Origin of the sequence: Duganella sp. OV510, from assembly GCF_900100205.1 — a bacterium.
Classification (GTDB): Bacteria; Pseudomonadota; Gammaproteobacteria; order Burkholderiales; family Burkholderiaceae_D; genus Rugamonas.
Genome location: NZ_FNEQ01000013.1, coordinates 57,672 through 161,856, shown reverse-complemented (window position 1 = coordinate 161,856; position 104,185 = coordinate 57,672). Strand labels below are relative to the sequence as shown.

The window sequence follows — 104,185 nt, the reverse complement described above, 5'->3', positions numbered from 1 at the left end:
TTCAGCTTGATACCCGAGTCCTGGATGGTGGTGCTGCTTGCGCCGATGCCAAGAACGCCGGAGGAACTGCCAACCCCATACTTTTTCTCGTCCAACGCGGTAGCGCGCAAGCCGGAAGTTTGAGTAGCCATAGCCGCGACAACGCCAATCGTGTCACGGATCTTGACCAGCGCGGATAGCATATCGCGCGTATGGCTTAGCTCTATATCAGCATATTTCTCCAGGTTTTCAATCGAGCGACCGATCGATTCCGACTTAGCTGACTCCGCGCCTAGAACGCTGCCTGTACCTTGAGTTTCCTGGCGTTGCTTCGCGATATCGATACCACCGCCTCCTCCGCCGCCCAGAACTTTCGCACCGATCGCCAGCACTGCCGCGAGCGTGGCCGCGCCAGCGGCAAGATTGAGCGGGAATGGTAACGACGCCATCGCCTTCACCACGGCGGTAATGCCCCAGGCGCTTGCTTCGGTTCCCGCCAAGGTGACCGACGCGCCCGTAGTCGCCGCTTCACCGGAAAGCTTGGTGGCGTTGAGCGCAACGTTGGCTGCAACCTCCCCTTCCTTGAAGAATATCTTCTTCACCATCGATTCAGCTGCCATCGCCAGTTCGAATAGGCGGAATGCTTTTTCGGTAGCCTCAAGCACCTTATAGCCGGCGGTGTGCTGATGGAAGAAACCTTTTGCGGCGCCGGCCATATCACCGTAGGCACCAGCGCGGGCTTGCGCTTCCTTGCGCGAGATGACGATATTCGCAGAGGCCAGCTTCGTTGAGTCGTTCGCGTATGCCACAGCGGCAGCGGCGCGGGCGCGCTCGATGGTGGTCTGAGCTATACCGTAGTCTTGCAGGGACGCACGCAGCTTCGTGAGGGCATCACCGGCGCCGCCAAATGCATCCTTTAGAGATTCGCCGAAGGTCTTCGCTTTCGACGGATCGAGGAAATCTTCCAGGTCCTTTGCGCTGAACTTGTCCGCAATAGCGCTCTTGCCCGCACCAGAGACCTGTGCATCAGCAAGTTCGCGCAGGCTCTGGGCCTGTCGCCGGTAAGTCTCAGCAAGCCGGCCACTGAAGTCGGCGCTCTCAGCCTGTGTCGCATTCTGGTCGGCCAAGGCGGCGCGGTCGCGCAGACGCATGGCAGTCAGCTGAACAAGGCCTTCCTTGGTCAACCCGATTTGATCGTTGGCATCGCGCTGCGCAGTGACTTGATCTGCGAGTTGGCGTGCGGCGTCGTCCTGCTTTTCGACCACGCTGGCAAAGTTATCTGCGGCCAGTCGCGATGCTCGAACTTCGAGCTCGTAAAGCTGGTTTTCACCTTGAAGCTTGCGGCTAGCGCGCTGGGCGTCGAGTTCCGCGAGTTGGCCGCGTAGTGCCGCCTGATCCTTCTCGCTGTTCTGCTTTTTTGCGGTGAGCGCCAGCTCTTCTTGGACGCGGGTCTTTGCTTTATCAAACGCTGCCAGATCCATCTGGGTCACCTGAGCGATAAAGTCCTGTTCATTGACCAGGCCAACATTGTGCTTCGAAACCAGCAAATCCATGGAGCGGCGTGTAATGACGTCTTCGACATTACCACGGCGCTTGATCGCTTCGATTTGCGCGTTGATCGAATCGTTGGCGATATCGCTGAAGCTTTTCTCGACCTGAGCGACTCGCTCACGGATTTCCTGCTCGCTCTTGCCAGCGGCGGCGCCTTCCGCCTGAGCCTTGGCAATCGCGTTTTCCAGCTGTTGGCGGCGGGTAAGGAATTTTTCCCCATCCTGCGACCATTTGATCTTGGCCTGCTCCAGCGCAACGGCCTTGGCCGCGTTCTCACTGGACTCCCTGTCAGCTTGTTTCTTCTTTTGCAGGCCATCCAGCTCCTGCTGTAAGGCAGCTTTGCGCACGTCGGATTCGGCGCGATTTTCCCTGCTGCTGCCAACGAACGACATCTGCTCCAGCTTAATGTTATTGATTTTCTTCTTAACCGCTTCGATCTTCTGGTCGAGCGTGTCTTCCCTGCCAATATCCAGCATGGAATCCCATGCCCAGGCAGCAGCCTTCTTCACTCCGGACCAAGCTGCTTCCAACGTGCCGAGGTTCTCTTTCAGCGAGTCGCTGCGCCCATTCATTGCGGCAGAATATGCTTGTTGCGCCACCTCGCCGGCAGCATCAATTTCGCCCTTCCGCTCCAGCGCGCGGATCTGATCATAGACCGACGCGGTCAGATAGTTGTAGCGCTCGTTGAGGCGTAGGCTTGCCTCTACGGGTGACTTGCCCAGATCCGCAAAATTCTTGACTGTATCGGCGACGGCAATGCCGATCGACTTTTCTGACTTGATTGCCGTGGTGGCGAAGGCTTGCAGGTTCTCGCGGCCAACACGGCCGGTGTCGACCAATGCGGCCAGCGCTGCTGCGCCAGCGGCTTGGGTATCGCCACCTTTTCGGATCTCGCGCGCCATGCCTGCCAATTGGTCTTTGCTGACCCCGGCGGCGTTGCCTGACATCGTGATAGCGCGAGTGTAAGCGTCCGCCTCCTTGCTACCTTGATAGTATGCGAGGGCGACGGCCGCCGCAGCTGCGGCGAGGAGCGTGTACGGATTGATCAGACTGAGGATGTACCCGCCCAGCGCACGGGCAGCGGCACCGCTGCTGCCGAACATATCTCGCAGCTGGCCGCCCTGTTGAAGAAAAACAGTAAAGGGATTTTGACCAGCCTGCAAGCTGACCACGATGTCAGTGAATTGCGCTGGCACCTGGCGCAGCACCGCAGCCGTCTGGGCGGCGGACATACCCAGATTGTTGAGCTGGGTCGCCCCCTGTCCCATTTGGTTGAGGGACTGGCGCGCCTGATCCCGAAGGCGGTTGAATTCCTGAATCGCCTGGTTGGCCTCAGCAGTGATGACGACGCGGGTTTCAGCCATTTTTCTTCTCGCTCCAGGCGCTCAGCATTGCTCGTTCCATCACTTGTATTTTCGAAAACACATCACGCTGACGCTTAGGCTTTATGCCATGGACGCGAAGCACGATTTCGACCCCTTGGTACGACAGGCCGGTTGGGCCGGCCATGCCAATGTTCCACTGAGTTCGGCACGCTTGAAACAACCCCCACAGCTCTTCATTCTCTGGCCAGAGATAGACCTCGGGAGGTGCGATCTCTGACTCTTCCCAGACCGGGATGAGTCCGAGCGCAGCGGCGGACTCCTCGATCGCGCTCACCCGGCTGCACTCTTCGTCCTCCGAATAGAAGAGTCCGAGGGCAGATAGCCGGGCGAGGCTCTCTAGTTTTTTGCTGCGGCGCCCTGCTGCGTGTAGTAGCTGTTAAACAGAACGGTCGCCAGGTGCGGGATGTCCAACATCGCTTCGAATGCCTCATCCGAGAACTCGGCAGGTTTATCGTCCGACTCCAGCACCAGGCGCTGGCCGCGCCAGTTCGTGGTGACGCTCCGCATGATTTCCTTGGTCGTTTCGCCGTTATCCAGGCGTTGCTTCAGATCGTCGGCACCCATACGGGTGCAGATCAGATCAAACTTGTACTGATTATTGCGGCCGCCCTCATCTTTCAGCGTGGTCGCGATGTTGACGATGGTGGTGTTGCTCACGACAACTTTATATTTGCTCATTGGTTTCTTTCTGGGTATGGAGGTTTGCAGGGTTAGAAGCTAGTAACGAGGCGAACCTCATCGTTACCGTTTTTCGGGTTCACGTTCAGCTTGTAGCCGAGCATGCGCATGCCGTTCTTTTCTTCCTTGGTCGGCTCGACGCGCTGCACCGAAGGCAGGAACACCAGAGTCTTGTCGCCCTGGACGGTGCCGTGCTGCAGGCCGATGGTCGTAAGCTCAGTCGCCTTCACACCGTTCAGGAATGCGATTTCCTGCGCAGCAGTCAGGTCCAGCTTGATAGCGCCCGTGACCTTGCGCTCAGTGATCGGTACGGTCTCGCCGCCCAGCAGCGCGTTGAATGGCGTGGCGATGCCGAAGTCCAGCGTCAGGCCTTCGCTTGGGTACGGCACGCCGCCGGTCAGCGCCGGTACGCCGGTGGCGGTGTGCGTGGCGCCGAACGTCAGGTCGCCGGAGACTGCGTCCATGACCACCTGCGGAATGCGCCATTCTTCGAGATCGGTGGTTGGCAGCGCCTGCACCACGTCGCCGCCATCCTTGCCGACGAACTTGAACGTCAGCGTAGGCTTCTCGCCCACGCTCATCTTGACGCTCGCGGTCCCACGCGCACCGACCAGCTTGTGCAGTACGCCGTCGTCAAAGTAGTAGATGGTCAGAGATTCATACCCCGTCGAAATCGGCGTGTAGTCCACCCGCGTGTCGACGGTGACGACTTCGGCGAAGCCGCACGCGCGGATCAGCGGCCCCCACAGCGGTGCGACGCCGCGCTCGCCAGAGCCGACCAGCTCGATATCGAAGCCCACTTCCTTATAATTGGTGCCAACCAGCTGCTCGGAATTGCCCAGATACGCGCGGATGATGTTGCGGTCCACATTCTGGGCATTCAGTGGGTTGACCGACTGGTTGCTGACCAGCAGCGCGTTGGCGGCGCCGGATGGCAGAGCGTCCTGCGCATAGACAGTTTCGAGCTTAGCCAAAATGGCGGCGTTACGGATAATGCGGCTCATCGCTTACTCCTGGGTTGGTTGATCGGCGGAGGGCGTAACCTTTTCCACCAGCGCGCCCGTTTCCAGGTCGCGCACGAAACTGCCGCCGCGCACCGGCTCGGCGGGCTTAACTGCGGGCTTTACATCGGCCAGCACCTCTTTGGATGCCGCGACTACTGCGGGGGTCGATTTGCTCATTGCGTCAAAGTCCTTCCTTTTGTTGTGTGCGAAACGACAAACTTCGCGGTGATGCATGCCAGCTTTTCGTCCAGCACGTCCAGATCCCAGGACAGCGTGTCATCGGGGTATGGCTCGACCGCAGTGGCCAAGTTACCGAGCGTCGGCGATGCCGCCATCGCGGCAAACACCGCCTCGACAATCGCGTCAGATGCTTCGTCTGGCTCGCCGTTGGTCATGCGGCCATACGACTCGATCTGCACCAGTGTCATCCAGCCAGTCGGTCCGCCCTTCACCGACGACAGACTGGACATGCTTCGCCCGAGGCGTACCACCACCGCGTGTGGCGTCTCAGCGCTGATTGAGCGCACGCGCGACGTGTACACCTTGCCGTCGGCCACGTCAGCGGCCAGCAGTACGGAGGAAACCGCTTTCAAGATCAATCGGTGAGCGGTAGTCATCGCTTCTCCAGGATGACCGTGCTCAGGCCGGCGATCTTCGTGAAATCCGGGTGGCGGTCAGCAACTACCCAATCGACGCCATTTACCGTGATCTGCATGTCGAGAAAATCGGCCGGCACATCTGCATCAGCAATCACCAGCTGCGGCGCCGACGCGCCCATGCCGACCACGCCAACCGCGCCCACCTTGTACTCGGCGTCGAAGATAACGGGCACATCCACGGCATCGCCAATCACTGCCAGCGCGTTCGCCAGCTTCTTCATGGCGGCCTGGTTGACCCGAGCTTCGAGGGCGTCGAACATGGTTAAGCGTTGATCTTGATGTTGACGGTGGTCACGCCGTTGCCGGCCGCAGTAAATGCGTAGCCCGCTTTGGCATTGCCACTGGCGGTCGTGGTCAGGCGGCTGTTGGCAGCATCCCAATACAGGTCAACGCCCAGCGCCACAACGTCGGTTGCCAGCTTCGCGACTTGCCAGACGCCGGTGACAGAGACAACGCCAGTAGCGTTTGCCGCGATGTCGCCCAGGACAATGCCGATGCGGGCGCCGATCAGTACGACTGCGCCACCAGCGACCGCCGTACCGCCAGCGGTGTAGTTCAGTTCGTCGCCTTCTTGAACGTAGTTCTTTGCCATGAATGGCTCCTATGAGGGTTATGGCGGCGCACAGGCGCGCGCCGCCTTGATGCGATACTTACGCGCCTGGGTTGGAGACCATCGTCCGGAAGTCCAGCGGTGCTACGCCGGCATCCATGCGCACTTTGAATTCGACGCCATCGACGTTCCAGCCGGTTTTCTGCTCCAGCGTCGGCGCTTCCACGCCATCCAGGTAGCTCACCTCGACGGTGTCGGTGACGCCGGAGTTGGCGGTGCCGTACCAGCCGGTGGACGAAACAGCGTCCAGGCGTGCGTCGGAGATGACTTCAAACGTGCCGCGCACGAAGTTCGGTGTGGTGTTGTTCTTGGTTGCGGCGCCCACTTCGTATTCGCTGTCGCGCACCACACTGGCGGTGCCTTCCAGAGCCAGTGGTACCAGCAGCTGCGCGAGGCGGATGTTCAGCACCGCGTTGCCGTCGGTCTGTTTGCCCATCAGGACGCGCATTGCATCTACCGAGCCGGTGCTGATGCCCGAACCGGTCATCAGGTTTTTGTGGGTGGCATGGAACAGCGCAACGTTGTCGCGCATAACTTGGTTGCTGGTCAGGATGGCGTAGACCAGGTCGCCGATGGTACGAATTGCTGCGCGGCCCATGCGGCGGGGAATTTTCGAGAAGGCGTCCAGGTCATCGTTGATGATGGTCTGCCGGGTGATGGAGAACAGCTTGCCGTACGTGGCCAGCTGCACGGTTTCACCCCGCTCGCCAATCGTCGCGTAGCTGTACTCGCCGCCATCCTGGACCTTGCCCAGCGTAGGGAACGAGTTCAGATCGACACGCTTTCCGGGCTTGAAGTCACCCAGCACGCCCTTGGAGGTCCATTTTTGGAAGGTTTCATCAGCTTCTTCGTAGCCTTTCAGCATGGCCTTGTCGGCGACATTCTGCAGCAGCAGCGGGAAGTCGCTGCCGGTATGGGTAAATGCCGCCGCGACCAGCGCCATTTTGTCCATGCCGCGCGCGTTGACACCGGCGTGCGCCAGGCACTCGCGCGCCAGATCCATCAGGCCAAAACTGCGGAAGTTGTTGGCGGTGTCATCCTTGCCGAGCTTGGCCTTAGCCAGCAGTGCCGCTTCGGCGCCAGCGCGGAATTTGTCGCGCGAGTCTTCCAGGGTGATGATGCGGCCCGCTGCGACGGGTGTGGAATCCTTGCCCAGCTGCGCGACGATCTTGGCGTTGGCATGATCGACGGTGCAGGTCTGGTCTTCCAGGCAGGCCGCCAAAATCGGTGCCATGCCTTCATGGCTCGAAAACTTGGCGAATGCCGCACTGATATCGGTGCGACGCGTCTTGTCCGCCGCCAGCGCGGCAGCAACGGCGGTATCGCGTGCTGCGGCCAGAACGGCATCATCGGCTGGAGCAGCTGCTGCCGCTGGAGCTGGGGTTGGCATGGTCGTTTTCTCCTTTGGAGGGGTAGGTAAAATTGCTACGGGTGGCGCGGTCGGAGTCGTGCCATTGGGGAACGAGGCGTAACGCGCCTGAATGGAATGCTTGATGTGAGCCGATGCGGCGGCGGGCAAGCTGGCAACGATCTGGTCGATGAACTTCGCCTCCAGCGCCTCCTCCGCCGTGTACCAGTGATCTTTGCCGTCTTGCAGCAGCGCCAGGGCGCCGGCTTTATCCTGCGAGCGCGAAGCGTAGCTGGTGGCCATGGCATCCGAATAGGTGTCGAGCATGTCGGCACGCTCACGCAGGGTGACGGCGTTGCCCGACACCCATTGCATCCAGGGTGCGTGGATCATCAGCAACGCGTTTTCAGCCATTTCAATCGTGTCGCCGGACATGGCGATGAGACTGGCAACAGACGCTGCGATCGCGTCCACAACCGTGGTGACTTGCGCCTTGTGGCGTTTAAGGGCATTGAAGATCGCGATGCCGTCGGTGACGGAGCCGCCGAAGCTATTGATCCGCACCGTGATTGCATCAACGTCGAGCGCAGCAATTTCGCGAACAAAGTCTTTTGCAGCGATCGTGTCGTCGTACCAGCTCTCACCGATATCGCCGTAGATCAGGATCTCGGCGTTCGACGCGGCCTGAACCGCGCCGGCGACCGTTTTAGCCGAGGCGCGGATCGTGTACCACTTTGCAGGTTCGTTCGTTTGTGCGGTAGGTGCAGGCATGTGCGTTCCTTATTGGATACGCACAGTTTCGGCTTTGGGGAGTCTCTTTTCTACGTAAAAGGGAGACTCCCCAACACATTAAGTGGGCTCGTGCGTGGCTTCGAACGCGGCCACCGAAATGCCGTAAACATCGCCGTCGACGCCGGTGATTACCATGTCCCCTGGGTTGGCGGTTCGATTCCCGGTGGGTGTCAACATGATGAACGCGGGCCGGTCAGGGTCTACGGATTTTTCCCGCAAAACCTGGCAGCCGCCGTAGACGAATTCCGCTTTCTTCCCGCCTAGGGCTAGCAGCTCGGAATAGGTGATAGCTTCGACTTCGATGGGTTTCTTGCGATAGGTGGTCATGCTATTTCTCTCCTTGTTTGATCGGGTTACGGGACAGGGTGCCAGGCCAAGCCATCCACGCTCAGCAGTCCAACCTCTGATCCGGCATCAGCTGGATCGCCGGCGTTGGTCACTTTGATGAAGCATGTACCGTCATTCAGGAAGCGCCAGACACCCAAATCCCTAAAGTGCCACTCACCAAATTTGTGGTCGATGTAGAAGCTGGTCGTGCCGTCTGCATGCTGAATATCGATCTTGCACTTACGCATGGCGTTGATTGCGCCAGGAGCGTTCAACAAAATGCGGTAACGGCCTGTAGCTGCGAACGCGGGATGAAACTGAACGTAACGGCCGCCTTTATTGCCGTTCGCCTCGTTCCAAAGGCCAACATCATAGAACTCTGGCGGCCAGATCTGTGCAGCGCCGTTGTTCCACCCAGCTATAGCAGATGTGGTGACCTTGCCGAACGCATTGGTGGCACCAGAATTCGGAGCGCCATTGATCAGCGTGAGCACGCGTGCCGGATTCACCAAGTATGGTCGCGCCACCGCTTGAATGTCGGCCGGACTGATGTCGTGCAGCCGGACCTTCCCTTTGATCGCCATCACCATCGCAGCAGCTGCGGCCTCGCCAAGCGAGCCGAACGTAACCTCCATTCGGGCCGAGCCGAACAGCGTGTGCGACACACTAATGCCGTTGCAGAAGTTGGTGTAATTTCCGCATTCGTTCGCCTTCGGGAGCATGCAGCGGTATTCCATGCCGTAGTACCCGACAGGCACATTGACCGAAGACAGCCCCCCTTCGGATCGTACGATGCCCCCCACATTTCTGCGGCTGCACAAATGCGAATCCATCGCGTAATTGGCGTTCACCACTGGGAAAGCCGGCACCACCGCCTTGTTGTAGTTGGCTTCGGTCATCGCATAGTCGCCAATCATTCTGGCCGATTCGCGCACGTACAATTCAGGAGACAGCCCCGCCGTGCCGTCATCCACAAACTCATCAGCGCAGAATCCCCAGCTCGCAAGGGCAGTTTTTAATGCGGCCGGCACGCGGGAATCTTCCCGCAGGAATTTGAACAGGCCCAGCGTGTAGTTAGTGTGGTTGGTGACGATCTGGTCCTGCGCTGCGTAATCGGTAGTGACATAGCCGAAATTGCCGCCAGCGAAGTCAGTGGAGTACGAGCCGTTGCTGTTCCAGTCTTCCTTTGCAGCTCCACCCAGGCCGATCGGCGATCGGAAGAACATCTTGTCCAGCGAATCGTAGGCGACCGGATTGGCTGCCATTGACCGGCCTAACACCTCATAAAGCAAAGGATTGTAGATCGCCGGCTCCGGCACGGGCCGACGATTCGATGCATCGTTGGTCATCACCAACCGATAGCAGAATGCTTGCAATCGATTATCTGCGGTGCCTGGCGCCTCCAGTGCAACCGGATCGATATACGGCAGCAGGCCGGACGCGGCGTTGCCGGCGATGACATACGGGCTTGGATTGCCAGTATGAGCAAAAGCTGGTTGCACGCCGTTATAGGTTTCGCCGTAGGTGGCGTTGGCCTCCCTGCCATACGTGTAGCTGATGCCCGCGCGGATGAGTAAGTTGGACGAGTAGCTGCCTTCGCCGAACATCCGGCCAAACACGCGCTTCGTGCGCGTCGCATCGAGGCGATGCACAAGGTCCAGATAGCGGATGTCGCCGGCCTGCTTGTTCACGTTGGTGACGCGGTAGTTGTTCAGCAGGGGCACTTGGTATTCGTTCAACATGTCCCGCAGCACGGCCAGCGCCACCTTCGGCTCGACTGCAAAAGGGCTGATCGCATCCATGCCGAACTGACCGAGGCTGATTCCGTAGACGGCCGAGCAGCGGCGGAAAAATTCGATCGTCATCACGTTCATGCAGGTGCGCGGATTGAATCCGCGATAATCCACGCGGGCCAGCCCGCCGGTCATCATCCCACCGATCCGGCCGTTTTCTGAGATTAACAGAACGGAGACGCCGAACGAAGCAGCCGTGCACGCAGCCATAATGCCTGCGAAGGTCGCGCCATAAATTACGACATCGGCACGCAGATCTCTGCCCGACGTGCGATCTGCTGACCGCGCCGCCGCCGCGCCGCGCGGAATGCCCGCTTTGTCGATCAGCTTGGAGAATTCTGGAAATGTAATCATGGCACGAGCACCCAGGGGCTATCACCCATCCATTTGTCGTCTTGCCAGGTGGTTGTTTGGCGGATCGAGCGGCCGTTGGCGTCGGGGCCATAGGTCAAGGTCGTGATCTTGCCGTCGGTATTGTAGGTCGGCGCGCTGGCGAGCGAGTTGAGATCGAAGCTGAACTTGCCTGTAGAGTCGACGACGACGTTCGAGCTGGCAGCCTGTCCATTGCTTCCGACGACTGACACCAGAGGAATTTTAAGCGTCGGGTCTTCTGGGTGCGGAACGCCGGCGGCTGAATTACCAACAACTGGGTGAACCATGGTTGATCCTTTCTTACTGGTCTTTTTGATCCTGATCGGGATTTATGGCCGCCTGAGGCTGCTTCATCACATTAGCAAAGTCGGACGAGAAGTACAGCCCCATCTTCCCGGTGGTCTGGCGATGAGCATTAATTTGCTCCAGCACATCGCGCGGGTTTGCGCCGCGCTTGCGCATGACCTCCACTTCGCTCGCGAAGCCTGCCTGCACGAGGGCGGTCCAGGCGAGCGCTTCTTTCAGTGGGTCAATCCAGGGCATGGACTGACCCACAAAAAGTGCATCGTCCATAGTGTCGGGATCCACATCCTTCGGCGCCTTGATGACGCCGGAGATGTGGGCGATCTGGACGAAGTCCTGCCACACCGGCTGCACGTACTGGCCAACAAAATCGTCGGTGAGTACCGCGTAATTAATCCACTGCTCCACCAGCTCCTGGCGCTGCGCGGAATATGTGCCGTTATAGTCGCGCGCGACGCTGGAATAACTCGCGCCAATGCCCGCAACAGCGGCGCGCAACTGCCCACTACGGAAGGTGATCAGATTCGGGTTCGGTCGGTTGGAGTCGATCATCCCGATTTCCTCGCCCGGTTTCAGACCTTGAATGATCATGCCTGGCGCCATGCCTATCTGCGGCGTGGCGCCATCTACCGAGTCCGGTAGGGAAGTTTCACCGTACATTTCAGGCGAACCACGCTTCACGTATGCCGTCAGCGATGCAGCGACCTTGGCGGCGATTCGCTCGGATTCTTCGTAGTCCTTGATATCTTCCAGCCGAGTGATTACGCTGGCGAAGATTGACACGCCCCGAACCTGGCCAATGCGGTCGACAGACGCGATGTGATGCATATTTGCGGCCGGCACTCGTTTGACGTCGTAGTTGCGCTTCGACCAGCTGAGCCCATCCGGGAACGCCTTGTAGCACCAATACCCGGTGGCGCGGCCCCAGGTGTTGCGCTCGATTCCTTGCTGCACGCCCTTGGTCTCGTCAAAGTAATCCATGGGGATCAAGTCGGGTTCGATAAGCTCCAGCGAATAAGGGACACGAGTCCCATGATCCAGCGCTGGAACTGCACCCTTGAGACGCTGGCTGAAGCATTCGCCATCGCGGAACCAAGTGTTGCAGACCAGGCGCTGAACCTTGGCCCAATGGTGCACGTGGGTGACTTCCGGATTGATGCACCAATCTCGCCAGCCCTCACGCAACGCCAGCGCATATTCTTCGTGGATCGTCCCGTCGCGGCGGCGCGGCTGCGGCTCGATGCCAATCCCGCCAGGACCAATCACATTGTTTACCATCGTGCGCAGGGCGCCACGGGCAATATCGTGGTTTTGCTCCATATTACGGGCCAGGCCGCGCAGTGCCACCGCGCCGTGCTGTACTTGAGCATCTGGCGACCGGTTATCCCGCGCGCCCTTGCGCAGGCGCGATGGCTTTGCCGCCTCGTACTGATTTAAGACGTGCCGGGCATGCAGTCGGCGAAGGCCCATGTTGGGAGCAACCGCAGAAATAAGGCGGTCAAGAAAATTGGTCTGCACTTTCGGGGTGGATGGATTCATCAGTTACCCCGGAAATTTGCGTGCGACACGCCCAAGCCGGCAAAAGTCGGGCGGCCTGCGGCTTGCGCACTTTCGGCCGATACGCGCTGTTCCCACTCCTGACGTCCGGCGCGCACCTCAGCCAGATCTTCCATCCGGAGAGTCCGGTCCCCGAAGCGCACTTCCTTTCCCTCAAGGATCGCAGCTTCTGCGGTCATGTACTTGGCGAGCATTGTGGCGGCTGGGGTCATTGTTCATTCCTAGGTATCGAGGCCCGAAGTTACCCTGTGCCGAGTCTCCTTTCTACGGAAAGATGAGACACCTGCTGCGTCATCCGCGCTGCGCAAATCCTTGTAGAACTGGCCGCGGCTAATGCCGAACTCCGCCTGTAATTCGCGGCGATTGGTCATGTCGTAACGGGCGCGAATCGCCTGGCGCCGAGCTTCCACGTCGATCGCCACCTTCTTTACATACACTGCCTGGCCGCCCCACTCCAGGCGTAGCCTTGCCTCCAGTTCGCTGGCCATGGTATCCGGCAGCGCATCCGCGCCCAGCAATGCTCTCGCCTGCTCGATCATGGCGGTCACGATGTCATATTGCTGTTCTTGCATTATCTGAATCCCCTGCTGGCCCATTCGTCCGATGCGAATGGACTGCTAGCTTGCTGTGCACGCGGTGCCGGCGCTGGCCGGGACGCTACTGGTTTTACCTCTTCCGATGCGGGCTGCTGGCTGGCTGGTGTCGAAATCACCATCGGGGCATTGAAAAGGTCACCGATTGCCGGCTGCACCTCGGATTCAAGCTGATCCCAGAACTTCGCTGGCTTCTTCGTCAGGTCCAGGTGTGTCTCCAGCCATACGAGATAGGTCGCACAATCCCATGCCTCAACACGCTTGCGCATCGCAGTCCACCGCGATTCCTTACCATGCGCGGTGGCGCGTTCGACGCGCGCCTCGCCAGCCATCTGCTTGAAATATTCGTCAGTGGCGTCTTTCGAGAAGTGCATGTAGCCCGGCCCTGGTCGCTCGATACTGAGGCGGCCGAAGATCAAATCCTTTGCGAGGTTGGTGCCAACCTGCCAGAGTTTCAGGCCGCGCTTTCGGGTCTTGCCGCGCCAGTCGATGTCGACCAGCGACACGCCGTCTTTGATGTGCTTCTCGCGGCCCGAGCGCCCACGGATGGCATAGGTCTTCTTGTCGGTGTGGGCATGCACAAAGCTGTAGACCGCCTGGGTGTTGTGGCCCTGCGAGTCGATGCAGTTGGCGTGGATTTTCAGCTTGGTGCCGGCGGCGTGTGGGAACTCCGTCTCAAACAGATATTCGGCCACGTCCTGCCACACCTGATCCTCGGCAGGGTTGCCGTAGAATATTTTGTGCTCGACCAGCCAAGTCTCACAGCCCCTGCCGTAGGCGCGCACGGTGTACTCGATCCGATTATCCTGCGTGTCGCCGGCGGCCAGCAGCAGTAGGCCGCCGCGCGGAACAGTGCCGAACGTGTGCGGCTCGGCGCGGTCCTTCAGCTGGTCTGCGTCAGTCTTTTCCATTTCCAGCGCCCAGGGCAGTCCCAGCGTGGTGTTATGGAAGGTTTTGAGTTTGGTAATGTCGCCACTCAGCGCCTTTTCGTGCGCCTCCAGAAACTCGTCGACCAGGTCGGCCCAAGTTGCAGCGGGGCTGTAGGCAGTCCAAACATGAAACGCGATATGCTGCAGCGGTGGAATGATGGCGCCGGCTGCGTTGCGGAACACGCCAGCCGCATCGATCGTAATGCTGCCGTCGGCGTTTTGCCACCGCCCCAGCTCGGCGACGGCGAGATATTCGGCTTGCGTGATCAGCACCCCGCATTCATCATTCGGGCACAGGTGCCGCACCGAAGATGAATCGCCTTCGATCCATTTGAACCCAGTGGTGTCCCCTTTTTTGCCCCACGCCAGGGCATGATATTGGCCGCATCCGGGACAAGGGATCGCATACTTGAATCGGTCGTCGGCTTGGTTGTAGCGTTCTTCGATCAAGGAGAAGCCGGAGAGCTTCGGCGTTGAACCTGTGACCATCTTGGGGAAGGTGGCGCCCTCGACCCGCTTCGCCGCCAGCTTGTCCGGCGCGCCCTCCTTCTCGATGTCGCGCAAGAAAGCGTCCAGCTCATCCAGGAAGGCTACGTCGACCGATATCCGGCGGTAGGCCCTTGCGGCCGTGCCGCCACGTGTATGCAACAGACAGCCGAGAAATTTTTTCTGCGCCAGCGTGTTGTCTTTGTGACGCGCCATATGCGCCGGCATCGCCCGATTCATCACCTTGACGTCGCGCAGCATGGTGTCCAGCTCGGTCTTGACGAACTCGTCGTTGTCGCCATCGGTGGGCTGCCACAGCACCTGGTTACGCCGCTTGTGCTCAGCGAAGTAGCCAATGGCCGCAAGCAGGATCTTGGTGTAGCCCACCCGCGCGGACTTCATGAAGTCGATGAAGCGAATGTCGTCGTTGCTGATGCACGCCATGATCGCACGCTGAAATGGCCACGGCCGCCACTCCTGCTCGACGTAAGATGATTCCTTGGAAAGGTAGAAGTGCGCGCGCGCCCACTCCTCCAGCGTCATCGGGGCAGGCACGCCGAAGGCTCCCAGCCCGCGTGTCCAGGTGGAGCCAAGCTCTTCCGACTCCCAATTCACGACTTCGTACATGCTGCTCAAGGGTCGATCTCCTCTTCAGGCAAATCATCCCCTTCGGTGCCAGTCTCTTCATCACGCAGATCGGCCAGCGACATGCCGGCGACGATGTTACGAACACGCGCAATCTCAGCGCCAATAGCGGTAATTTCTTCAGCCGGCAGCGCCGGTACGCGGCGGCGCACAGCACCAGGAATCGCGTCGAAGATACCGGCGACACGAGCGCCAGCCTTGGCCAAGATTTCTTCCAGCAGCGCCACAGGCATCAGCTGCTTTTGCGTCACCGCGTTTTGCAGCGCCACGCGGATCTTCTGCTCACGCGCCAGGCCTGCCCGCTCGGCCGCAAGGTCAAGGTCGCCACTCGCAGCACGGCCGGCGGCCTGCTCACGCAGGTGCGAGCAGTACGCGTGCAGCACCTGCAAGCCGGGCGCGCCGGTATCCAGCACTCCGCGACCGACCAAGTTGCCGACCGCCTGCTGGCTGATGCCGACCAGCGAACCGAAATCCGCCTGGGTCATTGGCTTAGTCAGGTCACGATCTGACAATACAACCCCCTTGGAATGGGCTTGTGACTAGCGCGAAGTCAGGGTTCGAATTACCCCTGGCAGCCGAGGCTCGGGAGTACCTTGGGAAAATGTTGCATCTCGACATCATTTCGCATATGCAATGTTTCTCTGATGGGATTACTTTCGTTTTTGCAACTGTTCCGGTCATCGTGCAGTCCTTTCCGCCTCGACCAGTGCCTTCGCGAACTCGTTGGCGAACTCGTTGGCCGTGGCCAGCTCAGCCACGTACTTGAAGTCGAATCGCTCTTGGTACACGGCTGATCGGACGAACAGCAGCACCGGCCGCACCGCAGTGCCGCGTGCGAAGGCGACGCGCTGGTAGATGCCGAGAGGCAGCCGATCGCCTGGGTGGCCCACGAAGTACGTGTAGCCCTGCTGACGCTTCGACCCGCGCGCCAGACGGGCGCGCCCCTTGTCGGTCATGTTGGCCTTGTAACCCATCTCAGGGAAGGCGCGAAAGAAGGCCAGGATCTGCACGATCTGGCCGCTGCTCATGTTGCCGTACGCATCCTTGCGGGCGCCGGAGCCGGGCACAGCGCGGTACCCTGCCGGCATGGCGCCAACGGCCTGGAGCGCTCGCTCGAATCGCTTCTGCACCCGCTGGCCACCATCGATCTGTGCGCGCAGGAACTTCGCCGCCGGCACCGCCTTCGTAGCCTCATCCTTCAGCATCACCGTAGCCTCCAGCCGATGTGCGGTGGCCGGCTTCACGTAGACGCTGGACAGCGTGTACGGCGTCGGGTTGCGGAACACGTCGCGCATTTCCTTGACCTCGGCCTTCGCTGCAAGTTGAGCGGTGCGTGTAAGCGCCACCCGCGTCGCAAAGTTGACCTGCTTCGCTTTCGCATCCGTCAGAGCGGTCAACGAGGCGATGGCCTCGCGAACATCAACGCCCATTACGATCTCCTTTGCAGGCTATTACAGGCGCAATGGAGAGCCTTGTAATGAAGTAGCCCTTATATTTACTGGTGCTTAACATGGTTAACAGGGTTATCATAGTTTGATCTACGCGCACGAGAGAACTAAACGAAAGGGCAAGTAAATAGGCACTCTGCGAAATAATCGTGCGTGTGCGCGTTACCCATGCAAACCCTGTTAACCCTGTAGAACCCGCATGGAGACTGAGTTTCGAGAGATCATGCTTTGCGATAGCTGCGTAAGACCGTGTTAAATTGAGCGCGATCATCATGCCCCCACCCGGATATCAGCGAGGTCGCGGAACGTCTGGCACTGTTTGCTCAATGTGTCGGTGCTGTCGCTCTCAACATGGAATACCGTCAGCAGCTGCTTTTTGACACCAAGCTGCACCCATTGACGGCTCTTTGCCACGCGCTGGGCGAGCAGCTCGGAGAACTTCGTCAGCGACAGCGATCGGAAGCCGAATCGGTTACAGTAGCGCGAGTAGACGACGTACAGGTCCTCGGACAGGCAGCAGCAGTACGGCGCCGCCAGATCGCCGGCCTTCCACGACAGGTAGAAAGCCTCCCAATCAGGGCGGCCAAAATTGATGACACGCTCTTTCGACGGTGTCATCAGTGGCTTGGTGTGCTCATTAAAGGTGCCCACGTCGTATTCCAGCAGGAATGCGTAGAACGCTTCAATCAGGCCCCGCTCCAGCAGCGCCTTGATCTTCTCCAGCAGCTCCTCGCCAGGGTGCACACGCGCCTCGACGACAAGGAATCGACGATCTTCCGGCTCAATCGGCACGGCCTGGAATTCGTTTGACAGCATCACGCAGTTCAGGTGGTTGGCCTCGGTCCGGTCATCCTTGAACTTTTGCGTGATCGACGCATCCCGGCCGGTGATCATGTGCTTGATCACACCGAAGTGACTGTACTTGTCCTGCCGCGAGAGAATTTCCTCAAACACGACGTACAGTTTCTGTGATCGCCAGGTGGTGAATGTTGCCTCCAGCTGGTGCTGGCCGCCGGTCGCGCCGGCGGCGCCATAGATCGGCTTTATGATGCCTTCGAAGAACAGGCTCTTGCCCGTGCCCTGCTTCTCACCGAAGAAAAGCAGGGCAGTCTGCATCTTGGCGCCAGGGTGCTGTAGCGGATAGGCCAGCCAGCTCAGCACCCAGCGGAACACCTCATCGGCATTCTTTTCGTGCGAACACAGGTTGTACAGCAGCTGTAGCACCAGATCGACGTGCGCATCGTTCTTCTTCGGGATGAGTGGGAAGCCTTGGAACATATTGATATGGGTGTCAAGGTCCACCTTCTGGGTCGGATCGAACACCAGCTTATCGAGATCGACCTCGCGCCGCAGTGGATGCTTCAACCACCGCGATGACAGTTCGATGCCGCGCGCCAGCGTCATCGCGTCGTAGCCGAGAATCGAGCGGTTGTAGGCATCCCACACGGTCTTGGTCCCGTAGAGCAACGTGTAGCGATCGAGCATCATGACGATGTGGTCTTCCCCCGCCCCCCCGTCCTCTACGGCAACGCCGCGTATGGTGCGCGGCAGATCGCGTGGGCTGATAGTGCGCCGCGCGCCGTGAGCTGCCCAGGACTTCGCGGCATCCTTGCCGACCATATCGACGAACGCGGCGCGCTTCATCCGCAGCTTATTCAAGGAATCCCACACGTCGGTGGAACCCTGCACAAGGGCACAATGAGAGAGCGCCCACCCCAGCGTGAAAATACCGCCCATCACTCCCGGCTCATCGCCGGCGGAGGGGGCCGGGGAACCTGATGGGTCTGCTATTGATGCGGTGGATGGCTCGTCACCGCCGCCAGCACCGGCAACACCTTCGCCTGGCGGCGCCAGCGACACAGAGGGTGCGGGAGATTCAGACATCGACTCGGCCGGTGCGGACAGGAGGCGCAGCACTATCGGGGCCAGCTGGGCGCGCACGACATCGATCGCCTCCTCGACATGCAGGTCATTGAAGTCAGTCCACTTGTTCTCGCCACGAGCAGCGAACACCGGATAGACCACCTCGGCGTTACCAACCTCACGCGCGGCCGCACGGGCCGACGCGATACCGGCGTTCTCAAACTTCCAACGCTGCATCCGGCGCCCGCACCGCACGTCCGCCTCAATGAACGGCGTGCTGTTTGCGTCGGCGCGATGCCAGGCGCGAACGGTGACGCGATCATCGCCCTTGGTCAGGCAGGTGTGATCCATACCGTCAATCGTCGGCGGCGTTTCGATGTCGAAATCTTCCAGCAGATCGCGCGCGTATCGTTGGTGGATTTGCCAATCGTCGTCGGCGAAGAACACCAGCACCGCATCAGGGAAGTCAGCGCGCAGCTGGCGCGCAACAGCAGCGAGGTTGCCAGCGCTGAACGCGACCATGATCGGGATAGCCTCATCGGTCGCGATACGCACCGACTGGCCGGATGCATAGCCCTCTGCCACGCCGATCAGGCGTGTGGTGTCGTCGATAGTGCCCAGGAGGCAGGCGGCACCAGTCATCTCGGCGCCGGTGTTGAATTTCTTGCTGCCGTCCGGCGCGATCTTCTGCACGCTGGTCAGCTCCGGCCGCACATCGCGACGATACTTGCGCGCAGGGATCAACAGCATGCCGTCGGCAGTTACCCGCGCAAATGCGCCGTTGATCTGCTTGCGCTTCAGGTAGGCGATGTCATCAGGATTTGCGACGGCCTTCGCCATCGCCCACTGACCGCGCGCACGCCCAGCAGCCGCAGCGGAGATTCGCGCCTTGCGCTCCTGCTCTTGTTTGTCCAGATCAGCCTGACGCCGCTCGAATTCAGCCTTCTCAGCATCGGTGATGCCGGTCCAGTCGAAGGTCACCGACACGGTGCCAGGATCACGCCCGTGCCACTGGCCGAACGAGCCAACGATCTGCTGCTGTCCATTGTCCAGCGTGAGTTCGCGCAAGCGATACCAGGCCTTCTTGCCGCCTTTGCCGAAGCGATGAATTTTGCCATTGCGGATCGGCAGGCCGTCGCCAGGCAACGCCGGCAGGCCGTGACCACGCATTTCCGCTATCAGATCGTCAAGAGTCATGCTGCGACAGTATCCAAATCTTGGGCTACGCTCACGGGCATCTGAAGGAAATGGGCTGACATATTCGTACCTCAGTTATTATCTAGTTTTTAATTCTTAGGAGAGTCGCGTGAGTGACGCACCTCAAGTTCAGGCCATCGCCTTAGTCTGGTATCACGAAAAAAACTACGATCAACTAAAAGCCATGTTTGAAGATGGTGACAATCTGCCGAGGACATTTCTCCAATGGCAAGACAAGGCGGAGCAAGGTCGGAAGAAATTCTCCAGGGAGGGTAAGAAGGTCATCAAGGCCTACATCGATCCGGAAACTTTCCCCAAATGGTGCGCCGCCAATGGACACCGTATCGATGCCGCAGGTCGTACAGCATTCGCCAACGCCGAGGCCTACCGGGTTTTTATGAAAATGTAGCTCGATCTGGCGAACCACCCTGCGGCGAAACTGCTTATTACCGGCACCTTCAAATGGCGGTTTAACGCGACTAACGCGGCGTGAACGCATGCTACTCTCCTTCACTTCTGGACCATGCCCTTAAGGCGTTGAACCATCGACTTCAGCACGGCGGTGGCACGGTAGGCAGCCTCCTCAAAGCGCTGCACCTCATGCGGCTCGACAATCCCGTCGGCCAGCGTCGCGTACAGCTCGGCGCCGACATCGCCATGCGCCGCGACGGACTTCGCCAGCAGCGCGAAGATCGCCATGTCCGCAGCGGTCACGTCGGTCTCGACCTTCACGCACACGTGGCCATGATTCAGCGCCAGCGCATGCAGCACGGCGAAGTTGCCGCTCAGCGCCATCACCAGGTCGGCATCGGCCAGCGTGGGCTTGTTGTGCTCGAAGTTGGGATTGGCTTTGTTGCGCAGCACCGCAGGAACGACGCCCATGCGAGCAGCAAGTGCTTCGCAGCCACCGGGGTAGCTGTGAACCGTGGAATGGAAAGCATCAAGAGCATTCATGCGCGGACCTGTTATAAATATGCAAGGTTTTAAAAATGTTAATGCGATACTTCTGTCGAAGGCGTATCCGGCTTAGAGTCCCGCACAAGACCCGATTCGAAGAAAACATCTGGTCGAGCGAGCTTTAGGAACATCAATCGGGCCTTCGGTATCCCAGACTGCCTCCACTGCGAAACAGCAGGGATGCTGACATCACAAAGGAGCGCCACGGCGGAAGATCCGCCGAGAGCATCAATGACTTCGCCTGGGGTTTGAATGGTATCCATGGCTCAATTTTAAGCGCACTTAAATTTAAGTGCAATGAAAATTTCAACGCACTTAAGCCGATTTGATTTAAGGTAGCTTAATGAACTGGAACGAACGAATAACACAGGCGCGCACCGCAAAGTCTATAAAAAAAGTGGACCTGGCGAGGCAATTAGGCGTATCCCCGGCCACCATTACTCAATGGGAGTCCGGCATTACCAAAGAGATAAAAGGGGCTAACCTCACAAATTTGTGCGCAGCCCTCGGCGTTGATCCCTCCTGGCTGCTAAATGGTGACGGTGATGGCGATTTGGCTCGCGCACTCGTGCCGGGGGCAAAAAGAGTTGTAGTGGCGGACGATGATGCTTCGATTTTTTACCAAATCCCGAAGGTAAAACTGAAGCTCCAGGCAGGAATAACCGGTATCCAAACGGAGCCAGACCCACACGATGGCGGAGTCATGGCCATTCCTCGGAGATGGGCGGACTCAAATTTGTTTAACCCTCATCGCTTGATCGCTGTGCAGGTTAGGGGCGAGAGCATGGAGCCAACTTTTTATGATGGCGACACAGTCATCATCAATCTCGACGACACAAAGCTTGTAGATAATCATGTCTACGCCGTGAATTACGAGGGTGAAGCGGTTTTAAAGCGCATGGTACGCGATGTCGGACAATGGTGGCTTGCATCGGACAACACTGATCAGCGCAAGTATCACCGTAAACAATGTCGCGGCGTCGAGTGTATTGTAGTGGGCCGAGTGGTTCGGCGAGAAGGCACCAATTTCTAGGGGTGAAATCTTGAATCGTCTCCTACTTGCGTTGCTGCTTGTATTCCCGGCATTCGCTGCCGCAGACCCCACGCGCATCTTAGGAGTACCGTTTGGCGACAAGCTTCCGTATTCGCCGGCTGTCTGCCCCTTCAACACAGAAAACGCGAGGAGGATATGCTGGGTGGGGCAGCCATTCCGTCATAGCGATGGCTCGCACAACGGGCACATCCACCTCCCAGATCCCGACTCACGGCCAGCGTGGGCTTCCTATGCGGGTTTCGAGCTTTCCATGCAGCGCGACCGGACAATCACTCAGCTCAAAGTTAACACTGACGGTATCCAGCGCTCCGACATCTATGTATCAATTTCCACTCGCTTTGGCATCCCCAGCAGCCAAAGCGAACGAAGTGCAAATTGGTCTCATAAGGATGTGAACATCAAGATGCTCTGCGCATCGAAAACCAAGTGCTGGACGACTTTTACTACGCCGCCGAACGAGCAAGATATCAAACTTGCGGCCGAACGGAAAGCCCGAGAGAAGGCTCGCCCTATAACGCCGTAATACAAAATATTTAAGCGCGCTAAAATTTTTCTTGCTTCTGTTTTTAAGTGCGCTTAATATACCTCCATCGATTCACCAACCGATGGAGAACACAATGTCGCACGCCGACCAAGCCGCAACCGCTGCACCAGCCGCATCCCCTTCCCTGAAAACCATCCCTGCCACCATTGGCGCTCCGTTTGAGGGCGGCATCTACGCCGGCATCGCACGCGGCCAGAACGGCCAGCCCGACGAACACCTGATCCTGCTGCCTGGCGATGAAAAGCTGAACTGGGACGCCGCCGTCGCTTTCGCCGCTGCCGCTGGTGGTCGTCTGCCGACCCGCCGCGAGCAGAGCCTGCTGTTCGCAAACCTCAAAGAAGAATTCAAAGAAGCCTGGTACTGGTCCGGCGAGCAGCACGAGGTCGACACCGACTATGCCTGGTATCAGTACTTCTACGACGGCAGCCAGGACACCCTCCGCAAGTCGGTTGCCGGCCGCGCGCGTGCAGTCCGCAGCATCGCAATTTAAGCATTCGACTATTCAATAATTCAGCCGACACGGAGCGCCGAGCTATGGCCACCAACGATGTCTCTCCAGGGCGCGAAGCCGCGCTTAAAGCCTTGACGTGGGAAGACCTGTTCGAGGCAACCACGGCGCTCTCATTGCAGATTGAGACGCTCACGAAATACGTGCGCGACAACGTGAACGCCACGTATTACCAGCAGCGCCTCGAAGCGGCGCAGCGCGCCCATGACCGGCTCGTCGTCGCCCGAGTGGCCCCATGACCGCCTACACCGTGACGGTGCGCCGCACCGGTTTCCCGCCCATCCACTCGTTCGCTATCGGCACCAGCAGCGCCGCCGTGGGCGAACTCATCGCCGCACGCTACAGCGATACCGCAGCGCCGGCAATCACCATCCACCCTCTGAACCGGAGCCGCAAATGAAGATGAATGACCTGATCCAGCCGCTGAACCGCATCGAGATCGCCGACATGATCGCCACCGCATTCCCGCCATCGCGCCCTGCGCGTAGCCAGGCGTACCGCGTGGGCGTCGAGAAGGCGCTGGAGACCGCCAGCGCGGGCCTGCGTCTGAACGATCTGTATGAGACGGGCACCGTAGCCTTCGACGCCTTCCACGCCGGCGTGGCCGAGGGTCGCGCCATCTGGGCGCGTCATATCGCCGCAAAAGCCGCCCTCCCCCGTCGTTTACTGGCGCCGGCAAACGCCTCCGACCTACTCGCGGCGGAGTTGATTCAGGCCGGCCAGATCATCACCGTGATGCTGAACCACATGACCGCCGTGCAACTGGGCGACGTGCGCCTCCAGCTGGAGAAGCAAGGCGTGGTCACCAGCGCAGGTTATGCAAGCCGCGCACCAGAGCGACAGGCGGCCTTGGTCGCCGCCGGGTTCGCCGAAGCCTGATTACCCCACCACCAGGAGCAACACCATGGCAAAAGCCAAAAAGAAATCGTCGGAGGCAGCTGTGTTTATCTACGGCCCGCGCGGCGTCGGCAAGACGAAGAACGCCGAGGCGCTGATGGCGCACTACGGCAAGTCGCAGGCGCTGGATTACGACCACGACACCAAGCCGATCCCGCAGGACGCAATCATCTTCCTGTTGGAGCCCAATCCTAACTTCCCGCGCGCGATCAAGTTTGAGGACGCGATGCGCGAAGCCGGCTTGGTCGAGTAGACCATGCAAACGCCAGCGCCAGATCAAGCCGCACTTGAAGTCGCAAATCGCGGCTTGAGAACGGGTCTGGCGCTGGAGCAAGTGCTGGCACACCCTGCACTTCGAATCATTCTTGAAAACCGCGCGCGGTATCACATGCAGCGCCGCGCACGCACCGATGTAAAGAAGCTGCAAGCCAACGACAACGACTGAAAGGAAGCGACATGTCCACCGCCCTGCCTCAATTCCAACTTAACGCCCCGGCGCTGCTCACGGCCGGCCAGATCCTCGACCAGCAGTGCCACGGCGCCGCCGTCCATAGCGGCTGGTGGAACGATCCCGCCACCGGCCGCCGCATCGAGCGCAACGCTGGCGAAATGCTGATGCTGATCGTTTCCGAGATCGCCGAAGGCATGGAGGGCGAACGCAAGGACTTGATGGACGACAAGCTGCCGAATCGGAAGATGCTCGAAGTCGAACTGGCGGACGCCGTGATTCGCATCTTCGACCTAGCCGGCAGCCGTGGCTTCGACCTCGGCGCTGCAATCTCCGAGAAGCTGGCTTTCAATCTGCAGCGCCCCGACCACAAGCCGGCAGCACGCCTGGCTGCTGGCGGCAAGAAATTCTGATCACCCAAGCATGCGCGCAGTGATCGAACCCGGCGCCACCGTCAGCTTCCATAGTGACGCCGGCTTACAAATCGGCACGGTGGATCACATCGTGACCGACATCAGCAACGGCGCCAAGGTAGCCACTGTCAGCACCATCGACGGCGGCACCGTGGCGCTGCCCATCAACCATCTGCGCCAAGAGGAAAACCAATGACGCAAAAAGCATTCGCACTGGTCCTGCAAGACCTTCGCGACGGCCGCACGCACAGCGAGTTGACCGTCGGCATGAAGGAACTGCTGGCCGCCGTGCGCGACACCGGCAAGGCCGGCACCATCACCCTCGAACTGAAGGTGAAGCCCACCGCGCGCGGCAACGAGGTCAGCAAGGTCGTCATCACCGACAAGGTGACGATCAAGGCACCGAAGCCGGAACGCGGCGACGACTATTTCTTCGTCACCGACGATGACAACCTGTCACGCAACCATCCCCGCCAACACACCCTGGACCTCCGCGAAGCAGGTAGCGGCAAGCCAGTTGAACTGAAGGAAGCAATGCAATGATCGACCAAAATCAACCAGGCGCTACCGAAGGCACCGCTGTGACAACCATCCCGGCAGAGCACGCCCATTTCGACGCCAGCACGCTGAGCAAGATGCTGGCAATGGCGGCGGCTTCGAATGCCGTCATCGCGGTGGACGGCATCACCCACCTGCTGGTCCCTGACGGCTACAAAAACGTCGATCTGACCGCAGCGATCGATGCCGCTCGCCTTTCGCCAGCGCGCAAGAAAGGCACCGTGTACCTGTCGGATCAGGACAGTTTCCTGACCTACGTGAAGGAGCAAGGCAGTCCGGCAACGACGCGCATCTTCGCCGACGTCGACACGCGCACGCTGACCGCGATTTTCAACGACCACGGCAACGTCGGTGCCGGCGACGGCGCCGGCTGGCGCGACCACCGTGCCGTGTTCACGGCAGCACTGAGCAAGGAATACGAGACCTGGGCAGCGAATGACGGCAAGGCTATGGATCAAGAGGCGTTCGCGATTCATCTGGAAGACAATATCGCCGACGTGGTCGAGCCGTCCGGAGACAAGCTTCTGCTGGTGGCGCTGTCGCTGCAGGCAAAGAACGAAGTCAACTTCAATTCGGCGCGCCGGCTGGACAATGGCCAGGTGCAACTGGAGTACACCGAAAACTTGACCACCAGCGCTGGCGGCGCGGCCGCAATGGAAGTGCCGCGAACCTTCGCCATCGGCGCACGCTTATTCAAGGGTGGCGAGGGCTACCGCATCAACGCGCGCCTGAAGCTGCGCGTGGGCGGCGGCAAGGTCAAGTTCTGGTACGAACTGGACCGCCCTCACCTCGCGCTGGAGGAAGCCTTCAAGGGCTACGTCCAGCAGGTGCGTGGCGCCGGCAGCTACACCGTCCTGCACGGCAAGGCGTAAGCATGCGCCGCCGGCTCCCAAAGGGCAACGTGCCCATGGTCACCGAGACGCACCGGCGCCTGGCGCTGGAGCTACGCCTCGCGGCGGAGGCGCTGATCGGCGCGCCGTCGCCGGTGACCTACAACACGTTGTCCAAGATGCTGGCGGCGCTGAACCGCGCGGGCCTGGTCGCCCCCGCACTGGACCGCGCCACCGACACGCTGAACGCCGTGGTCGACCGCTTTGAACGCATTGGCAAGGTCGGCCTGAAAGATACCGAAGCCGCAGCGCTGCGCCAGGCCGTGGCCGGCATCGACGGCGCTATGGTGCGCATCCCCGTCAACAAATTTTCCGAGGCCGTCGCGGCCGTTGAAGTGTTCTGCGACGCCATCGGCGCAAAGTCATCGGAAGACATCACGTGAAACGCGATAATTTTACTGTTCCGCTCGATTTCGGCCATGAGCTGGTCATCGACAATTTCGCTGGCGGCGGCGGCGCCAGCACCGCACTACGCATCGCGCTGGGCCGGGAACCCGATATCGCGATCAACCACGACGGCGAAGCGCTGTGTATGCACGAAGCGAATCACCCCGGCACCAAGCACTATACCGAGGACGTGTTTCTTCCGGACCCAATCAAGATAACTAGGAACCAGCCTGTAGGCAGTGTCTGGTTCTCCCCTACGTGCACCCATTTTTCGCGCGCAAAGGGCGACAACATACTCGACCAGAAAACGCGCGGCCTAGCCTGGGTTGTGCCGAAATGGGGCGTGTACATGGCGCCACGGCTGATGTACTTGGAAAACGTCGAGGAATTCCTCGGATGGGGTCCTCTGGATTCCAAAGGCAAGCCTATCAAGGAATTCAAGGGCCGCACGTTCGAAGCTTTCATCGCGGTGCTCACGAATGGCATCGCCCCCGACCACCCGGACGTGCCAGAAATTAAGTCCGTACTGGGCGACGATTTTCCCATGGAGCGCCTGTATACTGGGCTGGGCTACGCGGTCGAGTGGCGAATCATCTCAGCGCGCGACTTCGGCGCTGCTACGCGCCGTGTTCGACTGTACATGGTCATGCGCCGTGATGGACTTCCAATTCGCTGGCCAACCCCGACGCACGGTGCGCCGGACTCGCCGGCCGTGCAGGCTGGCAAAGTGCTGCCGTTCAAAACGACCGCTGACTTCATCCGCTGGGACGTGCCTACACGCTCGATCTTCGGCCGCAAAAAGCCGCTGGTTGTACCGACCTTGCGCCGGCTTGGCCGAGGATTCGAACGCTACGTCAAGGATGCTGCCAACCCGTTCATCGTCAACGACCGGTTAGCTGCGGCCATCGTGCAAATGGGCTATGGCGAGGCGCCAGGACAGAAGCCGCGCGTTCAGGACATCCGCGCGCCACTGGGTACCGTCGTCGCCGGCGGCGGCAAGCATGCGCTGATGGCCGCCCACATCACCAAGTTCAACTCCGGCAGCGTAGGCCATGGAATGGACGAACCCCTCGCCACCATCACCAGTGGCGGCAACTGCTCGCGCCCAGCTGGCGCTGCACATGGCATTGGCCTGGTGACTGCGTCCTTGGTCCAATACTACAGCGGAGGCAGCCAAAATGCGGGCCTCGACGAGCCGCTACCAGCGATCGTTACCAAAGACCGCATCGGGCTTGCCACGGCGACTCTGTCGCGACCGAAGGACGAGAGCCAGCAAGCCGCCTTCGTCACGGGCATCGACCACCAATCGAATAAAAACGCCGTATGGGGCGTCGATGAGCCTCTGTCGGCTATCACCTGCGAAAACCGTCACGCGGTCGTGGTGAGCAACCTGGTGAAACTGCGGGGCACGAGCAACGCAGCCGCCGCCAACGAACCTCTGGGTACGATCAGTGCGGGTGGCCTGCACCATGGCGAAGTACGTACAGAGCTGGTGCCGCCCGCCGCCGCCGAGGACGCCGCATACCTGGCGCGCCGGCAAGAAATTCGCGAATTCCTCTGGGCCTATTGCCCAAGCCTAGCAGGGGTAGAACGCCCTGAATTGATCACTATCCACGGCGTGGTCTGGGAAGTAAGCGACATAGGACTACGGATGCTCATTCCGGCCGAATTGGCCGGCTGCCAAGGCTTGCCGCCGGACTATGTCCTTGATCCGGAGTACACCTATACCAATGCGCGCGGCAAGATCGTCACGAAGCGGCTACCGCAGCACGCTCAGGTGCGCATGATCGGCAACAGCGTCTCACCACCGCCGGCGGCAGCGATCATCAGGGCCAACTCCGCCCATGAACTGCCATTCGCGAGGGCCGCATGAACGTTAAAAAAGCCCCACCAAAATACGAGCCGCCGACCGGTACCGAGCTGTTCGTGAGCGTCGCGATATTCGTCTGCTTGGTGCTTTGGAACTGGTGGCCAGCATGAGCAACACCGTCCATCACCGCGACGACGCAGATAAACACGATCTGCGCATCCACCGCGCCAAGCAGCTCTGCCGCCAGGTACTGCACGACGGCGTCAAAAAATTCATTGCCGGCTTTTGCTGGCACGATGGCGACGACGAAATGGTCGTTTATCTGAAGGGGAGCGCCAAGCCGGTGCGCCCATGCGAAATAACCATACCGGAGCATTCCAATGACTGAGCAACAAAAGCCCCAAACCTCTCTCAACGAGACGGATAAAGAAATGATCAAGGTGCTACGCGTGTGCGGCTTCCACGTTCGCACGAACGCTCTGCTGGATCACCAGCGCCCGCAGATATTCGGCCCGCTCGACGCGGCGATCACCCTGTTCAAGCTGACGGTCGCTGGCGCCGACGTGGGCGGCGCTGACGCGGTCGGCTTCGCCCCATATCTCAAGGACGGCGAAACGCCGCTTCAACGGCTGCAACGCGAGATCGCGGACAGCGAGACGCTCGCGTCGATGCTGGCGGAGGAACGCGCCAAGGTGGCAACGATACAAGTAGACTCAGCGGCGGCCAGGCGTTACGGCTACAGAAGCATTGCCGCCAATGCTGGCAATCACTGCACATGCTGCAACGGTAACGACGGTGACGCGCCGTGCGCCTACCCCAGCGAGGGCAGGCCAGGATGCCTGCGCGATATTCGACGCGGTGCTGCGGAGGCAGGCAATCATAATAGCCAGAACCCTAATTGCTCCTGTCCAAGCGGTAACGGCAGCCTGCGCTGGCCCTGCCCTATTCACCCGCCGGAACGGGTCCGACAGCCTGCTGTGGGCGCAGGCGATCAACGCGCCGAATTTGAAGCAGCAGCGCGCCGCCAGGGCTACAACTTGACCCGCGAAGCCAACGACCACGACGACTACGCCTTCCACGCCGCACGCGGCGCATGGTGGGCGTGGCAAACCGCGCCGAAAGGCGATGCGTGATGGCAAAGCAGAAAATCTACGTGCTGCGCGGCGCGCTGGAGGGCAAGCAGTATTACCTTGACTACGTTTCCACCGATGGCTGCAGCGTCACCTTCCACCGCAACATCAAGCGCGCCTTGACGTTCACTGCGGAACAGCGGGAACACCTTATTGCGCAGCACGGCCACATTCGTGGGCGCTGGGTTTTGCTTGCCCGCGAGCAGGCCCGACGAACTGCCCAGGAGGCAGGCTAATGGTTCGGTTCGCCACCCCACCAGCGCCGCAGCCAATGCCCGCCGTCGCCCGCGCTCTTATTCCGTTGAAGGATGCCAGTACCGCAATACAGCGCGGTCTGGAAGCCTGGAATTCCTCGCAGCTGCAGGACGCCATCCGCAGCGCAGAATTTTTCATTGCCAAGGCAAAGCTTGCCTTGGACGACAAACCGACTGCCGAACAGGCAGATAAGATTTAGAAGGAAATGCGATGAGCAATCACGAACCCACGACAAGTTTAGCAGTCGTCCAAAACAAGACTGCCCCTGACGACCGCATCATCTATCGTCAGGACCTGTATAAAATGCTGGGCATTACGTCGGAAACGCTGCGACGCTATCTGCGCGACAAGAAGATCCCACCCGCCGACATCGCCATCACGCAACGCACCGTCGGCTGGCGACTGTCGACGCTGCACGCCGCTGGCATCAACCTGCTTTGAATAGCCATTCTGCGAAGTCCTGAAGCATCACCCGGCGCTGCTTCAGGTACTCCGCCGAGTTGTATGTGCCGCGCACGTCGTCTTTCTCGGTGTGTGCCAGCTGCATCTCAACGTGATCCGCATTGTACTCATTCTCGTTCGCCCAGGTCGAACCGACCTTGCGCCACCCGTGCCCCGTCATCTTGCCCTTGAAGCCGATCCGATGAATCAAGTAGAGGATCGCGTTTTCGCTCATCGGCCGGCTACCGGTCCGATCGTTGGGGAACACATACTTACTGCCGCGCGACCGCGTTTTCATTTCCTCCAGTAGCTCCAGCGCCTGCGACGACAGCGGAACTAGATGCTCACGCCCCACCTTCATACGTTTGCCCGGAATTCGCCAGACATCGCCCTCAATCTCTTCCCAGGTCATACGCCGCAGCTCGTCGGTCCGGGTCCACGTCAACGCCAGTAGCTTACAGGCCAGCACCGACTGGATGTCCTCCTCAAGCGCCAGGCGTTCCAGGAACGGATGCACGTCGGCCAGCGGCAGGTGTGCGAAGCCCACGCGCTTTTTACGTGAGAACGCGACCTTTGAGTTGATGCTTGAAGCCGGATTGCTGTCACAGTGGCCGTGCTGGACTGCCCACTCCAGCACCTGGCTTGCCCACATCCGGACCCGGCGGACATAAACAGTCAGGCCGGCCGCATCCATCGGCCGTAACGCGTCCATCAGCATATCCTTCGTGATGTCGCGCACCAGAACTTTGCCCAAGGTGGGAGCCAGGTACATTTCGTGAGCGCGCCGCGCATTCGTCTTGTAGCCATCGGTCAGATCCGCCCGCCCATCCCAATAGCTGGCGGTTGCCGCGTCCAGCGATACCGATGGCTTGCCCTTGGCCGTGATTTTGAGATCCTGGCCATCGATGAGCTTTAGGCGCAGCGCATCGCGGCGCTCCCGCGCATCCTTGAGACTGATCAGGGGATATGGGCCGATCACGGCCGTTTGCTGCTTGCCGGCGGAATTGCGGTACGCCATCCGCCAAACCTTGTTCCCACTCGGCAGCACGGCCAGCATCAGGCCGTGCCCATCGAACAGCTTACGCAGTTTGCCGTCATTGGACGTGGCCTTGCGGCAGTCGGCATCGGTGAGGGTGTTGATGGCCATGCGGTCGATCCTGTAGGTACGGTTGTAGACGGTACCGCATGATACCTACAAATGAACCTACAGGCGACTGTGGGACTGCGATTTTTTGAATTGTAGATTGTGCGACTCGGCGGGACCATATTTCGCCTAAGCCGTTGATTTCACTGGATTTTCAGTGGTTTTGAGTACAACTAAGAGGGGCTGGATTGAGGGTACTTGGCGGAAGCGGTGAGATTCGAACTCACGAACGGCTCACACCGTCGGCAGTTTTCAAGACTGCTGCCTTCAACCACTCGGCCACGCTTCCTAAGTGTGCAGCATTATACAGATTTCTCAGCTCAAAACCACCCATTCCCCTATCACGCGGCGCGGGTCGATTGGCTAGGTAGCCAGTTTTCCCGCAGCGCGCGCTCGAAGGCGTCGGCTTCCAGCGGCTTGGAGAACAGGTAGCCTTGTACTTCGTCGCAGCCGGAGTTCTTCAGGAATGCCAATTGCTCGGCCGTTTCCACCCCTTCGGCGATCACTTTGTGCTTGAGTTGCTGGGCGATGCTGATGATGGTGTTGGCAATTGCGCAGTCGTTGGTGTCCTGCGGGATGCCTATCGTGAACGAGCGGTCGATCTTCAGCGTGTCGATCGGGAAGCGCTTCAGGTACGACAGCGAGGAATACCCGGTGCCGAAATCGTCCAGCGACAAGGTCACGCCCATGGCCGTGATCCGGTCCATGATGCCGATCACGCGGTCGATGTTGTGCATCAGCGTGCTTTCGGTGATTTCCAGCTCCAGCCACGACGGTTCCAGCCCGTAACGCTTCAGCGTCTCGCTGACGCGTCCCGGCAAGGCGGCCGTGAATTCTCGTGCGGAGACGTTGACCGCCAGCCGTATCGCCGGCAATCCGGCATGCTTCCACGCCTGCGCCTGCGCGCACGCGGTTTCCAGCACCCATTCACCGACCTGTACCACCAGCCCGGTTGCTTCGGCCAGCGGGATGAATTCGGATGGCGGCACCAGGCCGCGTTGCGGATGGCGCCAGCGCACCAGCGCTTCGGCGCCGATGATCTTGCCGTCCGGGATGGAGTACTTGGGCTGGTAGTGCAGCAGCAGTTCACCGTTGCCCAGCGCGTTGCGCAGGCCGGTTTCGATGCGCATGCGTTCCTGCATGCCCTGGTTCATGTCCTGGCTGTAAAAGGCGATGTGGTCGCCATCCGCCCAGCCCTCTTGTTTGGCGCGGTACATGGCGATGTCGGCCAGCCGCAGCAGGGTTTCGGCGTCGTTGCCATCCTGCGGGTAGACGCTGATGCCGATGCTGCCGCCGACGCGCAGGTCGTGGCCGTCGATGATGATCGGTTCGTTCAGCGTGGCCAGCAGTTTTTGCGCGACCATGCTGGCTTCGAAGTGCTGGCCGATGTCGAACAGGCCGACGGCGAATTCGTCGCCGCCCAGCCGCGCCACCAGGTCCTGATCGCGCAGCACGGTGCGGAAGCGGCGCGATACTTCAACCAGTAGCGCGTCGCCAACGGCGCGGCCCAGGGTGTCGTTGATCAGCTTGAAGCGGTTGAGGTCGATGAACAGCACGCAGCCGTGCGCCTTGTTGCGCTGTGCGACCATCAGCGCCTGGTCGACCAGCTTGGTCAGCAGCGTGCGGTTCGGCAGATTGGTCAGCGCGTCGTAGTACGCCAGATGGTGGATGCGCTCCTCGGCCATCTTGCGTTCGGTGATGTCGGTCAGATAGGCGATCAGGCCGATCGAGCGGTCGTTGATGTCGCACAGCGGCGACAGCGACAGGCTGGCCCAGAACACTTCGCCATTCTTCTTTTTGCGGCGTACTTCCATCAGCCGGCCGCCCTGCTCCAGGAAGTCGTCGTGGAAGCCGATGTCTTCGTCATCGTAGAGGAACAGGATGTTGCGCCCCACCGCTTCCACTGCGGTGTAGCCGAACAGTCGCTCGGCGCCCTTGTTCCAGCTGATGATGAAGCCGTTCATGTCCATGGTCAGCACGGACTCGTGGATCTGGTCGAGGATCTGCGCCTGGTGCTGCAACTGCGCTTCCATCTGCACGTAGGCATGCGTGGTGCGCTGCGCTACCGAATGCACCTGCAACACGCTGCCGGCCAAGTTGGCCAGACTGGCCAGGTGCTGGCGATCCTGCTCGTTGTACCGGTCGCGGCCGGAGACCACGAAGCGGCCGAAGAAGTGATTATCGAAGCGCACGTCCTGGCTCAGGCTCGGCACCGCGTCGTCATTCGCCGCCAGCACCGGCGCCGTCGGCGGTTGCAGCAGCAGCGCCGCCGAGTCGGCCGGGATGTATTCACCCAGCGGGCTGTTCAGCACGGCGCGGAGGATGCGCCCGAGTTCCTGTGTCAGGGCGGTGCCGCGCAAGCGCAACACCGCGTCGCATAAGGCCGCGCTGTTGGTCAGGAAATCGGAGACGGGTTGCGCGAGCATGGCTTATATATTCCTGCTCACCTGGATCGCCCAGTGGTAAGCCTGCAATTGCGCTTCCCAGTAGACTTGTCGGGAGATGCCGGCCTGTTCCAGCGCGGCGCCATCTTGCTTTTCCACCAGCTTGAGCAGTTCGCCCAGCGGCCCGGCGCGGTCCAGCAGCGCCATCACCACGTCCAGGTCGAGGCTGAGCGCGGCGACGATTTCGGTCATCGGCATGGCCAGCAACACATCCAGCAGCGAGAACACGCCGGCGACGAAGGCCATGTCCTGCTGGTCGCGGTCCCAGCCCTGCGCCTTGGCCAGCACTTCCATCATCGAGGCGCGCACGGCCGCCAGCGGCAGCAGCGGATTGGCCAGGCCGTCATCCTGCTGACGCGCATACAGCAGCAGTTGCAGCCAGCGCTGCAATTGACGGCGGCCCAGCACGTTGATCGCCTGGCCGAAGCTGTGGATCGGCGAACTGAGCGCAAACGCGGCCGAGTTCACCAGTTTCAACAAGTGGTAGGACAGCGCAGGGTCTTGCTTCAGCAGCACTTCCAGTTCGCGTGAATCAGCGTCGCGCGCCAGCAGGCCCAGCAGCGCCAGCAGGCGCTTGCGCGAGGTGCCGTCGCCGGCATTGCTGTCCGGCGCGGGATGCAGCGCGAAGTCGCCGGCAAACCAGCTGAAGCCGGCCTTGGCGCATTCGGCGATGCGTTCTTCGCTGCCCATACCGGTGGCCAGATGCGGTCCCGGCTGGGCCACCAGCGCCAGCACCGGCGGCAGGGTCAGCGAGGCGTCCACCATCAGCGAACGGGCGCTGCACATGGTGGCGGCCGAACCATCGGCCACGCCTTCGATCATGATGCGGTAGCCGGCGTCGGCATAGCCGGCCAGCTTCTTTTGTACGGCGACATCGGCGCAGGCGCCGGACGGCACGCGCAGCACGATGCGGTTGGCCGGCAGCGTTTCCAGCTGCGACTGTTCCAGCAGTTGCGGGTGCGGTACGGGGAGGATGCAGTCCAGCGGCGCCAACGCGGCAAACACGTCGGGCGTTTTCAGCAGCATCAGGGCGGCCTGGAAGACATCGCCGGCGTCAGGCGATACCTCAAAAGTCAGCGCCACCCACTCGTTATGAGCGTTGGAGACTGCATGTAATTCCACCAGTGGAAACAGGCTGATTTCAGGCGCAGACATCAATATCTCATCAGGGTTATGCGCGCCATCTTAGATCAACAATTGACTTTAGGCAATCAGATACCATGAAGATAGTAGTGCGATTAGCAATATAACCAGTACAAGACCAGTTGGCCACATGGCCGGAACTGGAATATAGCAGATATTGCCGTACAAACACGTTCTCTTGGAAATTGCTTAACTATCTGACGGCTTTTTGCCACACTGTCATTGCGCGTTTTGCACTGCGAAACGGATCAACTCGGCCTGCCCCTCAATGCCCAGCTTGCGCTTGATGTTCAGGCGGTGGGTTTCCACCGTGCGCACACTCAGGTCCAGCGCGCGGGCGATCTGCTTGTTGGACTCGCCATTGGCGATGTGGCGCAACACTTCATGCTCGCGCGAGGTCAGCTGGTTGTCCTGGTTTTGCGGCTGGGCCAGCTGGCGGGCCAGCGCCGCGCTGTAGTAAATGCCGCCCGACATCACGGTCTCGATCGCCACGACGATATCCTTGCCGGGCGCATCCTTCAGCACATAGCCGCGCGCGCCGGCCTGGATGGCTTGCGACACGTATTCCAGCTTGTCGTGCATCGACAGGATCAGCACGGCGATCTGCGGAAACGCCTGCTTGAACAGCGCCGTGGCTTCGATGCCGTTGGTGCCGCGCATATTGATATCCATCAGCACCAGGTCGACCGGATGACGGGCGGCCTGCTCCAGCGCTTCCGCCGCGCCGCCGGCCTCGGCCACCACGTCGAATTGCGGCATGGCTTCCAGCCGCGCACGCAGGCCGTCGCGTACCAGAGGGTGGTCATCCACCAGCAGAATCTTGATCGTATTTGTCATATTGTTTAACTGTTGTTAGCGGCATACGCCGTTACCAGGGTGCCATCGGTGGACGACAGGATTTCAAAGCGGCCGCCGATGGCGTCCATCCGCTCCATCATATTGCGCAAGCCGATGCCGCGCTGCGGATGCAGGGCGATGCCTTCGGCGTCGAAACCGTGGCCGTCGTCGCGGATGCGCAGCGTGACGCCCTGCGACGCGCCGGCCAGCGTGATGTCGATGCGGCTGGCGCCGGCGTGGCGCTCGATATTCGTCAGCGCTTCCTGCGCCAGGCGGAACAGCACGGTGTTGGCCACATCGGACAAGCCATCGGTGCAACCGGATGCCTCAAAGTGTACCGGAGTGCCGCTGCTGAGGGTGTACTCCTTGGCGAGGTGATGCAACGCCGCCGCCAGGCCCAGGTCATCCAGGATGGCAGGACGCAGATTGTGCGAGATGCGGCGCACCTCGGCCATCACGTTGCTGAGCTGGTCGGCGGCGTGCTCGAACACCGCTTGCGCCGCCTGCTGCTGTTCCGGCTTGCCAGTCAGCCGGATGATGCCGGCCTCGATCTGCAGCTTGATCGACACCAGCCACTGGCTGATGCCGTCATGCAAATCGCGCGACAGCCGTGCCCTTTCCTCCTCTTGCGACTCGACCACCCGCTGCGCCAGCACCTTGAGCTTGGCGTCAGCCACGCGCAATTCGCTGATATTCAGCGCCAGGCCGGAGCTGGCCACGGCCACTGCGGCGGCAATCGCGATGCCGGTAATCCACAGCATGGTGCTATGAATATTCGCCGATTGCTGGACATCGATCTTGGCCAGCGCCTGATCGACATCATCCAGGTAGATGCCGGTGCCCATCATCCAGCCCCACTTCGGCATGGCGATCACATAGCCGAGCTTGGCGACCGGCTTGTGGGTGGACGGCTTGATCCACATATAGCGCTCCAGGCCGCCGCCGGCGCGCGCGCGCTGCAGCAGGTTCTGGATGGTCAGCTGGCCGTGCTCGTCGCGCAGGCCGAACAGGTTCTGTCCCACCAGCTCAGGCTGGCGCGGATGCATCAGCGTATTACCCTGCATATCGTAGAGGAAAAAATAGCCGTCATCGCCATAGCTGAGCGACGAAAGGATGCGCATCGCCTCTTCGCGCGTGGCCTCGTCATTGCGGCCGGAATCGTACAGATGGGAAATCGAATGCGAGGCCAGCGCCACGTAATGCTTGAGCTCAGCCTCCTTGCTGCTGAGATAAGCCTGCTGGATCGTCGCGCGCTGCTGCTGCGCCAGCAACACCGACTGATGGCGCACCGCCAGCGCGATCGCGCACAGCGCCAGGATCAACGGCGTAATGGCTAAAAAAATGACCTTCTGCCGCAACTTCATCGACCTGCTCCCTCATATTCTTATAGACCGAATTCTACGCCCCCGCACGCCTGCCGGCCTACGTAGTTATACCGAGACACCTTGCGTAGTGCTGCGCTTGATCCTGTTATCACATTGCTGAATACTAGACATAATCAACCCGGGGTCAGTTCTGCAAAACGTACACGAGCTCATGTACATTTGGCAGAACTGACCCCGGAGTTGGAAAAAGACAACCTTGGAGGAAGCATGAACACCGCACCAAATACTCTGGCCAGCAAGCTGGGGTGGGCCGCTTTGGCCCTGTTCGGCGCAGCCGCGCTGGGCGTGGTCGCACTACATCGCGGCGAGTCGATCAGCGCTATCTGGATCGTCATCGCTGCGGTCTGCATTTATTTGATCGCTTACCGTTTCTATAGCCTGTACATCTCGGACAAGGTGCTGGGCCTGGACTCGCGCCGCATGACGCCGGCAGCAAAGATGAACGATGGCCTGGACTATGTTCCGACCAATAAGAACGTGCTGTTCGGGCACCACTTTGCCGCTATCGCCGGCGCCGGCCCGCTGGTCGGCCCGGTGCTGGCCGCGCAGATGGGCTACCTGCCCGGCATGTTGTGGATACTCGCCGGCGTGGTCTTTGCCGGCGCCGTACAGGACTTCATCGTGCTGTTCATCTCGATGCGCCGCGATGGCCGCTCGCTGGGCGACCTGATCAAGTCCGAACTCGGTCCGATTCCGGGCAATATCGCGCTGCTTGGCACCTTCATGATCATGGTCATCATCCTGGCGGTGCTGGCGCTGATCGTGGTCAAGGCGCTGACCGGCTCGCCTTGGGGCAGCTTCACCGTGATGGCCACCATTCCGATCGCGCTGTTCATGGGCGTGTATTCGCGCTTTATCCGCGTCGGCCGCGTTGGCGAAGTGTCGATCATCGGCTTCATCCTGCTGATGGCGGCCATCTTCGGTGGCCAGTGGGTGCAGGAGAATCCGGCCCTGGCGCCGATGTTCACCTTCACCGGCACCGAGCTGACCTGGATGCTGATCGGCTACGGTTTCATCGCTTCGGTGCTGCCGGTGTGGCTGCTGCTGGCGCCGCGCGATTACCTGTCGACCTTCCTGAAGATCGGCACCATCGTCGGCTTGGCGCTGGGCATCATTATCGTTGCGCCGCAACTGCAGATGCCGGCCTTCACCAAGTTTGTCGACGGCACCGGCCCGGTATGGTCGGGCTCGCTGTTCCCCTTCCTGTTCATCACCATCGCCTGCGGCGCCGTGTCCGGCTTCCATGCGCTGATTTCGTCCGGCACCACGCCGAAGATGATCGAGAACGAAACCCACGCCCGCTTCATCGGCTACGGCGCGATGCTGATGGAATCCTTCGTCGCCATCATGGCGCTGGTCGCTGCGTCGACCATTGATCCAGGCGTCTATTTCGCGATGAACTCGCCAGCCGCGCTGCTCGGCACTACCGCCGAATCGGCCGCCCAGGCTGTCTCCCAGATGGGCTTCTATATCACGCCGGAAATGCTGACCCAGGTGGCCAAGGATGTCGGCGAACACACCATCATTTCCCGCGCCGGTGGCGCACCGACCTTGGCGGTGGGCATGGCCCACATCCTGTCGAACGTGCTGGGCGGCCGCGAGATGATGGCCTTCTGGTATCACTTCGCCATCCTGTTCGAAGCGCTGTTCATTCTGACGGCGGTGGATGCCGGCACCCGCGCCGGCCGCTTCATGCTGCAAGATTTGCTGGGCGCCTTCGTGCCATCGATGAAGAAAACCGATAACACCTTCGCCAACCTGACCGCGACCGGCCTGTGCGTTGCTGCCTGGGGCTACTTCCTGTACCAGGGCGTGGTCGATCCGCTGGGCGGCATCAACACGCTGTGGCCGCTGTTCGGCATCGCCAACCAGATGCTGGCGGCGATTGCGCTGATCCTCGGCACCTGCGTGCTGTTCAAGATGAAGCGCGGCCAGTACGCCTGGGTCACCATCGTGCCGACCATCTGGCTGCTGCTGTGCACGCTGACCGCTGGCTGGCAGAAAATCTTCGACACCAATCCGAAGATCGGCTTCCTGGCCCACGCCAGCAAATACCAGGCTGCGCTGGATGAAGGCAAGATCTTGGCCCCGGCCAAGTCGGTGGCGCAGATGCAGCAGGTGATCTTCAACGACTATCTGGATGCATCGCTGGCCGGTTTCTTCGTGATCGTCGTGCTGAGCGTGCTGATCTTCGGCGCCCGCACCATCATGACGGCGCGCGCCAACAGCAAGCCGACCGCCAACGAAAGCCCGATGGTCCTGATGACCGCCAAGGTGCAATGATGTTGGGCGACATCGCCAAGGCCGGCCGTTATCTCGGGCAAAGCATGCGCCTGATGATGGGCCTGCCGGACTACGACACCTATGTCACCCACCGGGAAACCACGCATCCCGGCGAGCCTTACATGACGTACGAGGAATTCTTCCGCGAACGCCAGGAGGCCCGCTACGGCGGCGCAGGCAAGCGCGGCGGTTGTTGCTGAACCAAGACCGGCTCCCAGTGAGCCGGTTTTTTTTCATCTGGACGGGAACTTCCCGGCGTGCCCATGCATCTAAAAAGCATGACATACGACTATCAACACGCATACGCCCGCAATATCGGCTGGGTGACGGAAGACGAACAGGCCAGATTGCGCAACAAGCGCGTCGCCATTGCCGGCATGGGCGGCGTCGGCGGCGTGCACCTGCTGACGCTGGCGCGGCTCGGCATCGGCGCCTTCCACATTGCCGACTTCGACACGTTTGACATCGCCAACTTCAACCGCCAGGTCGGCGCCACCATGTCGTCGCTGGGCCGGCCCAAGGTCGACGTGCTGGCCGAGATGGCGCTGGATATCAATCCGGAGCTGCAGTTGCGGCGCTTTCCCAACGGTGTCGGCACCAGCGAGCTGGCTGACTTCTTCCACGGTGTAGACTTATACGTGGATGGTCTGGATTTCTTCGCCTTCGACGCGCGGCAAGCGGTCTTTGCTTCCTGCGCGCGGCTGAACATTCCGGCGATCACCGCCGCGCCGCTGGGCATGGGCACGGCGGTGCTGAGCTTTCTGCCCGGCCACATGACGTTCGAGGAATATTTCGGCTGGGGCGACAAGCCGGACATGGAAAAAGCCTTGCGCTTCCTGGTCGGCCTGGCGCCAGGCGGGCTGCATGGTGGCTACCTGGTCGATCCGTCGGCCATCAACCTGAAAGAGCAGCGCGGGCCATCGACTATCATGGGCTGCGAACTGTGCGCCGGCGCTGCCGCCACCGAAGCGCTGAAGATTTTGCTGAACCGCGGCGACGTCCGGCCGGCCCCGTGGGGCTACCAGTTTGACGCCTTCCGTAACAAGCTGGTGCGCACCTGGCGTCCTGGCGGCAATAACCATCCGCTGCAACGGCTGGCGATGATGCTGGCGCGGCGGCGCAAGCCTGGAGGCAATCGATGAACAAGATGGCGCATCAGCTGGATGCGACGCTGCAACAGATCCTGGACCTGGCACGCTGGGCGCCCAGCGGCGACAACACGCAGCCATGGCGCTTCGAGGTGCTGGACCAGCGCCGGCTGGTGGTGCACGGCCACGACACGCGCGACCATTGTGTCTACGATCTCGACGGCCATCCCAGCCAGATGTCGATCGGTGCGCTGCTGGAAACCATGGCCATCGCCGCCAGCACCTTCGCGCTGGAGATGCGCAGCATGCGCCATACCGATACGCCGGACAACCGCCCCACCCTCAGCATCGAGTTCCTGCCATCGCCAAGCCTGCCCGCCGATCCGCTGGCCGACGCCATCATGACGCGCAGCGTGCAGCGGCGCGCACTCAGCCGCCGCGCGCTGACGGCTACTGAAAAGAGCGCCTTGACATCCGCGCTGCCGGACGGCTACCGCGTGCGCTGGCTGGAAGGCGGCGAGCGCCTTGCCGCCGCCAGGCTGATGTTCGGCAACGCCAAGCTGCGCCTGACCATGCCGGAGGCGCACCGCGTGCATGCGTCCATCATCGAGTGGAACGCCCGCTACAGTGAGGACCGCATCCCCGACCAGGCGCTGGGCGCGGACGCCATGACCACGCGGCTGATGCGCTGGGTGATGCAGGACTGGAAGCGCGTGCAGTTCTTCAACACCTGGCTGGCCGGCACGCTGGCGCCGCGCCTGCAAATGGATCTGATTCCCGCGCTGGCCTGCGCCGCCCACTTCGTGCTGGTGGCGGAGCGCAAGCCGCAGCGCATGGACGACTACATCGCCGCCGGACGCGCCATGCAGCGTTTCTGGCTGACTGCCACCGCGCAGGGCTTGCAGTTGCAGCCGGAGCTGACGCCGCTGATCTTCTCGCGCTACGTGCGAGAAGAACGCGTGTTCTCCGCCACGCCCGGCATGCAGCAGCGTGCCGAACGATTGTCGCGCCAGGGCGCGGCGCTGCTTGGCCAGGCCGATTGGGAGGCGGCGGTGTTCATGGGCCGCATCGGCGCCGGCGAAGCGGCGCAATCGCGTTCGCTGAGGCGGCCGTTGCGCGATCTGCTGCTGCCAGCACAGTAGGCGCACCCGCCATGCGCGCCATCAAGCCCGGCCAGGTTGCAGTCTTCATGTGCCTGTTGGCGCTAATCCTGTTGCTGGCGGTCGGCACCACGGCGCTGGCCGTTGACCGCCTGCCGCTGGGCGACTTTCGCGGCATTGTGTTGTGCGTGGCGGCCGCGCTGCTCATCTATCTGTATGCCTTCCTGGTCTACCGTTGTTTCCTGCTGGCGCTGCCGCTGCGTGAAGGCGAGGTAGTGGAGCATTCGCGCCACGAACTGGCGGCCAACGTCAACATCCTGTTCTACCTGCTGCTGTTCAACTCGCTAATACGCACACACTTCATTCCGGTGCCGCTGCAACGCCTGATCTATCTCGCGCTGGGCGCAAGGCTGGGCGCCAACACCTACAGCGCTGGCGCTCTGCTTGATCCGCCGCTGACACGCATCGGCAGCAACACCATCATCGGCCATGACGCTGTCATCTTCGCCCACGTCATCGAAGGCGCGCGACTGGAATTAAAAGCCGTCACCATCGGCAACACCGTCACCATCGGCGCCAAGGCGGTGGTGATGGCGGGCGTGCAGATCGGCGACAACGCCATCGTCTCCACCGGCGCGGTCGTCACCAAGGACACCCGTATCGGCGCCGGCGAAGTGTGGGGCGGCGTTCCCGCGCGCCGCCTCAAGCCAGCGCCCGGCCAGACGTGACGGAATTCTTTACACCTGCCACGCCGGCAGCGCCTCCAGCGTGCGCAAGTGCCTGATTTCAAAGGTATCACCAACACTGGCAAGGCTTTTGCTCTTAGCTCGATACGGCCCCGATTCCCGTGGCCCTTTTCGAGGAGCACACATGAAAACCTATCAACCCGCGCTGGCTGTCGCCATGCTGGCGGCCGTGCTGGCGGCGCCGCTGACAGCTGGCGCCGCACCCACGCTCGGCTTTGATCCGACCGGCACCGGCGCCTACACCACCTACGCCGACCTGTGGACCAACGTTACCGATACCGGCCTTGCCACCGGCTTCGTTCCCGGCCTGATCGTTGGCCCCGGCGCCGCCGCGCCCTACTTGACCGAGCTGCGTTCGCAGATGGTCGTCGGCACTATGTCGAACAGCAACATTCCAGCCATCGTCACGCCGGCAGGGCTGAACACTACTTACGAAATCAGCAAAGTGGTGCGCTTCCAGGAACTGGTGACGGCGCAAACCGCCACCTCGGTCAACTTCGGCATGCCGGCCACGCAGTCGGCCGCGATGGACGTCGACCCGCTGCGCGCCGGCGTGCAGAACTTGGCCATCTACCTGGATAACATCACCGACGGCAGCCGCGCGATTCCCGGCAATGGCGTCGACACTGTGCGCTGCTATGGCGCCGGCGTAACCTCCGGCGGCTGCGGCGGTGCTGGCGCCGATGGCGACGGCATCCTGATCATGTCCGGCCACCTGGTGTTCAACGAAGCCAGCTTCAGCGCCTCCGGCGCCGTCGGCACCGGCTCGTTCGACTCGCGCTTTATGATCGACTATGTTGATCCGAACTACCTCGACGCCGTCACCGGCTCCATCTTCGTCGACAAATTCACCGGCACCACCAACGTGCCATCGTTCTTCACGCCGACCATGATGTGGGATGGCTCCACGCCCACCACGGTGCCGTTCCTGAAAGTGGACTCGTCGCAGAGCTTCGCCACCATCCCCGAGCCAGCCACGCTGGCACTGATCGGACTGGGTTTTGCCGGCCTCGCGCTGGGCACGCGCCGCAAAGTGCAGTCCTGACCGCGGCAGCGGTCTTTTAGCGGACCGGCACAGCAGTGCCCGGTCCGTTTTTTTATCGCCACAGGATCTGCGCCAGCACGCCGGACAAGCGCGCGCCGGCATCGTAGCGCTGGAACTGCTGCGCCACCACGCGCGCTGCATCGCGCGCCGCCCGCTGCTCCAGCAGACGCAGTACCGCGTTGCGTATTGCACTCTCGTCCAGCCGGTCAGAGCGCAGCAAGGCGCCGGCGCCGGTGCGCAGCACGCCTTCCATGTTCAGGTACTGATCCAGGTTGCCGGCGATACCCAGCACCGGCACGCCGGCGGCCAGCGCCTGCTGGCTGGTCGGGCTGCCGCCATTGCAGATCACCAGCCGTGCGCGCTGCGCAGCCAGTTCACCGGGTAAATAAGTGGTCACGTGCGCGTTGTCCGGAAACAGGCCGGGCTCGACGGTGCCAGCGGTGGCGGCAATCACCGTCAATGGCAACGAGGCCAGCGCCTGCAACACTTTGGGCAGCAAACTGCCCTGCCCCGAGCTACCCAGCGTGACATAGACAAGATCGCTCGCAGGCGGCAAGGCATCCCACCACGATGGCAATTCAGTCGGTGGCGACCAGGTCACCGGCCCCAGGTAGGAGTGCGAGGCCGGCAGGTCTTGCGCTGGGAACATTTCCGGAATGTCGGCGTACAGCACATGATCGGCGTCGGTATAAATGCGGCGCAGGTCAGTTCCCAGCGATGGCAGCTGATAGGCGCGGCGCACGCGATTCAGCGGCCTGCTGTGCAAGGCAAACGCCGCCGGCCGTATCAGCTGGAACAAGCGGTCGGCCAGCGTGATCGGCAGCAGCCGCGACAGCGCAATCGCTGGCACGCGGTAATGCTGCTTCACATACGGACTCCAGTAGGCATTGGTCACGCCCACATACGGCACACGGGACAGCCGCGCGCTGATGGATAGCGACAGACGGAAATCGCCGATCACCACGTCAGGCCGCAAGGCCTGCAGCAGGCGCATATCGTCCAGCACATATTGCGCCAGCGTGGGGGCATCGTACACCGGCTTGCCTTGCGACAGCGCGGCCAGAAATTGCTCGCTGGCGATGCTGTTCAGGCTCCAGACGCTGAGATCGCTATCTTTCAGGAACATATCGTAGCCAGGCGCGCAGGCGAAGTGCACGTCGTAGCGTTGCCGGTCCAGCGTGCGCGCCAGCGCCAGCGGACGGCCTACATGCGCCAGCGTGACAGCCTCCGCCACAAACAAGATTTTTTTGCGTTCCATTGTCACAGCTTGCAACACCCAATCGAACGTTGTTTGAGGCAGCGCAAACGTGCTTGCCTTAGACGCAGATCAAAACCGAGCTCGTCCGATGCATATATTTTTCTTATTGGCATTTATGGATGGGCGACGCGATGTTCCAATTTGAACGCTCCGGTCTGAGTCAGAAACTAAGCATCATGTCCGTGCTATCCATCGGCAGCGCGTTGCTGCTGGTATTGGCCGGGTTTGCCGCTACCTCGGTGCTCAGTCACGCCGAGGTCGCGCGTCAGCAACTGTCTTCGCTGGCGGGCGTCATCGGCAGCAACAGCCGCACCGCGCTGATGTACGCCGACCGCCAGCAGGCGGAGCTGACACTGGCCACTCTGGCGGTCGAGGAAGACATTCTGCAAGCAGCACTATACGGCAGCGATGGCAAGTTGCTCGCGCGTTACCTTTCGCCACGGCTACCAGCCGCACAAACCGGCCCGGCAGAACTGGACGCACTGGCCGGCGCCGCCGAAATCCATGCCGAACACAGCGGCCCGCCATGGGCGCCGGCGCTGCGCGTCTACCGCGTGCTGCGCGATGGTGAGGATGTGGCCGGCGTGGTCATGGTCGAAGCGTCGCAAATGCGCATATGGCTGGATATCCTGAAGAACCTCGGCGCCGCCGTGGTGGCCGCCGCGCTGGCGTTCATGATGGCGCTGTTGACCGCCGCCCGCTTCAAGGGCGGCTTCGCCGAACCGGTCAGCAAGCTGATCGCCGCAGCCCAGCAAGTCAGCCGTGGTCACGCCACGCCGCGCATCCTGCACCAGCGTCACGATGAACTGGGCGCGCTGATCGACAGCTTCAACGACATGCTGGCCCAGGTGGAGGGCCGCGACGCCGCGCTGGCGCAGTACCGCGACCAGCTGGAACGCCAGGTCAGCGTGCGCACCGAGCAGCTGGAAAAAGCCAAGAACGCCGCCGAGGCCGCCAGCCAGGCCAAGAGCGCCTTCCTGGCCACCATGAGCCACGAAATCCGCACACCGATGAACGGCGTGCTGGGCATGACGGAGCTGCTGCTGGCCACGCGCCTCAGCGAGCAGCAGCGGCATTACACCAGCATGGTCAAGCGCTCGGGCGAGCACCTGCTAGTCATCATCAACGACATCCTCGATTTCTCCAAGATCGAAGCCGGCAAGCTGACGGTCGAATACATCCACTTCAATTTCCGTGACCTGCTGGACGATATCGACAATGTGTTTTCACCGCAGGCCGAGGCCAAAGGGCTGCGCCTGGAACTGGATGTCGACCAGCGCACGCCGCTCGGCGTGTTCGGCGATCCCAACCGCTTGCGGCAAGTCATCTTCAATCTGCTGGGCAACGCCATCAAATTTACCGACGGCGGCCAGATCACCGTCAAGGTCATGGTAGCGCGGGAAGATGCGCAATCCGTGGCGCTGCGCTTCGAGGTGCGCGATACGGGCATCGGCGTCTCGGCCGAGGCCCGCGCGCGCATCTTCGATTCCTTTTCGCAGGCCGACGGCTCCACCACCCGCAAGCACGGCGGCACCGGGCTGGGACTGGCGATATCAAAACAACTGGTCGAGCTGATGGGCGGCACGATAGGCGTCGAGCATGCGCTAACGCAAGGCTCCATCTTTTGGTTTGCCGTAAATTTCGATAAGCGTCGTGTTGATATCGACGATCCTTCCACCGCCACACAGGGAATCCGCGCTTTGATTGTCGATGAACATCCCGCCAGCCGCGCGGCACTAGAGCAGCATCTGGCGGCCTGGCGTGTCACCTGTGCCCACAGCAGCGCCAGCGACGCCCTGCCCCGGCTCACGCAGGCGGCCGCGCAAGGCCGCGCCTACGATGTGGTGCTGCTCGACATGGAACAACCGCGTACCTCGGGCCTGGCGCTGGCCGCCGCCATCCGCGCCGAGCAACCAGGATTGCGGGTGGTACTGCTGAGCACCGAGCGCGACGCGGCGGACGACGTACAGCGGCGCGAAGCCGGCGTCGCCTTCCAGCTGATCAAGCCGCCGCGCGACGGCGACCTGTACGACGCCATCGCCGCACCAGCGCGCAGCCGCGACGTTCGCGGCGCCGCCGAGCCGACGCTGTTGCCGTCCGCCGCATTCGCGCCCGCTGCCCTGCCGCACGGCACGTTGAGCACAGGCAGCGCCACCCGCCAGCGCAGGCGCCGCAAGGTGCTGCTTGCCGAAGATAATCCGGTCAACGTGGAAGTCGCCAGCGCCATGCTGGAAGGGCTGGGCCTCGAAGTAAGCCGCGCCTGCAACGGCGAGGAAGCGCTGCATTCGGTGCAAGCCGACGACTTCGACCTGGTCCTGATGGACTGCCAGATGCCAGTGATGGACGGCTTCGCCGCCACCAGCGAAATCCGCCGCCACGAATTGCAGCACGGCCGCGCGCGCAGCCTGCCGATCATCGCCATCACCGCCAACGCGCTGCAAGGAGACCGCGAATCCTGCCTGGCTGCCGGCATGGACGATTACCTGAGCAAGCCCTTCACCCAGCAAGCGCTGGGCCAGACCCTGTCCCGCTGGATCAGCCTGCCGCGCACGGCGCCGATGCCGAACGAAGCGCCATCAACGGACGACGACATCATCCAGCAGCAAGCGCTCGACAATATCCGCGCACTCAGCCCGGCCAACGGCGACGCACTGCTGGAGCGCGTGCTGCAAGCCTTCCTGCATGACACGCCAGCCCAGCTGCAAGCGATCCGCCAGGCCATCGCCAGCGACAACGCCGGCCAGATGCGCAAGGCCGCGCACAGCCTCAAGTCCAGCAGCGCCAACGTCGGCGCGCAGGCGCTGGCGCAGCGCTGCAAGGACGTCGAACAACTCGGACGCAACAACACCACCGCCGGCGCCGCTGCCTTGCTGGCTGAGATGGAACGATCTTTCCAGGCCGCGCGGCAGGCGTTGGGAGCAATGCTGGAAAAGGAATTCTGATCATGGCTACTTCCCCCAAGCGCGGCCTGGTTCTGGTCGCCGACGACGATCCCACCATGCGTTTTCTGATGCTGGAAATGCTGACGCAAGTGGGCCTTGACGCCATTGAGGCCGAGGACGGCGTGCAGGCCGTGGCCTGCTACCTGCGCACCTCGCCCGACCTGGTGCTGCTCGACGTCGACATGCCAGGCATGGACGGCTTTGCCGTATGCCGCGAAATCCGCCAACTGGAATCGCAGGCCAGCGTGCCGATCATCATGGTCACTGGTGGCGACGAGCTGGAATCCGTCACGCGCGCCTATGAAGCCGGCGCCACCGATTTCGTCTCCAAGCCGATCAACTGGCCGATCCTCGGCCACCGCGTGCTGTACGTGCTGCGCGCCAGCGACGCCATCAGCCGCCTGCGCATCGCCGACGCCCAGCACCGCGCCGTGATGGCGGCGATACCGGACACCTTCTTCCGCATGAACAAGGATGGCTACTATCTCGACTACGAGCAAGGCCATGAAGCCAGCCATGTCTTTGCCAGCGAGCTGTGCGTCGGCCGCCACCTGAGCCAGGTGCTGCCGCCTGACATCGCCGGCAACATGATGGAGCAGGTGCACGGTGCGCTACAAACGCAGCACATCCGCTCGCTGGATTACGAACTGCCGCTGCCCGGACCGGCGCCGCGCGTACGTCAGGGCGAGCATCCGGCAACGCTGCCAGTGCGGCACTTCGAGGCGCGGCTGGTGGCCACCGGGCCGGACGAAGTGCTCGGCCTGGTGCGCGACATCAGCGAGCGCAAGCGCAGCGAGGAACAGATCCGCCGCCTGGCCTATTGTGATTCGCTGACCGGCATTCCCAATCGTCAAGCGTTCCTGGAAACGCTGGAAGCCGAACTGGTACGCTCCCGCAAGGCCAACAAGAAGTTCGCGGTGCTGTTCATGGACCTGGACGCCTTCAAGCGCATCAACGATACGCTGGGCCACGACGTCGGCGACCACCTGCTGCAAGCCGTCTCCGAGCGTCTGCGCGACACCACGCGGCCGGGCGACCTGGTTTCGCGCACCGAAGCCGGCACCAACCTGGCGCGGCTGGGCGGCGATGAATTCACCATCCTGATCCCCGACCTGGAGCGGGTGGAAGACGCGCTCAACGTCGCCCACCGCGTCAAGGAAGCGATGCGCCGGCCATTCCAGCTGGGCGTGCATGAAATTTTCGTCACCGCCAGCATCGGCATCTCGCTGTATCCAGAGGATGGCGAGGACTGCAACTCGCTGCTGAAGTACGCCGACACCGCCATGTACCACGCCAAGAACTGCGGCAAGAACAACGCCAAGCTGTACAGCTCGTCGCTGACCATGCAGATCATGAGCCACGTCAAGCTGGAGGTCGGCTTGCGCAAAGCCTTGCAGAACGACGAGCTCTACCTGCTGTACCAGCCCCAGATCGATGTCGCCAGCGCGCGCATCACCGGCTTTGAAGCGCTGGTGCGCTGGCGCCATCCGGAGCGTGGCGTCATCTCGCCCACCGAGTTCATCCCGCTGGCCGAGGAAACCGGGCTGATCGTGCCGATAGGTGAATGGGTGCTGCGCGCGGCCTGTCAGCAGGCAGTGGCGTGGCAGACGCCGGGCAAGCCGCCGGTGCGGGTGGCGGTCAATCTGTCTGCCAAACAATTCAAGGACGAGAACTTGGCGCCGATCGTCCAGTCCGCGCTGCACGACAGCGGCCTGACGGCCGAGCTGCTGGAACTGGAGCTGACGGAAGGCACGCTGATGGATGACGCACGCGCCACGCTGGCCACGCTGGAGCAGCTGCGCGGCATCGGCGTGCACCTGTCGATCGACGACTTCGGCACCGGCTACTCATCGATGAACTACCTCAAGCGCTTCGACGTGCGCGCGCTGAAAATCGACAAAAGCTTCATCAGCGGCCTGCCGGCGGATGCCGAAAACGCCGCCATCACCCGCGCCATCATCGCCATGGCGCACGGCCTGAAGATGGCCGTGGTCGCCGAAGGCGTCGAAACCGGCGCCCAGCTCGCGCTGCTGCAACAATACGGCTGCGACATGGTCCAAGGCTACCACCTCGGCCATCCGTCCCCACCCGAAGCCATCCAGCACATGCTCAACCAGCAAGGCACGCTTGCCATGACATGATCAACATCACCCGGCGCGGCTGGCGACACATCCTCAAATACCATACCAATACACAATCGCCAACCCACATCAATAAGAGTACATTCCACACTGGGGAAGACTTGGTTCAGCTAATCAACCAAGCCGCCCAGCACTCCCCAGTGAAGATGGTACGGAAACATGTTGTGCGTATTTTTGACGCTGGACATATGGTTGGCATCGACAGGTACAGCAAAAAGCAGACCTCAATTGTCACCGTCATTACGCGACTTAACGGCGATCTGGTCAACATGTTTCCTGGATTGCCATAGGAGAGATCATGGCACTCGATTTCGCAGTTCTATCCGAAGATGAAACTTCTGCCGACATCGTTTCGTTGGAATGGGTTCAACACGAGGTGCTGATTGACCTTGCTGAACAAAATAAGCTGATGCAACTGTTGCGCTTTGAAGATTATTTTGAAGAAGTTGATCTAGTGCCGTCGCAGTTGCCGAAATTGGCCGAAGAACTCGACCTCGTCAAAAAATCGACCGCACCACCCGACATCGTTGAATTTGCAAATAAGCTAGCAGCACTGATTGTGGTTGCGATCAAGCGCAAACAAAAGCTTTCTGCAGTCCCGGATTAACCTATCCATCGCTTACAGCACGCCATCCTGCTTCATGGCGGCGATGGCGGCGGCGCTGTAGCCGAGGGATTGCAGGACTTCGTCGTTGTGCTGGCCCAGTGTTGGGCCCAGCCATTTGGTGTGGCCGGGCGTGGCCGACAGTTTGGGCGAGATGGCTGGCAGTTTGACCGGCGTACCATCGGCGAACTGGTGCTGCTCGAACATGTCGCGGGCGAGGAATTGCGGATCGCTCATCATGTCGCGCACCGAGTAGATCTTGCCGGCCGGGACGTCAGCCGCTTTCAGCACCTCCAGCGCGCTGTCGATGGTCTGCGTGTCGCACCAGGCCTGGATGGCGTCGTCGATCATCTGCGTGTGCTTGACACGGCCGTCGTTGCGCTCCAGTTCGGCATTACCGGCCAGGTCGATGCGTCCCATCGCCAGCACCAGGCGCTTGAAGATCGCGTCGCCATTACCGGCGATGACGATGTTCTCGCCATCCTTGGTGGTGTAGGTGTTGGACGGCACGATGCCGGGCAGCGAGCCACCGGTACGTTCACGCACCACGCCGGCGTGATCGAACTCCGGCACCAGCGATTCCATCAGGTTGAAGACGGATTCGTACAGCGCCACGTCGACCATCTGGCCCTCGCCTTTCAGCTTGCCGCCGGTGGCGTCACGGTGCCGCAGCGCCATCATGGCGCCGATGACGCCGTGCAGCGCCGCCACCGAATCGCCGATCGACACGCCCACGCGCACCGGCGGCCGGTCGGCATGGCCGGAGACATAGCGCAAGCCGCCCATTGACTCGCCGATGGCGCCGAAGCCGGGCAAATCCTTCATCGGACCGGTCTGGCCAAAGCCGGACAGGCGCACCATGATGGTCGACGGATCAAGCGCCTTCAGTTGTTCGTAACCGAGCTCCCATTTCTCCAGCACACCGGGGCGGTAGTTCTCGATGATGATGTCGGCTTCCAGCGCCAGCTTGCGGGCGATCTCGCGACCCTGCGCATGCTTCATGTTCAGCGTCAGCGATTTCTTGTTGCGCGACTGCACCGACCACCACAGCGACGTGCCATCCTTCAGCACCCGCCATTTGCGGATCGGATCGCCGCCATCAGGCGATTCGACCTTGATCACTTCCGCGCCGAACTCCGCCAGCATGCGCGCACAAAAAGGGCCCGCGATCAGCGTGCCCAGTTCCAGTACCTTGATGCCGGCCAGCGGGCCGGGAGTGTTGTTGGCTGTCATGTTGCCCTTCGATCCAGCATGGCGCGGGCAATGGTGCCCGCATCGACGTATTCGAGTTCACCGCCGACCGGCACACCACGCGCCAGACGGCTGACGCGCAAGCCGCGCGCCTTCAACATCTCGCTGATGTAGTGCGCAGTGGCCTCGCCCTCGTTGGTGAAATTGGTGGCCAGCACCACTTCGGTGACCAGGCCATCGGCGGCGCGCGCCACCAGTTTTTCCAGATGAATATCTTTCGGGCCGATGCCGTCCAGCGGCGACAGCCGGCCCATCAGCACGAAGTACAGGCCCTTGTAGGTCAGCGTCTGTTCGATCATCAGCTGATCGGCAGGCGTCTCGACCACGCACAGCAGGCGGCGGTCGCGCTGTTCGTCGCTGCACATGTCGCAGACATCTTCTTCGGTGAAGGTATTGCACAGCGCGCAGTGGTGGACGGCGCTGACCGCCTGATGCAACGCGCGCGACAGCATGTCCGCGCCTTCGCGGTCATGCTGCAGCAGGTGGAACGCCATGCGCTGCGCCGACTTCGGACCGACGCCGGGCAGCCGGCGCAGTGCCTCCGTCAGGAATTCCAGCGACTTGGACATGGTTCCTTGCTTAGAAAGGCATCTTGAAGCCGGCTGGCAGGTTCATGCCGGAGGTCAGGCCGCCCATTTTTTCGGCGGCGGTGGCTTCGGCCTTGCGCACGGCGTCGTTGAAAGCTGCGGCCACCAGGTCTTCCAGCATGTCTTTGTCGTCGGCCAGCAGCGATGGATCGATCTGCACGCGCTTGACGTCGTTCTTGCAGGTCATGACGACCTTGACCAGGCCGGCGCCGGACTGGCCTTCGACCTCGATCAGCGCCAGCGATTCCTGGGCTTTCTTCATGTTGTCTTGCATTGCCTGGGCTTGCTTCATCAGGCCGGCGAGTTGGTTCTTCATCATGGTGGAATTCTCCGTGTTATAGGTTAAAAATGCGATCAGGCAGCCGCTGCCGCGCCAAATTGCGGCGGCACGATGGAGCTTGGGACCACCCACGCGTCCAGTTCACGGATCATGCTGTTCACGAAAGGATCGTTGGCGATGGTCTCTTCAGCCGCGCGCTGGCAGGCGGCGCGGTAGGCTTGCGCCTCGGCGCTGGCGGTGTACCAGACGGCGCCCAGTTCGCTGTCAACGCGCACCGGGCGGCCGAAGCGCTCGGCCAGCGCGGTAGTCAGTTTCTCGATGTTGCCGGGCGTGCGCCAGGTTTCGATCGGCACCCGCAGCGTGAAGACGGCGGCGTTGCCTTCGATGCCGCAGCGGACCATCTCGGCTTGCATCGCCAGTTGCTGGGCCGTGCCGCGCAGCGGCAGCGCGGCGGCGACAGCTGGCCAGTTGCCATCCCAGTTCAGTTCCGGCACTGGCGTGATGGCGTATTCATACGGCGCTTTGGCGGGCGACGGCGCGGCACGGGCTGGCATGGCGATCGCATGCGGATCGTCGGGCTGGCTGGCCTGCTGTGGCGATGGCGTCGGCGCATACGGGTGCGACGATGGCGCGGCAATGGCGCTGTCGTCCGAGAATTCAGTTACCCATGGCGGCAGATCGTCTTCCGCAGCGGCTTGCTGTGGTTTGGCTTGCGGCGCAGGCGCGACCTGTTGCGGTGCGGCCTGTGGCGGCGCGACGCGTGCCGGGGCTTCCAGAACAGCGGCGCCGCCGTCTGCGTCTGACGGCATGTCTTCCCACGGTGCCGGACGTGCAGGTGCGGCAGCCATCTGCGCACTTGGCGTGGACGCAGCCGGGACGGCAGGCGGTGTGTATGCAGCGACAGGCGCTTGTGGCGCGACGGAAGGCTGCGATGCTGCTGGAGCAGACACGCCGGATGCTGGTGCGGCGTTGGCAGCCACGCCCGGTACTGGCGCAGTTGGCGCGGTGGCCACGCTTGGTGCCGGTGCAGCGGATGGTGCCGGGCTGCCGCCAGCCGGACGCGCGCCGCCCGGACGGGAGGCAGCGCGTGCAGCTTCCAGCGCGGCGTTGATCGCTGCGCGGGCGGTACTAATCGGTGCGGCGGATGCCGGGGCCGCGACCGGTGCTGGCGTAGCTGGCGCCGGTGCTTGAGCCGCTGCTGATGCTTGGGCCGCTGCTGATGCTTGGGCTGCTGTTGCGCTCGGCGCAGCGGCGGCAGGAGCGGCTGCGGCTGGCGTTGGGGCCGGCGGTGCCGGCCGCGCAGCGACGACAGGCGATGGCTGCGCTGCTGGTGCGCCTTCATTGCGCGCCATCGCGGCGGCGCCGGCGATCACCGACGGCGGCACCACGCTGGCGTGGTTCGCTTGTACATTGGCGGCCGCACGCGCCGGCGTCGCGCCGGCTGCGGCGCGGGCTGAAGCCATCGCCGCCTGACGCGACACCACTGGCGCTGCTGCTGGTTGCCCCTCCGCCCCGCCTACGCCGGGACGAAAGGCCAGCATCCGTAAAAGCGTCATCGAGAAACCGGCATACTCGTCCGGCGCCAGACCCAGTTCGTTGCGGCCATGCACAACGATCTGATAATACAGCTGCACTTCTTCCGCATCGAACAGCCCGGCCAGACGCACGATATCCGCATACTCCGGCAAATCTTCCGGCAAGGCCGCCGGCACCGTCTGCGCCAGCGCAATCCGGTGCAGCAAGGTGCCCAGATCCTGCAAAGCGCCGTTGTAAGACAGGCTGCGCGACGCCATCTCATCGGCCACGGCCAGCAGATCGGCGCCATCCTGCGCCGCCAGCGCATCCAGTAGGCGGATCAGATAAGACTGGTCCAGCGCACCCAGCATGCCCTGCACCGCGTCCAGCGTGACAGCACCTGCGGCGTAGGCAATCGCCTGATCGGTCAGCGACAACGCATCGCGCATCGAGCCATGTGCACCAGTCGCCAGCAAACGCAGCGCCGGATGTTCAAAGGTAATCCCCTCCTGCCCCAGAATATTCTCCAGGTGGCCGATGATATGACCAGGCGGCATCTGCTTCAGATTGAACTGCAGGCAGCGCGACAGCACCGTCACAGGAATCTTTTGCGGATCAGTGGTGGCCAAGATGAATTTGACGTGCTCCGGCGGTTCCTCCAGCGTCTTCAACATCGCGTTGAAGGCGTGGTTGGTCAGCATGTGCACCTCATCGATCATATAGACCTTGAAGCGCGCATTGCTCGGTGCGTATACCGCCTGCTCCAGCAGCTGCGCCATTTCGTCCACGCCACGATTGGACGCAGCATCCATCTCGATGTAGTCGACAAATCGGCCGCTATCGATGGCGGTACACGCCTCGCAGACGCCGCATGGCGTCGCGGTAATCCCGCCATTGCCATCCGGACCGACGCAGTTGAGCGACTTGGCCAGAATCCGCGACAGGGTGGTCTTGCCAACGCCACGCGTGCCGGTGAACAGGTAAGCATGGTGCAGCCGGCCGCTATGCAAGGCATGCGTCAGCGCGCGAACCACGTGCTCCTGACCGACGAGCGTTTCGAAGTTCTTCGGGCGGTATTTACGGGCGAGGACTTGATAGGACATGCTGGAATTTTACCGTATAGCGGGGTGCCAAAGCGGCCATTGTAACAAGTCGGGCTGGGATTGAGTAGAAATGAAAAAAGCCATGCGGCAGTGAGACGATTGAGCGTCTCAGCACGCATGGCTTTTCTAGAATAAGGAGGCGAGCCTGATCTGCGGCACTTATGGTGAACGGCTGTGGCTGCTTCGTTCCCGACCTGACCAGGTTGACCATGCCACAATGCGCAGGGGCCCGCCAGATTGCATTATACCTTACAGTCCCAGTTCCTGCCAAATCTGGTCGACACGTGTTTTCACCTCGGGCGACATGGTGATCACCGTGCCCCACTCGCGCGTGGTTTCGCCCGGCCATTTATTGGTGGCGTCGATGCCCATCTTGCTGCCGAGGCCGCTGACCGGCGAGGCAAAGTCGAGGTAATCGATCGGCGTGTTGTCAACCAGCGTGGTGTCGCGGGTCGGATCGACGCGGGTGGTGATCGCCCAGATGACCTCGTTCCAGTCGCGGATGTTGACGTCCTCGTCCACCACCACGATGAACTTGGTATACATGAACTGGCGCAGGAAGCTCCATACGCCGAACATCACGCGCTTGGCGTGGCCGGCGTACTGCTTCTTGATCTGAACCACCGCCATGCGATAGCTGCAACCCTCGGCCGGAAGGTGGAAGTCGGTGATTTCGCTGAACTGCTTTTGCAGCAGCGGCACGAACACCTCGTTCAGCGCCAGACCCAGCACGGCCGGCTCGTCCGGCGGCTTGCCTGTATAAGTAGAGTGATAGATCGGATCGCGGCGCATGGTGATGCGGTCGATGGTGAATACCGGGAACCAGTCCTGCTCATTATAGTAACCAGTGTGGTCGCCATACGGACCTTCCAGCGCATGCTCGTAGCCGGACGGGTGGTTCTCATCAGGATAGATATGGCCTTCCAGCACAATCTCGGCCGACGCCGGCACACGCAGCTCGCTGCCGATGGCCTTGACCAGTTCGGTGCGACTGCCGCGCAGCAGGCCGGCGAACTGGTATTCGGACAGCGAATCCGGCACCGGCGTCACCGCACCTAATATAGTAGCGGGATCGGCGCCCAGTGCGACGCATATCGGATAGGGCTTGCCCTTGCTCTGTATGGCGTGCTCGCGGAAATCCAGTGCGCCGCCGCGATGCGCCAGCCAGCGCATGATGACCTTGTTCGGCCCCAGCACCTGCTGGCGGTAGATGCCCAGATTCTGCCGCTTCTTATTAGGGCCCTTGGTAATCACCAGGCCCCAGGTAATCAATGGTGCGACATCGCCCGGCCAGCAGTGCTGAATCGGCAATTTCGACAAATCGACATCATTGCCTTCCCAGACGATTTCCTGGCATGGCGCGCCACGCAGTTCCTTGGGTGCCATATCCCACACGGCTTTCACCAGCGAGCCCAGGCCCATCAGGTCCTTGAAGTCCTTGGGCGGCTCCGGCTCCTTCAGGCGCGACAGCACATGGCCGATCTTGCGCAATTCGCTGACGTCGCTGGCGCCCATGCCCAGCGCCACGCGGCGCGGCGTGCCAAACAGATTGGCCAGCACCGGCATGCTGTGGCCGGTCGGATTCTGGAACAGCAGCGCCGGGCCGGCGGCGCGCAAGGTGCGGTCACACACCTCGGTCATCTCTAAATGCGGCGAAACAGGTGTCAAAATGGGTTTAAGTTCACCCATTCCTTGCAGTTGAGAAATAAAATCTCGCAGATCGGAATATTTCATCGGTTTTTAATATTTTCTTACATTAAAGCGTACTGTTTAAAAATACAGGTCAAGTGGTTGATTTTATTGGTTTTCCACCGCACACATGGCCAAATTCTAGATTTAAAAGTTATAAAGACGATTGTCGTTAGTATTGACTTGATATAAAACGCCTCATACAATCCACCCTACTTGAAGAGGACAGGTCTCAGGACCTCATGCGGACTACACAAAGTTGTCGCTCATTCATTCACGGAGTCGGGGCTCCACATGACATTTTAAGGAGTGTTTTCAAAAGGCGTCTTGCCTTCCTCCCCGAAAGTAGTTGTATTGCATTCTGGTTGACTCCACCTGGAGAGATCAGCAACAAGCAAGCAATGATGGCGTTCCATCGCACGCTTCCTACAGCGGCGACGAACGAATATTTCTGATGCACGGCATGAGCACCACCCGGTTTAGCTGCGTCTGACGCTGGCGGGGACTCGCTTTTACGGACATTTCAGGGGAACTTTATGATTAATAGCTTCACCGGCGCAACTTCGCTTGCCCGTCTCATGGCTCGCCAGCCAGCGTGGTTGTCCACGACCCGCATTTCGGCAAAGGGTGTGTTGACCACCGCCCAGCACACCCTGACCATTGTGGGTGTGACCGCTTTAGTAGTAATGGCAGTACTGTTTGTCCGTCCGGATCTGGCCAAAGCCCTCAGCGACAGCCTGAACCGCACGCCGGAAGCAGAAATCCCAACCGTCACGGCGCCACCGCTGTCGGCGCTGATGGAGGCGCCAGCCGCCCCCGCCGCGACCGTCAGCACTGACTCCCTGTCGGCTGAGGACAAGGCCCTGCTCGGTTCCGAAAAACAGCAGAAATGGGTGACCAGCTGGCTGTCCAAGCGTTACCGTGTTGCTGGCGATGCCACCAACATGCTGGTATCGACCGCTTATCTGACCGCACGCGAAATCAAGCTTGATCCGCTGCTGATTCTGGCGGTGATGGCAATTGAGTCGGGCCTGAATCCGTTCGCCGAAAGCCCGATGGGCGCGCAAGGCCTGATGCAAGTCATGTCCAAGGTGCACCATGAGAAGTTCCAGGAAATGGGCGGCCTGCAAGCTGCGCTGAACCCGGTCGCCAACATCCGCGTCGGTTCGCTGATCCTGAAGGATTATGTGACCCGTGGTGGCTCGGTGGAAGCTGGCCTGAAGAGCTATGTCGGCGCAGCCGCCTTCGCTCACGATGATGGCTACGGTGTTCGCGTACTGGCTGAGTACAACCGCTTGAAGCAGGTTTCGGCTGGCAAGAAAGTGCCGACCATTACTCCGGTGATGGCCGCTGCCCAGCCTAAACCAGCAGCGCCAGTCGCTTCCACTGCTGATGCCGAGAAATCGGTCAGCGGCACGCAAATCGCCGGTCTCTGATCGGTCCCCTGCTCCGCAAGAAAGCCGCCTTGGTCAGGCGGCTTTTTTTATTTGAACACTTCTTTCAGCGTTGCCGCCTCCGGCACCACATCACTCCAACTAGCCAATTGCGCCAGACTTGCCTTGGCCAGCTTGTTTCGCACAGTTTTTGGTATCGGCCCAAACCGCCGCGAAAGCTGACGCTCCAATAACGCTAAAGCTCCCTCTCTCCGCCCCTCCCGACGCCCTTGCTCCAGCCCTTGTTGCAGTCCTTTTTTCAGTCCTTTATCGAGAAACCTCTGCTCCCATGGATCAATCAATTCCATTTTCTGCTCCTTCTCCAGCCTGATAACGGCCTTCCAGTAACGTTCCTGTAGCGGCTCCGGCAAGACCACCATCCAGTTAATCACATTGAACAATACGATTATGCGCCGCTTATGCCAGCCATGTTGGAACAATAGCCTTGTGAGCTGCCACTTGGCGGCATAGAGTTGATCTGGATCGTGACGGGCCTGCTGCGTGCGCAGGTGAGCGAGAGTGACCCAAGCGAAAGGGTTATGCGAAGCCTCTAGCTCTTCAGTACGATTGGCGTGATCCAGTAACTTTGCGTTGGCAAACAAGATTCCCATCACTGTTCCTAGCACCCGGTTATGGAATTCACCCGGACGCCACTTGGGGTCTTCATCCGCAAGCAACACAAGACTGGCCACCGGTTGCTCATACTGTTTGAAAATGCGGTAGTTGTAGTCAAGCATGCGGCGCGCCAGGAACGTGTCACGCTGCGCCTGCACTTCAATATGGATCAGCACCCATTGCACGCTGCCATCGAGCAGACATACCTCGACCAGCTTATCTGCAACCATACTATTTGTAGCCGCGCCAAAGCCAATACCTGCCAACTCCTTGTCGCGAAAGCGCGGCCGTTTTTTCCAGTCGATCTCGGGACTGAGGTCGGGAAAAAAGAAGGCCATGAAGTCGCCTAAAGCATGCGTCAGCGCAGCTTTCCAAGGCAGGTCGTAACGGGCGGCGAGGATGGTGTTTGGCATCCATCCAGTCTACGGCCGCGCGTCGTCAGCGCGTATTGAGGTAGTGCAAACGCGCTGACGATTTTTATGGGCAGGAACTGGCGACGATTTTGCCACTGTCACGGAACGGATCGCGGCCACCGCTGAAATTATTCGAGGCGGCGCGATAGCAGACTTCCGCCCCGCCCGGCAGGATGAATTTGGTGATGCGGCTGCCGTCCGCCGCCACCATCTCCACCTGGCGCGTGCCACCACCACGGTAAGCCTTGGCGATGGCGGTGCCCAGCGCGGTGTCATCGTTGACCAGCTTGCGGTCGCGCTGCGTGAATGATTCCTTCAACGCCGCCTTGTCAGCCGCTGCGGCGCCCTTGATGGCGCGCTGCTTCAGATCGTCCTGCGGCTTTACCGGCAAGGCAAACGGATCGGACGGCAACGTTGGCACCGCCTCCGCCACCGCCGCCGGCTCGGAGGCAGGCACGGCAGCTGGCGCAGACGGCATCGTGATCGCCTGCGGTGCGGTAGCAGCAGCGGCGGCAGCCGGCGCGGGAGCCGCCGCGACACGCGTGCGCGTCACTGGCCGCTCAGCCGCTGACACCGCCGGTTCAGGCCGCTTCAAAGACGCCAGGATGTAGGTAATCGGCGCATGCGGCCTGGCCTGCGGCGCCGCCGGTGGCCGTTCAGGCGGCTTCCAGGCCAGGAACGCCAAAACGTGCGCACCGGCGATCACCACCAGCCATCCACGCCGCCGCCTGCTTGGGCTATGCAGTTCGATGATGCCACTCCAGATTACTGAAAAAGCAATTCTGTGCAACAAACGATGGCAAGGTCAACCCACAAATAAAAAAAGCCACCGCACGCTACCGTGGGTGGCTTTTAACGATACCGGCAGCGATCAACGCTTCTTGTCGGCAGCAACCTCTTCCGGACGCAGCTGGGCGGCCAGCTTGTCCAGCACGCCGTTGACGTACTTGTGACCATCGATACCGCCGAACGACTTGGTCAGCTCCACCGCCTCGTTGATCACGACGCGGTAAGGAATCTCCAGATTGTTCTTCAGCTCGTAAGCGCCAATCAGCAGCACCGCGTGCTCGATCGGCGACAGCTCGTTAATGCCGCGGTCGACCAGCGGCGCAAAAGTCGCGCGCAGCTCCACCGACGAACCGATCGCACCATTCAGCAGCACGGTGAAGTGCTCGGCGTCGGCCTTGTCGAAACCGTGCGCGCCACGGATGTGGTTAACCACCGTCGACGCGGATTCATTATTCAGCAGCCACTGGTACAAGCCCTGCAGCGCGAACTCGCGCGCGCGGTGACGCGGCGTGCGGTTCTTGCTGGGGTTGGCGTGCGTAGTCTTGTCGTTCATATTCTTACCTTCGTGTGTTTATTCGTCGTCGCCCTGATCCTGGTTCAGCTCTTCCAGGGCGATGGTCAGATTGGCCATCTCAACGGCCACGCGCGCGGCGTCGGCGCCTTTGACGGCCATGCGCACTTCCGCCTGCTCGTCGTTCTCGGTGGTCAGGATGGCGTTGGCGATCGGAATGCCGAAGTCCAGGCCGATGCGGGTGATGCCCGCGCCCGATTCGTTCGACACCAGTTCGAAGTGGTAAGTCTCGCCGCGAATCACCGCGCCCAGCGCGATCAGCGCGTCGAACTGCTGCGACTCCGCCATCTTCTGCAGCACCAGCGGCACTTCCAGCGCGCCCGGCACGGTCACGTGCAGGATGTCCTCGTCCGCCACGCCCAGATGCTTCAGTTCGGCCAGGCAGGCCGACAGCAGGCCGTGGCAGATGTCTTCGTTAAAACGGGCTTGTACCACGCCAATGCGCAGGTCTTCGCCGTTCAGATTGGTTTCGTAGCTTCCTACGGTCATGATGGCCTCTTATATATGTTGGTTGATTAGTTAGGTTTGGCGACGTAGCCGGTCACTTCCAGATTGAAGCCAGTCATCGACGGCATCTTGCGCGGGCTGGCCAGCAGCTGCATCTTGCAGACGCCGACTTCGCGCAGGATCTGCGCGCCGATACCGTAGCTGCGCAGGTCCATGCTGGCCGCGCGACCTTTCGGTTTGGCGTCGACCGGATTGCACAGCGCCTCGAACTGGTTGAAGAACTGCTCGGCAGTCTCTTCGCAGTTCAGCAGCACGATCACGCCGCTATCGGCTGCCTTGATGGCAGCCATCGACGACGACAGATTCCACGAGTGGGTGGTGGCTTCCGATTCCAGCACGTCCAGGATCGATACCGGCTGGTGCACGCGCACCAGCGTTTCCTTGCCCTTCTGGATATCGCCATGCACCAGCGCCAGGTGGGCCGAGCCGCTAGGCTTGTCGCGGTAGGCGATCATGCGGAAGTCGCCATGGGCGGTCTTCAGCGTGCGCTCGCCGGCTTTTTCCACCAGCGACTCGTTGCGGCTGCGGTAGTGGATCAGGTCGGCAATGGTGCCGATCTTCAGATTGTGTTCCTTGGCGAATTCCAGCAGATCCGGCAGGCGCGCCATGGTGCCGTCGTCCTTCATGATCTCGCAGATCACCGAGGCTGGCGTCAGGCCGGCCATGGCGGTCAGGTCGCAACCGGCTTCGGTATGGCCGGCGCGCATCAGCACGCCGCCTTTTTGCGCTTTCAGCGGGAAGATGTGGCCCGGCTGGACGATGTCCGACGGCTTGGCATCCTTGGTGACGGCCACCTGAATGGTCTTGGCGCGGTCGGCGGCCGAAATGCCGGTGGTGACGCCCTCGGCGGCTTCGATCGACACGGTGAAATTGGTGCCGTAGGCCGTACCATTTTTGGCCGACATCATCGACAGTTCGAGCTGGTCGCAGCGTTCTTCGGTCAGCGTCAGGCACACCAGGCCGCGCGCATACTTGACCATAAAGTTGATGGCTTCCGGCGTGACGAAGTCCGCCGCGAGCACCAGGTCACCTTCGTTTTCCCGGTCTTCTTCATCGACCAGGATCACCATGCGGCCAGCGCGCAATTCGGCGACGATTTCTTCGGTGCTGGAAATTGACATTTTTAATCCTTCAAGACAGAGCAAGCGTATTTCATTAACCCGCTATTTTAAAGGATTTACGCCTTCTCTACCGCAAAACGGCGCTTTTATCGCTCAAAAGGCAGATTCTAAAGCTGCCGCATGGTAATCTTGCAAATATTCTCAGCTTCGGGGATACCATGTTCACTCATGCAGCAGCGGCCAGCCTGGCCTTCCTGTTAGCGGCAGGCATAGCGCAGGCGCAGGATAGCCGGCAGATCGCCCAGGGGCAGCGCATCTGGCAAAAGCGCTGCACGGAATGCCACGCGCTCGACACCGACGAAACCGGCCCGCGCCACCGTGGCGTATTCGGCCGCCAGGCCGGCAGCATCAAGGACTACGATTACTCGCGCGCGCTACGCAAGTCCGGCGTGCAGTGGGATGCTGCATCGCTCGACCGCTGGCTGACCGATCCGGAAAAATTCATCCCCGGCCAGAACATGGACTACCGCGTACGCAGCAAGGCCGAGCGCGAGGCGCTGATTGCCTATCTGCGCAGCCTGTCGTCGCCCTGATTTGCCGCCCTCTCCCTCCTGGCAAGCCTGCAATCCCCCTGATCAGGGGGCGCTTGCGGAGGCATCGTCGCGACACCGCCGCACGGCGCAAAGAATTCAGGCAATCTGGTTGGCACATAACAACCCTGGAGAATTAACGATGACTTCCCCAACGAAAACCAGTGTGCTGTCCACCGGTGGCGGCGCGCGGCTGCTGGACCCGGCCGATACCGTAGTGCTGCTGCTTGATCACCAGTCCGGGCTGTTCCAGACGGTCAAGGATATTCCAGTCGCCGACCTGCGCCGCAACGTCGAGATGATTGCCAGGCTGTGCAGTCTGCTGAAAATTCCAGTGATTACCACCGCCTCCGAGCCAGCCGGCAGCAATGGACCGTTGATGCCGGAAATCCACGAATATGCACCACACGCCGTCTACGTGCCACGCAAGGGCGAAGTCAACGCCTGGGACAATGAAGACTTCGTCGCCCAGGTGCGCTCAAGCGGCCGCAAAACGCTGGTGATGGCAGGCGTCTGGACCAGCGTTTGCGTGATGTTCCCCGCACTCGACGCAGTCGCGGCCGGCTACGATGTGTATGCCGTCATCGATGCCTCCGGCGATCCAAGCGAGATGGCCTCGCGCGTCTCCCTCGCCCGCTTCGTGCAGGGCGGCGTCAAGCCAACCAGCACCAATGCCCTGCTATCGGAACTGCACCGCACCTGGGCGCGGCCGGAAGCCGCCGGCCTGGCCCAGCTGTACGGCCTGGTCGCGCCAAATTATGCGGCGGTGATGGAAAGCTATGCGCGCGCACAGCAAGCCGCGCGCGATGCGGCTTAGCGCGAGATCGACACCATGCGTTCGACGTAGCGGGCGATCAGGTCGATTTCGAGATTGACCTGCACGCCCACCGCCAGGTGCTTCAGCGTGGTCATGGCGATGGTGTGCGGGATCAGGTTGATCGAGAACTGGCACACCAGATCCTTGCCTTCGCCGATATCGCTGATGCGGTTGACGGTCAGCGACACGCCATTGACCACGATCGAGCCCTTGTAGGCCAGGAACTTGGCCAGCTCATATGGGGCTTCCACCACCAGCTCCCACGACTCACCGATCGGCTCGAACTTGCGCACCACGCCCAGGCCATCGACGTGGCCAGATACCAGGTGGCCGCCGAGGCGCTCGTTCAGCGTCAAGGCTTTTTCCAGATTCACTTCGGTCAGCGTGTCGAGGCCGACGGTCTTGTTCAGGCTTTCGCGCGACACGTCGACGCGGAAATTGGTGGCATCCTTTTCCACCACCGTCATGCAGGCGCCGTTGATGGCAATGGAATCACCCAGCGCCACGTCTGCCAGCGGCAGGCCGCCGGCATTGATGTCCAGGCGCACGCCTGCGAACGAGCCGCCTTCAAGCGGCTTCACCGATTCAATTTTGCCGACAGCGGCGACGATACCAGTAAACATAATTCTTCCTAATGAGTGAATCGGGCCAGGATACGCAAATCTTCGCCGATCTGCTTAACCTCGTGAAATTTCAAAGACTGCCTGCCGGTCAGGTCGGTCAGTGCCGGCAGCGCGAACATGCCCTGTGCATCGCCAAGCAGCGTGGGCGCCAGATAGAGCAGCAGCTCATCGACACAGCCCTCGCGTATCAGCGAACCATTCAGCTTGCCGCCGGCTTCAACGTGCAGCTCGTTGATCTGGCGACGGCCCAGTTCGCGCATCAATTCAGGCAAGTCGACCTTGCCGGACACATTCGACAGCATGATGACCTCGTGGCCGGCATCGGCCAGCGCCGCTTCCTTCTCGTGGTTGCGCACCGCCGCCGCAATCCAGGTGCCGCCTCCCGTCAATATCTTGGCGGACAGGTCAATATCAAGCCTGCTGTCGACCACGATCCGGCGCGGCTGGCGCGGCGTCTCTACCGCGCGCACGTTCAGTTGCGGATCATCGGCCTTGACGGTGCCGATGCCGGTCAGGATGGCGCACGCCCGCGCGCGCCAGTGATGGCCATCGGCGCGCGCCTCCGGCCCGGTAATCCACTGACTGACGCCATTGTGCAGCGCCGTCATGCCATCCAGGCTAGCGGCGGTTTTCATGCGCACCCACGGCAGGCCGCGTGTCATGCGCGAGAAAAATCCTATATTCAATTCATAAGCTTGCCCGGCCAGCAAGCCGACACTGGTGGCGATGCCATGCGCGGCCAGCTTGGCCATGCCCTGCCCGGCCACCAGCGGATTCGGATCTTCCATCGCCGCCACCACCCGGCCCAGGCCGGCGCGTACCAGCGCGTCCGAACACGGCGGCGTGCGGCCGTGGTGATTGCAGGGCTCCAGCGTCACGTAGGCGGTGGCGCCGCGCACATCGTGGCCGCGCGCCTGCGCATCCTTCAGCGCCTGGATCTCGGCATGGTCGCTGCCGGCCTGCTGCGTCACGCCAGCGCCGATGACGACGCCGTCACGCACGATCACGCAGCCGATATGCGGATTCGGCGCGGTGGTGTACAGCCCCTTGGCCGCCCATTCCAGCGCCAGCGTCATGCCTTCCAGATCGTTCCTGATGTCCACGGTATTCCTGCCAAATTGATTTCGCAACATTATAAAGGCTAGTTCAATCAGAGGTGCCGGCGCAGGCGGTTCGCTCGGCGGCCGGATCGCAGACGCGCACGCGTCCCAGCATGTTGATGATGATGTTGCGGGCGTTGTCGCCCTGCTTGAGCGACAGCGTGCCCCAGCGGGCTGTCAGGCTGCTGGCGGCGCTGCATGTGCGCCCGGCGGCGTTGTAGGCGACATAGGTGGGCGCGTTGCCGGAGGTGAATTTCGAGGTAATGCGGATGTCCGCACGCAGCGGATCATGGCGATACAGCAGCGGCTCGTCCGCATCCGGCCGGCGGTTGCCGTTGCGGTCGATGAACACAGCCCAGCCGCTTTGCCAGTCGATGCCCGCCGGCTCCAGCGGCGCCATCAGGACTTTACCGCCGCGTGCGATGGCCTGGGTACGCGTCAGATCGATGGCAGCCAGCAGGTCATTGGTAGCCGTCTGCAGGCGCATGCGTTGCAATGCGTGCTGAAAGGCCGGCGCGGCGGCGCCAAGCAATATCATCGCCAAGGTCAGCACAATCAGCAACTCAATCAGCGTGAGGCCGGCGCCTTGTCGGTTCATGGCCAGCATCCCGAGGCGGGTCCGGTGGCAAGGCGCAGGCCGGTACTGGTGAGTTTCAGAATGCGGCAGTCTTCGTCGCGAAAGCGGCGGTCCACCAGCATCGTGCCCGGCGTGGCGACGATCTGAATGCATTGTGCGATCGGTTCGCCGTCGCAGGCCTTGCCCTCCATTTCGTACGCGCTGACGCCTGGATTGGCGCCGCTCCACCATTGGAAATGGCGCGCCTCAGGCTCGGTGGCTGTGGCGGAGAAAGCGATGTAGGTGTTGTGCTGCGTATGAAAACGCTCCTGCTGCATCATCAGCTTGAGCAGCGCCGACTGACCTTCATTGCGGCGCGTGCGTATCACATGTTGCTGATAGGCCGGCATGGCTTGCGAAGCCAGCACCGCCACGATCACCAGCACCACGGCCAGTTCCACCAGGCTGAATCCGGCGCGTTTCATTTGGCGGCCTCGTGCAATTCGCGCCAGTTGACGATTTCACGCCAGCTAAGACGGCCGACACGGCGCGTTGCCTTCAGGCTGCCGGTGCGCGCGACCTCGCCGCTCCCAAATACTTGAACCAGCGCATACTCCTTCTCCTGCCGAATTCTTCCCAGCGCATCGCGCGTGCTGAACACCACGGATTGCGGCAGCAGCAATGGCACGGGCGCATAATTGGGCAGCATGGTGCCCACAATCGCTTCGCCGCTCGGCAGGCGCGCGGTGACCAGGCCATCGTCCGGCAGCCCGGTCAGCACATTCAATACGTAACTGCGGCTGCGTGTCGTGCTGCACATATCGGCGCCCGGCAACACGGTGTTGAACAGCACGGCGCCATCGGCCAGCACGCCCGCATGGGTGCTACGCTCCGACGGCTGGGTGAAGTCGATAAACCAGCCCTTGCTGCCTGGCGCCAGCGGCAAGTCGGCGCCATCGAGGAAACGCTGCGTCAGCTGATGGCGGCCGCTGATGGTGTCCAGCAGATTGTCGATGATGGCGTAATACGACTGCTGCGTCCTGCTGCTGCGGTCCGCCGCTTCGATCAACTGCCCAGTGCCGAACAGCACCATATAGCCGCCACCGGGAGCGTGGGCCAGCAAAGGCTGTTCCGTGATCGGCTGAGGATTGCCGCTGGCGTCACGCGCAGTGAAAAGCTGGTCGGCCGACGATGGTGCGCCGTCGCGAAAATCGAAGCGCCATAGCCGGCCGTCCAGGTCGCCAGCGTAGGCATAGCGCAGCACGCCGTCGCTGCTATTGATCAAGGCAGGTGCGCTCAACGCATCCGGCCGGGTCTTGATGCGGTAATAGTTGATGTTGCGCTGCCAGCCTTCGCTACGTGGCTTGTCAAGCGCCAGCAGAAACAGCGCGCCATCGCTGGCGTTGAGGCCGCTGGTGACAATCGCAAAATCGCGGTCCACGTCCTTGCGCACGCGCACCCTGGCAACTTGCGGCAGCGTGATGACATTCCCCATCATCGCATCATGGCGATCGGTGAATTCCCACAACGCACCGCCGCCCCCAGCGAAGCGCGCGGGATCGCTGACGTCCAGCGCAAACACGCCTTTAGCGCCGCCGCCCATAGCGGAGACCAGCACGTTTTTCTTCTCGCCACCGATGCTGGCCTGGCCATCGACATAGGCACGGTGCAAATAGGCTGGATTCGTCAGGTGGTGCAGGTTCTCGATCAGCGCATCAGGCACATAGGCGAATAGTTCGACGCCGCTGATGGCGTCAAAGGTGTGCAGCATGCCGTCATTGGCGCCGAGAAAAACCGCCGCGCGCTTGCCCTCTGGCGCGACGTAGACTGGCGTGCTGTGTATGGCGTCACCCAGGATGCTGCCGCGCCGGCGGAATGGTGCGCCTTCCAGCGTACGGTCGCCACGCAGATAGGCCAGGCGCTGCTCGCCGGCGCCATCCTCCAGGTTCAGCATGGCCTGCTGCGCGGTGGACAGCGATGCCCAGGCAAACGGCACCATCGCCAGCGCGCCATCCGGCTGGACGATGGCGGTGTAGATCTGCCGTAGCGCCGGCGCCGGTGCAGGAGGCGTGCTGGACGTGCCGGTCAGGATGATGCCGGCATCCCATGCCAGCGTGGCACCGCCGCCAGCGCCTGCTGCCAGCAGATAGCGCGAGAAATGGCCGCCCCAGTCGCTGATGTCGGCAGCGGCCTGGTAAAGATCCGCCTCGCCCGCCACCGGAGAACGCGGCAACAGCAAAGGGCCGTGTGCCTGCCCGGTTTTGCACGCAGCGGCAACCGGCAAGCTGTCGATCACCAGTTCAGCCGAAGCAGCGCCAGCCTGAAGGCAGATCAACAGCATCAATACAAGGACGCTGTTCATGGTTCCTCCGGCTTGCTGAACACACTCTGCAAGACCACCTCGGTTTCCGGCCTGGCGCCGAAGCCGATGGCCGTCACCCGGTAGCAATAGCGCGGCGTGGCGCTGGCGGAAGCATCGTCGCCTGGCTGATGGCATTCCATGCGCTCAACCAGATAGCGCGGCTTCTTGAACGGCAACGCTCCCTCGCCGGTCCGCATGGCAGCGGCAGTGTAAGCGCCGTGCGTCGCTGTGCACGCCTCGCCATCCCCAGCGCCGGAGAGATCAACCACCTGCCACACCGGCGCCTTGCCGGACGCGGCCCGCAAGCGCAAGCCCACGCCGCCGGCGCCGCATTTTTCGGCAAATGCCTCACCTTTCTCAAACGCCGCGCGCCGCGCCGGATCGCTGCTGTTTTGAATATCGCGTTCCGCATCCATCAAGCCGTCCTCCGCCGTTACCAGCGCAACGTCCCGGTCGCGCTCGCCACGCGCCCCTTTCTCGCCCTGCAAAGCCAGCTGCGCGGCAGAAACGCCCAACAGCATCACCATGATCAGCAGGATCAGGCTGACCAGCAAAGCGATTCCCCGCTGCCGCTCCATGATTCACCCATCCCGGTTGCGCAACGCCACGGTCATGCTGAACAGCCGGCGCGCGCGAAAACGCTCGGCCGGCGGCAGCCGCCCTTCATCGACGCGCACACCGGCATCGTCCGGATGTGCGGCAGCATATGCCGGGCCGAACAGGTCAAACTGCCCGGCCACCGTATCCGCGCGCGTGTTGATGGCGCCGCGCAGCAACAGTGCCAGCTTGACGCTACACACGCGCTTCCATGCGGCGGCAGCGGCCACCGCGGTCGCGTTCAGATAAGTATTGGGCACGCCATCCAGCGGCGTATCGAGATCAACGCCGTACAGCACCTGGAACGATTCCACGCCGCGCACCACCGCATCGGCGCCCCAGCCGGCGGTGCCGCGATACTTGCAGCGCAATTCCGGCTCACCATCTGCATCGACGGCCACGTAAAAGATGCTCCAGCCGCGCGTGCCGGCAGGCACGGCAAAGCCGCCGCAATTGAGGCTGGCGCTATCATCGGCGCCGGCAAAGCGCAGGGCCAGCACGTCGCTGCCATGGGCCACCGCAGGCAAGGGCTCGCTGATGCCGTCCTTGCCGCGACTGATGCTGGCCGCATCCAGTCCCTCGACGGACACCGATTCCGGCGCCGAGGGTGCGGCGTCGCTATCCCAGTTCACGTAAGCGCCCTGCCGTATGGCCTGCGCCATGACCGCGATGGCGTAGCGGCCGCCATCGGCGAGCCACAGGTTGTCGCTGTGATTGCGATAGTTACCACCCGATGCCACCAGCAAGCCGCTGGCCAGCAAGGTGAGCAACAGGCCTAGCGCAATGGCGATCAGGAACTCGACCACGCCCCAGCCATGACTTTGCATCGCGTTCATGGCGGCGCTCCCACCGCGATGGCGACGCCGGGCGGGTGCCTTCCATCAGCATCGAGCCACGGCGTGCCGTCCGGACGCTTGCCGCGCCAGCCAACCTTCACCACCAGCGGAGCGCCGGCGCCGCCGACACAATCCCAGCGCAGCGTGCCGCCACTCCACAAGCCGGCGTCGCGGCAGATCAACACGCGGCCGCCGGGCAGGTTCTGCTTTGCCAGCAGCTTGACGTCATACAGATCAGCAAACGCCAGCTGCGCGGCATCGCAAGCACCGCCATGGCACAGCGATGACGGCGCGGACGGCAACGGTTCCGCCAGCGCATCGTAATCCAGTGTGAGGTAGGTGGCAGCCTGCGCGGGATTGGCATGCATGCGTTCCGCCAGCGTGGCCGCCAGCTGCGTCGCCTGCGACAGCAACACGGACTGATGCCGCGCGCGCAAGGCGCCCAGTTGCAAGGCTACGCCGCCGATGATGCCGAGGGCAAGCACCAGCACCGCAATCAGAATTTCCAGCAGGGTATAGCCGCGTGCGCGCATGGCACACCTCCGCAATTCGAGGAGACTGCCTTAGAAATTAGCAGCGGCGACAGCAGGGAGTATGAGATGGATCAAATGTACGCCAGCAGTGCGCTAGCTTTTCTTGCCGACTTCGGCAATCGCGTTCTGGAACTCGGCCAGGTCTTCGAAGTTTTTATAGACGGAGGCAAAGCGGATATACGCCACGTTGTCGAGGCGCTTCAGCTCCTGCATCACCAGCTCGCCGATGTAGCCGGTTTCCACTTCGCGCTTGCCGCTGGTCAGCAGCTTTTCCTCAATCGAGACAATGGCGGCATCGACCGCCGGGGCCGCGACCGGACGCTTGCGCAGGGCCAGCTCCAGGCTGCCGCGCAGCTTGGCCGAGGCATACTCGGTACGGCTGCCGTTCTTCTTGACCACATACGGCATCACCAGTTCGATGCGCTCATACGTGGTAAACCGTTTATCACATTTACCGCAGCGCCGGCGCCGGCGTATGGAGTCCCCTTCCTCGGATACACGCGTATCGAGAACCTGGGTTTCTTCATGCTGGCAGAACGGACATTTCATATTGGCGCTTTGGTCAGGTGACGCCGGCGGGTGCCGGCGTCACGATACTACTTACTATTACTTGGCGTAGACAGGGAACTTGTCAGCCAGAACCTTCACCGCCGCTTTGACGCGCTCGATGGTGGCCGCGTCGTGCGGATTATCCAGCACGTCCGCGATCAGGTTACCGACTTGTTCCGCTTCCGCTTCCTTGAAACCACGGGTGGTCATCGCTGGCGAACCCAGACGCACGCCCGACGTCACGAATGGCTTCTGCGGATCGTTAGGGATGCCGTTCTTGTTGGTGGTGATATGGGCCGAACCCAGGATCGCTTCCGCTTCCTTGCCGGTCAGGTTCTTCGGACGCAGGTCCACCAGCATCACGTGCGACTCGGTGCCGCCCGACACAATGCGCAGGCCACGCTTGATCAGCGTCTTGGCCAGCACGTCGGCGTTCTTCACCACTTGCTGCTGGTATTCCTTGAACGCAGGCTGCAACGCTTCCTGGAAGGCCACGGCCTTGCCGGCGATCACGTGCATCAGCGGACCGCCCTGAATGCCAGGGAAGATCGCCGAATTGATGGCTTTCTCGTGCTCGGCCTTCATCAGGATAATGCCGCCGCGTGGGCCGCGCAGCGATTTGTGCGTGGTCGAAGTGACGAAGTCGGCGTGCGGCACTGGATTAGGATACAGGCCAGCGGCGATCAGGCCGGCGTAGTGGGCCATGTCGACCATGAAGTAGGCGCCCACCGATTTGGCGACAGCGGCGAAACGTTCGAAGTCGATCTTTTTCGAGAAGGCCGACGCGCCGGCGATGATCAGCTTAGGCTTGTGTTCCTTGGCCTGGGCTTCCATGGCGTCGTAATCGATGTCTTCTTCAGCGGTCAGGCCGTAGGAGATCACGTTGAACCATTTGCCGGACATATTCAGCGGCATGCCGTGGGTCAGGTGGCCGCCTTCTGCCAGCGACATGCCCATGATGGTGTCGCCCGGTTTCAGCACGGCGAAGAACACGCCCTGGTTGGCTTGCGAGCCCGAGTTAGGCTGGACGTTGGCGGCTTCGGCGCCAAACAGCTTTTTAACGCGGTCGATCGCCAGCTGCTCGACAACGTCGACGTACTCGCAGCCACCGTAGTAGCGCTTGCCTGGATAGCCTTCGGCGTATTTATTGGTCAGCTGCGAACCTTGCGCTTCCATCACGGCTGGCGAGGTGTAGTTTTCCGAGGCGATCAGCTCGATGTGATCGTGCTGACGGGTATTTTCGTTTTGAATGGCGCCGAACAGCTCTGGGTCTACGCTGGCGAGGGTATGGTTTTTTGCGAACATGAAAAAACTCCAATCGAATGAGTAACTTGTTACTGGCAGTTGGATCGAAAGAGAGAAGCCATAGCGGAGCGGCAGCCTCTTCGTGCTTTCCATCGAGGGCTGCCCAGGCGAACGGCTGTTGAAATCTCACGTTTCCCGGTGGATGCCCACCTTTCGCCGACTGCGCAAACCGCACCATTCTGGGGCTTTTTTGCGGATCAATCCAGCTTTTCGCCAGTTACGTGAGACGTAATGGAAGCAAGATTGTATTGGATGCGCCAGATTTGAGCAAGAAAATGAGTTGCATTCAAAGCAAGACAACCCGCAGCGGCGTTTGCGGCTACAATTTTGTCCACCTTTCCACTCATCTCACAAGGACAGATCATGATCGTCTTCATCACCGGCGCCACCGCCGGCTTCGGCGCCGCGATGGCCCGCATTTTCGCCAGCAACGGCCACAAGGTCCTGATCAGCGGCCGCCGCGAAGACCGCCTGCAGGCGCTGTCGGCCGAGCTGGGGGATAGCGTGCGCCCTATCGTGCTGGACGTCACCGACAAGGCCTCGATCCAGTCCGCGCTGGACGGCCTGCCGGCGGAATGGCGCGCCGTCGATGTGCTGATCAATAACGCCGGCCTGGCGCTGGGCGTGACCCCGGCGCACACCTCGTCGCTGGAAGACTGGGACACCATGATCGCCACCAACGTCAGCGGCCTGGTGGCCATGACCCGCGCCATCCTGCCAGGCATGGTCGAGCGCAACAGCGGCACCGTCATCAACATCGGCTCGATCGCCGGCTCGACGCCCTACCCTGGCGGCAATGTGTATGGCGCCACCAAGGCCTTCGTCAACCAGTTCACGCAAAACCTGCGCGCCGACCTGGCCGGCACCGGCGTGCGCTGCACCAATCTGGCGCCAGGCCTGTGCGGCGGCACCGAATTCTCGAATGTGCGCCTGAAGGATGACGCGGCGGCCGCCAAGGTCTACGAAGGCACAACGCCGCTGACCGCCGACGACATCGCCAATACCGCGTACTGGATTGCCACCCTCCCTCCGCATGTCAACATCAACCGTATTGACATGATGCCAACCTGCCAAGGCTACGGCCCGCTGAACATCAAGCGCAGCACCTGAGCCGGCCCGGGCCTCCCTTTGACTTAAGGGAGGCTTAGTTTCCCGTTCAACATGAAATAATTTCGTAAGGCATTGTTACAATACTTGGCAAGCCCGCAGGAAATCGCTTTACTGTCGTCCAGGCCACCTTTGCGCGCCAGTTGATAAAATTCAACCAAAACAACAATATCGCGTAGAATGTTGCTCAATCATTTAAGCAGTCAAAACAACATGCCAGCTGATTTCATCTGGAACGTACGGGTCTACTACGAAGACACCGACGCCGGCGGTATCGTCTACTACGCAAACTATCTCAAATTCTTCGAGCGGGCCCGCACCGAATGGCTGCGCGCGCTCGACATCAACCAGCATACGCTGCTGGAACAGCACGACACCCTGTTCGTCGTCAAAAGCGTCAGCGCGGAGTATCATGCGCCCGCCAAACTGGATGATGAATTAAAATTAACGGTTAGCATCGAAAAGCTGGGTCGCGCCTCCATCGTTTTCCAGCAGGAAGCGTGGCGCGGCGAACAGTTGCTGAACACGGCCCGTGTCAAGATAGGCTGTGTTGACGCCGCCCTGCGTCCGCGCGCCGTGCCTGCGGTCGTTGCCGACAAAATGCGCTCCACCAGTACCACCACCCAAACCGACTGATAAACAATGAACGTCACCCAAGACCTTTCTTTCCTGTCCCTCATCACCAATGCGCACCTGATCGTGCAATTGATCATGGCGCTGCTGTTCATCATTTCGCTGACCAGCTGGACCTATATCTTCAGCAAGCTGTTCGCGATCAAGTCGGCGCGCCGCCTGACGGTGGAGTTTGAAAAGACCTTCTGGGCCGGCGGCAACCTGCACGCGCTGTACCAGAACGCCGGCAAGGACCGCGCCAACAGCGGCCCGCTGGCACGCATCTTCGAAGCCGGCATGGGCGAGTTCATCAAGTCCAAGGCAGCCTTTGCCGCCAACCGCGAAAACCTCGACGCCGGCGCCGTGCTGGACAGCGCCCGCCGCGCCATGCGCGCCGCCTTCCAGCGCGAGATGGATGCGCTGGAATCGCACCTGGCCTTCCTGGCCTCGGTCGGTTCGGTGTCGCCATACATCGGCCTGCTGGGCACGGTGTGGGGCATCATGAACGCCTTCCGTGGCCTGGCCAATGTGCAGCAAGCCACGCTGGCCGCCGTCGCGCCCGGCATTGCCGAAGCGCTGATCGCCACCGCCATCGGCCTGTTCGCGGCAATTCCAGCCTTCGTTGCCTACAACCGCTTCTCCTACGACGTGGACCGCCTGGCGATCCGTTTTGAGAGCTTTGTTGAAGAGTTCTCCAACATCCTGCAACGTCAATCGCGTTAAACATCATGGCCTCTTCCTTCTCCAGCAGCATGCGCGGCGGCCGCACCCGCAAGCTAAAATCCGAGATCAACGTGGTGCCTTACATCGACGTGATGCTGGTGCTGCTGATTATCTTCATGGTGATGCCGTCGGCCAACGACCCGAGCGTGGTCGACCTGCCGCGCGCGGAAAAATCCACCAAGCCGCCAAGCGACTTCGTGCAGATCGTGCTGAAGCCGAACGGCGCGCTGTCGATCGGCATCAAGGGCAAGGGCGAAGATGCGCCGGAAACCGCGCCCAACCGCGACGCGCTGGTGCGCAAGCTGCGCACCATCCACAACGACTACCCGGACTATCCGGTGCTGATCGCCGGCGACAAGGACAGCAAGTATGACGACGTCATCCAGCTGATTTCGGAAGCGAAGAAGCTGGGCATCACCCGCGTAGGATTGTCCACCAAGTAAATGCAGACGATGAAACCCGCAACCGCTGGCGGCCCGTACAAGGTTCCGCGACAACACAATGGCATGCGCTCCGGCTTCCTGGCCGTGGCAATGCACGCCGTGTTGCTGCTGTTCCTGTGGGTAGGCGTCAGCTGGCAAAACAATGAGCCGGTGGAAGTGCAGGCCGAAATCTGGGACATGAAGGTGCAGGAAGCCGCGCCACCGGCGCCGACGCCGGAGCCGGCCCCTGAGCCGGAGCCCGAGCCGGAAGTGGTCAAGACGCCGCCGCCGGCGCCGAAGGTGGAAGCACCGCCGGAGCCGAAGGAAGACCCGGAAATCGCCCTGCAGCGCATCAAGAAGAAAAAGCTGGAAGAAGAGAAAGCTGAAAAGCTGGAACAAGCGCGCCTGAAGAAAGAAGCGGACGAAAAGCTGGCCAAGCTGGAAGCCAAGAAAAAGGCTGACCAGAAAGCCAAAGAGGACAAAGAAAAAGCCGAGGACGAAGCCAAGGAAAAAGCCCTGGCCGAGAAAGAGAAGAAAAAAGCCGCCGCTGAAAAGCTGGCCAAGGAAAAGGCCGAGAAAGCCGCCAAGGACAAGGCCTTCGCTGCCGAGATGAGCCGCATCACCGGTTCCGCCGCCAAGGGCACCACCGGCACCGCCGCGCAATCGACCGGCGGCCGTACCGACGGCGGCTACGCGGCGGCGATCAAGGCCAAGATCAAGAGCAATCTGGTCTATGGCTCGGACGACGACAGCCTGAGCGCGCGCTACGCCATTACCCAGCTGCCGACCGGTGAAATCATCGGCGTGCGCAAGGTGAAAAGCAGTGGCTCGACCGCCTACGATAACGCGATTGAAAACGCGATTGCCAAATCGTCACCACTACCCAAGAAAAAAGATGGTACGGTTGAGCGTGAACTTGACCTGATCTTCAACCTGAAGGAAATGCACTGATATGAAAAAACTGAACATGCTCTACACCGGCTTGGTCATCGCCGCCACCATGGGCAGCGCGCATGCCCAGATGCGCATCGAGATCTCCGGCGTCGGCAGCAATCAGATTCCGGTTGCTGTGGCCGGCTTCGCCAACGAAGGCGTATCGCCGCAAAAAATCTCCGAGATCATCAAGGCCGACCTGGAACGCAGCGGCGCCTTCAAGATCATCGACGCCGGCGTCATCGATGACGTCAACAACGTCGACTACAGCGGCTGGAAAGCCAAGGGCGCCGACGCGCTGGTGGTGGGCACCGTCGACGCACTGGCCGATGGCCGCTACGACGTCCGCTACAAGCTGCTGGACACCGTCAAGCAAGCCAAGATCTCCAACCTGGACAAGGCCGTCACCGCCCAGTTCACCCGCCTGTCGGCCCACCTGATCGCCGACGACGTGTTCTTCAAGCTGACCGGCATCCGTGGCGCCTTCTCCACCCGCATCTCCTACGTCAAGCAGGAAGGCCGCAACTACCAGCTGATGGTGGCCGACGCCGACGGCGAGAACGAACAGCTGGCGCTGCGCTCCAACGAGCCGATCATCTCGCCATCGTGGTCGCCGGACGGCACCAAGGTTGCCTACGTGTCGTTCGAGCAGAAGAAGCCGGTGGTCTACGTGCAGAACCTGATCACTCGCGCGCGCACCGTGGTGGCCAATGAAAAAGGCAGCAACTCGGCGCCGTCGTGGGCGCCAAGCGGCAACAAGCTGGCGATCGCCCTGTCGAAGAGCGGCAACACCCAGGTGTACACCGTCAACGCCGACGGCAGCAACCTGCGCCGCGCCTCCAGCAGCAGCGGCATCGACACCGAACCGCAATGGTCGGCCGATGGTCAAAGCATCTACTTCACCAGCGACCGCAGCGGCGGTCCGCAAATCTATCGCATGAATCCTGATGGCGGCGACGCCAAGCGCGTCACCTTCGGCGGCAGCTACAATATCAGCCCGCGCATCTCGCCGGATGGCAAGACGCTGGCCTATATCTCGCGCCGCGACGGCAACTTCCAGCTGTACGTGCTGGACCTGGCCAGCGGCCAGGAGCAACGCCTGTCCGACACCACCAGCGACGAGTCGCCAAGCTTTGCCCCCAATGGCAAATACATCATGTACGCCACCCAGGCGGGCAGCCGCAAATCGCTGGCCGTGGTATCGGTTGACGGACGTGTCAAGCAACGCCTGACCACTCAGGCGGGCAACATCAAGGAGCCCACCTGGGGTCCGTTCATGCAGTAATTATGTGTCACTACTAGGAGAATGAATATGCGTAAACTCAGCAGCTTAGCCTTTATCGTTACCACCGCCGCCATCCTGTCCGCTTGCTCGTCGACCCCGATCGCCGAAAACAAGCCAGCGCCTGTCGTTGAGCGTCCGGTGGACAAAGCCGTACAGCCACAAGCCGACACCCGCACCGTCGCGCCAGTGGAAACCAAATCGCTGGACCCGCTGGATGATCCAAAAGGCGTGCTGGCCAACCGCAGCGTCTACTTCGACTTCGACAGCTACGCCGTGCGCGCCGACGGCAAGCCAGTGGTGGAAAACCACTCGGCCTACCTGGTCAAAAACAAAAACCGCCAGATCCTGATCCAGGGTAACACCGATGAACGCGGCGGCTCCGAGTACAACCTGGCGCTGGGCCAGAAACGCGCCGAAGCCGTGCGCAAGGCCATGGCCACGCTGGGCGTACCGGAATCGCAGATCGAAGCCGTCTCGCTGGGCAAGGAAAAACCGAAAGCCACCGGCTCGAACGAAGAAGCATGGGCACAAAACCGCCGTGCTGACATCGTTTACAAATAATCAAAAGCACTACCTTTTTGCCGGGTCACAGGCATAATACGGGGCGGCGCGCGGATTCAAGACCGCGCCCTGCCCCGTTTCCTTTTAGATTTGTGTGAAAGTGTCCGACATGAAGAAACTGACCAAATCCGGCCTGAGCGCCGCCCTGCTGGCCGCAACGATCTGGCTGCCGCTGCAAGCCCATGCCGGCCTGTTCGACGACGACGAAGCCCGCAAGGCGCTGCTGGACCTGCGCACCAAGGTCGAAACCATGCGCAGCGACCTGCAAGCGCGCATCGACAACAAATCCGACAAGTCCAGCACGTTGGACCTGATCAACCAGAACGACGCCACGCTGCAGCAGGTCAACCAGCTGCGCGGCCAGATCGAAGTGCTGGCCAACGAACTGGCCAACGCGCAAAAGCGCCAGAAAGATTTTTACGTCGACCTCGACACGCGCCTGCGCAAGCTGGAGCCGCGTGAGGTGACCATCGACGGCAAGACCTCCCAGGTCGACCCTGGCGAGCAGCGCAGCTATGAAGCGGCGACCAAGCTGTTCACCGCTGGCGACTACAAGGCGGCCGGCGTGGCGCTGCAGGAGTTCGTCCAGCGCTATCCAGGCTCCAGCTACGCGCCGAACGCGCAATACTGGCTGGGCAACGCCTACTTCGCCCAGCGCGACTGCAAGGCCGCCATCAGCGCCCAGCTGGTGGTGCTGAAAAACTACCCGGACAGCCCGAAAGCACCGGACGCGATGCTGAACATCGCCAGCTGCCAGACCGAGCTGAAGGACAAGGCCGCCAAGAAGACGCTGCAAGACCTGATCAAGCAATATCCGGACTCGACAGCAGCGGAGACGGCCAAACAGCGCCTGGGCGGTAAATAATTACCGGAGGGTATTTGACAGCTGGGCAGTAGATCCCCTATAATCTCGCTTCTTTCGGGGGTCGTTAGCTCAGCTGGTAGAGCAGCGGACTTTTAATCCGTTGGTCGCAGGTTCGAATCCCGCACGGCCTACCATTCCGAAAGTGCCTAGGTTTCATACCTATGGGTCGTTAGCTCAGCTGGTAGAGCAGCGGACTTTTAATCCGTTGGTCGCAGGTTCGAATCCCGCACGGCCTACCAAGAATTATCAAGGAAGCCCACGAATTTCGGTTCGTGGGCTTTTTTGTTTCTGGTCGCTCTCTGGTCAACAGGAAAGCGAACCTTACTCGACGCCCCGTAGCTACAGACTTATCGACTTGACAATTGAGAAATAATGCTCAGTTAGGTATATTTTCTCATCGCACTCGCAAATCACACGACTTTAGGAGAGAAGCAGCCCTAAGATCGGAACTGCTGCGTTAGATCAAGAAGGGGTTAAATGAAGTCGCAAGAACAAAAAGATTTCGAACTCGACGAGCCAGCCGCCAAGACGCATACCCACCAGGCTGGCCGATTCAGACAATTGAAATCAAACCCAGCGGCAAAGCGCCGAAAAAATACGGGCCTAAGGCGTATCGTTTTGATGCTTCTATGACCCTTAGCGTAATCCTTCCGCGCAGAGGCTGGACACTTTTAAAGAAGACAAAAAATTACGCTTACCTACGTCCACCTCTAGAGCAGTCTTCGCCGCCCTTCTACATTTCGATCGCTGTTCCTACTCCCGAAGAATGCTTAGCGCTCGCACGTCGTAGCCATACGACAGGCCGATCTTGGTTCGGTCAATTAGGGGAATGGCCTACGTGGTACTACCACGAACGAAATACGAATATGAGAGAAATTTGGCGAGACAGCGAGACGGGAGAGATGGCCTCGCGCATTCACCACTCGCCGCCCCAATCCAGCCTATCGATTGGAGAACGGGGAGCATGGAATTGTGACGTCACGGGAACCGCCGGGGAATTCCTGATGGGCATACTTCCTCCACATCTCGGGACGAAACAAGACACAGGAAGCCCAAGAGCAGACACCTTGCTTTCCGAAGGCGCAATACGTACGGTAGAGCTGACAACCTATGAACGCAATGAGAAAGCTCGCCAGCTCTGCATCGACTACTACGGGCACACTTGTTGTGCGTGCGGCCTGAACTACGAAGACAGATACGGTGTCATTGGAGCCGGCCTTATCCATGTCCACCACATCACTCCACTATCGGCGATTGGGGAAGAATATCAAGTAGACCCGATCCTTGACCTAATACCTCTATGCGCAAGCTGTCATCACGTCGTTCATGGGCGAAATCCGCCCTATTCGTTGGCTGAGGTCAAAGAGGCAATCGCTCGGCAAGAAACTACTAAAAATACAGTGATTACCTAGAAAGCACACAACTAACAATTTGAAGGCCTTTTTCGTCTACTCAGAGCGGTTTGACTATCCGATCAAAATAGTAGCGAAAGCCGCCAGCCGTTCGCATCGTGCGGCCAAGAATGTATCGAACTGATCGTTAAATTCTGCCTCCGCACAAAATGCAGAAGCTAACGTGGGCTCACGATCAGGACCACCAACAAGATCAGCGATATATACAGATGGTCGCTTGCGGCCAATGTTCTTGTTTTCAGCCGAACTCAAGAAGCAGAAGTTACCCAATGCATTGATTCGGTTGTCAGGGATACCGTCGTCGCGCAGGTATGCGCGCGGATAAATATGATGAAACTCAGAGCGGTTGTAGCGCTGCAGCACCTTATCTAGATCAATACTTTTCCCGGACAATAAACTCTTTGGATCGTTGTTTGCCAAAAGCAGGACAAACGTCTTTGAGGTTGCGGTACCAACCCTGAATGTATTCTGCGCAAAGTAGTCAGCGCCAACCACGACATTAATCTGATCCAGTGTACTTGGCTGGCCGTTCTTTAGCTTCACCATCTGATCGATGTCATCAATCGTCGTCCGTCGCGTCTGACTACCGTACCGACCTGAGAAGCACGTCCGCCAGAACCATCGCTTGATTGCCTGGAAAGTCTGCGCGCTATAGATGACCTCCTTGCCATCGGGTTCCGAGAAGAACACCGCAACTGGAATCAACATCGCTGGGTACGGAAGAAGCTTGAGGTTATTGACCTTGAGCTGCGTTCGGAAGAAATCAATCGCTCCCTTAATACCGTTCTCAACATTCGCAAATTGCGCCCGCACATCTGCGCCATTCAATTCCAGCAGCTTCTCAGGACCAGGTTCACCTGTAAGGATACCTGCGACGCAACTAAGCACAAGATCGGCGTCATCCCCAACACCGCCGAAGCCAAAGTCAGATAGCTCTTCCTTCAATTCGCGGAATTTCTCTAAAAGATCGAAGTCCTCATTCCACGTCCACGCGGACAGCAGTTGGAGCGTATCGAGCGCCAATCCCAGGCGATTGATACGTTCGAAAACGATCGCGACGATCGACCGATCCTCGGTCTTCAACACTTGCACCGGCAGGCTTATTTCCTTAAATTTCTCCTGCAACTTATCCAAAAGCGTGATCTGCTCCTGCGATAAGGCTTGCGTAGCTGCTCGGTACTTAACCGAATCGAATAGCACATTCATCGGGAAGTAACGGCCCCGATCATAGTCAACGCCGGAGATGGCAACAAAATGGCTATCCTGAGCGTTCCCATTAGCCCCCATGTCAAAGTAAACATCCGACCATTGGTTATTCTCGGCCGGAACTAATTCGGTCTGAAACACGGTAAAAATAGAGGTCAGACGTTGCTGGCCATCGAGCACGTAGTCAATCGGGTAGTCCGCCATCGGTTCAGGCAAGGTGAACGTGCCTAAATTCCGCTCAACGGCCAATTTGTTCTTCGTCCGCCAAAAGAGTAGCGACCCGAAGGGATAGCCCTTGTAAATACTGTCTAGTAAGTAAGCAACTCGATCCATTTCCCAAACGAATCCTCGCTGAAATGCTGGGATGCGAACTTCACCACTGATGACAGAATCCAAAATTTTCCGAATTGAGTAGTGTTGATATTCCATACTTTCCTCCTTGCATTGCCTTGCTAGCAATATATCCCAAAGTCAGCAAGTCGGAAAGCTGGCGGTGGCCCGTCGAGCAGAGCAGAGCGAAAACACAACCATCTCGACCGGAAATAGACCGGAAGCGGCCACGGTTGCGCCGCGAAACACCGGCACTCCGCAATGTCCTAAGCTCGACCTCACACATGCAAACCGTTTGACCTCGTTGCCTCTCAGGGCCACGGATTCGATCTTCTAGTACCCAAAAAACGTACCCCCATCAACAAACCTACTCGGTATAGGAGAGTAAATAGTGTGCAGGTGTGCAGGCTGGGTATCCCTACCGATATCTCGTATACGGAGTGTGCAGACTGTGCAGAAATCGGTCGTCTGAAATCATCGGTTCAGATGCAGCTCAGGGCGCTTGTCAGTAATTTTTTTTCCTATCTGATCGCAGTCCATGAGCATCAAACACAATAAAAAATAGGAAGATAACGAGAGATGGGGCTTCGCGAATGGCCCCCCGGTAAAATCAATAGATTTGCGCCTGCTTTTCCCCGGCTATAACGCACCGCAATCCAAGCAGCCCTGTCAAATTTTCCACGCTCAATGCCGTCACTCAGCGTGATACAAATCTTGGGTGAGCAATTTAAGTTGCAACATCATCAGCACTAGTTGACAACATGAAATTTCCTGATAAGCTAGCCGTACTCAATTACGCGTTTTGATGGTCAAATTCACTTGGTCATTAATGTCGGGCGTTTCGCCAGACTGATGAGATTGTTAGCACTGACAGCGCAGAAAGCCGCACGCAGCCCGGACTGCAACCTCTCGGTTTTGCCGTGCCGCGTACGTCTTCCTGCGCTGTGTTCAATGGTAGTTGAGTCTTCCCTTGCAAAAAACCATTCAAAACTTCGCCGCTGCAATTGACCTCGCCAAATCCAAAGTGAGGCATGGCCCGCAAAAAATCACTTTATTTGGGGGCAACACGACTAATGGCGACGGCAAACCACTTTCTCAGCGCGGCACCTTTTTACTACTTTACCCCGGCGATTTAGCTGATGCGTTCGTGGTGCCCGAGAACTTCAAAAACTGGAATCACTTTGGAGTATATGACGATCTCTTATCGTTTGAAGAGGACGTATGCGCACTGGTAGATAGCGTTGTGGTGTTTTTAGAATCCCCAGGAGCGATAGCAGAATTCGGGGCACTAATTAAGAATAAAGATATTGCCCCAAAATTATTTGTTGTCGTGAATAAAGAATTTGAAGAAGACTCATTTATCGGCTATGGATTAGTAAAATACTTAACCCATAACTATTCAAAAACCGTAAACTTTATCTCATCTCAATCATCTGAACTATTAAAAGAAGAAGCACATTTCATTATAAATGAGATGAAGGAACGTTTTAAGAAAATACCTAAAACAGAAAAATTCACTAAATCCATAACTCGACATATTTTTTATACCATAATAGATTTTGTTGACCTACTGCAAGTAGCAAGGATTAGCGACATCCAACTTTTCCTAACCGAGCTTAAGATTCAGATTCCCAAAAAAAGACTTGAGCAATTATTGCTGGCTTTGAAAAATGTGGATGCGCTTGAAGAAAGTAAGGTCTTAAACGAGCGATGCTTCACAGTTAAATCATCGGCAATTCCATCAATAGAATACTCCTTTCTTCCTGGAACGACTTCTAAGCGAATGTCTTGGAAGGCCATTATGTTCTCAAAAACAATGGAAGACAAATGGCGTGCCTTTGCCTATAAAGTCTTGAAGGTCGATGCAGCGGAGAAGAAAAATGTCGCTTAGAGATAGGCTTGAAAAGTCCTTACCATTTTCAAGAAAAGAGATCGACCTTTTGGTGCTTTCCGCACCATTACGCTATAAAACTTACCAAATCCCCAAAAAAACACTGGGAAAATTCAGAGAAGTATCTCAACCAACTCCCGAAGTAAAGCTATTGCAACGCTGGCTTATATCAAATGTTTTTGGAGACTTTGCAGTACATGATGCCGCAAAAGCATATCGCAACGGAATAGGCCTGTTACAAAACGTCGCCCCTCACAAGAATCATCGATATTTACTTAAGCTTGATTTTTCGAATTTCTTCCCGTCCATTTCGTCAGGTCATTTCTTTGAATTTATGGATGGAAAAGGTTACGATCACGACGATCTGATCGTAATGAGTAGAGTATTTTTTAAAAATTATAGGAAAACCGCGTCTTTACGACTTGCTATTGGAGCCCCTAGCTCTCCAGCATTATCAAATATACTACTTTATGATTTAGATGTCGCAATTAGTAATTTCTGTAGAAACTTGGACATTACTTATACAAGATATGCTGATGACCTCAGTTTCTCTACGAATACCGCTGAGGTACTTAGCGAGGTAGAAAAAAATATCTCAAAGATAATAAAAGAGAACTGCATTATAAACTTAACGCTCAATGAAGAGAAAACTGTCCACGCCTCTAAGAAAAACGGAAGGAAAATCACCGGCCTAACAATTACATCGGATAATAAGATATCGATTGGATTGCAGCAAAAAAAACTTTTGAGAGCAAAAATTGACCGCTATCAAAAAGGACTGCTAACTCAAGACGCGATAGACAGTTTGAAAGGTTACATTGCCTTTGTTGACTCCGTTGAACCGGAGCATCTTGTGCGACTAACAAAGCGGTATGGAATTGAAATCATGAGGCAGCTTTACACTCGAATTAATCTCGAAAATAATATTTAGATCTAATATCGGCATAAGAATTCAAATTACAATGAATGAATCCTCAAGATCGTACTAAAGATTTGCCGAAATCAACTGCCAGTATCAAACCAAACTCTACCGCCGCACCCGAGATTCCATGATGAAGAAGAGCAAAAATCCACCATTATCGTTCGCCGCGTATCAGCGGCTGCACAACGTTATTCATAGCTTGTCCGAATACTTCGCGCACGGAGCGGGACGCTCATGCGTCTTCTTCAGCATCACCGGAGCAGCCCTGATGCACAAGCATTATCAGCTGGACGCAAAAGTGGTTTGCGGCGGCGGAGCTGTGATGTTAGATAAAGAAAATGACTTGGCACTATCGTGGTTCGTGAAGCAGCGGGATGGAACAATCTCTACCGGAGTTGAGGCATTCCATGCCTGGATCACTTGTGATGGCTGGCTAATTGATCTTACAGCACCAAACTATCATGAGGTCTTAGCGGGAGCTAAGCTGCAAAATTCAAGTAACGACCGCAAAGAAATCCCCGCTATCAAAGTGCCGCGCATGATGTTGCAAAAGCCAGTCTCAGAAACCGAGTTAGAGCTTGATAAACTACGTAAGGCGGGAGACTGCGCATTCTACTCTGATCCAGAAGTAACTAGCTCGATAATTGATAACGCGTTCGAACAGGTTCAGTTAGGGGATGTGGTTCAAATCGCCTATGATTGGCACCGCCCTGTACCACATAAAATGCCCCCTTCAATTACCATCGGCGACAACTACGGAGAAATCAAAACCATACACCTCATCAAGCGTGAACTTGTCGGAAAGTGGTAATAAAAAAACGCGCAAAGCGCTATCAATATGCATCTGGGCTGTGCAAAGTGGGCAAAAGCGAGCGCAGGGCCGGATGCTTAATGTTAGGCAGTACCACAATCACAGCCACAACTGCTCCGGTACAATATCCAATCTATGAGTAGTTCTCTCTCGTCAAAATTCGCATTCTCAGTGCTGGTTGTACTACTAGCTGCGATTCTCTTCTTCTGCGGCGTCGCATCTGCCATAGTGATTACCAATGTGATGGAGATAAAGGAGGGAGCAAGCTGGGTTCAGGCCATCGGTGGCTTCCTAGCAATTGTCGCCGCATTTATGATCGGGAACTCCCAGGCCAAGGCTGCTATTGCAGCCGTCGGGCTGGCTGATCGCCTGAGCTACGCTAGGAAGTGCAATGCCCTGCTTGCTGTCGCGTCCGAGCTTACTAAGGTGAGCGAAAAAGCCTTCGAGGTATACAAGACAAGACACGAGTTGATGATGAAGTTGTTCGCCGGAGAATGGACCCTTCCTCTTGAGACGCTGCTCGAAGAACTGGCTGATATCAGAGCGCATGAATTTGGCGATCAGGACGTGCTGACAACTGTTGTGTCGCTAAAGGTAGCGTCCTCGTATCTGAAAAACATGCTGGACAAGATGCCTGCTGCGATAGACGACATCGACAACGAAAATAACTGGAACAGATTCGATCACCTTCTCAACGTAATCGATATAAACCGCAAGCTAATAGCGAAAGCGTCAGAAACCCTCGGTGAACGCCTCCGACCTGCGATCGTTTCTCATAGTTCCTGAGTCGGAAACTTAGTGCAGTAGAGTACGGTGTGCAAACTGTGCAGCGGGCTGACCGGCCGGACGGCTCGGACTAACGCCAGCAATCAATCATTGTCTTGGCCGCGCCGGTAGCGTTCTGGTCCGCCTCGGGTATCAACGCGCTGGTATCAACGGCGCTAATGTAGCCCAAGCATCAAAAGCGCCAGTGATAGCGTAGAACAAGCGCCCCCTCCCGGCAATAGCCCCCTCTGGTCGCTCTCTGGTCGAGGCCAGGTACAATACGGTAAAGCTAGTTCTATCAGCAGCACACTAGGCCGCAACGGGGAAGTGGAGAGCCATTGCGGCATGAACAGAGCTGAGCAAAGGAAATCCCTGACGGAACGGCTTCTGCGATGGTCGGAGACCGCAAAATCATTTCTGCTGTTTCACGTTCTTTTAATCCGTTGGTCGCTGGTCCGAATCCCGCACGGCCTACCAAGAATAATCAAGGAAGCCCACGAAGTCCGGTTCGGGGGCTTTTTTGTTTCTGGTCGCTCTCTGGTCGCGACAGAACCAAACTACTGTGGGGGAGTGACCGTTTTGATACCCGAATCCTGGGCGGCGTGCAGCCACGAACCCAGCAACCATGCGGCCGCCGGGCCGACTTCCTCACTTAAGGCGTCTTTTTGGGCCGAAACCCGACCGCAATAGTAGAACTATCGCTCTCACCATCTTCGATTGACTCGGTGTTTGCTAGGGAAATGGCATATGCAATAAATTTGATGATTAACTTATCAATACGGCTACGGTACAGCGAAACCTGAGGCGAAGCAACCAGCCGTAAGCCTATAATTGACCAAGAGCGTAAATCTTCCACCTTCCCAACAGAGTTAAATTCATCCAAGAGTGTGCAGGGCGTGCAGACACCGCTCCCCGCGCTTATCACTGCCCCACGCAACGCCCTCTCCTCAAGCAAAGCGCCTTGGACCGGAAATGCCCCGGACACCGCGACCATCCCTGCGTCGAAAAAATCCGCACCTGAATGCGCGAAGCGCAAAGGCACATATCAAAGAAGCGAGTCGTCCGCTGCCGGAAGATCCACGGATTTGACCTCCGCGACTCGGCCAGATGCTCATGGTTGAGTGAGCGCAACACGAACTTTTTATTGATGACTATCCTGAGCAATCATTCATTCTTAACGGTGAAGATAATGACTGCTCCAGATAAAAACGTCGAAGACAGAGCGCATTTTGATCGGGCCATGAAAGCGTTGGAGAGCCAGGTCGCAAATGTCGGTGCGCACGTCTGCATTGACTCAACGGCCCGGCGTGCCTACGCGCGCGAGATCAACGCCATGGCGCAGAAATTGGAGAGCGAAGCATTGGCTGGAAAACTCACCTGGACCGAAGCAGCTAAGCAAGCACAGGAAACGCGGAATATCATCATGGAGATCTTCCGCAGGCGTAGCACACCTGTCGGTCGAGCGATGGCCGAATACGTCAAGATCAGGGGGCATTCGCTAAACGAATTAGTAGCACGGCACTCTGCCCGGCACTATGGCGAGAACGCTGTCTTTAAGAATTTGACGCCATCGCAAAAAAATGTCGTCTATGCCTCGATCGTGAAATCCGCCGGGACTTCACATCAGCCCATCACCACTATGCTCTCGCGCCTGTCTCACGCTGGTCGCGGGCTGGTGATTATTTCACTGGGAATTTCTGCGTACAATATCGCGACCTCCACAGACAAAGTTTCCGCCGCAGGCAAGGAAGTTCTTTCCACTGGCGCGGGAATCGGTGGCGGCATTGCGGGAGGGGCGCTGGCAGGTCTGGCGTGCGGCCCTGGCGCGCCACTTTGCGTCACAATAGGTGCGTTTGTCGGTGGTACGCTTGCTGCGTTTGGCATTCATTCTCTTCTGTAGGCCTGTCGTGAAACTGGTTCCGACTTCTGAGTGCGCATTGCGTCTGATCGGTTCGCCGCTTGGGCAGGGTATGCCGCAAAGCGAACTGATGTTGAACCGGCAGTCCACTGGTGTCATCATCGATGGCGCAGTGCTGGAAGTGGCGATACGCTGGCATGATCTGCTACTCGTTTTTGTCACCGATGACATCATGCACGAAGATACTTTGCGCATTTATCTGTTTGATGCACGGTTGGATCTCGTTGACTCGGCCAAGCTTGGCTGGATGTATGCGACGGGAGCTTTCTCTTTGCTAGAACTCTGCCCGCCCAATACTGTTCGCTTCCTCTTTTTCGGCGATACCGATTGGACCCTGGAGTTATTCAACACGGATGTCTTTGCAATTCCATTCATCAGTGAACCTCGCGGCGTCAGCAAGCCGCTGCGATTTCATCGTAGATTTCAAGTTACTGGCGACCCGAAACCAGAGGCTCCACAAAGCTCCGTGCAGAAACTGATGGAAGCGCCCGCCAAGAGCGAAGATCAGTCGGAATCCCTTGGCGGGCGCGATAGAGTCAAGTAATCCCCAAGTGCGGGCCTCTAAAAAAGGGGGCAGGATTCGCCCTCTCTCTTCAGAACGACTACAATGGCGTCTTAAACATTAACGAAACGCATCATGACCTACGAAGAATTCCTCGATGAGATCACCACCCTGCTGACCGAACTGTACGACTTGGAAGATGAAGCCGCGATCAAAATCGTGGTGGACGCACAAGCGGCCGATTATTTTGTCACGCACGACGACAAGGAAGAACTGCGCACTTTCGCTCAAGCCAAGGTGGAAGCCGCAGCCCTGTACCAGGCCAAACAGAACAAAAACCAGACCCAACGCAAGCAGCAACTGCGTCAAGTGCAAAAGAAAAAGGCGCTTTGAGCCAGCCGCCGTAGCGGGTTTTCGATCGCAGGTCGAATCTCGCACGTCCTGGCAGGATTCAGGAACGCACCATCAACAAACTCTAGTGACAATCAATCTTGATTGAGCGCTGCCCAACTTTCTCGCCTTTGCTGAATCGAACAGTACAAGTCGTTATCTTGTCATTTAGCCGGGTGGAGAGCATCACTTCGCCGGATTCCCCGTACCGGCACTCCATCCACTTCCCGGCAGCGAAGCTCTCATCACTTAGATCGTAGGTGGTTGACCACTTAGTGCTGCCGCTCCTCCAGGTTGAATCCCCCTTCAGCGTCGCCAATTGTTCTGGTGGCCCAGCAGCAGCGCCGGCCGAGGAAAGATACAGCGGCGAAGCAACGTATGACTGCCATTGCTTGGAAAGGTTCGTCAGCCTGATCGACGATTCGGGGATCTCAGTCGGACAAACAATATGCTGCTCAGCGGGGTTCACCGTGCCTGCAACGAGAAGCAATGCTAGCGTAAGAATATTCCTTGCCATGATCCACCTATTCGATTACCCAGAATGCATCCGCATTGTCGGAAGGATTGGCATACGTCCCGTCGTGATTCTGGCGCTGTTTGCGGATGAACCGGATAGAGATCTTTTTCTTCTCGACGCTGGGCCATTGATCGATCACGTAAATCCCATCCGACACCTGGCCTAAATAAAACGCTGAATGATTGCCTCTGCTGCGTCCTGGCCACCGACCATTCTCGAAGTTGGCAATTGCGGTGCCGGCTAGAAGGCCTTTGTTACCCAATACTTTTTCGCCCTGTCGCCACTTGCTCGTATGCGGCGCATTGGTGTAGTGACGGATTAAGGTAACACACTCGGCATTGCCGACCTTGGGCTGCTTATCAAGCAGTCTGGCTTCAGGATAGCGGTATGGCATCGGGATCTCCTTGATGTGGAAATCCATATTGCCCCTGCTGGAGAAAGCACGATTGCTGCCGCTCAGATAATGAAACAACACTATGTGCTATATATCAAAGCAAGACGTTTTCCGGAATCAAGCGCTCCCCGCGCGCTCAATGACCAGAATGCGTGAGGCGACGCGCGGGTGCGCGCAATGGGCGTCGCCCTCGCCGGCAAAGAACAGGTCGCCGGTGCGCAACGTAACGATGTGCTCTTCGCCACCCTGACGATAGTGCATGTCGACCTCCCCATCCATGACCGCAAACACTTCCTCGCCATCATTGACGTGCCAGCGATACGGCTGATCGGTCCAGTGCAGGCGGACGGTGGCGTCGGGGATGGCGGCAATCAGTTCCGCGCCCCATGCGCGGGAGGCGACAAATTCCCGGCTGCGGATAATTTTCATATGGCTCTGCATGTGACGTGATGATGCCGCCATGCTCGCACGTCTGCAAGCGAAGAACATGACAGCAATGGCGGAATTTCTGCCACGACTGATTCATATGCTAAAGTTGGCAACTTCGCAAAGGAACGACGCATGCAAAATATACCCGGCCGGATGAAGTATCTACGTAACACAGAAATATTCAGCGCGGCCGCTTTGCCGGCGGCCATGATCTACCTCTGGCAGAAGTCAGTGGAGCCGATAGCATGGGATGTACGCGTGGCGGCGCTGGTGCTGGTCAGTTATCTGCTATTGCAAGGCGCGTGGTATTGGCAGATCAAGCTGAAGGCTGTCACGCAGCGCCAGCCTTTGCCGGGGTATTTCCAGCCGCTGTACAAGTTCTTCCAATACACCAATGTAGTGCTGATCGTCGCCGTGGCAGCGTTGATTGCCATACACAGCACGGCAACCTCGAATGATCTGCTGTGGTCCGGCGGCCTGCTGGCTTTTGCGGTAGCCGAGCAGATCAACTATTACCACTACCAGCTGATGTACGACACCAGCGCTGCCTTTTCGTACGTTCGCCGCAATGGGCGGCTGCGCAAGGCCGCACTCGGGCTGGACCTGAAACGCTAACAAGAGCGCCATGTGATATTTGGTGAGTTTTCATTCCATCAAGTTACGTTACTATCCTGTCAGCAACTTTATTCAATGTTGCACTTTAAAACAGACTGGGGAAAACTAACGTGGCAACTCGCATCGCTCTTAAACATAAAGATACTGGCCTGGTCAAAGATGGCTTCTACGGGTTTTCGTGGACCACCTTCTTCTTTGGTTTCTTCCCGGCCTTGTTCCGGGGAGACTTCATCACCTTTATCGGTGGCTTCGTGATCAGCATGATCATCGCCGTCGTCACGATGGGCATCGGCGCCTTCTTCATCGGCCTGATCTGGGCGTTTATGTACAACAAATACTACACCCGCCGCCTGCTGGAACGCGGCTACGTGTTGGCCGGTAGCGAAGGCGATAACGCGCTGGCCGCCGCTGCTTTGGGCATCGTGCTGTCGCCCGCCGCAGCCTGACCGGTTATAGAAAAACAAAGCGTCAACTTCGCCAAGCGAAGTTGACGCTTTGTCGCTTTAGAACGCTGCGCGCAGGCCGACGTTGACGCGGCGGCCCACGTCTTCCAGCGTCAGGAACTGGCTCTCGTTGAGCGCATATTCACGCGTGCGCGAGTTGGTCAGGTTGATCGCATCGAGATACAGCGCCACCGTCGGCGTGATGTTGTAGCGCAGGCTGGCGTCGGTCTGGCCGTAGGCGGAGCGGTTGCGGGGCTGGGTGCTGCCGCCGCCGCAATCGACCGAGAAGTGATTGCGCCAGTTGTAGCTCACGCGTGCCTGGAACTTGCTGTTCTCGTAGAACACCGAGCCGTTGTACGACTGCGGCGACAAGCCGGGATAACCGCAGTTCGGCGTGCCGCTGTCGACTTCGCGGCTGGCGGTCGCATCCACGTAGGTGTAGTTGGCGGCCACGCCGAAGCCCTTCAGCCACGATACCGCTTCATCGAACGCATACTGGCCGGCGATTTCCACACCCTTGATCTTGCCCTTCTGGCCGTTGCGGACACGGGTGTCATGCACCACCTCGCCAGGATACTGCGGCAGCGTGGTGTCGACCAGCCGCGTCTCCAGGAAATCGCGGACGTTTTTCTGGAACACCGCCGCGCTGACGTAGTTGGTCTTGGACAGATACCATTCCCACGACAGGTCCAGGTTGTTGGACTTCATCGGCTTCAGGTAAGGATTGCCGCCGCCGGTCTGCACGTCGCCATAGCGGCCGCCGTACGAGTTGTCGATGCCCATCTGGCTCAGCGTCGGGCGGGTTTCGGTCTTCGATGCGGCCAGGCGCAGCATCATGTCCGGCGTCAGGTCGAACTTCAGGTTGGCCGATGGCAGCACGCTGTTGTAGTCGTTGCTGACGGTGTTGGTGCTCATCGGGCCGTAGACCAGGATGTAGGTGGTGTCGTTCGGACTCTTGGTCGCCGATTGCAGCACACGGCTGGTGCCGACCGAACTCGACTTCACATGCACCATGCGCACGCCGGCATTGGCCGACCAGCCCTCGCCTTCCCATTTGCTGTCGAGGAAGATGCTGGACACTTTTTCCTTCACGCCCGACATCGATGGCTTGGTGTAGTCAATCGCCATCGGACCATTCGGGAACAGCGTGGTGTCCAGGTAATGTGCCGGGTCATTCGAAGACAGCAGCGTTGAGCGCTGGTTCAGGTAATCCATATACGCGTACGGATCAAAGCGCAGATAGGCGCTTGGCACCTGGGCGCCGCCGCCGAGGAAGTTGTCCAGCGGCGTCACCGTGAACAGCGACGATGGCAAGGCCAGGTGATAGCCGCTATAGGTATTCCACGAATCGCTGCTCCACTGGGTACGCTTGACCTCGCGCTGCGAGTAGCCGAGGCCGGTTTGCAACCCTTTGAAGTAGCCGATCTCGTGGTTCCAGGCCAGGTTCATGCGGCCTTCGGAGATTTTGTCGGTACGCTGCACGTCACCGTTGGAGACAGCGTGTGCGCGCACCGCAGTCGGGTCGGCAATGCCGTCGCCGAACACGATCGATGGCGTGCCGTTGAAGGTCAGTACGTCGCCGTTCTTCGGCACCATGCCGGCCACCACCCACATATCCGGCGAGCCGGACGACGTGCGCGAGGTGTTGACGTCGCCTTCCAGCTTCCACTCCGGCGACAGCGCCCATTTGGAATTCAGGCCGAAGGCGCGCGTGATCGATTTACGGTCGCCGCCCTTGACGATCATATCGTTGGAATTGGCCTCGCCCAGCAGCTTGCCGCTGCCGGCCAGTTCAGGATTGTTGGCGTAAAAGGTTGAGCCCGGACGCAGCAGGCTGGTGATCTGGTTGCTGCCGTTGATCTGCGCCCCCAGCACCTGCGGATTGATCCAGTCGCTGACGGCGATGATGTCGTTGCGCTGGTCCAGGTGCGAATACAGCGCGTCGGCCGTCAGCTTCCAGGTCGACGACGGGTTGTACTGCACCGTCAGATTGCCGACCAGGCGCTTGCGCGTTTCATCTTCCTGCTGGAAGCCGTAGCTTTGCGGGATGTACAGCTTCTTGGTGGTGACATCGGCCATCGTCAGCCCCCTGGAATTCAGGTCGCCATTGATCACCGAAACGTCGCGGTAATTCCATGCATCGGTGACCGCCTTGTTCTGCTTGGAGGCGCGGTCGGTGTACGACAGCGAGGCGTTGACGCCGAAGTTGCGCTCCTCGTTGGCAAAGGTGTACATACCGCTGATATTCGGCGTTTTCTTTTCCGAGTTGTTGTCGTACGAACCGGAGGCGTTGATGACCGTGCTGTGGCCGGTCTTGCCGGACAGCGGGCGCGCCGTCTGGATATCCACCGTCGAGCCGATGCCGCCCTCAGGCAGGAAGGGTTGCGAGGTCTTGTACACCAGCGCCTTGGAAATCAGGTCCGACGACAGCAGGTCGAACGAGAATTCGCGGCCACCGGTATCGCTGGTCAGCGTGCGGCCATTGACCAGCACGTTATTGAATTCCGGCCCCAGGCCGCGCACCGAGATGTAGCGGCCTTCGCCGCCGTTGCGCTGGATCTGCACGCCGGTCACGCGTTGCAGCGATTCGGCGATATTGGTGTCGGGGAACTTGCCGGCGTCTTCGGCGGATACCGCGTCCACCACGCCTTCCTGCAGGCGCTTGGTGTTCAGCGAAGAACTCAGCGAGGCGCGAATGCCGCTGACGACGACGGTAGGTCCGGCGTCAGCGTCTGCGGTATTGGCGGTGGTTTGTGCCTGGGCGCTGACAGCAATCAGCAGGTCGGCAATGAGAACAGCGAGGACGGTCTTGCGAGGTATAGCCATGATGTAGTCTCCAGTTTTTGTAATGACTTTTTTATGACATCGTTTGTTACCGGTTTTGATCTTACGCCCGGACTAACCATGCCAATCTATTATTTCTTTACAAAAAGCCATTCCAAAATGGTATAACTACGCGACCTTTCCTTATCAGCGTGACAACGGCCGTGGCATGTGGACATCACGCACGGCGAACTGTTCCGCAACAAAATGCATCAAGCGGCTCAATGGCGTTTCCACCCAGCGATGGAAGGCGGCGCCGGCCAGCAGGCTGCTGCTCCAGGCGACCAGCATACCCATGCCCTGCCACGCCGGCTCGATCGGGGCGAAGCGGGTGAAAGCGGCGTTCACCAGCAGGCAGACGGGGAAATGAATCAGGAACACCGCATACGAAATCTTGCCCAAGCCATTGATAACCGACCAGCCACGGCTGTCGGAGGCGATTTTGCCGCGTCCCCACAGGAACAGCACGCACGCCACCACCGCCGCCAGCGCGATCCGGCTACGGAATTCCAGCAGCAGGCCAACCATGGCCGGCAGCAGCGCCATCATCAGCAGCACGACTGCCATGCCCGGCTTGCGGCGCGGATCGCTGGCCCACCAGGCCATCAGGCCCAGGCCGTAGCTGCCGAAGAAGTACGAGGCCCAGTTGTCCCAATCCGAGTCCAGGTTGAAGTGCAGCAGCGACAGCGTGATGCCAGCCGCCACCACCAGCGGCATCAGCCATTGCTGCTGGCGGTTGCCGGTGATGCGGCCGACCAGCCACAGCAGGATCACCATCAGCGCATATAGCTGGAAATCGATGGCGACATACCAGGCGCCGGCCGACACTGAGTCATAGCCCAGCACGCCGTGCAGCAGCAACAAGTGCGCGCCCAGCTGGCTCAGCGTGGCGGGGGCGGAAATCGAATCGTGCGTCATCCATTCGGCGGCCCACAGCGAAGCCAGGGCGGCGATCAGCGTGGCGGCGACGAACGGCGGCGCCAGCTTGGCATAGCGGCGCCAGATGGCGCGCACCGGCGTCGGGCAGCCGGCATGGCCGGAAGGCGCTAGCGACTTGGCGGCCAGAAAGCCGCCGATCACCAGGAACACCTGCACGGCGATGCGCGCGCTGCCGGCAAGCCAGTCGAACAGCGACGGGAAGATCACCCGCGCGTGATCGGCCATCGGGCCATAGAACGCCAGATGGTGCAAGACGATCAGCTGCGCCGCGCCTGCCTTCAGCAAATTAATTAAACCGAACTGCGCAGGGAGCGTTTTCGAGGCGCCCGCAACAGTTCCTGCAACTACTTTCATCCATCATCCTTTTAACAGCAGGGCGATATGATAGCTGAGGTTGCAGATTCATGGCGCGCGGAACAAAAACTCTCCCATTTGATCTAATCGGAATGACAGCGAAAGTGGCCGTGCTAGCGTGAATCATGGTCACCTATTTCGCTCAACTGCAAAGCAATCCCGGCTGGTTCGCCATCAACGTGCTGGTGCCAGTGTTGCTGCCGTTCGCCGTCATCGCCACCGTCGCCATCGCGACAGGCGGTTGGCGGGAGTTTTTACAAATGATGAAAAAGGCCGTCGATAACGGGCAACTGTTCTGGGTAGCGTTGGCGATGCTGGCATCAACGGGCTACGAAGCCTTCGCAACATACGGCCGAAGTCCCGATACAAGCGAAGCCGCATCTTGGGCATTGGGAGCATGCATCATTGGCGCGGTGTTCACTTCAATTTTCATCGCCATCAACACTTCGCGCATCGCGCAAGGGCAGGACATTCGTAAACGTGTCATTTGGATCTCGATACTCCTTACCATAGCGTCGTCTTATTTTTATCCCTGGTTTCATTTTATATTTGGGAGCTAGTATGAAGAAATTTCTGAAGTCACTTATCTTGAGCGATAAATTCAGCGATGCTCTGGCTTACTTTGCCGGCGCAATCATGGTGATTGGCCTGATTGGATTCATAATCCTCATGCCAGCGTGATGCACACTTGAATTTTCCGCTGGCAGCCATTACAATTCTGGCCCTTGGGTCGTTAGCTCAGCTGGTAGAGCAGCGGACTTTTAATCCGTTGGTCGCAGGTTCGAATCCCGCACGGCCTACCAAGATTCAGCGAAAACGCCAACCTTCACCGGTTGGCGTTTTTGTTTTCTGTCCGCGCATAGAAGCCCGGCGGCTTGCGCGCGACCCAGGCAATGAATTTCTGTATGTCAGGATGCGCGCGCAGCGCTTCCCAGGTGTGATAGTGATGCAGCAGTTCGCGCTCGCTGAATACCGAGTGGATCTTGCGGTGGCATATCTTGTGAATCGGAAACTGCTCCCTGCCCTTGAACGTCTTCGGCACCAGATGATGCCGGTCGATATTGACCGTGCCCAGCACGCGGCCACACAGGGGACAGCGCTCCTCGTCCATGCTCAGCGCCTGAACTTGCGCGGCTGGCGTTTGCGCGCTGCCGAGTTCTGTTCCTGCAAGATCGCATCCACCCGCTCCGATGCTTCGCGCGACAAGCGCTGCGCCAGTTCGGTGTCCGGAAAGTACTCCGGCTGACGGTAAGCCAGCCACGCGTAGGCCGAATACAGCCGGCACACGTCCTCCACCTCCTGCAGATTCATGTAATGCAGCGGCCGGTCATTCGACTTCAGCTGCGTAACCTTCTTGTGCGCCAGCGACTTCGCCCACGTCTCCCACGCATGCTGCAACGACGGCACCTTCGACGAAATCGGCACCAGCGACAGCGCGAACTTCTCCGCCACCGTCAACTCCAGCGTGTCGAGCCATGCCGCGCGCTCGAACTGGTCCTCGGTAATGCGCGGATAGAAGAAACCATCCGGCACATCGATGTTGTGCACAAAACGCTTCAGCAGCTTGGCCAGCGCATGCTCATGCGTGACCGACGAGATGCGGTGCAGATGCTCTAACGTCGGCGCCACCGCGAAGCCGGTGGTCTTCAGCGGCACCGGCTTCTCGCGCAGCAGCGAACGCATCACGTTGTGCGTCTCGTTGTCATAGCCAGCCACCAGGCCTTCCTCATGCACGCCGAAGCGCCCTGCCCGGCCCGCGATCTGGCGCGCCAGCGCGGCCGGAATTTCTTCCTCTTCATAGCCGTTGTACTTGACGGTGGTGGTCATCACCACGCGTGCGATCGGCATGTTCAGGCCCATGGCGATCGCATCTGTGCCCACCACCACATCGGCCGCGCCTTCGCGGAAACGCTGCGCCTGCGCACGCCGCACCTCGGGCGACAAATTGCCGTAGACGGTGGCAACCGACAGGCCCATCTCGGTCACCATGTCGCGCCACATCAGCACTTCGCGGCGCGAGAAGCAGATCACCGCGTCGCCGCGTCGCAGGTTGCTCAGCTTGCGCACAGCGGTCGGCTCGACCGACAGCGGCCCCTTGCGCTTGAGGATGTGCACCTCCAGTTCGCACTCCAGCCGCGCTGCCAGCACCTCGATCGCGCGCCGCGCTTCCGGTGCCCCCACCAGGTAGACGATGCGCGCCGGCGCGCCGCATACGGCCGCCGTCCAGGCAGCGCCCCGGTCGCGGTCGGACAGCATCTGGATCTCGTCGATGACGGCGACGTCGACCGGTGTTTGCGTATCCAGCATTTCCACCGTGCTGGCGACGTGCGTGGCGCCCGGCGCCAGGCGGCGCTCCTCGCCAGTGACCAGGCTGACCTTCAGCGGCTTGCCATGCTGCTCCATCTCCTGAAGTCGCTCGTAGTTCTCCAGCGCCAGCAGACGCAGCGGCGCCAGGTAGACGCCGCTCGGCGCCTTGGCCAAAGCCTCGATTGCCAGGTGGGTCTTGCCGGAATTGGTCGGCCCCAGCACGGCAATAAACTTGCGCTTGATGCGCCGCGCCATATCGAACGAGGCCGGATACTCGGCCAGATTGATGCTTTGTCGCGTACGCTCGGCGTGCTGCTCCTCCATATCGCGCTCGACCGCGTGCTCCAGCCGCATGCGGATGCGGTCGAACACCATACCGGCCGGCTCGGACACCTGCATATCGCTGAGCGAATGTAAAAAGATGTCGGCATCCATGTCACAGTCATCGCAGGCGTCGGACAGTTCGCGCACGAAATTTTCCACGTAGCCATGCAGTTCGGCGGCGACATCTGCACCGGCGCGCTCGCGCAGCAGAGCCGAACGGCCATCCGCATCCATCTTGCGCCATTTTGACGCCTTGGCCAGCACGCCCTGCGCCGGCACCAGATCGTAAGGCACACGACGGCCGCCATATTCCACCTCGCCGGTCAGGCGCAGGAACACCCTGCCCTCGGCCTTGGCCAGGATGACACCACGGGCGCTCAGGCCCAGTTGCTGCATCAGATCGTCATCCTCTCCGCTCTCGCCATCGGCATCGGAAAGGTGGGGCGCGGCGGGGGAATTAGTCATGGCATATCAGGTGGGATGAACTCGTGCAGGATTATACCGCCGGCCCTGCCGGCATGGCGCCTGGACCCGATTTCTGGCACCATACGCCGCTTAACCAAAGCCTATTCCATGCCACAGACAATCAATACAGCGGTTCACCATGAATTGCTGATTAAAAAAAGCCGCTTTATTGCCTGCGTCCAGCCGATGACGGATCGCGCCAGCGCGCAAAAAGTCGTGGCGGAATTATGGCAGCAACATCCCGGTGCCGCCCACGTTTGCTGGGCATTATTAGCCGGCGGCCAATCGGCAGCAGTGGATGATGGAGAACCCAGCGGTACGGCCGGCCGTCCGATGCTGGATGTTTTACGCCATCAGGATCTCGAAGGCGTATTAGCCACCGTCGTACGTTATTTCGGCGGCGTTAAATTAGGCGCTGGTGGACTGGTGCGCGCTTATACCGACAGCGTGGCGCAGGCCTTATTAAACGCCGAGAAGATCGCCATTATCAAACAGCGATTCCTCATTTGCAGCGCGCCTTATGCCATGGAAGGCCTGGTGCGCCGAGAAATTGAATTGGCGGGAGCCAGCCTGGATAATGTCCAGCACAGCGAAGACGTTCAATTCGAGTTCAGCCTGCCGGATACGGCGGCGGATGCATTGATAACCCGTCTGAATGAATCCGGCCACGGCCGCATCACCTGGATCACTCCTGACGATACGGCCGACGCAAGCTGATTACTGGTGCATTCGTGCTAATTTTTAGCGCGGCTGCCCAGCCATGTCAGTCTGTGCCACACAGTTTCAAGCGGCCCCTGCGGGTGTCGGGCCAGCCACCACACGCTGAACTGCCGTTGCGCCAGCGCCAGTGCGATGCCGATCGCCAGCGCATAGCTGGCGCCGGTGTACTGATACATACCCAGCCCGAAACCATAATAAATCGAGGTACCGATAATCGATTGCACGACATAGCTGGTTAAACTCATGCGTCCCAGCGGCGAGAATATTGTCAGCCAGCTGCGGCTATAAAACAGTTGTACAAATATCGCCACCAATACCACCATCAAGGCCACATTCGCCCACGAAGTAATAATAACCAGCAATGGACGGCGCACTGCTTCGCCTACGCCCCAGGCTTCCGGCCAGGTTTTAAGAATATAAAGGGGAATAAATGCCAGCAGGGCAATCATCAGCGCCTTGCGCCAGAATATGGCATCGTTAAACAGGCCTTTACGGCCAGCCAGCATCCCTAACATAAATAATGCCGGGATCTGGAATATGCGGCCATTTTCCCAGCTCCAGCGAATAACCCCAATTTTCCCGTTGGTCAGATTACCGCTCCACACCTGCAAAGCAGAGCCGTGGGCAAAATAATCATTGGCGCGGCCGAAATATGCCCATGAGGCCGGATTGGGCAATTTCTCGTCCGGGTTGGGCAAAGCCTGAATAACCTCCAGCCAGGCATATGGCTGTGCCAGTAATATTAATGCGATGGTCAATACCCAGCGGTTACTCAGGTGAGCGACTGGTATCAACGCCAGTCCGAGCACAGCGTAAATACTCAGGATATCGCCGTGATAAAACATCGAATTCACCAGGCCAAACGCCAGCAGCAACACCAGGCGCCAGCCGAAACGGGCGCGGAAGTCCTCGCCTCGCAGCGCGCGCTTGTGGTACTGGATATAGAAAGTCATGCCAAACAGCAAAGCGAAAATCGCATACGACTTGCCGCCAAACAGGAAGAACAGCGTGTCCCAGATGACCTTGTCCACCGCTCTCAGCCATTCAGGCAAGCCGACCGGCGAGAAATAAAAGTCAAAATGCTCAATGTTATGCAGCAGCATGATGGAAACGATGGCGAAACCGCGCAGCGCATCGATTACATCCAGCCTGGAACTATTTGTTGTTGTCGTCATTGTCTCCACCTCAAAGTGAACAGAATGCCAAGTTTATCGGTTAATGTGGTGAAATGTCTGCAACTATCATTCCCTTAGTTGCCATATGGTAATGATGTGTGTATATTGGTGACTATTCAACGCAGCACTGATCGCCCAATTCTCGCGGTCGCCCACACTCCTCTCCGGCCTTATTCCCGCCAACGTTCCGCACGGAACGCGAGTTATTTTTCTCGACATACGGAATATCATCATGGACATCAAGAACCTCAAAGTAGGTACCCGCCTGGGCCTGGGTTTTGGCGCCGTCTTGCTGCTGCTGGCGATCACTATCGGCCTCAGCATCTACAGCCAGGGCGAACTGGCCGACAACACGGACGACATCGTCCTCGAAACCTATCCTAAAGTCGTGCAGGCGCAGCTCATCATGGAGCACAACAACAAGATTGCCCGCGCGCTGCGCAACGCCCTGCTGATCCGCGACGAGGCCAAGGCCGCCAAGGAGATGGCCGTGGTGGTCGACCGCCGCAAGGAAATCGACAAGGAAATGGCCAAGCTCGACAGCATGGTCAAATCCGGGGAAGGCCGCGAACTGTTCGAGAAACTGGATGTGGCGCGCAAGCCGTATGATGTCTCGCTGGATGAAGTGATGCGCCTGCGCCGTGAAGGCGACGTCGACGGCGGCGTCAACGAAATGCTGGGCAAGATGCGCGGCCTGCAACTGGCCTATATGGACGCCATCAACGCGCTGATTGCGCACCAGAGCACCAGCATGGAACGCGCCCGCCTCAGCGCCGAGGAAACCTACAAGGATTCGCGCTACCTGGCCATCGTGCTGGGGCTGCTGTCGCTGGCGGTCGGCGCCTTCATGGCCTGGATGATTACCCGTCAACTGCTGCGCCAACTGGGTGGCGAGCCGGCCGAAGTTACCGCCATCGCTGGCAAGATCGCCAGCGGCGACCTGGCCGTGCCGATTTCGCTGCGCGGCGGTGATCAGCACAGCCTGCTGTTTGCGATCCAGGGCATGCGCGACAGCCTGGCAGACATCGTCGGCCAGGTGCGCACCGGCGCCGACAACATCGTCACTGCCGCCACCGAAATCGCCAGCGGCAATATGGACCTGTCCTCGCGCACCGAGCAGCAGGCCGGCTCGCTGGAAGAAACCGCCTCGTCGATGGAAGAACTGACTGCCACCGTCAAGCAAAACACAGAAAACGCCCGCCAGGCCAACACGCTGGCGCGCTCGGCTTCGGACATCGCCCAGCAAGGCGGCGAGGTGGTGGCGGACGTGGTGAAGACCATGGATGCGATCAACGAATCGGCCAAGAAAATCGTCGACATCATCAGCGTCATCGACGGCATTGCCTTCCAGACCAACATCCTGGCGCTGAACGCAGCAGTGGAAGCAGCGCGCGCCGGCGAACAGGGCCGCGGCTTCGCTGTGGTCGCCTCGGAAGTGCGCACGCTGGCGCAACGCTCCGCCTCGGCCGCCAAGGAAATCAAAACGCTGATCGACGACTCGGTGGGCAAGGTCGGCGCCGGCACCGCGCTGGTCGGCGAAGCTGGTGCGACGATGGAAAAAATCGTTGCTGCCGTACAGTCGGTGACGGCCATCATGGGGGAAATCAGCACCGCCAACAACGAGCAAGAAGCCGGCATCGAGCAGATCAACCACGCCATCGCCGAGATGGACACGGTAACGCAGCAGAACGCCGCGCTGGTAGAAGAAGCGGCCGCCGCCGCCGAAGCCCAGCAAGACCAGGCGCAGCAACTGGTGCAACTGGTGGGCGTCTTCCGGCTGGCCAGCGACACCGGCGCGACAACGATCAAGATCGCCAGCGCCAGCAAACCGGCGCGCCTGGCGCTCACCAACCACCGCCTCGCCGCCTAACCCAACATCGGGGTCAGTTCTGCCAAATGTACATGAGCCCGTGTACGTTTGGCGGAACTGACCCTGGATTCAAGGATTCAGAGGCGGAAGATCTTGACGGCTTGGGCTAGCTGGGCGGCTTGTTCTTGCAGGGCGCCGGCGGCTGCGGCGGCTTCTTCGACCAGCGCGGCGTTCTGCTGCGTGGCGCTGTCGATGGTGCCGATGGCCTGGTTGACCTGGTCGATCCCTACCTCTTGCTCGCGGCTGGCCGCTGCGATTTCGGCGACGATCGCTGTCACGCGCTGGATGCTGCCGACGATTTCTTCCATCGTGCCACCCGCCTGCGCCACCAGCGCGCTACCCTCGCCCACCTGCGCCGCCGATGCTTCAATCAGCTGACGCACTTCTTTTGCCGCCGCGTCGGACCGATGCGCCAGGCCGCGCACCTCGGACGCTACCACCGCGAAGCCGCGCCCCTGCTCGCCCGCACGCGCCGCTTCCACCGCAGCGTTCAGCGCCAGGATGTTGGTCTGGAACGCGATGCCTTCAATGACCGCGATGATGTCGACGATTTTTTGCGATGAGGTGCTGATGCCGCCCATCGTCTCCACCACCTGCGCCATCACCGCGCCGCCGCGCGTCGCCACGCCGGCCGCCGATGATGCCAGCTGATTCGCTTCGCCCGCGTTGCTGGAGTTCTGCCGCACCGCCGAGGTCATCTCTTCCATCGACGATGCCGTCTCTTCCAGCGAACTGGCCTGCGACTCGGTGCGCGCCGACAAATCCATATTGCCGCTGGCGATTTCCCCTGACGCCAGCGCGATCGCATCCGTGCCACCGCGCACCTGGCTGACGATCCCGTGCAGGCTGATGTTCATATCGCTCAGCGCACGCTTGAGCTGGCCCGTCTCCGTGTGATCGTCATGCGCCAGCGCCACCTGTGACGACAAATCCCCCTGCGCCACGCGCGCGGCAAACGCCACTGCCTCGTCCAACGGCTGCAGGATCGAGCGCGCGATCATCTGCCCCACCACCAGCGACACCGCCGCCGCCAGCAACACGAAGCCGATGATCTGGATGCGCGAACGGCTCACCGCCGCATCCCCGACCTCGCGCGTGGCTTCCGAATCCTTTTCGATCAGCTCGCTCAGCGCCGCCATGCTTTTCTCCAGCACGCGGAAGCTTTCCATAAACGCTGGAAATTGGGCCTGTGCCGCCGCCGCATTGCTCAGCGACAGTGCGACCATTTCCTCGGCACTTTTGAGGTAACGTTCCACGTCCGGCTTCACCTGATCCATCGCGCGCCTTACTTCGCCACCGGTGTTGGCCCCATCCATGTCCTTGATCAGTTTGCGGAACAGCGCGATGTGCTCGGCAGTGTCCTGGCGCACTTCCTTCACTTCGGCCGGATCGTTTTTGTCGGCCGCCAGGCGCGCGGCCAGCACATCGGCACGCAACGCGTCGTGCGCCTGGTCGGCTTGCAACTGGTCTTTCATCGCGCCGCTATTGGTGCTGATCGCGTCCATCGATGCATCCAGCACCTGCACGGCGTAGTAGCCAACCAGGCCGATCAGGGAGACGAACACCAGCGTCGTCAGGTTAATCAGTAACAAACGCTGCTTGATCGTCAGTCGCATGGTGGTTCCTGTCTAGAATTTGATCGAGAGTCCCGCAGTCCAGCTCCAGTCGGGTGTGTTCCTGTTGAGTCCGCGCGACAGGGCGGTGTCGACCTGCACGGTATCGGTCAGCAGATAGGCGGCGCCGATGTCAAAGGTGGTGACCGAGCCGCCATGCCGCGCGCGCGCGATCTGCGGCGCAGAATATTCGATGAAGGTACGGAAGCGCTCGCCCCATTCCTTGCCGAGGACGATGCCGAAGATGCCGCTGGTGTAGCGTCCGCCCTGGTCGTCACGCTGCCAGGCGATGCCGGGCATGATGCCCAGCGCGACATCATCGCTCAGCTCCCATTCTGCGGCCAGGCGCAGGGAACCGCCCTTGCCGGCGGCACGGAAGGCGCTGGAGCCGCTGTCGAGGTCGACGTGGGCCAGCACGCCCATCGACGGACTGGCGCCTTGCGCATCGGCTATATGCCATTTGATGCCGAGTGCGAGGTCGGCATAGCCGTTGACGGCCTGGCGGCCACCAAGCGGATCATCGGTGACCATGCGCATGCGACCATCGGTTTCGATGCGCGCCTCCAGCGTATCGCTGATGCCGAAGCGCAGCAAGGTCGGCGTCGAGTAGGTCCGCTCGCGGATGCCGTCGATCTTGTTGCGGTCCAGCGCAAAGCTGGTTTCAATCTGAAAACGCCCCTTGCCGACGACGTTGCTGGACTCCACGAAGTCGGGGCGGTCGGTGACGATCTGGTCGGGCTCTTCGGCCGCATCAGCCAGCAACGGCAATACCAGCAGCAGCGTGGCAATCATCTTGATATGCATGTCTCCTCCGCAACGTAGACAACTACCCTATCACATTGGTATAACTCCAAGGGTTGGTAATTTCCCACATTCAAGATGAAGATAG

General features: G+C 59.9%; 110 protein-coding genes, 4 tRNA genes, 1 other RNA gene and 1 riboswitch (1 of these 116 running past the window's edge). Of the genes, 56 read left to right on the top strand and 59 right to left on the bottom strand.

Translation table 11 applies throughout. From position 1 onward, the window contains the following. From BLS51_RS27245 to BLS51_RS27160, 19 genes are all read right to left on the bottom strand, one after another. Positions 1-2,894 (bottom strand): phage tail length tape measure family protein (locus tag BLS51_RS27245; protein ID WP_175472706.1); only part of this gene is annotated, 2,894 nt, incomplete at its 3' end. Next, entirely contained in the window at positions 2,887-3,189 is a 303-nt protein-coding gene (locus BLS51_RS27240; protein ID WP_090191587.1) for a DUF1799 domain-containing protein, read from the bottom strand. The genes BLS51_RS27245 and BLS51_RS27240, both read right to left, overlap by 8 nt. Before the next feature lie 62 nt (positions 3,190-3,251). Continuing rightward, positions 3,252-3,593, bottom strand: a complete 342-nt coding sequence (locus BLS51_RS27235; protein WP_090191590.1) for a hypothetical protein — start codon at positions 3,591-3,593, stop codon at positions 3,252-3,254. A gap of 32 nt (positions 3,594-3,625) precedes the next feature. Further along, positions 3,626-4,597, bottom strand: a complete 972-nt coding sequence (locus BLS51_RS27230; protein WP_090191592.1) for a phage tail tube protein — start codon at positions 4,595-4,597, stop codon at positions 3,626-3,628. Positions 4,598-4,600: 3 nt separating this feature from the next. After that, the gene (locus BLS51_RS29875) at positions 4,601-4,774 is read right to left on the bottom strand and encodes a hypothetical protein (RefSeq protein WP_175472705.1); all 174 of its coding nucleotides are present in this window, start codon (positions 4,772-4,774) and stop codon (positions 4,601-4,603) included. Next, a complete protein-coding gene (locus BLS51_RS27225) occupies positions 4,771-5,214 on the bottom strand; it encodes a hypothetical protein (RefSeq protein WP_139168806.1) in 444 nt (147 codons plus the stop codon). Before BLS51_RS27225 ends, BLS51_RS29875 begins: the two co-directional genes overlap by 4 nt. Beyond that, positions 5,211-5,516, bottom strand: a complete 306-nt coding sequence (locus tag BLS51_RS27220) for a head-tail joining protein (protein ID WP_090191598.1) — start codon at positions 5,514-5,516, stop codon at positions 5,211-5,213. Before BLS51_RS27220 ends, BLS51_RS27225 begins: the two co-directional genes overlap by 4 nt. A 2-nt stretch (positions 5,517-5,518) precedes the next feature. Further along, entirely contained in the window at positions 5,519-5,848 is a 330-nt protein-coding gene (locus tag BLS51_RS27215) for a DUF2190 family protein (protein WP_090191600.1), read from the bottom strand. A gap of 58 nt (positions 5,849-5,906) precedes the next feature. Next, positions 5,907-7,985: a ClpP-like prohead protease/major capsid protein fusion protein gene (locus BLS51_RS27210; RefSeq protein WP_090191602.1), complete on the bottom strand. Its 2,079-nt coding sequence runs from the start codon at positions 7,983-7,985 to the stop codon at positions 5,907-5,909. A gap of 78 nt (positions 7,986-8,063) precedes the next feature. Further along, a complete protein-coding gene (locus BLS51_RS27205) occupies positions 8,064-8,333 on the bottom strand; it encodes a hypothetical protein (RefSeq protein WP_090191604.1) in 270 nt (89 codons plus the stop codon). A gap of 26 nt (positions 8,334-8,359) precedes the next feature. Then, complete coding sequence (locus BLS51_RS27200) at positions 8,360-10,480, bottom strand: FAD-dependent oxidoreductase (protein ID WP_090191606.1); 2,121 nt, start codon at positions 10,478-10,480, stop codon at positions 8,360-8,362. Continuing rightward, on the bottom strand, positions 10,477-10,785 hold the full coding sequence (locus tag BLS51_RS27195; protein WP_139168805.1) for a hypothetical protein: 309 nt from the start codon (positions 10,783-10,785) through the stop codon (positions 10,477-10,479). Before BLS51_RS27195 ends, BLS51_RS27200 begins: the two co-directional genes overlap by 4 nt. A 13-nt stretch (positions 10,786-10,798) precedes the next feature. Further along, positions 10,799-12,340 carry a phage portal protein gene (locus BLS51_RS27190; RefSeq protein WP_090191610.1) on the bottom strand — a complete coding sequence of 514 codons (1,542 nt, stop codon included), beginning with the start codon at positions 12,338-12,340 and terminating at the stop codon, positions 10,799-10,801. Next, positions 12,340-12,570, bottom strand: coding sequence for a hypothetical protein (locus tag BLS51_RS27185; protein WP_090191612.1), 231 nt, complete (start codon positions 12,568-12,570; stop codon positions 12,340-12,342). The genes BLS51_RS27190 and BLS51_RS27185 overlap by 1 nt, the downstream gene beginning before the upstream one ends. Before the next feature lie 9 nt (positions 12,571-12,579). Further along, positions 12,580-12,930 carry a Mor transcription activator family protein gene (locus BLS51_RS27180; RefSeq protein ID WP_175472704.1) on the bottom strand — a complete coding sequence of 117 codons (351 nt, stop codon included), beginning with the start codon at positions 12,928-12,930 and terminating at the stop codon, positions 12,580-12,582. After that, complete coding sequence (locus BLS51_RS27175; protein WP_090191932.1) at positions 12,930-14,993, bottom strand: phage terminase large subunit family protein; 2,064 nt, start codon at positions 14,991-14,993, stop codon at positions 12,930-12,932. The genes BLS51_RS27180 and BLS51_RS27175 overlap by 1 nt, the downstream gene beginning before the upstream one ends. A 5-nt stretch (positions 14,994-14,998) precedes the next feature. Then, positions 14,999-15,496 carry a terminase small subunit gene (locus BLS51_RS27170; protein ID WP_090191616.1) on the bottom strand — a complete coding sequence of 166 codons (498 nt, stop codon included), beginning with the start codon at positions 15,494-15,496 and terminating at the stop codon, positions 14,999-15,001. Positions 15,497-15,688: 192 nt separating this feature from the next. Beyond that, the gene (locus tag BLS51_RS27165) at positions 15,689-16,441 is read right to left on the bottom strand and encodes a hypothetical protein (RefSeq protein ID WP_090191619.1); all 753 of its coding nucleotides are present in this window, start codon (positions 16,439-16,441) and stop codon (positions 15,689-15,691) included. A gap of 288 nt (positions 16,442-16,729) precedes the next feature. Continuing rightward, positions 16,730-19,519 (bottom strand): DUF5906 domain-containing protein, encoded by a 2,790-nt coding sequence (locus BLS51_RS27160; protein ID WP_139168804.1) that lies wholly within the window; start codon positions 19,517-19,519, stop codon positions 16,730-16,732. A 109-nt stretch (positions 19,520-19,628) separates the two neighbouring features. Here BLS51_RS27160 and BLS51_RS27155 point away from each other — a divergent pair, with 109 nt between their 5' ends. Further along, positions 19,629-19,928, top strand: coding sequence for a hypothetical protein (locus BLS51_RS27155; protein ID WP_090191624.1), 300 nt, complete (start codon positions 19,629-19,631; stop codon positions 19,926-19,928). 101 nt (positions 19,929-20,029) lie between these two features. On the opposite strand, the gene BLS51_RS27150 is transcribed toward BLS51_RS27155, so the two are convergent. Continuing rightward, positions 20,030-20,473: a phage regulatory CII family protein gene (locus BLS51_RS27150; RefSeq protein WP_139168803.1), complete on the bottom strand. Its 444-nt coding sequence runs from the start codon at positions 20,471-20,473 to the stop codon at positions 20,030-20,032. 346 nt (positions 20,474-20,819) lie between these two features. On the opposite strand from BLS51_RS27150, the gene BLS51_RS27140 reads away from it, so the two are divergent. The 18 genes from BLS51_RS27140 to BLS51_RS27070 all read left to right on the top strand — a co-directional run bounded on the left by BLS51_RS27140 (position 20,820) and on the right by BLS51_RS27070 (position 29,811). Beyond that, positions 20,820-21,509: an XRE family transcriptional regulator gene (locus BLS51_RS27140; protein ID WP_090191631.1), complete on the top strand. Its 690-nt coding sequence runs from the start codon at positions 20,820-20,822 to the stop codon at positions 21,507-21,509. Positions 21,510-22,147: 638 nt separating this feature from the next. Continuing rightward, positions 22,148-22,564, top strand: a complete 417-nt coding sequence (locus BLS51_RS29605) for an Lcl C-terminal domain-containing protein (protein ID WP_175472703.1) — start codon at positions 22,148-22,150, stop codon at positions 22,562-22,564. 44 nt (positions 22,565-22,608) lie between these two features. Then, entirely contained in the window at positions 22,609-22,821 is a 213-nt protein-coding gene (locus BLS51_RS27130) for a hypothetical protein (RefSeq protein WP_090191634.1), read from the top strand. Next, positions 22,818-22,982, top strand: coding sequence for a hypothetical protein (locus tag BLS51_RS29870; RefSeq protein ID WP_175472702.1), 165 nt, complete (start codon positions 22,818-22,820; stop codon positions 22,980-22,982). The genes BLS51_RS27130 and BLS51_RS29870 overlap by 4 nt, the downstream gene beginning before the upstream one ends. Further along, positions 22,979-23,461: a hypothetical protein gene (locus tag BLS51_RS27125; protein ID WP_090191636.1), complete on the top strand. Its 483-nt coding sequence runs from the start codon at positions 22,979-22,981 to the stop codon at positions 23,459-23,461. Before BLS51_RS29870 ends, BLS51_RS27125 begins: the two co-directional genes overlap by 4 nt. Positions 23,462-23,486: 25 nt before the next feature. Then, positions 23,487-23,732 carry a hypothetical protein gene (locus BLS51_RS27120; protein WP_090191639.1) on the top strand — a complete coding sequence of 82 codons (246 nt, stop codon included), beginning with the start codon at positions 23,487-23,489 and terminating at the stop codon, positions 23,730-23,732. A gap of 3 nt (positions 23,733-23,735) precedes the next feature. Then, positions 23,736-23,924 (top strand): hypothetical protein, encoded by a 189-nt coding sequence (locus tag BLS51_RS29600; RefSeq protein WP_139168801.1) that lies wholly within the window; start codon positions 23,736-23,738, stop codon positions 23,922-23,924. 11 nt (positions 23,925-23,935) lie between these two features. Continuing rightward, positions 23,936-24,340, top strand: a complete 405-nt coding sequence (locus BLS51_RS27115; RefSeq protein WP_217636502.1) for a nucleoside triphosphate pyrophosphohydrolase family protein — start codon at positions 23,936-23,938, stop codon at positions 24,338-24,340. Between the two features lie 10 nt (positions 24,341-24,350). Beyond that, positions 24,351-24,536 (top strand): hypothetical protein, encoded by a 186-nt coding sequence (locus tag BLS51_RS27110; RefSeq protein WP_090191641.1) that lies wholly within the window; start codon positions 24,351-24,353, stop codon positions 24,534-24,536. Continuing rightward, positions 24,533-24,883: a hypothetical protein gene (locus BLS51_RS27105; RefSeq protein ID WP_090191644.1), complete on the top strand. Its 351-nt coding sequence runs from the start codon at positions 24,533-24,535 to the stop codon at positions 24,881-24,883. The genes BLS51_RS27110 and BLS51_RS27105 overlap by 4 nt, the downstream gene beginning before the upstream one ends. Then, positions 24,880-25,770 (top strand): DUF2303 family protein, encoded by an 891-nt coding sequence (locus tag BLS51_RS27100; RefSeq protein WP_090191646.1) that lies wholly within the window; start codon positions 24,880-24,882, stop codon positions 25,768-25,770. Before BLS51_RS27105 ends, BLS51_RS27100 begins: the two co-directional genes overlap by 4 nt. 2 nt (positions 25,771-25,772) lie before the next feature. Next, the gene (locus BLS51_RS27095) at positions 25,773-26,171 is read left to right on the top strand and encodes a hypothetical protein (RefSeq protein ID WP_090191649.1); all 399 of its coding nucleotides are present in this window, start codon (positions 25,773-25,775) and stop codon (positions 26,169-26,171) included. Continuing rightward, positions 26,168-28,048: a DNA cytosine methyltransferase gene (locus BLS51_RS27090; protein WP_090191651.1), complete on the top strand. Its 1,881-nt coding sequence runs from the start codon at positions 26,168-26,170 to the stop codon at positions 28,046-28,048. The genes BLS51_RS27095 and BLS51_RS27090 overlap by 4 nt, the downstream gene beginning before the upstream one ends. A gap of 103 nt (positions 28,049-28,151) precedes the next feature. Beyond that, a complete protein-coding gene (locus tag BLS51_RS27085) occupies positions 28,152-28,373 on the top strand; it encodes a hypothetical protein (RefSeq protein WP_139168800.1) in 222 nt (73 codons plus the stop codon). Beyond that, the gene (locus tag BLS51_RS27080; protein ID WP_139168799.1) at positions 28,366-29,118 is read left to right on the top strand and encodes a hypothetical protein; all 753 of its coding nucleotides are present in this window, start codon (positions 28,366-28,368) and stop codon (positions 29,116-29,118) included. Before BLS51_RS27085 ends, BLS51_RS27080 begins: the two co-directional genes overlap by 8 nt. Then, positions 29,118-29,351 (top strand): hypothetical protein, encoded by a 234-nt coding sequence (locus BLS51_RS27075; RefSeq protein WP_090191659.1) that lies wholly within the window; start codon positions 29,118-29,120, stop codon positions 29,349-29,351. Before BLS51_RS27080 ends, BLS51_RS27075 begins: the two co-directional genes overlap by 1 nt. Further along, on the top strand, positions 29,351-29,569 hold the full coding sequence (locus BLS51_RS29595) for a hypothetical protein (protein ID WP_139168798.1): 219 nt from the start codon (positions 29,351-29,353) through the stop codon (positions 29,567-29,569). The genes BLS51_RS27075 and BLS51_RS29595 overlap by 1 nt, the downstream gene beginning before the upstream one ends. Before the next feature lie 11 nt (positions 29,570-29,580). Then, positions 29,581-29,811, top strand: a complete 231-nt coding sequence (locus tag BLS51_RS27070; protein WP_090191661.1) for a helix-turn-helix transcriptional regulator — start codon at positions 29,581-29,583, stop codon at positions 29,809-29,811. Here the strand turns inward: BLS51_RS27070 and BLS51_RS27065 are convergent. From BLS51_RS27065 to BLS51_RS27040, 6 genes are all read right to left on the bottom strand, one after another. After that, entirely contained in the window at positions 29,798-30,958 is a 1,161-nt protein-coding gene (locus tag BLS51_RS27065) for a tyrosine-type recombinase/integrase (RefSeq protein WP_090191664.1), read from the bottom strand. The genes BLS51_RS27070 and BLS51_RS27065 overlap by 14 nt on opposite strands. A 196-nt stretch (positions 30,959-31,154) precedes the next feature. Beyond that, positions 31,155-31,244, bottom strand: a tRNA-Ser gene (locus tag BLS51_RS27060). Positions 31,245-31,296: 52 nt separating this feature from the next. Beyond that, positions 31,297-33,381: a putative bifunctional diguanylate cyclase/phosphodiesterase gene (locus BLS51_RS27055; RefSeq protein WP_090191669.1), complete on the bottom strand. Its 2,085-nt coding sequence runs from the start codon at positions 33,379-33,381 to the stop codon at positions 31,297-31,299. A gap of 3 nt (positions 33,382-33,384) precedes the next feature. Next, positions 33,385-34,554 (bottom strand): EAL and HDOD domain-containing protein, encoded by a 1,170-nt coding sequence (locus tag BLS51_RS27050; RefSeq protein WP_090191672.1) that lies wholly within the window; start codon positions 34,552-34,554, stop codon positions 33,385-33,387. A gap of 207 nt (positions 34,555-34,761) precedes the next feature. Then, positions 34,762-35,379 (bottom strand): response regulator transcription factor, encoded by a 618-nt coding sequence (locus BLS51_RS27045; protein WP_090191675.1) that lies wholly within the window; start codon positions 35,377-35,379, stop codon positions 34,762-34,764. 5 nt (positions 35,380-35,384) lie between these two features. Next, positions 35,385-36,743, bottom strand: a complete 1,359-nt coding sequence (locus BLS51_RS27040; protein WP_090191677.1) for a cache domain-containing protein — start codon at positions 36,741-36,743, stop codon at positions 35,385-35,387. A 228-nt stretch (positions 36,744-36,971) separates the two neighbouring features. Here BLS51_RS27040 and BLS51_RS27035 point away from each other — a divergent pair, with 228 nt between their 5' ends. From BLS51_RS27035 to BLS51_RS27010, 6 genes are all read left to right on the top strand, one after another. Further along, positions 36,972-39,047 carry a carbon starvation CstA family protein gene (locus BLS51_RS27035; protein ID WP_090191679.1) on the top strand — a complete coding sequence of 692 codons (2,076 nt, stop codon included), beginning with the start codon at positions 36,972-36,974 and terminating at the stop codon, positions 39,045-39,047. Beyond that, entirely contained in the window at positions 39,047-39,247 is a 201-nt protein-coding gene (locus tag BLS51_RS27030) for a YbdD/YjiX family protein (protein ID WP_090191937.1), read from the top strand. The genes BLS51_RS27035 and BLS51_RS27030 overlap by 1 nt, the downstream gene beginning before the upstream one ends. A gap of 78 nt (positions 39,248-39,325) precedes the next feature. After that, the gene (locus tag BLS51_RS27025; RefSeq protein ID WP_090191682.1) at positions 39,326-40,189 is read left to right on the top strand and encodes a ThiF family adenylyltransferase; all 864 of its coding nucleotides are present in this window, start codon (positions 39,326-39,328) and stop codon (positions 40,187-40,189) included. Further along, positions 40,186-41,277 carry a nitroreductase family protein gene (locus tag BLS51_RS27020; protein ID WP_090191684.1) on the top strand — a complete coding sequence of 364 codons (1,092 nt, stop codon included), beginning with the start codon at positions 40,186-40,188 and terminating at the stop codon, positions 41,275-41,277. The genes BLS51_RS27025 and BLS51_RS27020 overlap by 4 nt, the downstream gene beginning before the upstream one ends. 11 nt (positions 41,278-41,288) lie before the next feature. Next, entirely contained in the window at positions 41,289-41,963 is a 675-nt protein-coding gene (locus BLS51_RS27015) for a DapH/DapD/GlmU-related protein (protein WP_090191687.1), read from the top strand. 142 nt (positions 41,964-42,105) lie between these two features. Continuing rightward, positions 42,106-43,026 (top strand): PEP-CTERM sorting domain-containing protein, encoded by a 921-nt coding sequence (locus BLS51_RS27010; RefSeq protein ID WP_090191688.1) that lies wholly within the window; start codon positions 42,106-42,108, stop codon positions 43,024-43,026. A 52-nt stretch (positions 43,027-43,078) separates the two neighbouring features. Here BLS51_RS27010 and BLS51_RS27005 read toward each other — a convergent pair whose 3' ends face one another. Further along, on the bottom strand, positions 43,079-44,284 hold the full coding sequence (locus BLS51_RS27005; RefSeq protein WP_090191690.1) for a glycosyltransferase: 1,206 nt from the start codon (positions 44,282-44,284) through the stop codon (positions 43,079-43,081). A gap of 131 nt (positions 44,285-44,415) precedes the next feature. On the opposite strand from BLS51_RS27005, the gene BLS51_RS27000 reads away from it, so the two are divergent. Genes BLS51_RS27000 through BLS51_RS26985 form a run of 4 tightly spaced genes read left to right on the top strand, consistent with a single transcriptional unit; the run spans position 44,416 to position 49,974 of the window. Then, positions 44,416-47,226, top strand: a complete 2,811-nt coding sequence (locus tag BLS51_RS27000) for a hybrid sensor histidine kinase/response regulator (RefSeq protein WP_090191939.1) — start codon at positions 44,416-44,418, stop codon at positions 47,224-47,226. A 2-nt stretch (positions 47,227-47,228) separates the two neighbouring features. Then, positions 47,229-49,367, top strand: a complete 2,139-nt coding sequence (locus tag BLS51_RS26995; protein WP_090191692.1) for a putative bifunctional diguanylate cyclase/phosphodiesterase — start codon at positions 47,229-47,231, stop codon at positions 49,365-49,367. Beyond that, entirely contained in the window at positions 49,364-49,657 is a 294-nt protein-coding gene (locus BLS51_RS26990) for a hypothetical protein (RefSeq protein ID WP_090191694.1), read from the top strand. Before BLS51_RS26995 ends, BLS51_RS26990 begins: the two co-directional genes overlap by 4 nt. An 8-nt stretch (positions 49,658-49,665) precedes the next feature. After that, positions 49,666-49,974, top strand: a complete 309-nt coding sequence (locus tag BLS51_RS26985; RefSeq protein WP_090191697.1) for a hypothetical protein — start codon at positions 49,666-49,668, stop codon at positions 49,972-49,974. Between the two features lie 12 nt (positions 49,975-49,986). Here the strand turns inward: BLS51_RS26985 and BLS51_RS26980 are convergent, their stop codons facing one another. From BLS51_RS26980 to ubiD, 6 genes are all read right to left on the bottom strand, one after another. Beyond that, positions 49,987-51,204 (bottom strand): CaiB/BaiF CoA transferase family protein, encoded by a 1,218-nt coding sequence (locus tag BLS51_RS26980; RefSeq protein WP_090191699.1) that lies wholly within the window; start codon positions 51,202-51,204, stop codon positions 49,987-49,989. Further along, a complete protein-coding gene (gene recR, locus BLS51_RS26975) occupies positions 51,201-51,791 on the bottom strand; it encodes a recombination mediator RecR (RefSeq protein WP_090191702.1) in 591 nt (196 codons plus the stop codon). The genes BLS51_RS26980 and recR overlap by 4 nt, the downstream gene beginning before the upstream one ends. A gap of 10 nt (positions 51,792-51,801) precedes the next feature. Beyond that, complete coding sequence (locus BLS51_RS26970; protein ID WP_090191704.1) at positions 51,802-52,128, bottom strand: YbaB/EbfC family nucleoid-associated protein; 327 nt, start codon at positions 52,126-52,128, stop codon at positions 51,802-51,804. A 35-nt stretch (positions 52,129-52,163) separates the two neighbouring features. After that, positions 52,164-54,707, bottom strand: coding sequence for a DNA polymerase III subunit gamma/tau (dnaX, locus tag BLS51_RS26965; protein ID WP_090191706.1), 2,544 nt, complete (start codon positions 54,705-54,707; stop codon positions 52,164-52,166). A gap of 135 nt (positions 54,708-54,842) precedes the next feature. Beyond that, an RNA gene (gene ffs, locus BLS51_RS26960) (signal recognition particle sRNA small type) lies at positions 54,843-54,941 on the bottom strand. 15 nt (positions 54,942-54,956) lie between these two features. Beyond that, positions 54,957-56,441: a 4-hydroxy-3-polyprenylbenzoate decarboxylase gene (gene ubiD, locus BLS51_RS26955; protein ID WP_090191709.1), complete on the bottom strand. Its 1,485-nt coding sequence runs from the start codon at positions 56,439-56,441 to the stop codon at positions 54,957-54,959. A gap of 491 nt (positions 56,442-56,932) precedes the next feature. On the opposite strand from ubiD, the gene BLS51_RS26950 reads away from it, so the two are divergent. Next, positions 56,933-57,832, top strand: a complete 900-nt coding sequence (locus tag BLS51_RS26950) for a lytic transglycosylase domain-containing protein (protein WP_090191711.1) — start codon at positions 56,933-56,935, stop codon at positions 57,830-57,832. A 47-nt stretch (positions 57,833-57,879) separates the two neighbouring features. Here BLS51_RS26950 and BLS51_RS26945 read toward each other — a convergent pair whose 3' ends face one another. The 5 genes from BLS51_RS26945 to ribBA form a co-directional block, all read right to left on the bottom strand. After that, positions 57,880-58,857 (bottom strand): DUF4351 domain-containing protein, encoded by a 978-nt coding sequence (locus BLS51_RS26945; RefSeq protein WP_090191713.1) that lies wholly within the window; start codon positions 58,855-58,857, stop codon positions 57,880-57,882. A gap of 64 nt (positions 58,858-58,921) precedes the next feature. Next, on the bottom strand, positions 58,922-59,566 hold the full coding sequence (locus BLS51_RS26940; RefSeq protein ID WP_090191715.1) for a hypothetical protein: 645 nt from the start codon (positions 59,564-59,566) through the stop codon (positions 58,922-58,924). 162 nt (positions 59,567-59,728) lie between these two features. Continuing rightward, positions 59,729-60,199 (bottom strand): transcription antitermination factor NusB, encoded by a 471-nt coding sequence (gene nusB / locus BLS51_RS26935; RefSeq protein ID WP_090191717.1) that lies wholly within the window; start codon positions 60,197-60,199, stop codon positions 59,729-59,731. A gap of 18 nt (positions 60,200-60,217) precedes the next feature. Further along, positions 60,218-60,706: a 6,7-dimethyl-8-ribityllumazine synthase gene (ribH, locus tag BLS51_RS26930; protein ID WP_090191718.1), complete on the bottom strand. Its 489-nt coding sequence runs from the start codon at positions 60,704-60,706 to the stop codon at positions 60,218-60,220. A gap of 26 nt (positions 60,707-60,732) precedes the next feature. Beyond that, a complete protein-coding gene (gene ribBA, locus BLS51_RS26925) occupies positions 60,733-61,845 on the bottom strand; it encodes a bifunctional 3,4-dihydroxy-2-butanone-4-phosphate synthase/GTP cyclohydrolase II (RefSeq protein WP_090191719.1) in 1,113 nt (370 codons plus the stop codon). Positions 61,846-62,003: 158 nt separating this feature from the next. Between ribBA and BLS51_RS26920 the strand changes: the two genes are divergently transcribed. Together BLS51_RS26920 and BLS51_RS26915 are read left to right on the top strand one after the other, a co-directional pair. Further along, positions 62,004-62,378, top strand: a complete 375-nt coding sequence (locus tag BLS51_RS26920; RefSeq protein ID WP_090191720.1) for a c-type cytochrome — start codon at positions 62,004-62,006, stop codon at positions 62,376-62,378. 139 nt (positions 62,379-62,517) lie between these two features. Continuing rightward, the gene (locus tag BLS51_RS26915; RefSeq protein ID WP_090191721.1) at positions 62,518-63,192 is read left to right on the top strand and encodes an isochorismatase family protein; all 675 of its coding nucleotides are present in this window, start codon (positions 62,518-62,520) and stop codon (positions 63,190-63,192) included. Here the strand turns inward: BLS51_RS26915 and BLS51_RS26910 are convergent. From BLS51_RS26910 to glyA, 10 genes are all read right to left on the bottom strand, one after another. Continuing rightward, entirely contained in the window at positions 63,189-63,815 is a 627-nt protein-coding gene (locus tag BLS51_RS26910; protein WP_090191722.1) for a riboflavin synthase, read from the bottom strand. The two genes, BLS51_RS26915 and BLS51_RS26910, sit on opposite strands and share 4 nt — an antisense overlap. Before the next feature lie 8 nt (positions 63,816-63,823). Beyond that, on the bottom strand, positions 63,824-64,891 hold the full coding sequence (gene ribD / locus BLS51_RS26905) for a bifunctional diaminohydroxyphosphoribosylaminopyrimidine deaminase/5-amino-6-(5-phosphoribosylamino)uracil reductase RibD (protein ID WP_090191941.1): 1,068 nt from the start codon (positions 64,889-64,891) through the stop codon (positions 63,824-63,826). Between the two features lie 70 nt (positions 64,892-64,961). Next, entirely contained in the window at positions 64,962-65,513 is a 552-nt protein-coding gene (locus tag BLS51_RS26900) for a GspH/FimT family pseudopilin (RefSeq protein ID WP_090191943.1), read from the bottom strand. Further along, positions 65,510-65,956 carry a type IV pilin protein gene (locus BLS51_RS26895; protein WP_090191723.1) on the bottom strand — a complete coding sequence of 149 codons (447 nt, stop codon included), beginning with the start codon at positions 65,954-65,956 and terminating at the stop codon, positions 65,510-65,512. Before BLS51_RS26895 ends, BLS51_RS26900 begins: the two co-directional genes overlap by 4 nt. Continuing rightward, positions 65,953-67,833, bottom strand: coding sequence for a pilus assembly protein (locus tag BLS51_RS26890; RefSeq protein WP_229207765.1), 1,881 nt, complete (start codon positions 67,831-67,833; stop codon positions 65,953-65,955). The genes BLS51_RS26895 and BLS51_RS26890 overlap by 4 nt, the downstream gene beginning before the upstream one ends. Then, positions 67,830-68,411 carry a pilus assembly PilX family protein gene (locus tag BLS51_RS26885; protein ID WP_090191724.1) on the bottom strand — a complete coding sequence of 194 codons (582 nt, stop codon included), beginning with the start codon at positions 68,409-68,411 and terminating at the stop codon, positions 67,830-67,832. Before BLS51_RS26885 ends, BLS51_RS26890 begins: the two co-directional genes overlap by 4 nt. A 3-nt stretch (positions 68,412-68,414) precedes the next feature. Next, positions 68,415-69,266 (bottom strand): PilW family protein, encoded by an 852-nt coding sequence (locus BLS51_RS26880; RefSeq protein ID WP_090191727.1) that lies wholly within the window; start codon positions 69,264-69,266, stop codon positions 68,415-68,417. Then, positions 69,263-69,799, bottom strand: a complete 537-nt coding sequence (pilV, locus tag BLS51_RS26875; protein WP_090191730.1) for a type IV pilus modification protein PilV — start codon at positions 69,797-69,799, stop codon at positions 69,263-69,265. Before pilV ends, BLS51_RS26880 begins: the two co-directional genes overlap by 4 nt. A gap of 93 nt (positions 69,800-69,892) precedes the next feature. Beyond that, positions 69,893-70,348, bottom strand: a complete 456-nt coding sequence (gene nrdR, locus BLS51_RS26870) for a transcriptional regulator NrdR (RefSeq protein ID WP_090191732.1) — start codon at positions 70,346-70,348, stop codon at positions 69,893-69,895. 57 nt (positions 70,349-70,405) lie between these two features. Next, the gene (gene glyA, locus BLS51_RS26865; RefSeq protein WP_090191734.1) at positions 70,406-71,653 is read right to left on the bottom strand and encodes a serine hydroxymethyltransferase; all 1,248 of its coding nucleotides are present in this window, start codon (positions 71,651-71,653) and stop codon (positions 70,406-70,408) included. 94 nt (positions 71,654-71,747) lie between these two features. Further along, a riboswitch (ZMP/ZTP riboswitch) is annotated at positions 71,748-71,884 on the bottom strand. 132 nt (positions 71,885-72,016) lie between these two features. Between glyA and BLS51_RS26860 the strand changes: the two genes are divergently transcribed. From BLS51_RS26860 to BLS51_RS26815, 10 genes are all read left to right on the top strand, one after another. Next, positions 72,017-72,763 carry an SDR family NAD(P)-dependent oxidoreductase gene (locus tag BLS51_RS26860; protein WP_090191736.1) on the top strand — a complete coding sequence of 249 codons (747 nt, stop codon included), beginning with the start codon at positions 72,017-72,019 and terminating at the stop codon, positions 72,761-72,763. Positions 72,764-72,973: 210 nt separating this feature from the next. Next, positions 72,974-73,396: a tol-pal system-associated acyl-CoA thioesterase gene (gene ybgC / locus BLS51_RS26855; protein ID WP_090191739.1), complete on the top strand. Its 423-nt coding sequence runs from the start codon at positions 72,974-72,976 to the stop codon at positions 73,394-73,396. A 6-nt stretch (positions 73,397-73,402) separates the two neighbouring features. Continuing rightward, positions 73,403-74,095: a protein TolQ gene (gene tolQ / locus BLS51_RS26850; protein WP_090191742.1), complete on the top strand. Its 693-nt coding sequence runs from the start codon at positions 73,403-73,405 to the stop codon at positions 74,093-74,095. A gap of 5 nt (positions 74,096-74,100) precedes the next feature. After that, on the top strand, positions 74,101-74,538 hold the full coding sequence (locus BLS51_RS26845; protein WP_090191747.1) for an ExbD/TolR family protein: 438 nt from the start codon (positions 74,101-74,103) through the stop codon (positions 74,536-74,538). A gap of 9 nt (positions 74,539-74,547) precedes the next feature. Next, on the top strand, positions 74,548-75,468 hold the full coding sequence (gene tolA, locus BLS51_RS26840; RefSeq protein ID WP_090191948.1) for a cell envelope integrity protein TolA: 921 nt from the start codon (positions 74,548-74,550) through the stop codon (positions 75,466-75,468). A 1-nt stretch (position 75,469) separates the two neighbouring features. Then, positions 75,470-76,735 carry a Tol-Pal system beta propeller repeat protein TolB gene (gene tolB, locus BLS51_RS26835; RefSeq protein ID WP_090191749.1) on the top strand — a complete coding sequence of 422 codons (1,266 nt, stop codon included), beginning with the start codon at positions 75,470-75,472 and terminating at the stop codon, positions 76,733-76,735. A 27-nt stretch (positions 76,736-76,762) separates the two neighbouring features. Next, on the top strand, positions 76,763-77,296 hold the full coding sequence (gene pal, locus BLS51_RS26830; RefSeq protein WP_090191752.1) for a peptidoglycan-associated lipoprotein Pal: 534 nt from the start codon (positions 76,763-76,765) through the stop codon (positions 77,294-77,296). Between the two features lie 109 nt (positions 77,297-77,405). Next, entirely contained in the window at positions 77,406-78,161 is a 756-nt protein-coding gene (gene ybgF, locus BLS51_RS26825; RefSeq protein WP_090191755.1) for a tol-pal system protein YbgF, read from the top strand. 58 nt (positions 78,162-78,219) lie between these two features. Continuing rightward, a tRNA-Lys gene (locus BLS51_RS26820) sits at positions 78,220-78,295 on the top strand. 29 nt (positions 78,296-78,324) lie between these two features. Further along, positions 78,325-78,400, top strand: a tRNA-Lys gene (locus tag BLS51_RS26815). A gap of 1,227 nt (positions 78,401-79,627) precedes the next feature. Here the strand turns inward: BLS51_RS26815 and BLS51_RS26805 are convergent. Then, entirely contained in the window at positions 79,628-81,208 is a 1,581-nt protein-coding gene (locus tag BLS51_RS26805; protein ID WP_090191761.1) for a GmrSD restriction endonuclease domain-containing protein, read from the bottom strand. 871 nt (positions 81,209-82,079) lie between these two features. Here BLS51_RS26805 and BLS51_RS26800 point away from each other — a divergent pair. The 7 genes from BLS51_RS26800 to BLS51_RS26765 all read left to right on the top strand — a co-directional run bounded on the left by BLS51_RS26800 (position 82,080) and on the right by BLS51_RS26765 (position 88,311). Next, positions 82,080-83,000, top strand: a complete 921-nt coding sequence (locus tag BLS51_RS26800; RefSeq protein ID WP_090191765.1) for a retron St85 family effector protein — start codon at positions 82,080-82,082, stop codon at positions 82,998-83,000. Then, complete coding sequence (locus BLS51_RS26795; protein WP_090191767.1) at positions 82,990-83,931, top strand: retron St85 family RNA-directed DNA polymerase; 942 nt, start codon at positions 82,990-82,992, stop codon at positions 83,929-83,931. Before BLS51_RS26800 ends, BLS51_RS26795 begins: the two co-directional genes overlap by 11 nt. A gap of 118 nt (positions 83,932-84,049) precedes the next feature. After that, positions 84,050-84,733 (top strand): DUF2026 family protein, encoded by a 684-nt coding sequence (locus tag BLS51_RS26790; RefSeq protein ID WP_090191770.1) that lies wholly within the window; start codon positions 84,050-84,052, stop codon positions 84,731-84,733. A gap of 135 nt (positions 84,734-84,868) precedes the next feature. After that, positions 84,869-85,519 (top strand): hypothetical protein, encoded by a 651-nt coding sequence (locus tag BLS51_RS26785; RefSeq protein ID WP_139168797.1) that lies wholly within the window; start codon positions 84,869-84,871, stop codon positions 85,517-85,519. Between the two features lie 1,096 nt (positions 85,520-86,615). Continuing rightward, a complete protein-coding gene (locus tag BLS51_RS26775; protein WP_229207766.1) occupies positions 86,616-87,398 on the top strand; it encodes a hypothetical protein in 783 nt (260 codons plus the stop codon). A 7-nt stretch (positions 87,399-87,405) separates the two neighbouring features. Beyond that, a complete protein-coding gene (locus BLS51_RS26770; RefSeq protein ID WP_139168796.1) occupies positions 87,406-87,960 on the top strand; it encodes a hypothetical protein in 555 nt (184 codons plus the stop codon). Positions 87,961-88,053: 93 nt separating this feature from the next. Further along, positions 88,054-88,311, top strand: a complete 258-nt coding sequence (locus tag BLS51_RS26765; protein WP_090191780.1) for a hypothetical protein — start codon at positions 88,054-88,056, stop codon at positions 88,309-88,311. A gap of 82 nt (positions 88,312-88,393) precedes the next feature. Here the strand turns inward: BLS51_RS26765 and BLS51_RS26760 are convergent, their stop codons facing one another. The 3 genes from BLS51_RS26760 to BLS51_RS26750 form a co-directional block, all read right to left on the bottom strand. Next, the gene (locus BLS51_RS26760) at positions 88,394-88,825 is read right to left on the bottom strand and encodes an STY0301 family protein (RefSeq protein ID WP_090191783.1); all 432 of its coding nucleotides are present in this window, start codon (positions 88,823-88,825) and stop codon (positions 88,394-88,396) included. Positions 88,826-88,832: 7 nt separating this feature from the next. Next, positions 88,833-89,246 carry a BPSL0067 family protein gene (locus BLS51_RS26755; RefSeq protein ID WP_229207767.1) on the bottom strand — a complete coding sequence of 138 codons (414 nt, stop codon included), beginning with the start codon at positions 89,244-89,246 and terminating at the stop codon, positions 88,833-88,835. A 90-nt stretch (positions 89,247-89,336) separates the two neighbouring features. Then, entirely contained in the window at positions 89,337-89,648 is a 312-nt protein-coding gene (locus BLS51_RS26750; RefSeq protein WP_090191785.1) for a cupin domain-containing protein, read from the bottom strand. A gap of 207 nt (positions 89,649-89,855) precedes the next feature. On the opposite strand from BLS51_RS26750, the gene BLS51_RS26745 reads away from it, so the two are divergent. Both BLS51_RS26745 and BLS51_RS26740 read left to right on the top strand, forming a co-directional pair. After that, positions 89,856-90,263 carry a hypothetical protein gene (locus BLS51_RS26745; protein ID WP_139168795.1) on the top strand — a complete coding sequence of 136 codons (408 nt, stop codon included), beginning with the start codon at positions 89,856-89,858 and terminating at the stop codon, positions 90,261-90,263. A 110-nt stretch (positions 90,264-90,373) separates the two neighbouring features. Beyond that, positions 90,374-90,709: a hypothetical protein gene (locus BLS51_RS26740; protein ID WP_090191791.1), complete on the top strand. Its 336-nt coding sequence runs from the start codon at positions 90,374-90,376 to the stop codon at positions 90,707-90,709. 57 nt (positions 90,710-90,766) lie between these two features. Here BLS51_RS26740 and BLS51_RS26735 read toward each other — a convergent pair whose 3' ends face one another. Beyond that, positions 90,767-93,532 carry a TonB-dependent receptor gene (locus tag BLS51_RS26735; RefSeq protein ID WP_090191794.1) on the bottom strand — a complete coding sequence of 922 codons (2,766 nt, stop codon included), beginning with the start codon at positions 93,530-93,532 and terminating at the stop codon, positions 90,767-90,769. 144 nt (positions 93,533-93,676) lie between these two features. Then, positions 93,677-94,822, bottom strand: coding sequence for an acyltransferase family protein (locus tag BLS51_RS26730; RefSeq protein ID WP_090191796.1), 1,146 nt, complete (start codon positions 94,820-94,822; stop codon positions 93,677-93,679). 125 nt (positions 94,823-94,947) lie between these two features. Between BLS51_RS26730 and BLS51_RS26725 the strand changes: the two genes are divergently transcribed. Both BLS51_RS26725 and BLS51_RS26720 read left to right on the top strand, forming a co-directional pair. Then, entirely contained in the window at positions 94,948-95,382 is a 435-nt protein-coding gene (locus BLS51_RS26725; protein ID WP_090191799.1) for a hypothetical protein, read from the top strand. Positions 95,383-95,549: 167 nt separating this feature from the next. Further along, positions 95,550-95,625, top strand: a tRNA-Lys gene (locus tag BLS51_RS26720). A 23-nt stretch (positions 95,626-95,648) separates the two neighbouring features. On the opposite strand, the gene BLS51_RS26715 is transcribed toward BLS51_RS26720, so the two are convergent. Next, positions 95,649-95,933: a hypothetical protein gene (locus BLS51_RS26715; RefSeq protein ID WP_090191802.1), complete on the bottom strand. Its 285-nt coding sequence runs from the start codon at positions 95,931-95,933 to the stop codon at positions 95,649-95,651. A 2-nt stretch (positions 95,934-95,935) separates the two neighbouring features. Further along, entirely contained in the window at positions 95,936-97,918 is a 1,983-nt protein-coding gene (locus BLS51_RS26710; RefSeq protein ID WP_090191805.1) for a helicase-related protein, read from the bottom strand. A 108-nt stretch (positions 97,919-98,026) separates the two neighbouring features. Between BLS51_RS26710 and BLS51_RS26705 the strand changes: the two genes are divergently transcribed. Beyond that, positions 98,027-98,635 (top strand): IMPACT family protein, encoded by a 609-nt coding sequence (locus BLS51_RS26705; protein ID WP_090191956.1) that lies wholly within the window; start codon positions 98,027-98,029, stop codon positions 98,633-98,635. 17 nt (positions 98,636-98,652) lie between these two features. Here the strand turns inward: BLS51_RS26705 and BLS51_RS26700 are convergent, their stop codons facing one another. Then, positions 98,653-99,813: a DUF418 domain-containing protein gene (locus BLS51_RS26700; protein ID WP_090191807.1), complete on the bottom strand. Its 1,161-nt coding sequence runs from the start codon at positions 99,811-99,813 to the stop codon at positions 98,653-98,655. Positions 99,814-100,045: 232 nt separating this feature from the next. Between BLS51_RS26700 and BLS51_RS26695 the strand changes: the two genes are divergently transcribed. After that, positions 100,046-101,683 (top strand): methyl-accepting chemotaxis protein, encoded by a 1,638-nt coding sequence (locus BLS51_RS26695; protein WP_090191812.1) that lies wholly within the window; start codon positions 100,046-100,048, stop codon positions 101,681-101,683. 77 nt (positions 101,684-101,760) lie between these two features. Here BLS51_RS26695 and BLS51_RS26690 read toward each other — a convergent pair whose 3' ends face one another. Together BLS51_RS26690 and BLS51_RS26685 are read right to left on the bottom strand one after the other, a co-directional pair. Then, complete coding sequence (locus BLS51_RS26690; protein WP_090191814.1) at positions 101,761-103,299, bottom strand: methyl-accepting chemotaxis protein; 1,539 nt, start codon at positions 103,297-103,299, stop codon at positions 101,761-101,763. A gap of 12 nt (positions 103,300-103,311) precedes the next feature. After that, positions 103,312-104,100, bottom strand: a complete 789-nt coding sequence (locus BLS51_RS26685) for a transporter (protein WP_090191816.1) — start codon at positions 104,098-104,100, stop codon at positions 103,312-103,314. A 75-nt stretch (positions 104,101-104,175) separates the two neighbouring features. On the opposite strand from BLS51_RS26685, the gene BLS51_RS26680 reads away from it, so the two are divergent. Continuing rightward, a protein-coding gene (locus BLS51_RS26680) for a GNAT family N-acetyltransferase (protein WP_090191818.1) crosses the window boundary here: on the top strand, positions 104,176-104,185 show its 5' end (the start). 530 nt of this gene lie beyond the right edge of the window; 10 of the gene's 540 nt are visible here — the first part of the coding sequence; it begins with the start codon at positions 104,176-104,178; its stop codon lies off the right edge, out of view.

Coding starts and splice junctions, on each gene's coding strand:
- BLS51_RS27235 (WP_090191590.1), bottom strand. CDS start 3,593: ATGAGCAAATATAAAGTTGTCGTGAGCAACACCACCATCGTCAACATC.
- BLS51_RS27230 (WP_090191592.1), bottom strand. CDS start 4,597: ATGAGCCGCATTATCCGTAACGCCGCCATTTTGGCTAAGCTCGAAACT.
- BLS51_RS29875 (WP_175472705.1), bottom strand. CDS start 4,774: ATGAGCAAATCGACCCCCGCAGTAGTCGCGGCATCCAAAGAGGTGCTG.
- BLS51_RS27225 (WP_139168806.1), bottom strand. CDS start 5,214: ATGACTACCGCTCACCGATTGATCTTGAAAGCGGTTTCCTCCGTACTG.
- BLS51_RS27220 (WP_090191598.1), bottom strand. CDS start 5,516: ATGTTCGACGCCCTCGAAGCTCGGGTCAACCAGGCCGCCATGAAGAAG.
- BLS51_RS27215 (WP_090191600.1), bottom strand. CDS start 5,848: ATGGCAAAGAACTACGTTCAAGAAGGCGACGAACTGAACTACACCGCT.
- BLS51_RS27210 (WP_090191602.1), bottom strand. CDS start 7,985: ATGCCTGCACCTACCGCACAAACGAACGAACCTGCAAAGTGGTACACG.
- BLS51_RS27205 (WP_090191604.1), bottom strand. CDS start 8,333: ATGACCACCTATCGCAAGAAACCCATCGAAGTCGAAGCTATCACCTAT.
- BLS51_RS27200 (WP_090191606.1), bottom strand. CDS start 10,480: ATGATTACATTTCCAGAATTCTCCAAGCTGATCGACAAAGCGGGCATT.
- BLS51_RS27195 (WP_139168805.1), bottom strand. CDS start 10,785: ATGGTTCACCCAGTTGTTGGTAATTCAGCCGCCGGCGTTCCGCACCCA.
- BLS51_RS27190 (WP_090191610.1), bottom strand. CDS start 12,340: ATGAATCCATCCACCCCGAAAGTGCAGACCAATTTTCTTGACCGCCTT.
- BLS51_RS27185 (WP_090191612.1), bottom strand. CDS start 12,570: ATGACCCCAGCCGCCACAATGCTCGCCAAGTACATGACCGCAGAAGCT.
- BLS51_RS27180 (WP_175472704.1), bottom strand. CDS start 12,930: ATGCAAGAACAGCAATATGACATCGTGACCGCCATGATCGAGCAGGCG.
- BLS51_RS27175 (WP_090191932.1), bottom strand. CDS start 14,993: ATGTACGAAGTCGTGAATTGGGAGTCGGAAGAGCTTGGCTCCACCTGG.
- BLS51_RS27170 (WP_090191616.1), bottom strand. CDS start 15,496: ATGACCCAGGCGGATTTCGGTTCGCTGGTCGGCATCAGCCAGCAGGCG.
- BLS51_RS27165 (WP_090191619.1), bottom strand. CDS start 16,441: ATGGGCGTTGATGTTCGCGAGGCCATCGCCTCGTTGACCGCTCTGACG.
- BLS51_RS27160 (WP_139168804.1), bottom strand. CDS start 19,519: ATGACTCTTGACGATCTGATAGCGGAAATGCGTGGTCACGGCCTGCCG.
- BLS51_RS27150 (WP_139168803.1), bottom strand. CDS start 20,473: ATGAATGCTCTTGATGCTTTCCATTCCACGGTTCACAGCTACCCCGGT.
- BLS51_RS27140 (WP_090191631.1), top strand. CDS start 20,820: ATGAACTGGAACGAACGAATAACACAGGCGCGCACCGCAAAGTCTATA.
- BLS51_RS29605 (WP_175472703.1), top strand. CDS start 22,148: ATGTCGCACGCCGACCAAGCCGCAACCGCTGCACCAGCCGCATCCCCT.
- BLS51_RS27130 (WP_090191634.1), top strand. CDS start 22,609: ATGGCCACCAACGATGTCTCTCCAGGGCGCGAAGCCGCGCTTAAAGCC.
- BLS51_RS29870 (WP_175472702.1), top strand. CDS start 22,818: ATGACCGCCTACACCGTGACGGTGCGCCGCACCGGTTTCCCGCCCATC.
- BLS51_RS27125 (WP_090191636.1), top strand. CDS start 22,979: ATGAAGATGAATGACCTGATCCAGCCGCTGAACCGCATCGAGATCGCC.
- BLS51_RS27120 (WP_090191639.1), top strand. CDS start 23,487: ATGGCAAAAGCCAAAAAGAAATCGTCGGAGGCAGCTGTGTTTATCTAC.
- BLS51_RS29600 (WP_139168801.1), top strand. CDS start 23,736: ATGCAAACGCCAGCGCCAGATCAAGCCGCACTTGAAGTCGCAAATCGC.
- BLS51_RS27115 (WP_217636502.1), top strand. CDS start 23,936: ATGTCCACCGCCCTGCCTCAATTCCAACTTAACGCCCCGGCGCTGCTC.
- BLS51_RS27110 (WP_090191641.1), top strand. CDS start 24,351: ATGCGCGCAGTGATCGAACCCGGCGCCACCGTCAGCTTCCATAGTGAC.
- BLS51_RS27105 (WP_090191644.1), top strand. CDS start 24,533: ATGACGCAAAAAGCATTCGCACTGGTCCTGCAAGACCTTCGCGACGGC.
- BLS51_RS27100 (WP_090191646.1), top strand. CDS start 24,880: ATGATCGACCAAAATCAACCAGGCGCTACCGAAGGCACCGCTGTGACA.
- BLS51_RS27095 (WP_090191649.1), top strand. CDS start 25,773: ATGCGCCGCCGGCTCCCAAAGGGCAACGTGCCCATGGTCACCGAGACG.
- BLS51_RS27085 (WP_139168800.1), top strand. CDS start 28,152: ATGAGCAACACCGTCCATCACCGCGACGACGCAGATAAACACGATCTG.
- BLS51_RS27080 (WP_139168799.1), top strand. CDS start 28,366: ATGACTGAGCAACAAAAGCCCCAAACCTCTCTCAACGAGACGGATAAA.
- BLS51_RS27075 (WP_090191659.1), top strand. CDS start 29,118: ATGGCAAAGCAGAAAATCTACGTGCTGCGCGGCGCGCTGGAGGGCAAG.
- BLS51_RS29595 (WP_139168798.1), top strand. CDS start 29,351: ATGGTTCGGTTCGCCACCCCACCAGCGCCGCAGCCAATGCCCGCCGTC.
- BLS51_RS27070 (WP_090191661.1), top strand. CDS start 29,581: ATGAGCAATCACGAACCCACGACAAGTTTAGCAGTCGTCCAAAACAAG.
- BLS51_RS27065 (WP_090191664.1), bottom strand. CDS start 30,958: ATGGCCATCAACACCCTCACCGATGCCGACTGCCGCAAGGCCACGTCC.
- BLS51_RS27055 (WP_090191669.1), bottom strand. CDS start 33,381: ATGCTCGCGCAACCCGTCTCCGATTTCCTGACCAACAGCGCGGCCTTA.
- BLS51_RS27050 (WP_090191672.1), bottom strand. CDS start 34,554: ATGTCTGCGCCTGAAATCAGCCTGTTTCCACTGGTGGAATTACATGCA.
- BLS51_RS27045 (WP_090191675.1), bottom strand. CDS start 35,379: ATGACAAATACGATCAAGATTCTGCTGGTGGATGACCACCCTCTGGTA.
- BLS51_RS27040 (WP_090191677.1), bottom strand. CDS start 36,743: ATGAAGTTGCGGCAGAAGGTCATTTTTTTAGCCATTACGCCGTTGATC.
- BLS51_RS27035 (WP_090191679.1), top strand. CDS start 36,972: ATGAACACCGCACCAAATACTCTGGCCAGCAAGCTGGGGTGGGCCGCT.
- BLS51_RS27030 (WP_090191937.1), top strand. CDS start 39,047: ATGTTGGGCGACATCGCCAAGGCCGGCCGTTATCTCGGGCAAAGCATG.
- BLS51_RS27025 (WP_090191682.1), top strand. CDS start 39,326: ATGACATACGACTATCAACACGCATACGCCCGCAATATCGGCTGGGTG.
- BLS51_RS27020 (WP_090191684.1), top strand. CDS start 40,186: ATGAACAAGATGGCGCATCAGCTGGATGCGACGCTGCAACAGATCCTG.
- BLS51_RS27015 (WP_090191687.1), top strand. CDS start 41,289: ATGCGCGCCATCAAGCCCGGCCAGGTTGCAGTCTTCATGTGCCTGTTG.
- BLS51_RS27010 (WP_090191688.1), top strand. CDS start 42,106: ATGAAAACCTATCAACCCGCGCTGGCTGTCGCCATGCTGGCGGCCGTG.
- BLS51_RS27005 (WP_090191690.1), bottom strand. CDS start 44,284: ATGGAACGCAAAAAAATCTTGTTTGTGGCGGAGGCTGTCACGCTGGCG.
- BLS51_RS27000 (WP_090191939.1), top strand. CDS start 44,416: ATGTTCCAATTTGAACGCTCCGGTCTGAGTCAGAAACTAAGCATCATG.
- BLS51_RS26995 (WP_090191692.1), top strand. CDS start 47,229: ATGGCTACTTCCCCCAAGCGCGGCCTGGTTCTGGTCGCCGACGACGAT.
- BLS51_RS26990 (WP_090191694.1), top strand. CDS start 49,364: ATGATCAACATCACCCGGCGCGGCTGGCGACACATCCTCAAATACCAT.
- BLS51_RS26985 (WP_090191697.1), top strand. CDS start 49,666: ATGGCACTCGATTTCGCAGTTCTATCCGAAGATGAAACTTCTGCCGAC.
- BLS51_RS26980 (WP_090191699.1), bottom strand. CDS start 51,204: ATGACAGCCAACAACACTCCCGGCCCGCTGGCCGGCATCAAGGTACTG.
- recR (WP_090191702.1), bottom strand. CDS start 51,791: ATGTCCAAGTCGCTGGAATTCCTGACGGAGGCACTGCGCCGGCTGCCC.
- BLS51_RS26970 (WP_090191704.1), bottom strand. CDS start 52,128: ATGATGAAGAACCAACTCGCCGGCCTGATGAAGCAAGCCCAGGCAATG.
- dnaX (WP_090191706.1), bottom strand. CDS start 54,707: ATGTCCTATCAAGTCCTCGCCCGTAAATACCGCCCGAAGAACTTCGAA.
- ubiD (WP_090191709.1), bottom strand. CDS start 56,441: ATGAAATATTCCGATCTGCGAGATTTTATTTCTCAACTGCAAGGAATG.
- BLS51_RS26950 (WP_090191711.1), top strand. CDS start 56,933: ATGATTAATAGCTTCACCGGCGCAACTTCGCTTGCCCGTCTCATGGCT.
- BLS51_RS26945 (WP_090191713.1), bottom strand. CDS start 58,857: ATGCCAAACACCATCCTCGCCGCCCGTTACGACCTGCCTTGGAAAGCT.
- nusB (WP_090191717.1), bottom strand. CDS start 60,199: ATGAACGACAAGACTACGCACGCCAACCCCAGCAAGAACCGCACGCCG.
- ribH (WP_090191718.1), bottom strand. CDS start 60,706: ATGACCGTAGGAAGCTACGAAACCAATCTGAACGGCGAAGACCTGCGC.
- ribBA (WP_090191719.1), bottom strand. CDS start 61,845: ATGTCAATTTCCAGCACCGAAGAAATCGTCGCCGAATTGCGCGCTGGC.
- BLS51_RS26920 (WP_090191720.1), top strand. CDS start 62,004: ATGTTCACTCATGCAGCAGCGGCCAGCCTGGCCTTCCTGTTAGCGGCA.
- BLS51_RS26915 (WP_090191721.1), top strand. CDS start 62,518: ATGACTTCCCCAACGAAAACCAGTGTGCTGTCCACCGGTGGCGGCGCG.
- BLS51_RS26910 (WP_090191722.1), bottom strand. CDS start 63,815: ATGTTTACTGGTATCGTCGCCGCTGTCGGCAAAATTGAATCGGTGAAG.
- ribD (WP_090191941.1), bottom strand. CDS start 64,891: ATGACGCTGGCGCTGGAATGGGCGGCCAAGGGGCTGTACACCACCGCG.
- BLS51_RS26900 (WP_090191943.1), bottom strand. CDS start 65,513: ATGAACCGACAAGGCGCCGGCCTCACGCTGATTGAGTTGCTGATTGTG.
- BLS51_RS26895 (WP_090191723.1), bottom strand. CDS start 65,956: ATGAAACGCGCCGGATTCAGCCTGGTGGAACTGGCCGTGGTGCTGGTG.
- BLS51_RS26890 (WP_229207765.1), bottom strand. CDS start 67,833: ATGAACAGCGTCCTTGTATTGATGCTGTTGATCTGCCTTCAGGCTGGC.
- BLS51_RS26885 (WP_090191724.1), bottom strand. CDS start 68,411: ATGGAGCGGCAGCGGGGAATCGCTTTGCTGGTCAGCCTGATCCTGCTG.
- BLS51_RS26880 (WP_090191727.1), bottom strand. CDS start 69,266: ATGAACGCGATGCAAAGTCATGGCTGGGGCGTGGTCGAGTTCCTGATC.
- pilV (WP_090191730.1), bottom strand. CDS start 69,799: ATGCGCGCACGCGGCTATACCCTGCTGGAAATTCTGATTGCGGTGCTG.
- nrdR (WP_090191732.1), bottom strand. CDS start 70,348: ATGAAATGTCCGTTCTGCCAGCATGAAGAAACCCAGGTTCTCGATACG.
- glyA (WP_090191734.1), bottom strand. CDS start 71,653: ATGTTCGCAAAAAACCATACCCTCGCCAGCGTAGACCCAGAGCTGTTC.
- BLS51_RS26860 (WP_090191736.1), top strand. CDS start 72,017: ATGATCGTCTTCATCACCGGCGCCACCGCCGGCTTCGGCGCCGCGATG.
- ybgC (WP_090191739.1), top strand. CDS start 72,974: ATGCCAGCTGATTTCATCTGGAACGTACGGGTCTACTACGAAGACACC.
- tolQ (WP_090191742.1), top strand. CDS start 73,403: ATGAACGTCACCCAAGACCTTTCTTTCCTGTCCCTCATCACCAATGCG.
- BLS51_RS26845 (WP_090191747.1), top strand. CDS start 74,101: ATGGCCTCTTCCTTCTCCAGCAGCATGCGCGGCGGCCGCACCCGCAAG.
- tolA (WP_090191948.1), top strand. CDS start 74,548: ATGAAACCCGCAACCGCTGGCGGCCCGTACAAGGTTCCGCGACAACAC.
- tolB (WP_090191749.1), top strand. CDS start 75,470: ATGAAAAAACTGAACATGCTCTACACCGGCTTGGTCATCGCCGCCACC.
- pal (WP_090191752.1), top strand. CDS start 76,763: ATGCGTAAACTCAGCAGCTTAGCCTTTATCGTTACCACCGCCGCCATC.
- ybgF (WP_090191755.1), top strand. CDS start 77,406: ATGAAGAAACTGACCAAATCCGGCCTGAGCGCCGCCCTGCTGGCCGCA.
- BLS51_RS26805 (WP_090191761.1), bottom strand. CDS start 81,208: ATGGAATATCAACACTACTCAATTCGGAAAATTTTGGATTCTGTCATC.
- BLS51_RS26795 (WP_090191767.1), top strand. CDS start 82,990: ATGTCGCTTAGAGATAGGCTTGAAAAGTCCTTACCATTTTCAAGAAAA.
- BLS51_RS26790 (WP_090191770.1), top strand. CDS start 84,050: ATGATGAAGAAGAGCAAAAATCCACCATTATCGTTCGCCGCGTATCAG.
- BLS51_RS26785 (WP_139168797.1), top strand. CDS start 84,869: ATGAGTAGTTCTCTCTCGTCAAAATTCGCATTCTCAGTGCTGGTTGTA.
- BLS51_RS26765 (WP_090191780.1), top strand. CDS start 88,054: ATGACCTACGAAGAATTCCTCGATGAGATCACCACCCTGCTGACCGAA.
- BLS51_RS26760 (WP_090191783.1), bottom strand. CDS start 88,825: ATGGCAAGGAATATTCTTACGCTAGCATTGCTTCTCGTTGCAGGCACG.
- BLS51_RS26755 (WP_229207767.1), bottom strand. CDS start 89,246: ATGGATTTCCACATCAAGGAGATCCCGATGCCATACCGCTATCCTGAA.
- BLS51_RS26750 (WP_090191785.1), bottom strand. CDS start 89,648: ATGAAAATTATCCGCAGCCGGGAATTTGTCGCCTCCCGCGCATGGGGC.
- BLS51_RS26745 (WP_139168795.1), top strand. CDS start 89,856: ATGATCTACCTCTGGCAGAAGTCAGTGGAGCCGATAGCATGGGATGTA.
- BLS51_RS26735 (WP_090191794.1), bottom strand. CDS start 93,532: ATGGCTATACCTCGCAAGACCGTCCTCGCTGTTCTCATTGCCGACCTG.
- BLS51_RS26730 (WP_090191796.1), bottom strand. CDS start 94,822: ATGAAAGTAGTTGCAGGAACTGTTGCGGGCGCCTCGAAAACGCTCCCT.
- BLS51_RS26725 (WP_090191799.1), top strand. CDS start 94,948: ATGGTCACCTATTTCGCTCAACTGCAAAGCAATCCCGGCTGGTTCGCC.
- BLS51_RS26715 (WP_090191802.1), bottom strand. CDS start 95,933: ATGGACGAGGAGCGCTGTCCCCTGTGTGGCCGCGTGCTGGGCACGGTC.
- BLS51_RS26710 (WP_090191805.1), bottom strand. CDS start 97,918: ATGACTAATTCCCCCGCCGCGCCCCACCTTTCCGATGCCGATGGCGAG.
- BLS51_RS26705 (WP_090191956.1), top strand. CDS start 98,027: ATGCCACAGACAATCAATACAGCGGTTCACCATGAATTGCTGATTAAA.
- BLS51_RS26700 (WP_090191807.1), bottom strand. CDS start 99,813: ATGACGACAACAACAAATAGTTCCAGGCTGGATGTAATCGATGCGCTG.
- BLS51_RS26695 (WP_090191812.1), top strand. CDS start 100,046: ATGGACATCAAGAACCTCAAAGTAGGTACCCGCCTGGGCCTGGGTTTT.
- BLS51_RS26690 (WP_090191814.1), bottom strand. CDS start 103,299: ATGCGACTGACGATCAAGCAGCGTTTGTTACTGATTAACCTGACGACG.
- BLS51_RS26685 (WP_090191816.1), bottom strand. CDS start 104,100: ATGCATATCAAGATGATTGCCACGCTGCTGCTGGTATTGCCGTTGCTG.